Source organism: Bhargavaea cecembensis DSE10, from assembly GCF_000348905.1.
GTDB classification, from domain to species: domain Bacteria; phylum Bacillota; class Bacilli; order Bacillales_A; family Planococcaceae; genus Bhargavaea; species Bhargavaea cecembensis.
The window spans coordinates 1-114,806 of record NZ_AOFT01000010.1 but is presented as its reverse complement, the minus strand read 5'-3'; the positions used below and the strand labels follow the sequence as shown (position 1 = coordinate 114,806).

The 114,806-nt window shown below is 56.2% G+C and carries 121 protein-coding genes, 1 other RNA gene and 2 other annotated features (1 of these 124 running past the window's edge); of the genes, 15 read left to right on the top strand and 107 right to left on the bottom strand.

The annotated features are described in order from the left end of the window. Positions 1-502, bottom strand: the 5' end (the start) of a protein-coding gene (locus tag C772_RS10810; RefSeq protein ID WP_035002199.1) for a Na/Pi cotransporter family protein. 1,130 nt of this gene lie to the left of the window's left edge; 502 of the gene's 1,632 nt are visible here — the first part of the coding sequence; the start codon lies at positions 500-502; its stop codon lies off the left edge, out of view. A gap of 287 nt (positions 503-789) precedes the next feature. Between C772_RS10810 and C772_RS10805 the strand changes: the two genes are divergently transcribed. The 4 genes from C772_RS10805 to C772_RS10790 all read left to right on the top strand — a co-directional run bounded on the left by C772_RS10805 (position 790) and on the right by C772_RS10790 (position 3,415). Then, positions 790-1,248: a DUF1189 family protein gene (locus C772_RS10805; protein ID WP_008299946.1), complete on the top strand. Its 459-nt coding sequence runs from the start codon at positions 790-792 to the stop codon at positions 1,246-1,248. Positions 1,249-1,271: 23 nt separating this feature from the next. Further along, on the top strand, positions 1,272-1,604 hold the full coding sequence (locus C772_RS10800; RefSeq protein ID WP_008299945.1) for a hypothetical protein: 333 nt from the start codon (positions 1,272-1,274) through the stop codon (positions 1,602-1,604). Positions 1,605-1,709: 105 nt separating this feature from the next. Continuing rightward, the gene (gene ispG, locus C772_RS10795; protein WP_008299944.1) at positions 1,710-2,837 is read left to right on the top strand and encodes a flavodoxin-dependent (E)-4-hydroxy-3-methylbut-2-enyl-diphosphate synthase; all 1,128 of its coding nucleotides are present in this window, start codon (positions 1,710-1,712) and stop codon (positions 2,835-2,837) included. Continuing rightward, the gene (locus tag C772_RS10790; protein ID WP_008299943.1) at positions 2,834-3,415 is read left to right on the top strand and encodes a hypothetical protein; all 582 of its coding nucleotides are present in this window, start codon (positions 2,834-2,836) and stop codon (positions 3,413-3,415) included. The genes ispG and C772_RS10790 overlap by 4 nt, the downstream gene beginning before the upstream one ends. A 37-nt stretch (positions 3,416-3,452) precedes the next feature. On the opposite strand, the gene C772_RS10785 is transcribed toward C772_RS10790, so the two are convergent. From C772_RS10785 to C772_RS10775, 3 genes are read right to left on the bottom strand one after another with little or no spacing between them, the layout of a single operon-like run. Beyond that, positions 3,453-3,872, bottom strand: coding sequence for a Fur family transcriptional regulator (locus tag C772_RS10785; RefSeq protein ID WP_008299942.1), 420 nt, complete (start codon positions 3,870-3,872; stop codon positions 3,453-3,455). Next, on the bottom strand, positions 3,862-4,737 hold the full coding sequence (locus C772_RS10780) for a metal ABC transporter permease (protein WP_008299941.1): 876 nt from the start codon (positions 4,735-4,737) through the stop codon (positions 3,862-3,864). The genes C772_RS10785 and C772_RS10780 overlap by 11 nt, the downstream gene beginning before the upstream one ends. After that, on the bottom strand, positions 4,734-5,504 hold the full coding sequence (locus tag C772_RS10775; protein WP_008299940.1) for a metal ABC transporter ATP-binding protein: 771 nt from the start codon (positions 5,502-5,504) through the stop codon (positions 4,734-4,736). Before C772_RS10775 ends, C772_RS10780 begins: the two co-directional genes overlap by 4 nt. A 100-nt stretch (positions 5,505-5,604) precedes the next feature. Between C772_RS10775 and C772_RS10770 the strand changes: the two genes are divergently transcribed. Next, the gene (locus C772_RS10770) at positions 5,605-5,841 is read left to right on the top strand and encodes a hypothetical protein (RefSeq protein ID WP_008299939.1); all 237 of its coding nucleotides are present in this window, start codon (positions 5,605-5,607) and stop codon (positions 5,839-5,841) included. A 63-nt stretch (positions 5,842-5,904) separates the two neighbouring features. On the opposite strand, the gene C772_RS10765 is transcribed toward C772_RS10770, so the two are convergent. Next, complete coding sequence (locus C772_RS10765; RefSeq protein ID WP_008299938.1) at positions 5,905-6,792, bottom strand: deoxyribonuclease IV; 888 nt, start codon at positions 6,790-6,792, stop codon at positions 5,905-5,907. A 1-nt stretch (position 6,793) separates the two neighbouring features. Further along, positions 6,794-8,101 (bottom strand): DEAD/DEAH box helicase, encoded by a 1,308-nt coding sequence (locus tag C772_RS10760; RefSeq protein WP_008299937.1) that lies wholly within the window; start codon positions 8,099-8,101, stop codon positions 6,794-6,796. A gap of 65 nt (positions 8,102-8,166) precedes the next feature. On the opposite strand from C772_RS10760, the gene vrrA reads away from it, so the two are divergent. Continuing rightward, on the top strand, positions 8,167-8,769 hold the full coding sequence (vrrA, locus tag C772_RS16850; protein WP_081607167.1) for a VrrA/YqfQ family protein: 603 nt from the start codon (positions 8,167-8,169) through the stop codon (positions 8,767-8,769). Positions 8,770-8,831: 62 nt separating this feature from the next. Further along, positions 8,832-9,806, top strand: coding sequence for a 4-hydroxy-3-methylbut-2-enyl diphosphate reductase (locus C772_RS10750; protein WP_008299933.1), 975 nt, complete (start codon positions 8,832-8,834; stop codon positions 9,804-9,806). A gap of 48 nt (positions 9,807-9,854) precedes the next feature. Here C772_RS10750 and C772_RS10745 read toward each other — a convergent pair whose 3' ends face one another. From C772_RS10745 to C772_RS10710, 8 genes are all read right to left on the bottom strand, one after another. Next, the gene (locus C772_RS10745; protein ID WP_008299931.1) at positions 9,855-10,976 is read right to left on the bottom strand and encodes a Nif3-like dinuclear metal center hexameric protein; all 1,122 of its coding nucleotides are present in this window, start codon (positions 10,974-10,976) and stop codon (positions 9,855-9,857) included. Then, positions 10,951-11,670, bottom strand: a complete 720-nt coding sequence (locus C772_RS10740; RefSeq protein WP_008299930.1) for a tRNA (adenine(22)-N(1))-methyltransferase — start codon at positions 11,668-11,670, stop codon at positions 10,951-10,953. Before C772_RS10740 ends, C772_RS10745 begins: the two co-directional genes overlap by 26 nt. Before the next feature lie 93 nt (positions 11,671-11,763). Next, complete coding sequence (cccA, locus tag C772_RS10735; RefSeq protein ID WP_008299928.1) at positions 11,764-12,168, bottom strand: cytochrome c550; 405 nt, start codon at positions 12,166-12,168, stop codon at positions 11,764-11,766. 152 nt (positions 12,169-12,320) lie between these two features. Continuing rightward, positions 12,321-13,460, bottom strand: coding sequence for an acyl-CoA dehydrogenase family protein (locus C772_RS10730; protein ID WP_008299926.1), 1,140 nt, complete (start codon positions 13,458-13,460; stop codon positions 12,321-12,323). Positions 13,461-13,651: 191 nt separating this feature from the next. After that, complete coding sequence (rpoD, locus tag C772_RS10725) at positions 13,652-14,764, bottom strand: RNA polymerase sigma factor RpoD (RefSeq protein WP_008299924.1); 1,113 nt, start codon at positions 14,762-14,764, stop codon at positions 13,652-13,654. Positions 14,765-14,795: 31 nt separating this feature from the next. Continuing rightward, positions 14,796-16,616, bottom strand: a complete 1,821-nt coding sequence (dnaG, locus tag C772_RS10720; protein WP_008299923.1) for a DNA primase — start codon at positions 16,614-16,616, stop codon at positions 14,796-14,798. Between the two features lie 252 nt (positions 16,617-16,868). Next, positions 16,869-17,684 (bottom strand): pyruvate, water dikinase regulatory protein, encoded by an 816-nt coding sequence (locus tag C772_RS10715; RefSeq protein ID WP_008299922.1) that lies wholly within the window; start codon positions 17,682-17,684, stop codon positions 16,869-16,871. 10 nt (positions 17,685-17,694) lie between these two features. Then, a complete protein-coding gene (locus tag C772_RS10710; RefSeq protein WP_200858849.1) occupies positions 17,695-18,333 on the bottom strand; it encodes a helix-turn-helix transcriptional regulator in 639 nt (212 codons plus the stop codon). A 363-nt stretch (positions 18,334-18,696) separates the two neighbouring features. On the opposite strand from C772_RS10710, the gene C772_RS10705 reads away from it, so the two are divergent. Continuing rightward, on the top strand, positions 18,697-20,076 hold the full coding sequence (locus C772_RS10705; protein ID WP_008299920.1) for a glycine--tRNA ligase: 1,380 nt from the start codon (positions 18,697-18,699) through the stop codon (positions 20,074-20,076). 434 nt (positions 20,077-20,510) lie between these two features. Here the strand turns inward: C772_RS10705 and recO are convergent, their stop codons facing one another. From recO to gpr, 26 genes are all read right to left on the bottom strand, one after another. After that, complete coding sequence (gene recO, locus C772_RS10700; protein WP_008299919.1) at positions 20,511-21,305, bottom strand: DNA repair protein RecO; 795 nt, start codon at positions 21,303-21,305, stop codon at positions 20,511-20,513. A gap of 57 nt (positions 21,306-21,362) precedes the next feature. After that, positions 21,363-22,277 carry a GTPase Era gene (gene era, locus C772_RS10695; RefSeq protein WP_008299918.1) on the bottom strand — a complete coding sequence of 305 codons (915 nt, stop codon included), beginning with the start codon at positions 22,275-22,277 and terminating at the stop codon, positions 21,363-21,365. Beyond that, on the bottom strand, positions 22,267-22,671 hold the full coding sequence (locus C772_RS10690; protein ID WP_008299917.1) for a cytidine deaminase: 405 nt from the start codon (positions 22,669-22,671) through the stop codon (positions 22,267-22,269). The genes era and C772_RS10690 overlap by 11 nt, the downstream gene beginning before the upstream one ends. Before the next feature lie 13 nt (positions 22,672-22,684). Next, on the bottom strand, positions 22,685-23,050 hold the full coding sequence (locus C772_RS10685) for a diacylglycerol kinase family protein (RefSeq protein ID WP_035002132.1): 366 nt from the start codon (positions 23,048-23,050) through the stop codon (positions 22,685-22,687). After that, positions 23,037-23,525, bottom strand: a complete 489-nt coding sequence (gene ybeY / locus C772_RS10680) for an rRNA maturation RNase YbeY (RefSeq protein ID WP_008299913.1) — start codon at positions 23,523-23,525, stop codon at positions 23,037-23,039. Before ybeY ends, C772_RS10685 begins: the two co-directional genes overlap by 14 nt. An 18-nt stretch (positions 23,526-23,543) precedes the next feature. After that, positions 23,544-25,658: an HD family phosphohydrolase gene (locus C772_RS10675; RefSeq protein ID WP_008299912.1), complete on the bottom strand. Its 2,115-nt coding sequence runs from the start codon at positions 25,656-25,658 to the stop codon at positions 23,544-23,546. Between the two features lie 218 nt (positions 25,659-25,876). Beyond that, on the bottom strand, positions 25,877-26,839 hold the full coding sequence (locus C772_RS10670) for a PhoH family protein (protein WP_008299910.1): 963 nt from the start codon (positions 26,837-26,839) through the stop codon (positions 25,877-25,879). A 4-nt stretch (positions 26,840-26,843) separates the two neighbouring features. Beyond that, positions 26,844-27,968, bottom strand: a complete 1,125-nt coding sequence (locus C772_RS10665) for a sporulation protein YqfD (RefSeq protein WP_008299908.1) — start codon at positions 27,966-27,968, stop codon at positions 26,844-26,846. After that, positions 27,955-28,203 (bottom strand): hypothetical protein, encoded by a 249-nt coding sequence (locus C772_RS10660; RefSeq protein ID WP_008299906.1) that lies wholly within the window; start codon positions 28,201-28,203, stop codon positions 27,955-27,957. The genes C772_RS10665 and C772_RS10660 overlap by 14 nt, the downstream gene beginning before the upstream one ends. A 69-nt stretch (positions 28,204-28,272) precedes the next feature. Further along, positions 28,273-28,773: a hypothetical protein gene (locus tag C772_RS10655; protein ID WP_008299903.1), complete on the bottom strand. Its 501-nt coding sequence runs from the start codon at positions 28,771-28,773 to the stop codon at positions 28,273-28,275. Positions 28,774-28,803: 30 nt separating this feature from the next. Beyond that, on the bottom strand, positions 28,804-29,805 hold the full coding sequence (gene floA / locus C772_RS10650) for a flotillin-like protein FloA (protein WP_008299901.1): 1,002 nt from the start codon (positions 29,803-29,805) through the stop codon (positions 28,804-28,806). A gap of 11 nt (positions 29,806-29,816) precedes the next feature. After that, entirely contained in the window at positions 29,817-31,139 is a 1,323-nt protein-coding gene (locus tag C772_RS10645) for an NfeD family protein (protein ID WP_035002128.1), read from the bottom strand. 171 nt (positions 31,140-31,310) lie between these two features. After that, positions 31,311-31,484, bottom strand: coding sequence for a 30S ribosomal protein S21 (gene rpsU, locus C772_RS10640; RefSeq protein ID WP_008299898.1), 174 nt, complete (start codon positions 31,482-31,484; stop codon positions 31,311-31,313). 128 nt (positions 31,485-31,612) lie between these two features. Next, complete coding sequence (gene deoC, locus C772_RS10635; protein WP_008299897.1) at positions 31,613-32,284, bottom strand: deoxyribose-phosphate aldolase; 672 nt, start codon at positions 32,282-32,284, stop codon at positions 31,613-31,615. 112 nt (positions 32,285-32,396) lie between these two features. Further along, positions 32,397-33,740: a tRNA (N(6)-L-threonylcarbamoyladenosine(37)-C(2))-methylthiotransferase MtaB gene (gene mtaB / locus C772_RS10630; RefSeq protein WP_008299895.1), complete on the bottom strand. Its 1,344-nt coding sequence runs from the start codon at positions 33,738-33,740 to the stop codon at positions 32,397-32,399. Between the two features lie 5 nt (positions 33,741-33,745). Beyond that, entirely contained in the window at positions 33,746-34,495 is a 750-nt protein-coding gene (locus C772_RS10625) for a 16S rRNA (uracil(1498)-N(3))-methyltransferase (RefSeq protein ID WP_008299894.1), read from the bottom strand. Continuing rightward, a complete protein-coding gene (gene prmA / locus C772_RS10620) occupies positions 34,476-35,447 on the bottom strand; it encodes a 50S ribosomal protein L11 methyltransferase (RefSeq protein ID WP_008299892.1) in 972 nt (323 codons plus the stop codon). Before prmA ends, C772_RS10625 begins: the two co-directional genes overlap by 20 nt. A 15-nt stretch (positions 35,448-35,462) precedes the next feature. After that, positions 35,463-36,602: a molecular chaperone DnaJ gene (gene dnaJ / locus C772_RS10615; protein ID WP_008299891.1), complete on the bottom strand. Its 1,140-nt coding sequence runs from the start codon at positions 36,600-36,602 to the stop codon at positions 35,463-35,465. Positions 36,603-36,779: 177 nt separating this feature from the next. Then, the gene (gene dnaK, locus C772_RS10610) at positions 36,780-38,615 is read right to left on the bottom strand and encodes a molecular chaperone DnaK (protein ID WP_008299890.1); all 1,836 of its coding nucleotides are present in this window, start codon (positions 38,613-38,615) and stop codon (positions 36,780-36,782) included. A gap of 48 nt (positions 38,616-38,663) precedes the next feature. Continuing rightward, entirely contained in the window at positions 38,664-38,876 is a 213-nt protein-coding gene (gene grpE / locus C772_RS16930; RefSeq protein ID WP_008299889.1) for a nucleotide exchange factor GrpE, read from the bottom strand. Next, entirely contained in the window at positions 38,830-39,264 is a 435-nt protein-coding gene (grpE, locus tag C772_RS10605; protein WP_008299888.1) for a nucleotide exchange factor GrpE, read from the bottom strand. Before grpE (C772_RS10605) ends, grpE (C772_RS16930) begins: the two co-directional genes overlap by 47 nt. Before the next feature lie 129 nt (positions 39,265-39,393). Continuing rightward, positions 39,394-40,422: a heat-inducible transcriptional repressor HrcA gene (hrcA, locus tag C772_RS10600; RefSeq protein ID WP_008299887.1), complete on the bottom strand. Its 1,029-nt coding sequence runs from the start codon at positions 40,420-40,422 to the stop codon at positions 39,394-39,396. Between the two features lie 93 nt (positions 40,423-40,515). Next, positions 40,516-41,655 (bottom strand): radical SAM family heme chaperone HemW, encoded by a 1,140-nt coding sequence (gene hemW, locus C772_RS10595; protein WP_008299886.1) that lies wholly within the window; start codon positions 41,653-41,655, stop codon positions 40,516-40,518. Positions 41,656-41,708: 53 nt separating this feature from the next. After that, positions 41,709-43,538: a translation elongation factor 4 gene (gene lepA / locus C772_RS10590; protein WP_008299885.1), complete on the bottom strand. Its 1,830-nt coding sequence runs from the start codon at positions 43,536-43,538 to the stop codon at positions 41,709-41,711. A 98-nt stretch (positions 43,539-43,636) separates the two neighbouring features. Next, positions 43,637-44,455 carry a stage II sporulation protein P gene (gene spoIIP, locus C772_RS10585; RefSeq protein ID WP_008299884.1) on the bottom strand — a complete coding sequence of 273 codons (819 nt, stop codon included), beginning with the start codon at positions 44,453-44,455 and terminating at the stop codon, positions 43,637-43,639. A 22-nt stretch (positions 44,456-44,477) separates the two neighbouring features. After that, a complete protein-coding gene (gene gpr, locus C772_RS10580) occupies positions 44,478-45,533 on the bottom strand; it encodes a GPR endopeptidase (protein WP_008299883.1) in 1,056 nt (351 codons plus the stop codon). 162 nt (positions 45,534-45,695) lie between these two features. Between gpr and rpsT the strand changes: the two genes are divergently transcribed. Next, positions 45,696-45,947: a 30S ribosomal protein S20 gene (gene rpsT / locus C772_RS10575; protein ID WP_008299881.1), complete on the top strand. Its 252-nt coding sequence runs from the start codon at positions 45,696-45,698 to the stop codon at positions 45,945-45,947. Between the two features lie 213 nt (positions 45,948-46,160). On the opposite strand, the gene C772_RS10570 is transcribed toward rpsT, so the two are convergent. Together C772_RS10570 and holA are read right to left on the bottom strand one after the other, a co-directional pair. Then, positions 46,161-46,496 carry a hypothetical protein gene (locus C772_RS10570; protein WP_008299880.1) on the bottom strand — a complete coding sequence of 112 codons (336 nt, stop codon included), beginning with the start codon at positions 46,494-46,496 and terminating at the stop codon, positions 46,161-46,163. A gap of 265 nt (positions 46,497-46,761) precedes the next feature. Continuing rightward, positions 46,762-47,784, bottom strand: a complete 1,023-nt coding sequence (gene holA / locus C772_RS10565) for a DNA polymerase III subunit delta (protein WP_008299876.1) — start codon at positions 47,782-47,784, stop codon at positions 46,762-46,764. 174 nt (positions 47,785-47,958) lie between these two features. On the opposite strand from holA, the gene C772_RS16395 reads away from it, so the two are divergent. Beyond that, positions 47,959-48,093, top strand: a complete 135-nt coding sequence (locus C772_RS16395) for a YqzM family protein (RefSeq protein WP_008299875.1) — start codon at positions 47,959-47,961, stop codon at positions 48,091-48,093. A 39-nt stretch (positions 48,094-48,132) separates the two neighbouring features. Here the strand turns inward: C772_RS16395 and C772_RS10555 are convergent, their stop codons facing one another. The 11 genes from C772_RS10555 to C772_RS10505 all read right to left on the bottom strand — a co-directional run bounded on the left by C772_RS10555 (position 48,133) and on the right by C772_RS10505 (position 56,724). Continuing rightward, positions 48,133-50,397 carry a DNA internalization-related competence protein ComEC/Rec2 gene (locus C772_RS10555; protein WP_160162846.1) on the bottom strand — a complete coding sequence of 755 codons (2,265 nt, stop codon included), beginning with the start codon at positions 50,395-50,397 and terminating at the stop codon, positions 48,133-48,135. Positions 50,398-50,417: 20 nt separating this feature from the next. Then, positions 50,418-50,978, bottom strand: a complete 561-nt coding sequence (locus tag C772_RS10550) for a ComE operon protein 2 (protein WP_008299872.1) — start codon at positions 50,976-50,978, stop codon at positions 50,418-50,420. A 70-nt stretch (positions 50,979-51,048) separates the two neighbouring features. Beyond that, on the bottom strand, positions 51,049-51,669 hold the full coding sequence (locus C772_RS10545) for a helix-hairpin-helix domain-containing protein (protein ID WP_008299870.1): 621 nt from the start codon (positions 51,667-51,669) through the stop codon (positions 51,049-51,051). A 76-nt stretch (positions 51,670-51,745) separates the two neighbouring features. Continuing rightward, positions 51,746-52,489: a class I SAM-dependent DNA methyltransferase gene (locus tag C772_RS10540; RefSeq protein ID WP_008299868.1), complete on the bottom strand. Its 744-nt coding sequence runs from the start codon at positions 52,487-52,489 to the stop codon at positions 51,746-51,748. Beyond that, entirely contained in the window at positions 52,486-52,833 is a 348-nt protein-coding gene (gene rsfS, locus C772_RS10535; protein ID WP_008299867.1) for a ribosome silencing factor, read from the bottom strand. The genes C772_RS10540 and rsfS overlap by 4 nt, the downstream gene beginning before the upstream one ends. After that, entirely contained in the window at positions 52,830-53,408 is a 579-nt protein-coding gene (yqeK, locus tag C772_RS10530; RefSeq protein WP_008299865.1) for a bis(5'-nucleosyl)-tetraphosphatase (symmetrical) YqeK, read from the bottom strand. The genes rsfS and yqeK overlap by 4 nt, the downstream gene beginning before the upstream one ends. Then, the gene (locus C772_RS10525; protein ID WP_008299863.1) at positions 53,389-53,976 is read right to left on the bottom strand and encodes a nicotinate-nucleotide adenylyltransferase; all 588 of its coding nucleotides are present in this window, start codon (positions 53,974-53,976) and stop codon (positions 53,389-53,391) included. Before C772_RS10525 ends, yqeK begins: the two co-directional genes overlap by 20 nt. After that, positions 53,969-54,265, bottom strand: a complete 297-nt coding sequence (yhbY, locus tag C772_RS10520) for a ribosome assembly RNA-binding protein YhbY (RefSeq protein WP_008299861.1) — start codon at positions 54,263-54,265, stop codon at positions 53,969-53,971. The genes C772_RS10525 and yhbY overlap by 8 nt, the downstream gene beginning before the upstream one ends. Then, positions 54,259-55,092, bottom strand: a complete 834-nt coding sequence (gene aroE / locus C772_RS10515; RefSeq protein WP_008299859.1) for a shikimate dehydrogenase — start codon at positions 55,090-55,092, stop codon at positions 54,259-54,261. Before aroE ends, yhbY begins: the two co-directional genes overlap by 7 nt. A 13-nt stretch (positions 55,093-55,105) precedes the next feature. After that, complete coding sequence (yqeH, locus tag C772_RS10510) at positions 55,106-56,206, bottom strand: ribosome biogenesis GTPase YqeH (RefSeq protein ID WP_008299858.1); 1,101 nt, start codon at positions 56,204-56,206, stop codon at positions 55,106-55,108. Next, positions 56,203-56,724 carry a YqeG family HAD IIIA-type phosphatase gene (locus C772_RS10505; RefSeq protein WP_008299856.1) on the bottom strand — a complete coding sequence of 174 codons (522 nt, stop codon included), beginning with the start codon at positions 56,722-56,724 and terminating at the stop codon, positions 56,203-56,205. Before C772_RS10505 ends, yqeH begins: the two co-directional genes overlap by 4 nt. A 137-nt stretch (positions 56,725-56,861) precedes the next feature. On the opposite strand from C772_RS10505, the gene sigK reads away from it, so the two are divergent. Beyond that, positions 56,862-57,593 (top strand): RNA polymerase sporulation sigma factor SigK, encoded by a 732-nt coding sequence (sigK, locus tag C772_RS10500; RefSeq protein WP_008299855.1) that lies wholly within the window; start codon positions 56,862-56,864, stop codon positions 57,591-57,593. A 138-nt stretch (positions 57,594-57,731) separates the two neighbouring features. Here sigK and mtnN read toward each other — a convergent pair whose 3' ends face one another. The 15 genes from mtnN to cymR all read right to left on the bottom strand — a co-directional run bounded on the left by mtnN (position 57,732) and on the right by cymR (position 72,699). Next, a complete protein-coding gene (gene mtnN / locus C772_RS10495; protein WP_008299853.1) occupies positions 57,732-58,427 on the bottom strand; it encodes a 5'-methylthioadenosine/S-adenosylhomocysteine nucleosidase in 696 nt (231 codons plus the stop codon). 24 nt (positions 58,428-58,451) lie between these two features. Beyond that, positions 58,452-59,126, bottom strand: a complete 675-nt coding sequence (locus C772_RS10490) for a YrrS family protein (protein WP_008299851.1) — start codon at positions 59,124-59,126, stop codon at positions 58,452-58,454. A 297-nt stretch (positions 59,127-59,423) separates the two neighbouring features. Then, the gene (gene greA / locus C772_RS10485) at positions 59,424-59,894 is read right to left on the bottom strand and encodes a transcription elongation factor GreA (RefSeq protein ID WP_008299850.1); all 471 of its coding nucleotides are present in this window, start codon (positions 59,892-59,894) and stop codon (positions 59,424-59,426) included. Between the two features lie 108 nt (positions 59,895-60,002). Further along, on the bottom strand, positions 60,003-60,641 hold the full coding sequence (gene udk / locus C772_RS10480) for a uridine kinase (protein WP_008299848.1): 639 nt from the start codon (positions 60,639-60,641) through the stop codon (positions 60,003-60,005). Beyond that, positions 60,638-61,300 (bottom strand): O-methyltransferase, encoded by a 663-nt coding sequence (locus C772_RS10475; RefSeq protein ID WP_008299846.1) that lies wholly within the window; start codon positions 61,298-61,300, stop codon positions 60,638-60,640. Before C772_RS10475 ends, udk begins: the two co-directional genes overlap by 4 nt. An 88-nt stretch (positions 61,301-61,388) precedes the next feature. Next, complete coding sequence (gene mltG, locus C772_RS10470) at positions 61,389-62,516, bottom strand: endolytic transglycosylase MltG (protein WP_008299844.1); 1,128 nt, start codon at positions 62,514-62,516, stop codon at positions 61,389-61,391. Positions 62,517-62,717: 201 nt separating this feature from the next. After that, positions 62,718-63,017: a DUF1292 domain-containing protein gene (locus C772_RS10465; RefSeq protein WP_008299843.1), complete on the bottom strand. Its 300-nt coding sequence runs from the start codon at positions 63,015-63,017 to the stop codon at positions 62,718-62,720. A gap of 10 nt (positions 63,018-63,027) precedes the next feature. Beyond that, a complete protein-coding gene (gene ruvX / locus C772_RS10460) occupies positions 63,028-63,447 on the bottom strand; it encodes a Holliday junction resolvase RuvX (RefSeq protein WP_008299842.1) in 420 nt (139 codons plus the stop codon). Beyond that, positions 63,444-63,716 carry an IreB family regulatory phosphoprotein gene (locus tag C772_RS10455; RefSeq protein WP_035002120.1) on the bottom strand — a complete coding sequence of 91 codons (273 nt, stop codon included), beginning with the start codon at positions 63,714-63,716 and terminating at the stop codon, positions 63,444-63,446. Before C772_RS10455 ends, ruvX begins: the two co-directional genes overlap by 4 nt. A gap of 70 nt (positions 63,717-63,786) precedes the next feature. Continuing rightward, positions 63,787-66,420 (bottom strand): alanine--tRNA ligase, encoded by a 2,634-nt coding sequence (gene alaS / locus C772_RS10450; protein WP_008299840.1) that lies wholly within the window; start codon positions 66,418-66,420, stop codon positions 63,787-63,789. 298 nt (positions 66,421-66,718) lie between these two features. After that, positions 66,719-69,226: an SF1B family DNA helicase RecD2 gene (gene recD2, locus C772_RS10445; protein WP_008299839.1), complete on the bottom strand. Its 2,508-nt coding sequence runs from the start codon at positions 69,224-69,226 to the stop codon at positions 66,719-66,721. Between the two features lie 18 nt (positions 69,227-69,244). Next, positions 69,245-69,913: a tetratricopeptide repeat protein gene (locus C772_RS10440; protein ID WP_008299838.1), complete on the bottom strand. Its 669-nt coding sequence runs from the start codon at positions 69,911-69,913 to the stop codon at positions 69,245-69,247. Between the two features lie 12 nt (positions 69,914-69,925). After that, positions 69,926-71,041 (bottom strand): tRNA 2-thiouridine(34) synthase MnmA, encoded by a 1,116-nt coding sequence (gene mnmA, locus C772_RS10435; RefSeq protein WP_035002172.1) that lies wholly within the window; start codon positions 71,039-71,041, stop codon positions 69,926-69,928. A 20-nt stretch (positions 71,042-71,061) separates the two neighbouring features. Continuing rightward, positions 71,062-72,207 carry a cysteine desulfurase family protein gene (locus C772_RS10430; protein WP_008299836.1) on the bottom strand — a complete coding sequence of 382 codons (1,146 nt, stop codon included), beginning with the start codon at positions 72,205-72,207 and terminating at the stop codon, positions 71,062-71,064. A 72-nt stretch (positions 72,208-72,279) separates the two neighbouring features. Further along, entirely contained in the window at positions 72,280-72,699 is a 420-nt protein-coding gene (cymR, locus tag C772_RS10425; protein ID WP_008299834.1) for a cysteine metabolism transcriptional regulator CymR, read from the bottom strand. 124 nt (positions 72,700-72,823) lie between these two features. Between cymR and C772_RS10420 the strand changes: the two genes are divergently transcribed. Continuing rightward, positions 72,824-74,110 carry a replication-associated recombination protein A gene (locus C772_RS10420; RefSeq protein ID WP_035002171.1) on the top strand — a complete coding sequence of 429 codons (1,287 nt, stop codon included), beginning with the start codon at positions 72,824-72,826 and terminating at the stop codon, positions 74,108-74,110. 318 nt (positions 74,111-74,428) lie between these two features. Here the strand turns inward: C772_RS10420 and C772_RS10415 are convergent, their stop codons facing one another. The 4 genes from C772_RS10415 to hisS all read right to left on the bottom strand — a co-directional run bounded on the left by C772_RS10415 (position 74,429) and on the right by hisS (position 78,567). Further along, positions 74,429-75,193, bottom strand: coding sequence for a tRNA threonylcarbamoyladenosine dehydratase (locus tag C772_RS10415; RefSeq protein WP_008299831.1), 765 nt, complete (start codon positions 75,191-75,193; stop codon positions 74,429-74,431). A 71-nt stretch (positions 75,194-75,264) separates the two neighbouring features. Further along, positions 75,265-75,448, bottom strand: a non-coding RNA gene (ssrS, locus tag C772_RS16390) — 6S RNA. Between the two features lie 35 nt (positions 75,449-75,483). Further along, positions 75,484-77,277, bottom strand: coding sequence for an aspartate--tRNA ligase (gene aspS / locus C772_RS10410; RefSeq protein WP_008299830.1), 1,794 nt, complete (start codon positions 77,275-77,277; stop codon positions 75,484-75,486). Positions 77,278-77,298: 21 nt separating this feature from the next. Further along, positions 77,299-78,567: a histidine--tRNA ligase gene (hisS, locus tag C772_RS10405; RefSeq protein WP_008299829.1), complete on the bottom strand. Its 1,269-nt coding sequence runs from the start codon at positions 78,565-78,567 to the stop codon at positions 77,299-77,301. A gap of 54 nt (positions 78,568-78,621) precedes the next feature. After that, positions 78,622-78,863: a binding site (T-box leader), on the bottom strand. A 118-nt stretch (positions 78,864-78,981) separates the two neighbouring features. On the opposite strand from hisS, the gene C772_RS10400 reads away from it, so the two are divergent. Continuing rightward, complete coding sequence (locus tag C772_RS10400; protein ID WP_008299828.1) at positions 78,982-80,538, top strand: N-acetylmuramoyl-L-alanine amidase; 1,557 nt, start codon at positions 78,982-78,984, stop codon at positions 80,536-80,538. 501 nt (positions 80,539-81,039) lie between these two features. On the opposite strand, the gene dtd is transcribed toward C772_RS10400, so the two are convergent. The 7 genes from dtd to C772_RS10365 all read right to left on the bottom strand — a co-directional run bounded on the left by dtd (position 81,040) and on the right by C772_RS10365 (position 89,976). Further along, positions 81,040-81,483 carry a D-aminoacyl-tRNA deacylase gene (gene dtd, locus C772_RS10395; protein WP_008299827.1) on the bottom strand — a complete coding sequence of 148 codons (444 nt, stop codon included), beginning with the start codon at positions 81,481-81,483 and terminating at the stop codon, positions 81,040-81,042. A gap of 18 nt (positions 81,484-81,501) precedes the next feature. Next, positions 81,502-83,697 (bottom strand): RelA/SpoT family protein, encoded by a 2,196-nt coding sequence (locus tag C772_RS10390; protein WP_008299826.1) that lies wholly within the window; start codon positions 83,695-83,697, stop codon positions 81,502-81,504. Positions 83,698-83,815: 118 nt separating this feature from the next. Continuing rightward, complete coding sequence (locus C772_RS10385) at positions 83,816-84,334, bottom strand: adenine phosphoribosyltransferase (protein WP_008299825.1); 519 nt, start codon at positions 84,332-84,334, stop codon at positions 83,816-83,818. Then, the gene (gene recJ / locus C772_RS10380; RefSeq protein WP_008299824.1) at positions 84,325-86,673 is read right to left on the bottom strand and encodes a single-stranded-DNA-specific exonuclease RecJ; all 2,349 of its coding nucleotides are present in this window, start codon (positions 86,671-86,673) and stop codon (positions 84,325-84,327) included. Before recJ ends, C772_RS10385 begins: the two co-directional genes overlap by 10 nt. Positions 86,674-86,799: 126 nt before the next feature. After that, on the bottom strand, positions 86,800-87,162 hold the full coding sequence (locus C772_RS10375; RefSeq protein WP_008299823.1) for a LapA family protein: 363 nt from the start codon (positions 87,160-87,162) through the stop codon (positions 86,800-86,802). A gap of 76 nt (positions 87,163-87,238) precedes the next feature. Next, complete coding sequence (gene secDF / locus C772_RS10370; protein WP_008299822.1) at positions 87,239-89,506, bottom strand: protein translocase subunit SecDF; 2,268 nt, start codon at positions 89,504-89,506, stop codon at positions 87,239-87,241. Positions 89,507-89,622: 116 nt separating this feature from the next. Beyond that, positions 89,623-89,976: a post-transcriptional regulator gene (locus C772_RS10365; protein ID WP_008299821.1), complete on the bottom strand. Its 354-nt coding sequence runs from the start codon at positions 89,974-89,976 to the stop codon at positions 89,623-89,625. A gap of 94 nt (positions 89,977-90,070) precedes the next feature. Here C772_RS10365 and C772_RS10360 point away from each other — a divergent pair, with 94 nt between their 5' ends. After that, a complete protein-coding gene (locus C772_RS10360) occupies positions 90,071-91,582 on the top strand; it encodes a putative polysaccharide biosynthesis protein (protein ID WP_008299819.1) in 1,512 nt (503 codons plus the stop codon). 3 nt (positions 91,583-91,585) lie between these two features. Here the strand turns inward: C772_RS10360 and C772_RS10355 are convergent, their stop codons facing one another. The 8 genes from C772_RS10355 to C772_RS16745 form a co-directional block, all read right to left on the bottom strand. Continuing rightward, complete coding sequence (locus C772_RS10355) at positions 91,586-92,227, bottom strand: DUF421 domain-containing protein (protein ID WP_008299817.1); 642 nt, start codon at positions 92,225-92,227, stop codon at positions 91,586-91,588. Between the two features lie 127 nt (positions 92,228-92,354). Further along, positions 92,355-92,615, bottom strand: coding sequence for a preprotein translocase subunit YajC (gene yajC / locus C772_RS10350; protein WP_008299815.1), 261 nt, complete (start codon positions 92,613-92,615; stop codon positions 92,355-92,357). 39 nt (positions 92,616-92,654) lie between these two features. After that, on the bottom strand, positions 92,655-93,797 hold the full coding sequence (tgt, locus tag C772_RS10345; RefSeq protein WP_008299813.1) for a tRNA guanosine(34) transglycosylase Tgt: 1,143 nt from the start codon (positions 93,795-93,797) through the stop codon (positions 92,655-92,657). Continuing rightward, on the bottom strand, positions 93,794-94,846 hold the full coding sequence (queA, locus tag C772_RS10340) for a tRNA preQ1(34) S-adenosylmethionine ribosyltransferase-isomerase QueA (protein ID WP_035002117.1): 1,053 nt from the start codon (positions 94,844-94,846) through the stop codon (positions 93,794-93,796). The genes tgt and queA overlap by 4 nt, the downstream gene beginning before the upstream one ends. Beyond that, the gene (ruvB, locus tag C772_RS10335; protein ID WP_008299810.1) at positions 94,846-95,862 is read right to left on the bottom strand and encodes a Holliday junction branch migration DNA helicase RuvB; all 1,017 of its coding nucleotides are present in this window, start codon (positions 95,860-95,862) and stop codon (positions 94,846-94,848) included. The genes queA and ruvB overlap by 1 nt, the downstream gene beginning before the upstream one ends. Before the next feature lie 44 nt (positions 95,863-95,906). Further along, positions 95,907-96,512 (bottom strand): Holliday junction branch migration protein RuvA, encoded by a 606-nt coding sequence (gene ruvA / locus C772_RS10330; RefSeq protein WP_008299809.1) that lies wholly within the window; start codon positions 96,510-96,512, stop codon positions 95,907-95,909. A gap of 192 nt (positions 96,513-96,704) precedes the next feature. Next, on the bottom strand, positions 96,705-97,577 hold the full coding sequence (locus C772_RS10325) for an aminoglycoside phosphotransferase family protein (protein WP_008299808.1): 873 nt from the start codon (positions 97,575-97,577) through the stop codon (positions 96,705-96,707). 6 nt (positions 97,578-97,583) lie between these two features. Then, positions 97,584-98,750: a LysM peptidoglycan-binding domain-containing protein gene (locus tag C772_RS16745; protein WP_008299807.1), complete on the bottom strand. Its 1,167-nt coding sequence runs from the start codon at positions 98,748-98,750 to the stop codon at positions 97,584-97,586. Positions 98,751-98,889: 139 nt separating this feature from the next. On the opposite strand from C772_RS16745, the gene C772_RS10315 reads away from it, so the two are divergent. Beyond that, positions 98,890-99,429, top strand: coding sequence for a transcription repressor NadR (locus C772_RS10315; RefSeq protein ID WP_008299806.1), 540 nt, complete (start codon positions 98,890-98,892; stop codon positions 99,427-99,429). A gap of 239 nt (positions 99,430-99,668) precedes the next feature. Here the strand turns inward: C772_RS10315 and pheA are convergent, their stop codons facing one another. The 20 genes from pheA to C772_RS10210 form a co-directional block, all read right to left on the bottom strand. After that, positions 99,669-100,553 (bottom strand): prephenate dehydratase, encoded by an 885-nt coding sequence (pheA, locus tag C772_RS10310; protein WP_008299805.1) that lies wholly within the window; start codon positions 100,551-100,553, stop codon positions 99,669-99,671. A gap of 15 nt (positions 100,554-100,568) precedes the next feature. After that, positions 100,569-101,024: an ACT domain-containing protein gene (locus tag C772_RS10305; RefSeq protein WP_008299804.1), complete on the bottom strand. Its 456-nt coding sequence runs from the start codon at positions 101,022-101,024 to the stop codon at positions 100,569-100,571. Positions 101,025-101,086: 62 nt separating this feature from the next. After that, on the bottom strand, positions 101,087-102,379 hold the full coding sequence (gene obgE, locus C772_RS10300) for a GTPase ObgE (RefSeq protein ID WP_008299803.1): 1,293 nt from the start codon (positions 102,377-102,379) through the stop codon (positions 101,087-101,089). Further along, the gene (locus C772_RS16150; RefSeq protein ID WP_008299802.1) at positions 102,379-102,912 is read right to left on the bottom strand and encodes a Spo0B domain-containing protein; all 534 of its coding nucleotides are present in this window, start codon (positions 102,910-102,912) and stop codon (positions 102,379-102,381) included. The genes obgE and C772_RS16150 overlap by 1 nt, the downstream gene beginning before the upstream one ends. Positions 102,913-103,081: 169 nt before the next feature. Continuing rightward, positions 103,082-103,366 carry a 50S ribosomal protein L27 gene (gene rpmA / locus C772_RS10290; RefSeq protein WP_008299801.1) on the bottom strand — a complete coding sequence of 95 codons (285 nt, stop codon included), beginning with the start codon at positions 103,364-103,366 and terminating at the stop codon, positions 103,082-103,084. 12 nt (positions 103,367-103,378) lie between these two features. Further along, on the bottom strand, positions 103,379-103,702 hold the full coding sequence (locus tag C772_RS10285; RefSeq protein WP_035002115.1) for a ribosomal-processing cysteine protease Prp: 324 nt from the start codon (positions 103,700-103,702) through the stop codon (positions 103,379-103,381). A gap of 3 nt (positions 103,703-103,705) precedes the next feature. Beyond that, positions 103,706-104,014: a 50S ribosomal protein L21 gene (rplU, locus tag C772_RS10280; RefSeq protein WP_008299799.1), complete on the bottom strand. Its 309-nt coding sequence runs from the start codon at positions 104,012-104,014 to the stop codon at positions 103,706-103,708. Between the two features lie 12 nt (positions 104,015-104,026). After that, positions 104,027-104,099, bottom strand: a sequence feature (ribosomal protein L21 leader region). A 31-nt stretch (positions 104,100-104,130) separates the two neighbouring features. Further along, on the bottom strand, positions 104,131-104,754 hold the full coding sequence (locus tag C772_RS10275; protein WP_008299798.1) for a site-2 protease family protein: 624 nt from the start codon (positions 104,752-104,754) through the stop codon (positions 104,131-104,133). 19 nt (positions 104,755-104,773) lie between these two features. After that, on the bottom strand, positions 104,774-105,334 hold the full coding sequence (locus C772_RS10270; RefSeq protein ID WP_035002114.1) for a peptidoglycan DD-metalloendopeptidase family protein: 561 nt from the start codon (positions 105,332-105,334) through the stop codon (positions 104,774-104,776). A gap of 389 nt (positions 105,335-105,723) precedes the next feature. Beyond that, positions 105,724-106,716, bottom strand: coding sequence for a nuclease-related domain-containing protein (locus C772_RS10265; RefSeq protein WP_008299795.1), 993 nt, complete (start codon positions 106,714-106,716; stop codon positions 105,724-105,726). Between the two features lie 111 nt (positions 106,717-106,827). After that, on the bottom strand, positions 106,828-107,628 hold the full coding sequence (minD, locus tag C772_RS10260) for a septum site-determining protein MinD (RefSeq protein ID WP_008299793.1): 801 nt from the start codon (positions 107,626-107,628) through the stop codon (positions 106,828-106,830). Between the two features lies 1 nt (position 107,629). Continuing rightward, positions 107,630-108,301: a septum site-determining protein MinC gene (gene minC / locus C772_RS10255; protein WP_152419762.1), complete on the bottom strand. Its 672-nt coding sequence runs from the start codon at positions 108,299-108,301 to the stop codon at positions 107,630-107,632. Positions 108,302-108,328: 27 nt separating this feature from the next. After that, entirely contained in the window at positions 108,329-108,853 is a 525-nt protein-coding gene (mreD, locus tag C772_RS10250) for a rod shape-determining protein MreD (protein WP_008299788.1), read from the bottom strand. Beyond that, the gene (mreC, locus tag C772_RS10245; RefSeq protein WP_008299787.1) at positions 108,850-109,767 is read right to left on the bottom strand and encodes a rod shape-determining protein MreC; all 918 of its coding nucleotides are present in this window, start codon (positions 109,765-109,767) and stop codon (positions 108,850-108,852) included. Before mreC ends, mreD begins: the two co-directional genes overlap by 4 nt. A gap of 18 nt (positions 109,768-109,785) precedes the next feature. Beyond that, positions 109,786-110,802 carry a rod shape-determining protein gene (locus C772_RS10240; RefSeq protein WP_008299785.1) on the bottom strand — a complete coding sequence of 339 codons (1,017 nt, stop codon included), beginning with the start codon at positions 110,800-110,802 and terminating at the stop codon, positions 109,786-109,788. A 311-nt stretch (positions 110,803-111,113) separates the two neighbouring features. Continuing rightward, positions 111,114-111,809, bottom strand: coding sequence for a RadC family protein (gene radC / locus C772_RS10230; protein WP_008299781.1), 696 nt, complete (start codon positions 111,807-111,809; stop codon positions 111,114-111,116). Beyond that, positions 111,806-112,411: a Maf family protein gene (locus C772_RS10225; protein ID WP_008299779.1), complete on the bottom strand. Its 606-nt coding sequence runs from the start codon at positions 112,409-112,411 to the stop codon at positions 111,806-111,808. Before C772_RS10225 ends, radC begins: the two co-directional genes overlap by 4 nt. A gap of 93 nt (positions 112,412-112,504) precedes the next feature. Continuing rightward, a complete protein-coding gene (locus tag C772_RS10220) occupies positions 112,505-113,164 on the bottom strand; it encodes a hypothetical protein (protein ID WP_008299777.1) in 660 nt (219 codons plus the stop codon). Between the two features lie 87 nt (positions 113,165-113,251). Beyond that, positions 113,252-114,007: a prepilin peptidase gene (locus tag C772_RS10215; protein ID WP_008299775.1), complete on the bottom strand. Its 756-nt coding sequence runs from the start codon at positions 114,005-114,007 to the stop codon at positions 113,252-113,254. A 2-nt stretch (positions 114,008-114,009) separates the two neighbouring features. Continuing rightward, positions 114,010-114,687: a type II secretion system protein GspM gene (locus tag C772_RS10210; RefSeq protein ID WP_008299773.1), complete on the bottom strand. Its 678-nt coding sequence runs from the start codon at positions 114,685-114,687 to the stop codon at positions 114,010-114,012. Positions 114,688-114,806 lie beyond the last annotated feature (119 nt).

Here is a 114,806-nt window from a genome sequence, read left to right as displayed (position 1 = left end):
GGTCGATAAATGCCGGTAGCTCACGAAGCGGCTTCATGCCGCCGCTCATAAGTTCAAGGCCGAGGAAAAGGCCGCCGAAGCCGAATACGACTTCCCCGAGGTTCTTGATCTTGTCCTTTTTAAAGAAGAACAGCAGGAATGCGCCCAGGCCCATGATTGGAAGTGCATAGGCCCCGACATCAATCCCTATAATGAAGGCCGTGACAGTAGTCCCGATATTGGCTCCCATGATGACGCCGATTGCCTGGCGCAGTTTCATGAAGCCCGCACTGACGAGTCCGACAACGATGACTGTTGTACCGGAGCTGGACTGGATCAGGACCGTAACGACAATCCCGACGAGAACGCCCATGAACGGGTTGGTGGTGAACCGGTCCAGGATGTCCCTTAGCCGGTCACCCGCCGCTTTCTGGAGGGCATTCCCCATAAAGTTGATGGCAAACAGGAAAATCCCCAATCCGCCGATAAACTGGAATATCATTTCTGTCCAGTTGATTTCCACGAGTTCATTCAACCCCATTCGACAAAAATTGATGCCTGTCCATTATGTGGAGTCGACCCGCTGATTGTAAAGAGGTGCTTAAAAGAATTTACAATACGTTAACAATCGGGGAACTCCTGCGTCATAGAACTGTCGTTTTCTTCCCTCAGAAGTACCCTAATGCATGATAAACTAAACAGGTTAGGGAGGCGATCGATCTGAATCTGAAGTTCCGGCAACTCTTCCTTTCGGCTTTTCATGAGCCAAAGAAACTGGCCGCCTACAGGCTGCTGCCTTTCGGCAAGGTCGTGAAGTACATCTTCGTCTTCGTGTTTCTCACGGCCGTCCTGTCGTTCATCAATTTCTCGTTATCTTCCCGGGATATCCTGGCGGAGACAGAAATTCCGGCAGAAGATCTGAAGGGCATCGGGCCTCTCCTGTATCCGGCTGCCTTTGTTCTGCAATTTCTGATTTCCACTTTTTATTTCTACATTAAGGCGAGCATCGCGGCGCTGGCGGGCATGGCCATCATCAAGATTCGGGGACGGCGCGGCGAGTACCGGCATCTCTGGCGGACATCGGCCGTCGCCCTTACCGTGCCGACGCTGCTGCTGCTGGCCGATGACCTTTTTGGCGGCAACATTCCGTTCGCAACAGCCCTGTCCTGGGCCGCGGCATTCGTTTATATCTGGCTGGCAGCCGGCTATTATCCCAAAAACGCACCGATTAAGAGACCTGGAGCGCATAAACCCCCGGCCCGTTCATAGAATGTGGAAAAGGGGGTTTTCCCATGCGGATTTTCCTTGCCGCCATCGTGATCCTGATCATCTCCTATTTCATCAGAACCGATCTGCAGGAAGGGACGATTCCGAAAGCCGCCTTCTATTCGGAAGAAACCGGCAGCGGCTGCACGGAAACTGCAGAACCTGATGTGATCCCCGTGACTGTCGTCGAAGGCGATACAGTCCGTTCATTATTTGCGCTTTATCCGGATAGCATGGACCTTCTCACCCGACTGAGTGAATTTTATAAACTGAATCCCCACCTGAAAAACCAGCAGCCGGCTGCAGGCGAGACGGTCTTTTTGCCCTTGTCGCCCGCCGCCGGAAATTCATGCGGCTGATCCCGCAAATCCCGTCCGTTTGCATCCGGATTACTTGTCTAAGCCGGTATGCATTGATAGAATAATCCAAGTGAAGGCACCGGCCTGAAAAGGAGAGAATAAACCATGGGTGAAATTACACACCGTTCAAAGACCCGTCCGGTCCGAGTCGGAAATCTGACGATCGGCGGCAGCAATGAACTCTTCATACAGAGTATGACCACGACAAAGACGCATGATGTGGAGGCGACTGTCGCCCAGATCAAGAAACTGACGGAAGCGGGCTGCCAGGTTGTCCGTGTGGCATGTCCTGACGAGCGGGCAGCTTACGCCATCGGGGAAATCAAAAAGCAGATCGACATCCCGCTTGTTGTCGACATCCATTTCGACTACCGTCTTGCGCTGATCGCCATCGAACAGGGAGCGGACAAAATCCGCATTAACCCCGGCAACATCGGCAAGCGCGAGCGTGTCGAGGAAGTCGTCAAAGCTGCGAAGGAGAAAAGCATCCCGATCCGTATCGGCGTCAACGCCGGTTCACTCGAGCGCCACATCCTTCAGAAGTACGGCTACCCGACAGCAGAAGGAATGGTTGAAAGTGCCCTGCACCACATCAAGATCCTGGAGGACCTCGACTTCCATGACATCATCGTGTCACTGAAGGCATCGGATGTTCAGCTGGCTATTGAAGCCTACCGCAAAGCCTCCGAAGCGTTCGACTATCCGCTCCATCTCGGCATCACCGAGTCCGGCACGCAATTTGCCGGCTCGATCAAGAGCGCTGCCGGTCTCGGCACCCTGCTCAGCATGGGCATCGGGAACACGCTCCGTGTCTCTCTCAGCGCGGATCCTGTCGAAGAAATCAAGGTGGCGCGTGAACTGCTGAAGGTCTTCGGACTTTCATCCAACGCCGCGACACTCATTTCCTGCCCGACTTGCGGCCGCATTGAAATCGACCTGATCTCAATCGCGAACGAAGTTGAAGAATACATTTCCCACATCAAGGCGCCGATCAAGGTTGCCGTTCTCGGCTGCGCGGTCAACGGACCGGGTGAGGCCCGCGAGGCGGACATCGGCATCGCCGGAGCGCGCGGCGAGGGGCTCCTCTTCATGAAAGGTGAAACCGTCCGGAAGGTGCCGGAGGAAACGATGGTCGACGAACTCAAGAAAGAAATCGACAAACTGGCCGAAGAATACTTCGAGAACAAGCGCCGCGAAGAAGAACTGGCGCTCCAGGGAGAAAGCGCAGAGTGACACCGCTCCGCCTCGGGATCGACATTGACGGAACGGTGACCAGTCCTGCTTCCCTCCTGCCGCACATCAACAGGCGGTTCGGCAGCGAGTTCAAGCTGGACGACATCACCGACTATAGCCTGACCGCTTCGTTCCCGATGCTGGATCCGAACGAGTTCGCCGCCTGGTTCAAGGAAGCGGAACCGGAAATCTACCGGACCTCCCCTGCCCATGACTATGCCAAGGAGATTCTCAACAAATGGAATCGCCTGCACGAGCTTTACTATATTTCGGCCCGCGGCCTTGAGGTCAGGGATGTCACATTCAGCTGGTTCAAGGAGCATGGCATTCCCTACCGCCATATCGAACTGACCGGAAGCCACCGGAAAATCGAAGCGGCCAAAAAGCATGAGATCGAAATCTTTTTTGAAGACAAGCATGACAATGCCGTCGATATCCATGAAGAAGTCGGCATTCCCGTTTTGCTGTTCGATGCCCCGTACAACCGCCTCCCTGCACCGCCCGGAGTCGTCCGGGTACGGGACTGGCGTGAGGCCGACAACTGGATCCGGAAAGAATTCGGGACAGAAAAAGCGTGAGGATTTCTCATCCTCACGCTTTTTTCATTTTAAGGAATCAGCCTGCCGTTCGGCAGTCCGGACACTGGCCGTAGACTTCGAATTTGTGGTCATCAATGACAAATGACGGAAGCGCCCGTGACACCTGCTCCATCGGACAGACATCCAGCTCCTCGGTTCTCCCGCATTCCATGCAGATAAAATGATGGTGATGTCCATGCCGGTCACAGTGCATGCGGAATTTCCGTTCCCCGCCCAGTTCGGTTTCTTCGAGAATCTTCATTTCCGAAAAAGACGACAGATTGCGGTAGACCGTATCCTGGCTCATTTTCGGATGTTCATCGGCCAATGCCTTCCTGACATCGCCGGCAGACAGATACCGGTCCTCCCTTTCAAGGAGCCTGAGGATCGCCTCTCTGCTCGGCGTCCGCTTGAACCCTTCGGACTTCAGCCTTTCCATCGCAATATCAAAGTTCACCGGTTCCCACCTCCCCGTTCCGTGCTGCACTCCGGGCCGCGACGGCCTTCTTGCCTGCAAGCACCAGCAGCAGAATCAAAATTGAGATCACGACAATGGTACCGCCGGGAGCAAGATTCATGTAAAAGGCGGCGACCAGTCCCCCGAGCACCGAAAGTTCACCGAAGATGGCGGCATACAGCATGGCCTGGCGGAAGCCTTTGGCAATCTGCATCGCGGCCGCAACCGGGATCGTCATCAGGGAAGAAACGAGCAGGATGCCGACAATTCTCATGGAACCTGCCACTACAAGCGCCGTCACGATCATGAACCAAATGTTCAGCGCCCTTGATGAAATGCCCTGCGCCCTGGAATATTCGGGATCGAAAGACATCGAGAAAAGTTCCTTGTAAGTCAGCACGATAAACAGGATCGTAATCACCGCAACCGCCATGATCGTGTACAGATCCTCCCGGCCCACAGCAGAAACCGACCCGAACAGATAACCGACCAGGTCGGTGCTGAACCCCTGTGCCAGGGAGATGAAAATGGCGCCGAGTGCGATACCGCCCGACATGATGATCGGGATGGCCAGTTCCTCATAGCTTTTATACAATTCCCTCAGCCGGTCGATCAGAAGCGATCCGGCAACGGAGGAGCCGATTCCGAGATAAAGCGGATTCAGCGCGGCAAGCGCGGTGACATTCTGGCTCAGGAAAAGGCTGCCCGCAATTCCGGCAAGCGCGACATGGCTCAAAGCATCCGCAATCAGCGCCAGCCTTCTCACCACGATGAACAGGCCCAGAGCCGGTGCGATGAGACCGATGATCAGGCCGGAGGCAAAGGCGTTCTGAAGAAATTCATAATCGAATATGGCAGAAATCATGCGTCCGCCGCCTGACTGCCGTGATGGACACGCCTGACTGCATGCCCGTACCATTCGCTCCGGATCCTGCTTTCCTGCCGGCTGTATTCTTCATGCGGGCCGTGGAAGTGGATCGACCGGTTCACGCAGGCGACATGCGTCACCAGTTCCGATACCGTGTCCACATCGTGCGTGACCAGTACAATGGCAATCCCCTTTTCACGGTTCAGGCGGCCCAGCATATTATAAAACGACTGCATGTGCTTTCGGTCAATGCCTACGGTCGGCTCGTCCAGAACAAGCAGTTCCGGGTTGCTGATGAGCGCCCGGGCGATGAACACCCGCTGCTGCTGTCCCCCCGACAGGTCGCCGATGCTGCGGTCCGCAAACTCTTCCATCCCGACCGCAGCGAGCGCATTGTCCACTTTTTCGTCCGCATCTGCCGGATAGCGCCTGAACAGACCGGTCTTCTTGACCAGTCCGCTGCGGACAACTTCCCTGACCGTTGCGGGGAATGCGCGATTAAATGCGTTGGATTTCTGCGATACGTATCCGATCTTTTCTTTTTCCCGGAAATCAGATGCATCGCGGCCGAATAGGCGGATCTGCCCCGACAGCGGCTTGATCAGGCCTAGGATGAGTTTGATCAGGGTCGATTTTCCCGACCCGTTCGGCCCGATGACCGCCCAGAATTCTCCTTTTTCCACGGTGAGGAAAATATGTTCAAGTGCGGCCGTGTCCCCGTACCGGTATGACACGTCCTCGAGCTCTATCAATGGTTCTGTCATGTTGCCGTCCTCTTTTCCAATTCGGAATGACTACGATTTACTCAATGAAGTATAGTACAGTTCGCCCGCATTGTAAATGATTTGAGAATGGAGGCCCAGGATGAATCTGAATGGGATGATCACGGATCTGAAAAGGATGTCCGACCGGGAGCTCAGGGAACTTGCCGCCCAGTATGGGGTTGAGCTGTCTTCGGAGGAGGTCCGGAAACTGCGTCCGCTGCTCGACGAAGTATCCTTTTCCTTTCTCTGGACCGGTGTGCCGGATTCATTTATCCGCAAGGTGGAAGCCATCATCGGGACTGAACGGACCCGGCGGATCATGGAACAGTACCTCTGAAACCGAAAAGCAAAAAACAGGCTGCCGTCACGTCCATATGGACGTTCGGGCAGCCTGATTTTTTTAGACCATGAGTGATTCAATCGGTTCGCGGCTGAACGACTGTTCACGCAGCATCGCGATTTCGTCCTTGTAAGGGGCCTTCCGGCTGGCCTTGTCCGGCCCGACCCATGGGGTTTCAAGGATTTTCGGCAGTTCGCCGAATTCCGGTAGATGGACGATCCTGGCCAAAGCTTCAAATCCGATATGGCCGAAACCGATATTCTCGTGCCGGTCCTTCCTGGCACCGCGTTCATTTTTGCTGTCATTGACGTGGATCACCGAAATCCGGTCAAGGCCGATGACCTTGTCGAACTCTGTCAGCACCTCATCGAGATTACCGACGATGTCATATCCCGAATCATGGACGTGGCAGGTGTCGAAGCAGACTGTCAGACGGTCGTTCCGTTCCACGCCGTCGATGATCCTGGCAAGTTCGTCAAATGAGCAGCCGCATTCGGACCCCTTGCCCGCCATTGTTTCCAGTGCAATTCTGACCGGAGCTTCCACCTGGAGGACCTCATTCAGCCCCTCGATAATTTTCGCAATGCCCTTGTCCGTTCCCTCGCCGACATGGGCACCGGGATGCAGGACAATCTGGTCGGCACCGATTGCCGCCGTCCGTTCAATCTCGCTTTGCAGGAAGTTCACGCCGAGTTCGAACGTTTCAGGTTTGACCGTATTCCCGATATTGATGATATACGGGGCGTGGACAACAATGTCCGAGAGCCCGTTTTCCTCCATATGAAGGCGTCCGGCCGCGATATTCAGCTCTTCAACCGGCTTGCGCCTTGTGTTCTGGGGAGCCCCTGTATAGATCATAAACGTCGATGCGCCATATGAAGCGGCTTCCTCACTGGCTCCCAGCAGCATCTTTTTGCCGCTCATGGATACATGCGAACCGATCAGCATGTTACTTTCTCCTTCCCTGCCGCAACTCCTTGCGCTTTTCCTTGCGCCGGATGTCGGCCACTTGCTTTTCTATCTTTTTCTTATAGCCCGGCTTGACCTTTGTCGGCTTGCGGACCTGGCGGCGGATTTTTTCATCCAGCTCCCGGTCGGTCTTTTGCCGGTTGGAGCGCGAATGCCGCTCTTTCAGATCAGACCATTCGCCATTTTTCACATCACGGTGGATAAACGGCACACCCATTTTTTCGATCCTCACGAGCGCATCTTCATCAGACGGCTCATAGAGCGTGATGACGGTTCCCTGCAGGCCCGCCCTTGCCGTCCGTCCGGAACGGTGAACAAAGAATTCAAGGTCCTCGGGGAGGTTGTAGTTGATGACATGGCTGACACCCGGGATATCGATTCCGCGGGAAGCCAGATCGGTCGCGACGATGTATTCGAATTCCAGGTCGCGGACCCGGTTCATCATCTTCCGCCGCTCACGGGGTGTCAGATCGCCGTGTATGCGGCCAGTCTTGATACCGTTCGAGGACAGGAATTCTCCAACTTCTTCCGCTTCTTTGCGCGTGTTCGTAAAAATAATCGCCAGGTAGGGGTTCAGCCCTGACATGACATGAAGCAATTTCTTTTTCCGGTCCATACTTCTTACCGGGACAAGTGGAAATTCGATTCCTTCAGCAACCGGACGGCGCTCTCCGATCCGGATATGCTCAGGCGATTCCATATACTTGTTCAGGAATGGCTTGAGCTTCTCTGGAATGGTCGCGGAGAACACATACATCTCGAGGTCCTTCGGCATTCGGGAGGCCACCTGGTCAATGTCCTCGATGTAACCCATATCAAATGCAAGGTCGGCTTCATCAATGACGAGGATCTTCGCCGTATGGGCCAGGAGCGCATCCTCCTGGACGAGGTCGCGCAGCCTTCCCGGTGTTCCCACCGCGATATGCGGCTGGGTTTTCAGCTTATCAATGGAGCGCTGCTTGTCCGTGCCGCCAATGAAAAGCCCCGAGCGGATGGCCGTCCCTTCGGTCAGTTTCTGCAGTTCCGAATGGATCTGCTCGGCCAGTTCCCTTGTCGGAGCGGCGATGACAGCCTGCACCGCATCAGCAGCCTGATTGGTACGTTCTATGATCGGGATCAGGAAGCTGTGCGTCTTCCCCGTCCCGGTATGGGCCTGCCCGATGGCGCTTTTTCCGGCCAGCATCAGCGGGATGACGGCTTCCTGCACGGGGGTCGGCGCTTCAAACCCGATCCTGCGGATGGCATCCTGCAGAAAAGGCTGAAGTTTCATTTCTGTGAATTTCGGCATACATTTTCCTCCTCAACTGTCCTTCATTTTAACACAGGCGGCCCGGATTCTCCCGTATCTTGCGGATGCGGCACGATTCAAGGGAATCGGTGGCAATGCGGGAGACGCTGCATATGATTAAGGGAGAGCGTATTTTAAAGAAAGGAGTCCGCCGGATGCGATATCAGTCATTTTACCCGTTTTCAGGCGGAGGAAGCGCCCCGCGGATGCCGTTCGGCCCGCCTCCCCAGAGGGGCATGTTCAATGGGCCTCCTGCCGGCTTCGGAAGAAATCCCGGCTTTGGTCCGGGCGGGTTCGGCAGAAGAGGGTTCGGAGCAGGCGGAGCCCCCGGTGGACCCGGCGGTTCCTTCGGAATGCCGGGATCTGCCGGAGGACAGGGACAGGGAATGTCACGGCTTGAGAATTATATGAGGACGGCCGATAAGTTCTTATCCACCGCCCAGCAACTGTCTCCGCTCATCAATCAGCTTAGCCCGATGATGCAGAACATCCCGGCACTGCTGCAGATCTATCGCGGCTTCTCCGGAACCTCATCGGCAGGCGGCGGGAACGGGACAGCGGCAAATTCGTCCCAGACCCGTTCCGGAGCCACTGAACCGCGTTCCGAAGCCTCCGGTCCCCGTCCTGACGGCAACTCGGTGCCCCGTATTTTCCAGCCGCCTTTTTGAATCTTTGAATCCGCGGCCATGCTCCGCTATAATAGGGGCAGTGACCTGAAGGAGTGAAATCCATGAATGTAATCAAGATTTCCCCGAGGGGCTACTGCTATGGAGTCGTGGACGCGATGGTCATCGCCCAGAACGCCGCCATGGACAAGTCGCTCCCGAGGCCGATCTATATATTGGGAATGATCGTCCATAACAAGCATGTGACCGATGCTTTCGAACAGGACGGCATCATCACGCTTGACGGGCCGAACCGCAAGGAGATCCTTGAAAAGGTCGAAAGCGGCACGGTCATCTTCACCGCCCACGGCGTCTCGCCCGAAGTCCGTGAGATTGCCCGCCGCAAAGGCCTCGTCGCCATCGACGCGACATGCCCGGATGTGACGACCACCCATGATCTGATCGAAGAAAAGACCGCAGAAGGCTATGACATCATCTACATCGGCAAGAAAGGCCATCCGGAGCCGGAGGGTGCCATCGGTGTCGCACCGGACAAGGTGCACCTGATCCAGACAATGGCGGAGGCCGACGCCCTGGAGATCAGTGCAGAGAAGCTTCTGGTCACCAACCAGACCACGATGAGCCAGTGGGACGTGGCTGATATCATGAAACGCCTGCAAGAACGTTTTCCTCAACTGGAAGTACACCGTGAGATCTGCATGGCGACCCAGGTACGCCAGGAAGCTGTTGCCGAGCAGGCCGGTGATGCCGATCTGCTGATCGTCGTCGGTGACCCGATGAGCAACAACTCCAACCGCCTTACCCAAGTCTCAATCGAAATCGCCGGAACCCCGTCCTACCGGGTCGAGGATGTTTCCGGCATCGACCTGGCCTGGCTGGAAGGCGTGGAAACGGTCGCCGTTACGGCGGGCGCATCAACGCCGACACCGATCGTTAAGGAAGTCATTAACTTCTTCGATCAGTACGACCCGAACGACCCTTCCACACATGACACCACTTCCAAGGTGAAACTGGAGAAAATCCTTCCGCGCATCAAGAACCCGAAACCGGTCAAGCGGATCAATCCTTATCCGGTCTGACGGAATTTCAAAACGGGACTGTCCATAATGGGCAGTCCCGTTTTCCTATTACATAAACCGGAATGGTTCGGTGATGATCGCTGATTCGATGAATTCGCAGCGGATGCCGGTTTCATTGGCATCCTGTTCAAGGCGCTCCCTGACACCGCCGACCATGATCCGTTCGATGTGATGGCCGGGATCGACAATGGATAGCCCGAGGTTGGCGGCATCCTGCGCGGTATGGAAGTCGATGTCTCCCGTCACGAGCGCATCCGCCTTTTTCCCGATTGCGGCACCGACATATTTGGCGCCGGAGCCCCCGAGCACTGCCACGGTCCGGACTTCCTCGTTTCCTCCATCTACGACACGCAGTGCAGGAACCCCAAGACGATCTTTGACATGCCCGGCGAATGTTTCCAGGGGCATCGGTTCCGGCAGGACGCCGACGCGGCCGATCCCATATTCCTCAAGTCTCTGGTCAAGCACAAAAAAGTCATAGGCCGGCTCTTCATACGGGTGGGCTTCGATCATGGCCTGCTCGACTCGGTCACGGATCGAGCCCGTCAGCACCACTTCGATTTTCGTCTCCCGGACCGCCTCAGCCTTGCCGACGCTGCCGATGTACGGGTCGGCTCCCCCAGCAGGGGTAAAGCGCCCCGTCCCTTCCAGTTCGTAGCTGCAGTGTGTATAATCCCCGATTGCGCCGGCGCCTGCATCGCCAAGCGCCTTGCGGACTTTTTCCACACTGTCATGGGGCGTGAAGACAGCCAGCTTGAACAGCGGCTCCCTGTAGGTTTCTTCCATGATCGTAATTCCGGAGAGGCCGAGCTTTTGGGCAAGCATATCATTCACGCCGCCCGGTGCCACATCCAGGTTTGTATGGGCGACGAATACGGAAATGTTGTGCCGGATGCACAGTTCCACAATTCTGCCGTGCGGCGTATCGGTCCGCACCGACTTCAGCGGACGGAACAGCGGCGGGTGATGGGCGATGATCAGCCCAGCGCCGGCTTCGGCCGCTTCCCGGACCACCTCTTCTGTCACGTCAAGAGTGACGAGGACTTTGCCGGCAGGCGCATCCGGTCTTCCGATCTGCAGCCCGACCGGATCCCAGTCGTAGGCGAATTTTTTCGGGGCCCAATTTTCCATTAGGCGGATGATGTCATTGACCGTGGTTTTCTTCTCCATTACCGAGCACCTCCAAGATTTGATCAAGTGAGCGCTTTAGTTCGGCTTCTTTGGTGTCACGCTCAGCAGAAGGGGATGCTTCCTGCATCCTGTCCAAGATCTTCCGGACCGAAGCGGCTTCCCGCTCCCACTTTTTCCTGAATGCGGGCGGCTGTCTTTCGGACAGGAACGGCCCGAACCTCAACTGCATGTCATCATAGACGGCAGTACCCCGTTCAAGCACGAGCACTTCATAGATTTTCCCGTCTTCCTCGAGGATGTCCTCGTCTGTGAGGCACCAACCGTTGGCCATCGCCCATGAGCGGATGGCCCCCGCATGGATGTTCGGCTGAAGAACCAGACGGCGGACTCCTGACAGTCGCGGTTTTCCATTTTCGAGAATTGAGGCGATCAGCGGACCTCCCATCCCTGCAATGGAAACCGTGTCAACCCCGTCCTCTTCAAGGATGGCCTCGAGGCCGTCCGCAAGGCGGGCTTCCACCTTTCCTTGCAGGCCGGTCTCCCGTATTGTCGCCTCGGCTGATTCATACGGCCCCTTGGCCACTTCACCGGCAATTCCCCTGCGGATCCGGCCTCTGAGTGCAAGGTGGGCCGGGAGGTATGCATGGTCGCTCCCGATGTCCGCCAGGACGGCATCCTCCCCGATATGCGAAGCGACTGCCTGGAGCCGCCCGGAAAGCTTGTTCACATTCATCTTCCGCACCTCCTTCTGCAATTGTAAACAACAATCCGTAAAATGTTAAAACCCTTATCCGGATTCCGGATAAGGGTTTCTAGAGCAAGTTCATTATTGAAGCGAAAGCACCCATTCAGCCATCGCATCGAGGTTCTCGTCCGGGACGAGACCGCCAGGCATTGCGCCTTTACCGTTCTTCAGAACGTCTTTGACTTCGTCTGCGCTCGAATCAAGGCCTACCAGGCTTGGTCCGACAGAGCCTTCATAGTTCTGTCCGTGGCAGGAAACACATTTTCCTTGTGCAAGTGCTTCTGGATCAAAGTCACCGGAAGAAGCTTCGTCTCCGCCTTCACCACCGGCCTCACCAGTAGTGGTATCGCCGCCGCTATCCTCGGATTGCTCCTGGTCAGCTGCGATTTCTTCCTGGTTATCCAGTCCATAAAGAGACATGAAGAAAATAAGGCCGATCCCGAGGGCCATGATCAGGATATAAGGTACGACAGGATTTCTGTTCATCGACTAAAACCCCCTTTTCCGTGAGATAGCTGTACAGTTATATACAGTGAACAATACATATTGTACTGCATTCCCACGAAAACTGAAAGCATTAGCCGGGAAGTTTTGCGACTTTGTGACAAATTCGGCAAAAGTCCGTTCGGCTTCCGGAGTTACACGCCAATCTGGCGGGCGATGACCATATGCTGGACCTCGGATGTCCCCTCGCCGATCTCCAGCAGTTTCGCGTCGCGCATATAGCGCTCCACTTCATATTCTTTCATGTACCCGTATCCTCCATGCAGCTGGATGGCCTCATCCGCCACTTCCATGGCGATTTCGGATGCGTAGAGCTTGCACATCGCAGCTTCCTTGGAAAACGGACGGCCCTGATCTTTCAGCCAGGCTGCTTTATGGACCATGGTTCTTGCCAGTTCGATCTTGAGCGCCATGTCTGCCAGCTTGAACTGGTTGACCTGAAAATCTGCAATGGCCCGGCCGAACTGCTTGCGTTCCTTGGCATATTGGAGCGAGCGGTCAAATGCAGCCTGCGCGATTCCGACTGCCATCGCCCCGATCCCGATCCGTCCGCCGTCAAGCGTCACCAGGAACTGGCGGAATCCGTTGCCCCGCTTGCCGAGCAGATTCTCCTGAGGCACCCGGACATTTTCAAGGACCAGTTCCGTCGTATTGGACGCGTTCAGTCCCATTTTCTCATAGTTGTCGATCACCTTGAATCCATCCGCATCCGTCGGAACGATGATGGCGGAAATCTCCTTTTTGCCGTCTTCCATGCCGGTGATGGCAGTAAGCGCCAGGTGTTTGGCATGGCTGGCATTGGTGATGAACACTTTGCTGCCATTGATGACGAAGTCGTCCCCCTCCGGCTTCGCCGTCGTCTGCGTGCCCCCTGCATCGGAACCGGCGTTCGGCTCCGTCAGCCCGAATGCCCCCAGTGATTCACCCGTACAGATCGGCACCAGATACCTTTGCTTTTGCTCCTCCGTCCCGAAAAGGTTCAGAGGCGCTCCCCCAAGCGAAATGTGGGCCGAGTAGGTGATCCCCGTAGAAGCGCACGCCCGGCTCAGCTCTTCCGTCACAATGGCGAAGCTGACCGTATCGGCACCTGCCCCACCGTATTTTTCGTCGAACGGAAGGCCCATCATTCCCATTTCTCCGAGCTGGCGGAAGATTTCCTTCGGGAATTCCTTTGTCCTGTCGCGCTCAATCGCCCCCGGAGCCACGACCTCGTCGGCAAATTCCCTGATCGTCTTCCGGATCATCTGCTGCTCATCAGTCAGGTCAAAGTTCATCTTGCATCCCCCTTTGTGAATACGCTTTCAAAGATAGTATAACTGAACGAGCGCTCGCTTAACAACCATGTGTGCAAATAATGGAACACCATTGCCGGAATGGCCCTTTTTCACCATCAGCAGCTTTTTGCTGTTCCGGGTTCCCAAAACAAAAAAACCGCGGTTTCGGAAGAAACCGCGGAAACTTATTCTTATTCAAGAAAATCCTTGAGCCGCTTCGACCGGGACGGGTGGCGCAGCTTGCGGAGTGCCTTTGCCTCGATCTGGCGGATCCGTTCGCGGGTGACGCCGAACACCTTTCCGACTTCTTCAAGGGTCCTGGTCCTTCCGTCATCGAGTCCGAAACGGAGACGGAGCACATTCTCCTCCCGGTCGGTCAGTGTATCCAGAACATCCTCAAGCTGCTCTTTAAGCAGTTCGTAGGCAGCATGGTCAGAAGGTGACTGAGCCTCGGAGTCCTCGATGAAATCCCCAAGATGGGAGTCATCCTCTTCCCCGATCGGCGTCTCCAGAGAAACCGGCTCCTGCGCGATTTTCAGGATTTCCCGCACCTTTTCCGCAGGAAGATCCATTTCCTCGCCGATCTCTTCCGGTGTCGGTTCGCGTCCGAGATCCTGCAGAAGCTGGCGCTGGACACGGATCAGCTTGTTGATCGTCTCGACCATGTGGACAGGGATACGGATGGTCCTGGCCTGGTCGGCGATTGCCCGTGTGATGGCCTGGCGGATCCACCACGTTGCATACGTACTGAACTTGAAGCCTTTGCGGTAATCGAACTTCTCGACCGCTTTGATCAGGCCCATGTTCCCTTCCTGAATGAGGTCAAGGAAAAGCATGCCCCGCCCTACATAACGCTTGGCGATTGAAACGACAAGTCGAAGGTTGGCCTCCGCGAGACGTTTTTTCGCTTCCTCATCCCCATCCTCGATACGTTTGGCAAGTGCGATTTCCTCTTCCGCGGAAAGGAGGTCGACACGGCCGATCTCTTTCAGATACATTCTGACAGGGTCGTTGATTTTAACACCGGGCGGCACGCTCAGGTCGTTGAGGTCAAACTCCTCTTCCTCACCTTCTTCGCCTTTCGGCCCCTTTCCTTTGCGCTCGATCTCAACTCCCTGCTCCTCGAGCTGGTCAAGGAATTCTTCGAAATGATCCGGCTCCATATCAAAAGCGGATAATTTTTCCGTTACGTAGTCAAATGACAACTCGCCGGCCTTTTTGCCCTGCTCCAGCAGTTGCGTCTTCACTTCCTCAATTGTCATTTCGTGTTCATGCTCATTAGACTGCCCTGAAAGGTCTGCCATTTTACTCCTCCTCCTGCAAAAGCCGGCACACTCAGATTGCCGACAAGGACTTTCTCAATGCGATGATTTCCCTGGATAGTTCAAGGGCGCGGCTCAGATTGCTCATCTTTTCCGCTTCCTTAGATTGCTGCAGCTTTTCGCTGATTTCCATTTCGATCCTATATTTCCTGATATGGCGCATGCTGTCCCGGATCTCTTCCTCGGCGTATTCGCCGGAAAGCTCGTTCATCGCTGTTTCCATGACGATTTTCCTCAGTTCCGGATCGTCTAGCGTTTCACAGAAGCGATGTACATCCGGTTCGCCATATTCCTCATAAAATCCTGCAAGTCTGACGAAAATCGCCGTATATTCATCATGGAAGAACGGGCTGCCTTCACCCGAGTCCCTGAACCGCGCAAACAGTGCACCGTCACGGAGCATATGGGATAAAATGATCCGCTCCGCTCTTGCCACCGGGGTCTTCCGGGTCTTTCCGCGGGGAACTGCCGGTTCGGCAGGCCGGCTTTCCGGCGGCGGTGCCTGTCTTTCTTTCCGGGTATGGCGGGCTTCCGACTTCCTGAACTGCGCAGTAAGCGCCTCAACAGAGACGCCCGTCTCCTCCGCCAGCTGCTTCAGGTACAGGTCGCGCTCGACAGGAGTCGTCTTTCCGGCCAGTTCCTCCAGAACTTCGTGGATATACTGTAGGAGGTCATTTTCATTCTTCAGGTTCTTATCGCGCTTGGCATACATCATCGAGAATGACAAAAGTGTATGCGGCTGGCCGATTATGTTTTCCCTGAATGCCTTTCCCCCATACTTTTTAAGGTAATCGTCCGGATCCAGGCCTTCGGGCACGATGGCCACCTTGGCGTCCAGGCGGTTCGAGGGGAACATCCGGCTGAACCTCCTGGCCGCCTCCCATCCCGCATTGTCGCCATCCGTACAGATGATGACCTCATTTGTCACGCGACCCAACATCGAAAGATGCTTGTCCGACATCGCCGTGCCCATGAGGGCGACACCGGCTTGTACGCCCTCCGAATCCGCAGAAATGACATCCATGAATCCTTCAAACAATATTACATTACCCGATTTACGGGCCGCGAGACGTGCATTGTGGTAATTATAGAGAATTTCGCTCTTGTTGAAGATCGGTGACTCGGGGCTGTTCAGGTACTTTGGTTCGTCCCCGGTCTTTTTGATGACCCGGCCGGAGAATCCTACCGTTTTCCCGTTCATATCATGGAGAGGAAACATGACCCGGTTCCTGAACCGGTCAAACACGCCATTACCGTTTTCGGGGATGATCGCCAATCCGGCTTCCGCAATTTCCTCATCACTGAAGCCTTTGCGCCTCAACAGGGTGACAAGCGATTCCCGGCTGCCCAACGACCAGCCGATGCCGAACTTGTCGATGGTCTCCTTTGTGAAGCCGCGTCCATAAAGATATTCGAGCGCTTCCTCCCCTTCCACTGTGTTCAGGAGCAGGTGACGATAGAATTCTTCCGCGTACCGGTGGGCATCCAGGAGCCTCCTGTGGCCGGAGGGCAGCTGCCGCCCGCCGCCGGACGCCTCACCGGTCTCAACCTCGATCCCTGACCGTGCACCAAGTTTGGCCACCGCTTCCACAAACGAAAGGTTTTCGACGTCCATGACGAATGTGATCGCATTCCCGCCTGCACCGCATCCGAAACAGTGGAACATCTGCTTGTCTTCGGATACCGAGAAGGATGGAGAGTTCTCATCGTGAAACGGGCATAGCCCGAACCAGTTCCTCCCCCTTTTCGTCAGCTGGACATATTCACCGACCAGCCCGACAATATCCGTCTGGGAGCGGATGGCCTCGATCTTCTCTTCCGGAATCCGCTTCATCCTTCACACCACACTTTCGGCCGTACTCTCGAATTCGAGATTCACGGAAAGAATCCTTCATTCTTCGACAAAAAAGTGCGCAGGAGGGAAGAAAACTGCCCACTACGCGCATTTTATTCACAATATCCAATTATAATACGCCTTACGGTGGATTTCCACCATAAGAGAAGATTTTTTGAACTTCCCGCTCTACTTTCTTCGGGACCGGCTGCAAAAAAAAGAACCGGCCTTCCGAAGAGGCGGTTCTGCCGTTCATCGTTCGCGTTTCTGTTTGATATTCAGGATGATATTCGCGGTTTCTTCCACTGCCCGGTCGGTTACATCGATGACCCTGCAGCCGATCCTGTCCGCCACCGAGTAGAAATGATCAATCTCGGCCCTGATTCTCTCGATTTTCGCATAATTTGCGTCATCTTTCAAACCGAGCGCCTTCAGCCGTTCTTTTCGGATCGAGTTCAGTTTTTCCGGTGAGATCACGAGTCCGAAACATTTGTCCGGATCAATCTTGAAAAGCTCTTCAGGCGGTTCCACTTCCGGAACAAGCGGAACGTTTGCGACCTTATAGCGCTTATGTGCCAGGTACTGGGACAGCGGAGTCTTCGACGTCCTCGACACGCCGATCAGGACAATGTCCGCAAGCAGGAGACCCCGCGGATCCCTGCCGTCATCATACTTGACCGCAAACTCGATCGCTTCAATTTTCTGGAAATAGTCTTCATCCAGCATGCGGACACGCCCGGGCTCTTCCGAAGAGCGTTCGTTGAGCGTGCTGCCGATCACATCGATGATCGGTCCGAGGAGATCGATCGAAGGGATATTCCGCCGCTCGCACTCCAGCCTGATGTATGTCCTCATCTCTTCCTTAACCAGCGTATAGAGGATGATGGCATGCTGTTCGGCAGCGATTTCCGTGATTTCTTGAAGCTGGTCTGTGGATTCCACATGCGGGATCCGCTTGACCGCGGTCGATTCAAAATCTTTTCGGAATTGGCTGATGGCCGCCTTCGCCACCAGATCTCCGGTCTCGCCGATTGAGTCGGACACGATATACATTTTTAGTTGATTCATAGGGCACCTCTCACAAATCGTGATTTTCAGCCAGCGACAGGAATGCCGAGGTGATATTTGTCTTGGTGATACGGCCGATGACAGAAAGTCCCTCTTCCGTTTCTTCGACGACCGGGAGCGCATCAATCTGCCGCTCGATCAGCACCTTCGCCACATGGACAAGGGCCTCGTTTTTCCGGCAATAAGCGATGTTCGGCATCCTCGTCATGATCATATGCACGGGAATCTTTTCCAGGTCGGTTCCGCCTATGGCTGTCCGCAGCAAATCTTTCCTGGAAAGGATCCCGGTCAGCTTGGACTGGTCATCCACGACAATCAGCGTACCGACGTCTTCAAGGAACATCTGGGTGATCGCATCGTAGACGGAAAGCGATTCCTGGACAACAACCGGAATCGACTGGAAATCCCGAACCTTCATGTTCATCATGTTCTCTGTCAGATGCTGATCCTTTTTCTTGCCCGAATAAAAGTAGCCCACGCGCGGGCGGGCGTCCAGAAAGCCTGCCATCGTCAGGATGGCGAGGTCGGGCCGGATCGTGGCGCGGGTCAGGCTGAGCCGTTCCGCGATCTGTTCGCCAGTGATCGGCCCGTCTGCCTTCACGATCTCCAGGATCTCATCCTGACGCTTATTGAGTTCCATACGACTCACATCCTGTACTTGATGGGTAATAGCCTAGTTCATTATATCCGAATCTGCATCCGATTGCGAAACGATTCATCCCATGCTACAATGTTGTCAAAGTTCATACGGCGATGAAGGGATAATCAAGTAATATCCAGCAAAAGCGAGCAGGGACGGTGAAAGCCTGCACGGATATGAAGCGGCACCCCCGAGCCGATCTCTCTGAAAGAGGGCCGGTTTCCGGCCAATCGGGGTGGAACCGCGGGTCATCAGGCACCCGTCCCCGGACGTAATGTCCGGGGACGGGTGCTTTTTCAATGGAGTGCCGCTGAACCCGGCCCGGCACCGACCCAGACATCGCCTGTATGAAAATACGAGGAGGAAACAGACATGACTTCAATGGAAACGATCGTCAATCTGGCCAAGCACCGGGGATTTGTCTTCCCGGGTTCCGACATCTATGGCGGCCTTGCCAACACATGGGATTACGGCCCGCTCGGAGTGGAGCTGAAAAACAACATCAAGAAGGCCTGGTGGAAGAAATTCGTGCAGGAGTCCCCGTACAATGTGGGCCTTGATGCCGCCATCCTCATGAACCCGAAGGTCTGGCAGGCATCGGGCCATGTCGGCAACTTCAATGACCCGATGATCGACTGCAAAAGCTGTAAAGCCCGCCACCGCGCGGATAAGCTGATTGAAAACAAACTCGAGGCCGAAGGAAATGAAATGGTCGTCGACGGCCTGCCGTTCGAGAAAATGCAGGAGCTCATCAAGGAGCATAACATCACCTGCCCGGACTGCGGCGCTCAGGACTTCACGGAGATCCGCCAGTTCAACCTGATGTTCAAGACTTCCCAGGGAGTGACAGACTCTTCCTCGAACGACATCTACCTGCGCCCGGAGACGGCACAGGGCATCTTCGTCAACTTCAAAAATGTCCAGCGGTCCATGCGCAAAAAACTGCCTTTCGGGATCGCCCAGGTCGGCAAGAGCTTCCGGAACGAAATCACACCGGGCAACTTCACTTTCCGGACACGTGAGTTCGAGCAGATGGAACTGGAATTCTTCTGCAAGCCGGGCGACGATCTCGAGTGGTACGCATACTGGCGCGACTTCTGCAAAAACTGGCTTGACCAGTTGAACATGACGGATGAAAACGTCCGCCTGCGCGAACATGAAAAAGAAGAGCTTTCCCACTACTCAAACGCGACGGTCGACATCGAATACAAATTCCCGTTCGGCTGGGGCGAACTTTGGGGCATCGCAGACCGGACCGACTTTGACCTGAAGCGACACATGGAGCATTCAGGCGAAGACTTTACCATGACGGATGCGGAAACAGGAGAAAAGTACGTACCATACTGCATCGAGCCTTCCCTCGGCGCAGACCGTGTAACGCTCGCTTTCCTCTGTGATGCCTATGAAGAAGAGAAAATCGGCGAAGATGACCAGCGCACGGTCCTCCGCTTCCACCCCGCGCTTGCGCCATTCAAGGCAGCGGTCCTTCCGCTTTCCAAGAAGCTTTCGGATGAGGCCCAGGATGTATGGGCGGAGCTGCGCAAATCATTCCCGGTGGATTATGATGAATCCCAATCGATCGGGAAACGCTACCGCCGCCAGGATGAGATCGGTACACCGTTCTGCATCACCTACGACTTTGATTCCAAGGAAGACGGACAGGTGACTGTCCGCGACCGCGACACGATGGAACAGGTCCGCATGCCGGTCAGCGAAGTCCGCGCATTTATCGAACAGCGTCTTGAATTCTGATGTCCATATCATATGAAAAAGGCAGTCCGCATCCTGCGGGCTGCCTTTGCCTGTAGACAAAGTGAGTGGATCACTCCTTTGTCTGCAGTTTTTTCTATTCCTGAAACTCCTAAGGAAATGCGTAGCATTTTCGAGGAGTCTCGGGCCCTCCGCTACAATCCGCATGAAACATTTAAAAGAACGAATGTATCCGATATTGAATGGGACTAGCTGTCATAGTACTACATGATAAAGAGGGTAAGTCGGAAAGACGCTCTCCGTTTAAGCCCAACGATGTTCGATGTGATTCATCGGAGACGGTTGCGATTGGCGCAATGACTGGGTAACCACTCGTGCTCCCGAGGTACCCATTCATCTCCCTTCACTAATCCAAAAATTGGTTTATCCTGTCTGCATCATGCGTGGTGGACTAAATGATTTCCCGGGAAAGAACGTCATTCCGAATCATCAGAGTCAGCTTCCGCCGGTCGCTCTTCCCTGCCAAATGACGGCATGCGTTCGAGCTGATCGAGGAAGGAGGCGGATTTCAGGCGGAGGCCCACCTGTTCATCATAAATGGTCCTGACGATCTTCCTCATAAATTTCTTGGTGGCGGGTTTGAGTGTCAGCTTGCCGACCTGCTCGATCGGAACCGTATAAAACGTCCGGATCAGGCGGAGATGCGAAGGCGACAGCCGGATCAGGTAGGGGTCGACATGGAAGCAGCGGTGGCAGAGGAAACCAACCTCCTGGAAGGAGAACGCGAACTCCCCTTCTGTCGCGCCGCAGCTTGCACACTGATGCAAGACAGGGTGGATCCCGGCTACGGGGAGCATTTTCCATTCCACAAACAGGGTGATCGCCTCAGGGTCGTACTCCTCATCAATGGCATGGAACGCCTGTCTGAGGAGTTCAAACTGGGCAGGAGACGGCTGATTGTCTTCGATCAGACGGTCCATCAGTTCCGCGATATAACTCGCATAGGCGGTGGCCGTGATGTCCTGGTGCAGATGGCGCATCTGGTTCAGCGTATCCCCCGACTGCAGGGTTCCCATGCCCCTACCCCTGTAGATCATGAAGATGCCGTGTGTGAATGGCTGGGTCACCGCGGCCAGACGGCTTGCCGGCTTTTTTGCCCCACGCGCCATTGCGGTCACCTTGCCGGCTTCCCTGGTCAGGAGCGTCACCACTTTATTTGTTTCCCCGTATGGGCCGGTGCGAAGGACGATCCCTTCCCATTTGTTCAGCATCGTCTTCCCTCCTTCTCCGGATGTGAAGAAAAGCGCGGGCACCCGGCCCGCGCCCCATCAGTATTCATCTTCCCGGAAACCATACTCCCTAAGCTGGTTGGCCCGGTTCCGCCAATCCTTCTGGACCTTTACCCACAGCTCCAGATACACTTTGCTGCCGAGCAGCATCTCAATGTCCTGGCGGGCACGGGTGCCGACTTCCTTGAGGAGCGCCCCGCGCTTGCCGATGACAATCCCTTTCTGGGAGTCCCGCTCGACAATGATCGTCGCGCTGACATCGACGGTTTCCTGCCCTTCCCGCTTGGCAATCCGTTCGATGACGACGGCGACCGAATGCGGGATTTCCTCACGCGTGAGATGAAGGACTTTTTCCCGGATCAGTTCAGAAATGATGAACCGCTCCGGATGGTCCGTTACCTGGTCGGCCGGATAGTACTGCGGTCCTTCCGGCAGATAATCCTTGATTACGCCCATCAGCCGGTCCACATTATTCCCTTGGAGGGCCGAGATCGGTACGATTTCGGCAAAGTCCATTTTGTTTCTGTACGATTCGATGACGCCGATGAGTTCGTCGGGATGGATCAGGTCGATCTTGTTCAGCACAAGTACGATGGGTGTTCCGCTGTCGCCGAGCATCTCCATGATGAATTCATCGCCCTTGCCGAGTGATTCATCGGCATTTGCCATGAAGAGCACCAGATCCACTTCCTTGAGCGTGTTTTTGGCCACCTTCATCATGAAGTCCCCCAGCTTATGCTTCGGCTTGTGGATGCCCGGCGTATCGATGAAAATCATCTGGCTTTCATCCGTTGTGACAACGCCCTGGACCTTGTTCCGCGTGGTCTGGGGTTTGTCGCTCATGATCGCGATTTTCTGCCCGACCACCCGGTTGAGGAAAGTCGATTTGCCGACATTCGGGCGTCCGATGATCGATATGAACCCTGACTTGAAGCCTTCACGGTTATTCAGCATGTTCCATGTCCTCCGCTTTGAAAGCCCCCGGCAAAAGTCCGCTGACGGTCGTCTTCAGGACGTCCCCCTTCAGGTTTGTCAGATACACGGGCATATCCCCGTCGCAGAATTCCGCCATGACCTGCCTGCAGGCCCCGCATGGAGAAACAGGACCCGGCGTATCCGCGACTACCGCAAGCGCCTTGAAGTCGCGTTTTCCTTCCGAGATGGCTTTGAAGAATGCCGTCCGCTCCGCACAATTGGTCATGCTGTAGCCGGAGTTCTCAATATTGCATCCGCCAAAGACTTCACCCTCTTTGGTCAGAAGTGCTGCACCCACCTGGAATTTCGAGTAAGGCACGTACGCGAGTTCGCGGGCCGTTTTTGCCCGCTCCATCAGTTGTTGTTTATCCATAGATTAACCACCTTCAAAATAAGAGATTCAGCCATTTGGGAATAAAGATCATGAATCCGATCACTGCGCTTGCAACTGCAAAGACGAGGACCGCGCCTGCGGCTGCGTCCTTCGCCTGTCCGGCAAGCGGATGATGCTCGGGGGATACGAGATCCACGACCCGTTCAATGGCTGTGTTGATCAGCTCAAGGGCGAACATTCCCCCGGACAGCAGGATGACGATCATCCATTCTGACGGGGACAGGCCGGTGACCCATCCCGCGGCGGCCGCGATTACGGCGGCAATGACGTGGAACCTGAAATTCTGCTCTGTGCGGAATCCGTGTGCAATTCCCCGCCATGCAAACCGGAACGAACAAAATAGCTTACGGATGTCCATCCGTGTCACGCCCGAGACCGAACGTCTCCAGAATTTCATCCTGGCGGCCGAACATCCTGCGTTCGTCCTCTTCGTTCATGTGATCATAGCCGAGAAGATGGAGAAATCCATGAAGTGCAAGGAAGCCGATTTCCCGTTCACGGCTGTGCCCATATTCCCCGGCCTGCCTGTCCGCCGTTTCCGTTGAGATGAGGATGTCCCCGAGCAGCCGGGGCATGCCTTCAGGACTGCTGACCCGGATTTCACCTTCGACCGTTTCTTCAAGTGCAAACGAGATAACATCGGTCGCCCGGTCTTTGTCCCGGTAATCCCGGTTGATCGTCCTGATGGATTCGTCGTCCATAAATGTAACGGATACTTCCGCCTCGCCGACCTTCTCCATATTTGCGGCATGTTCCAGCAGCCTCATGACCAGCTGCTGATCCTTTTCCCCAACTGTACCGGTTTCATCCATCATATCAATCGTCAGTGTCATATTAAGTCCTCCAGTCGGTCATTTCGGATATTCGATCCGGTTATGGAACACTCCGTTGAGTGTCGTACAGATCACTTCCCCCACAATATTCAGTTCCCTGAAACTGAGGTCGCATTCCGAAAATTGGCCGTCATTCATTTTGTCTCTGATGATGGAACGGACCAGCTGTTCGATTTTCTCGGGTGTCGGTTCTTTCATCGAGCGCACGGCCGCCTCACAGCTGTCTGCAATTGAAATGACCGCGATCTCCTTTGTCTGCGGCTTTGGACCGGGATACCGGTATGCTTCCTCGTCCACATTCTCCCCCGCCTCCCTCGCTTTCACCAGGAAGTATTTGAGCAGGGTCGTGCCGTGATGCTGCCGGGCGATATCCACAAGCTCCTTCGGCATGCCGTGCTTTTCCAGGATTTCCGCGCCATCCGCGGAATGGGCGATGATGATGTCACGGCTTTTCTCCGGAGGCAGCGAATCATGCGGGTTCGTGCCGGCCATCTGGTTTTCGATGAAAAATGCCGGGCGCCGTGTTTTCCCGATATCATGATAATAGCTTCCGACCCGGGCCAGGAGCCCATTTGCACCGATCGCCTCGCATGCCGCATCGGACAGGTTGGCGACCATGACACTGTGGTGGTATGTACCGGGGGTTTCTGTCAAAATCCTCTTCAGGAGAGGATGGTTCGGATTGGACAGTTCCACAAGCTTCAGGTCCGACAGGATACCGAACACGGTTTCAAAAAACGGCATCAGGCCGATGGTGAGCGCACCGGACAACAGACCCGAACCGAGCGCGGCCATCATGAAGAGCAGCCACTCCTGCAATCCGAAGTGTGATTGGGTCATAAGGAGATAAAACGTAATGAAAAGCGCATTGACCACTGATACGCCAAAGCTTGCCGTCAGGATCGACGACCTCCGCCCGTCACCCTGTATCAGGTAATGCCCGGCAAATCCGCCGAACAGGATATACAGCACAATCTCCATATTGGCGACCGGGGAATACCCTTCCTGAAGGAGAAGGCCGCCCGTTGCCGCGGTCAGGATCGTCAGGAGGATCGCCATCCTCCCGTCCGTCAGAAGCCGGAGAAGAAACGGCACAAGCGCTGTTGGATAGACATAGGCAAGCGCCATATTAAAGTCGATTTCCGTCGCGGCAAGCAGCTTCATCGCAACGATGGTCAGGAAATAGACAACCAGCGTGATGGACAACCATTTCTTCTTCACATACCCGGGATGCTCCAGCTGTCTGAAATGCCGGTAGATGAACCAGAAAATCAACAGCGTAAAAAGACCGAGCGCCAATACCGGCCGGAGTGATGCACTTTCGTTCAGCAGTCCGGCGAGCTCCAGCTGGCGGTGCACTTCCCTGTCAATGATCTGTCCTTCCTGGACGATGACCTGTCCCTGCAAAATACGGGTCGGTTCCACCTCGGCTTTGGCCTGCTCGATCCTTGCCTCGGTCTGCTGCTCGTCCACTTTTTCATTCACGATGATGCTGGAGCGCCCGATTTCCACCGCTGCCGGCATGAGCCCCGGCGGGACGGCGGACGTACGGATCCGGTCTTCCGATTCGTTTCTTGCATCCGCAAGGGCCGTGTCCCGGACCGGCTTCTCCATCACTTCGGATACAATTGAACTGACGGTGTCGCGGGCTTTTTCAAGCTCTGCATTGCCGGCACGCACAAGCATTCCGAGAAGGTCGTCCGACAGGCGGAATCCGCCTCCCGAATCCTCAAGATCCTCCAGTTTTTTCCGGAGATCCGATATCTGCCTGGCAGTGTCCGGAGGTTCTTCCTGGTCATCCTTGGCGGTTTCCGCTTTGGCATCCAGGGCATAGTCGAAAACGGAACGCACAACGGCTGCACTGTTTTGCGCAGCCTCCTCGTCAAAGTCGTAGACCGGGGTGACTTCGGACGCTGCGCGCTGCCGTTCCTGTTCAGTCTTGACCGGATCTTCCACCGTTTTGGTCGCCCGGATGGTTTCGTTGGCGAGGTGGAACATCCGGATATCATAGGTCTCGTCCTTTACGCTTCCGAGCATGAGGCCAAAGGCCAGGAGGGCGGAAAGCCCGAGAATGACGATGGAGAAAACGGAAAATGAAACCCTTTCAACAAGCGATTGCAACCCCTTGAACATAACAGTTCCCCCTAGCGGCGGGCAAAAACGTAATTTGCGTCGGTATCATGCAGTTTCGCGTGAGTGAACGTCCGCAGTTCATAGATTCGCGAACCCACTTATGAATTTGCGACCGCAGCATTTTTCCCCTTCCATATCTGCCGGCCTCAGCCCCGAAGACGACAAAACCGGCCGGACTCCAGCTGAGGCAGGAGTACTCGGCCGGTGAACCGTTTCGGTCACTCCCGGTGACTGCTTGCTTCGTATGCTTCGATGATCCGCGCGACGAGCGGGTGGCGGACAACATCCGCCTGCTCGAAGTGCAGGAAGCGGATTCCCTGTACCTCTTTCAGGATTCGCTGGGCGACGATCAGACCGGATTCCGTCCCGCGCGGCAGGTCGATCTGGGTCTGGTCACCCGTAATCACCATCTTTGAACCGAAGCCGAGCCGGGTCATGAACATCTTCATCTGAGCCTTTGTCGTGTTCTGCGCCTCGTCGAGGATGACAAATGCATCATCCAAAGTCCGTCCGCGCATATAGGCGAGCGGCGCAATTTCAATGGTTCCCCGTTCAATCAGCCGTTCTGTCTGTTCCGGCCCAAGCACATCGTGAAGGGAATCGTACAGCGGCCTCAGATAAGGATCGACCTTTTCTTTCAGGTCACCTGGCAGAAAGCCGAGGTTCTCCCCTGCTTCCACGGCCGGGCGCGTCAGGATGATGCGCTTGACCTGTCCATTTTTCAATGCCTGTACGGCCATTACGACGGCGAGATAGGTTTTCCCGGTGCCGGCCGGGCCGATCCCGAAGACCATGTCCTCTGCACGGATGGCATGAACATATTCGCGCTGACCGATTGTCTTGGCACGGATGGCCTTGCCTTTTGAATTTCTGGCGATCTCTTCATCGTATAGTTCTGCAAAGTATTCGATTGTCCCGTTCTTGGCCATCTCAAGGGCTGTGGACACGTCCCGGAGGTTGATGTTGATGCCCTTCCTTATGACGCGCAGCAGCTGGCTGAGGAGCTCCTGTGCGGTTCCGCGCGGTTCCTCCTCACCCTGGATCACGATGACGCCGCCCCTGGTGAGCACACGCACCCCGAGTTCTTCCTCGATCAGCTTCATGTTCTGGTCGGAGATGCCGAGCAGCATCACCGCTTCATTTGGATCTTCCACATGCAGTTGTACCGTGTTTTCTTCCAATCGATCAATCTCCTTGGGAAATATGTTTTCTTACGGCAATATTTTCATTTATGAGAAATAATACGGTCCCCTTTACTTTATCATTATCATAATGCACTCGCAAAACTTTTTCATCCTTTACAGTCGCGTCGGGATCCAGTGTGCCCAGCAGCTTTTCCTTCAAGACAGACAGGATGATTCGCTCCCCGTTTTCCTCCGTGATCTTCACTTCCCTTGCCGCACCATCACGGCTTTCTGACAAGGTCAGGAAAGAATCGAGGAAAGAGGGCAGCGGAACTTCACGCCAGGCGTTCCGGTCAGCGGCATCATTGCCGACCGAAAGCCGGTAAGCCCGTTCCCCCGGTGCCGAATACCGGATGGATGCCGGCATCTCGAACCGTGTTTCAACGTAATAGTCTCCGTAAACCTTTCCTTCCGCGCCGGTCACATGGCTGTCTTCCCGCTGCGTGACAATTCCGGAGGCGATGATGTCCCCTTTCTCCACAGTCGTATTCGGAAGGACGTTCCGGACACCGCTTGACAGCTCAAAGCGGGTAATGACCGCCCGCTTTGATGCCGCAAGATGGGCCGGGGGCAGCTTTTTGCCCGCATCTTCACCAGTCTCCGGAGCTTCGATCGGATGGACGGTCAGGCGGCCGCCGTCGCGGCTCACGCGGACCCAGCTAAGTCCCGGATCGGCGACCATCAGGTCATTCCGGATCTCGGATTCGTCCGGAACAGATCCGATCGGGATAAATGGCCGGATGCCGTTTTTTTCGAGATAGGCACTGATCCGCTCCTGCCGCTCAGGCTTTCCGCCTTCCACTCCGACCGACCAGATCAGCCCGGAGCAGGCCAGGGGCACGAACAGGAAAAGCAGGACGGCGATCACACGGAATGGGGACAGGTCCAGGATCACCCCGTCCCTTCCTGCCTGCAGCCCGAGTCTTACCCGGTATTTCCGTCTCAGCTTCCGGAGGGCGGGCATGTCCTTCCGCATCACGGAAAACCGGAGGCGTTCCCCGTCACGGCTTGCCTCCCTCAGGCGGATTCCGGAAGCGGCACAGGCCGACAGAAAAGCATCGGCTCCGCTTCCCGTCACCGTAAGCCAGACGGTTTCCCGTCCCCGCAGCCGCTTAGCCGTCCGCATGGTCCCTCGTACGGATCAGCGTGAACCGGTCCAGCCGGTCAAATGTGATCAGCGCCGCCTCGTCGCCGATCTCCTCCACCTTCACCGCTTCTCCTTCGAGTGTCATCGCATATGGCGCAAGGCGGAGACTGACCGCACGCTCGCCGATCTTCCCGATGGTGAATTTTCCGTTGAGCCGCAGCGTCTGATGGTCCTCGATTTCGAGAAAAGGGACCATCCTGAAAAATCTGCGCATACAAAAACCCCCCTTGGCCTTCAGTTTATGACAGGCTGAGGGGGGTCATTCACGCCGGCTATTGCCGGTTTATCTTCTTTTTGCTTTTGGCGGGCCGAGAATCTCCGCAAACACGATCGCACGTGCAAGTTCTTCTTCGGACCCGGGGAATAATGATTCCGGTTCTGCCGGCCCCTGTTCACGGGGAGCCGGGGCCTTTGCGCTCATACGCTCACGAATGCGCTCCGGCCGCTCGGACCGCTTGGCGGCGGAAGCCGATTCACCGGCGGTACCGGTTATAGCCTCCGCATCACGGCCTGTTCTGCGAACGGGCTCCGGCCGCTCGGGCCTAGGTTCCGCAGACCGGGGATCCGTCCTGAATTCCTTGGCTTCTTTCTGGATCTCTTTCTGCAGATCCTCATACAGCTGCTTTGTCAGGTCCTTCAGGTTTCCTGCCTGGGCAGCGGGCCGCTTGGGAGCTTCCGGACGGGGGGCCTGATTCGGCTTTTGCGCCGGCGGCTTTTGGTTTTCCTTTCCCTTGAACAGGGTGCCGATGATCAGTGAGATGATCAGCAGGATGATCGGTTCCATCAGCTCATCCCCTTTCCGTTACACCGCGGATCATTTCTGGCCGTCAGTTCGCTTGTCCTGTTCCTTGCCCATTTTGCCGAGGGTTTCACGCATGGAAGTGTCTGCCTGGATGTTCTTGTAGTTCACGTAATCCATGATGCCGATATTTCCGGAACGCAGCGCTTCTGCCATGGCAAGCGGAACTTCCGCCTCCGCCTCGACAACCTTGGCGCGCATTTCTCCGACTTTCGCGCGCATTTCCTGCTCGCTGGCGACGGCCATTGCGCGTCGCTCTTCGGCTTTTGCCTGCGCAATGTTCTTGTCGGCTTCTGCCTGCTCAGTCTGGAGCTCGGCACCGATGTTCTTGCCGATGTCCACATCCGCAATATCGATCGACAGAATTTCAAATGCCGTGCCGGCATCCAGTCCTTTTGAGAGGACTGTCTGGGAAATCATATCCGGATTTTCAAGAACGACGGTGTGGTGCTTGGAGGAACCGATGGTCGAAACGATCCCTTCGCCGACACGGGCAACGATCGTCTCTTCGCCGGCACCCCCGACGAGCCGGTCAATGTTGGCCCGGACCGTAATGCGGGATTTTGCCTTGACTTCGATTCCGTTCATCGCCACACCGGCAATAAACGGCGTTTCGATGACTTTCGGGTTGACGGACATGCTGACGGCCTCGAGCACGTCACGGCCTGCGAGGTCGATCGCTGCCGCACGTTCGAAAGTCAAAGGAATATTCGCGCGATGAGCGGCGATAAGGGCATTGACGACACGGTCCACGTTACCGCCGGCGAGATAATGGCTCTCCAGCTGGTTGATGCCCACTTCAAGCCCGGCCTTATGGGCCTTGATGAGCGGGTTGACGATCCGGCTCGGAATTACCCGGCGCAGACGCATCCCGATCAGTGTGAAGATGCTGACTTTCACGCCGGCTGCGAGTGCGGAAATCCACAGCGTGACCGGCACAAATGTAAAGAAGACGGACAGGGCGACGATCACCAGAAAAGCGACGATGATCAGCCCGATTGTTCCCAATCCAAGCATTCTGTTTCCTCCTATTCGTCGGAGGCTTCCCGGACAACAATCCTGGAGCCTTCCACTTTCGTAATCTTAACTTGCTGGTCTTTCCCGATGAATCTGCCTTCTGAGACGACATCGAGGAATTCCCCGTCAATTTCTGCCGTACCGGAAGGCCGGAGCGCTGTCACAGTCCGGGCTTTCCGGCCGATCAGTTCAAGCCGGTTGGCGTTTGACACATAGCCGCTCTCGGTGTCGGTGGCGTCTCTCAGGACGATGCGGTTAAGCAGATGGAGCCGTTTTCCAAAGAATTTCATCATGATCACCATTCCCAATATCGTGATGACCAGCGCCGTGATGACGGAAATGGCCATCCAGGCCGGGTCAGCCCCCGCCATGATGATGCCCGCGACCATCGCCACACCGCCGAGGATGCCAAGGATGCCTCCCGGTACGAACAGCTCGGCAATCAGCAGCCCGATGCCGGCCAGGAACAGCAGCAGCGATTCATAACCGGCAAGTCCCGCGACAAGATGTCCGTAGAAGAACAGGAGCAATGCCCCGACGCCCATCGATCCCGGGATGCCGAATCCTGGCGAATACAGTTCGACGACAAGCCCGAGCCCTGCAATCGACAGAAGAATCGGCACGACGACCGGGTTCGTGATGAATCGTGCCAGTTTTTCGCTGAACGTTTCATTCATCTTGACGACTTCGGCACCTTCAAGCCCAACGGTCGACAGAAGTTCATCCAGTGATGACACGGTTCCCTCGCTATATCCGACTTCCAGTGCCTCATCAGCGGAAAGCGTCAGGAGTTTTCCTTCCCCGGCGCGGTACTCAGGTAAATCGATTGAAGCATCTGCCATCGCCAGGGCATATTTCGGATCCCGGTCCTGGTCAGACGATTCGGCAGCCGCCTTCATCGACGCAAGCCACGCGCTGTTGGCTTTGTCTCCGGCAGCGTTTCCGGACTGGTCGATCACCTGCGCCGCGCCGATCCGTCCGTTCGGATGCATATAGATCTCGTCAGCATGCAGCGCCAGGAATGCGCCCGCAGACAGGGCATCGCGGTTGATAAACGCAATCGTGCGGAGCTTCGTTTCATCCATCAGCTTGGCGATCCGGCCAGCGGCATCCACGAACCCTCCCGGTGTATTGATCTCCAGGACGATCGTTTCGGCGCCGGCCTTTTCGGCTTCTTTAAATGAGCGGTCCAGGAACTCGTACAGTCCCCGTTCGACTTCATTTTCCAATGGCACGTGGTAAACTTTGCCGCTATCCGCCCCGGCATGTGGAATCGCCATGAGGAACAGGGCGGCAAACAGAAGGAGGCCGCGGATCAAGCGGATTCCTTTCAAGTCTTCACCCCCATTCGTCTCTCCGTCCATTATAGGTGATTCTACGGATGAACGAAGCAAAAAGTTTCATGAAAATGAAATAAACCGGAAAATCCCAAGGGACTTTCCGGTTTTGCATACATTATCTGATTCTGGCCATTCCTGTTATGGAGGCAGGGATGGTGAGGGGGATCAGTATTTGCGCTTGCGGGCTGCTTCGGACTTTTTCTTCCGCTTAATGCTCGGCTTCTCATAGTACTCGCGTTTGCGGGCCTCTTGGATCGTGCCCGATTTGGAAACACCACGTTTGAAGCGGCGAAGAGCATCTTCAAGCGATTCGTTTTTACGAACGACAGTTTTTGTCATGTCTTTTCCCCTCCCTCCGTACGCACTTCCATACATGAAAACACGTCATGTACTCAGAAATTATAGCTTATATACTGGCGCCGGTCAATATATATCTTTTATTTTGGGATGCATCTTTTCCAGAGAGCTCAGTAATCTTCGGACGAAGTGAGCCCCTGCATGATCTTGACGCCGGAGCTGGCGCCGATCCTTGTGGCGCCGGCCTCTGCCATTGCCTGCAGATCTTCCAGGCTGCGAACGCCCCCGGAAGCCTTTACGCCCATCTCATCACCGACTGTCAGGCGCATCAGCGCGACATCTTCGACCGTCGCACCCCCCGTTGAGAATCCGGTCGACGTCTTAACGAAGTCTGCCCCGGCCTGCTTGGACAGGCGGCAGGCGATGATTTTCTCATCATTGGTGAGTAGGCAGGTCTCGATGATCACTTTGACGATAGCCTTTCCGGCGGCCGCTTCCACGACTGCGCGGATGTCCGCTTCGACGGTTTCTTCATCGCCGCTTTTCAGTGCGCCGATGTTGATCACCATATCGATTTCCTGGGCGCCTTTTTCAATGGCATCCTTTGTTTCGAAAGCCTTTGTCTCTTTTGTGCCGGCACCAAGCGGGAATCCGATGACCGTGCAGACTTTCACATCAGAGCCCGACAGCTCGGATGCTGCCGTCTCCACCCAGTAAGGATTTACGCACACCGAAGCGAACTGGTACTCTCTCGCCTCGCTGCAAAGCTTTACGATCTGTTCTTTCGTCACTTCCGGCTTCAGAAGCGTATGGTCAATCATTGATGCGACATTGATGCTCATGGCAGATCCTCCTAAAATGACCCGTGGGGTCTATTGACTGATTTCTCCGAGACCTTTCCGCTCCGACATAATACGCCCGGAAGCCGGGAATCCGGCTCCGGGCGATGCCTGCTCAGGCGACAGGTTCCGGATTGTCCTCGATCACGCGGACAAAGGCACCTTCGTTGTAAGGATAGCCGGCCTTTGTGATCTTGACACGGACTATTTTGCCGACCATCGATTCGTCGGCAGGAATGACGACTTTCATGTAGTTGTCGGTATAGCCCTCGTAGAGGCCGCTTTCCGGATCCTCCTTAAAGCGCTCTTCGGGGATCATCTCAAGCACCTGGCCCTCGTAGGCAGAGGCGTATTCCTTCGCCAGCTGTTTGTTCAGTTCAAGGAGGCGGTGAACGCGTTCGTTCTTCACTTCTTCATCGATCTGGTTATCCATCCGGGCAGCCGGCGTACCAATCCGCATCGAATATGGGAAAACGTGAAGCTCTGCAAAACGGTGGTCACGGATGAATGTGAATGTCTCCATGAACTCTTCCTCCGTTTCGCCCGGGAATCCGACGATGACGTCAGAGGTCAGGGCAAAGTCCGGGAGCGCTTCGCGAAGCCGCTCCAGACGATCCGCGAAGAAGGCCATCGTATACTTCCTGCGCATCCGCTTCAGCACGGTATCAGAACCCGACTGGATCGGAATATGAAGATGGCGGACGACGATATTGGATTCCTTAAGGACGCCGATCACCTCATCGGTCAGCTGGCTTGCTTCGATCGAGGAAATCCGCAGGCGCTTGAGCCCGGGGACCTTCGCCTCGATGTCACGGAGAAGCTGTGCCAGGTTGTAGTCCTTCAGATCCTCCCCGTATCCGCCTGTGTGGATGCCGGTCAGCACGATCTCCTTGTAGCCTGCCTCCACAAGCTGCTGCGCCTGGTGGATAACTTCTTCCGGGTCGCGGGAACGCATCAGCCCGCGTGCCCAAGGAATGATGCAGAATGTGCAGAAGTTGTTGCATCCTTCCTGGATTTTCAGCGACGCCCGTGTCCTGTCGGTGAATGACGGAACATCCAATTCCTCATAGACACGGTTCTTCATGATGTTTCCGACCGCATTGATCGGCTGGCGTTCCTGCCTGTATTGTTCGATGTAGCCGAGCAGCTTTGTGCGGTCCTGGGTGCCGACGACGATGTCGACGCCCGGAATCTCCATGATCTCGGCCGAAGATGTCTGGGCATAGCAGCCCGTGACGCATACGACGGCATCCGGGTTCGTCCGGATGGCACGCCGGATCACCTGCCGGCTTTTTTTGTCACTTGTATTCGTGACGGTGCATGTATTCACGACGTAGACATCCGCACGGCCCTCAAATTCCGCCCTTTCGTAGCCGGCGTCCTTGAAAAGCTGCCAGATGGCTTCCGTCTCATAATGGTTCACTTTGCAGCCCAATGTGTGGAAGGCAACTGTCGACATGGGGCTCACCTCTTTCCTTCTATTTCGCTTGAAATGGCGGACAGCGCATAAAGCGGTGCCGTTTCTGCCCTGAGGATGCGCGGCCCGAGCGCAATGGGCCTGAAGCCCGCTTCCCGGAACCGATCCGCTTCCGCGCGGCTGATGCCGCCTTCGGGTCCGAAGACGGCCAGTACCTTCTGACCATGATACACGTTTTCAAGCAGGGCGGCAATCGAGTCCCCGCTCCGGTCCTTGGCGGCTTCCTCATCGGCGATGAGAAGCAGGTCGAATGATTCGGCAAGCCGGATCAGCCCATCAAGTCCGGTCACATCCGAGATTTCGGGAATGACGCTCCGGTGTGACTGCTCTGCCGCTTCTTTCGCGATTTTCCTGAGCCGGTCGATCTTTTTGCCGCTTTTTTTGCTGTCCCATTTCACGATGGAGCGCTCTGCCCCGAAAGGCACCAGCCCGGCCATTCCCAGCTCGGTCCCCTTCTGGACGATCAGGTCCAGTTTGTCACCCTTGGGAAGGCCTGCGGCGACCGTCACATGTACCGGCATCTCATTTGATGGGAGTGCTTCCCCGCTCCTGCGGATTGCCACCTCGCCGTCAGAGAGTGAAATGATTTCAGACTCGAAAGCTTCACCGCCGGATACCGCAATCAGCCTCCCGCCTTCGGCCATCCGCATCACTTTCGTGATATGCCGTGCATCATCTCCGGAAATCACTGCCCCGCCGCCGGTGCCGAACGGGGTGTCAAGAAAGTATCTCTGCATCCGTTCCACCCGCTTCCGGTTTTCGCGCGATGATGGCGGTCCAGTCTTCCATGACCATCACTTCCTCGATGCTGAAGCCGGAAGCTGCAAGCGCATCTTTTACTTCATCCTTTTTCTGGGCGATGATGCCGGATGTAATGAATAGCCCTCCCGGCTTCAGGGTCCGGTAAGCATCATCCGTGAATGTGACGATCACTTCCGCCAGGATATTGGCGACTGCGATATCCGGCCGGCCATCATAGGCATCCAGAAGATTTCCGTGACGGACGTCGATCTGTCCGGCGAGGCCGTTAAGCTCCGCGTTCTGGCGGGCGGACTCTACGGCGACCTCGTCAAGGTCTAGTGCCGTGATCCGGCCTGCACCAAGCAGTGCGGCACCAATGGACAGGACGCCGGAGCCTGTGCCGATATCGACCACTTCGTCACCTTCACAGACCGTCTTTTCCAGTGCCTGAAGGCACATGACCGTCGTCGGGTGTGTGCCCGTGCCGAATGCCATGCCCGGGTCCAGCTCGATGATCAGTTCATCCGTGCTGAGCCGCTCATAGTCTTCCCAAGTCGGCACAATCGTGAACCGCTTTGAAATCTTGACAGGATGATAATAGTCCTTCCAGGCGGTCGACCAGTCCTCCTCGTCCACTTCCGATTGAGTGACAGAGTTCGGGCCGATATCAAGACCGTAGGAGACCAGATTGGATATTTCGTTTTTCAGTTCGTTCACCGTCTCGGGCAGGAAGCTGTTCACCGGCAGGTAGGCCTTGACGATGGCCCCCTCGGCCGGATAATCCGCCCTGTCCAGTTCGTAGAGCTCGCCGAACCGGGTATCATGCTCGAGATCCGGTTCCCTGGAGTCTTCGATCACGACGCCGCTCGCTCCCGCTTCATAAAGGAGGTTCGAAACGGCTTCGACCGCCTCTGTGGAAGTGTGTACCGAGATTTCCGCCCATTTCATGTAGAATCAGCCCTTTCAGTCGCCCTTGAATGTACGCTTCAGACGATCAAACAGCGAACTTTGGTATTCGTCCGGAACATCTCCGCTGACAGCGGCAAAGTCCCGCATCAGCTGCTTCTGCTTTTCGGTCATCTTCGTCGGGGTGACGAGCCTGATGATGACGTGCTGGTCGCCCGTGCCATATCCGTGGACGTTCGGAACCCCTTTGCCCTTCAGGCGGAACGTCGTGCCTGTCTGGGTTCCCGCCGGAATCTTCAGCTTGACCTTGCCGTGAACGGTCGGGACCTCGACTTCGTCCCCGAGGGCTGCCTGAGCAAAGTTGACGCGAAGCTCCAGAAGGATGTCGTCCCCTTCACGGACAAAGCGCTCATGCGGCCGTACACGGAATTCCACGTACAGATCACCGGCAGGTCCGCCGTTAACGCCGGGTTCCCCCTGGCCCGCAACGCGGAGCTGCTGTCCGTCCTCGACGCCTGCAGGGATGGTGATCTTGATCCGTTTGCGTTTGGTGACGCGTCCCGCACCATGGCATTCGGTACACTTTTCCGGGATGATCTTGCCGGTGCCCTGGCAGGTCTGGCAAGGCCTGCGGTTGACCATCTGGCCGAACGGTGTCGTCTGCGTCACGCTGACCTGGCCGGAGCCGCCGCACTCAGAGCAGGTGCTGACACTCGTGCCCGGCTTTGCGCCGTCGCCGCCGCAAGTGTCACAGTTTTCTTCCTTGTTGACATCGATCTCCGTCTCTTTGCCGAAAACGGCATCCATAAAGTCGATCGTCATCGTATAGGAGAGGTCCGCACCCTGCCGGGGAGCGTTCGGATCGCGGCGCCTGCCGCCGCCTCCAAAGAAGGTGTTCAGAATATCGTCAAAGTCGAATCCCGCGGCGCCGCCGCCGAATCCTCCCCCGCCAAATCCTCCGCCGCCGAATCCGCCTGCAGCATCCGCATGGCCGAACTGGTCATAGCGGGCCCGCTTGCTGTCGTCGCTCAAGACTTCATAGGCTTCGGCGATTTCCTTGAATTTCTCATCAGACCCTTCTTCCTTGTTCAGGTCCGGGTGATATTTCTTGGACAGTGTCCTGTAAGCTTTCTTGATTTCATCTTTACTTGCAGATTTCGTGACTCCAAGCACTTCATAGTAATCACGCTTGCTCATTCTCTCACTCCTGACTCGCTTGCATGAGAATCATTGTACCATGCGGAAAATGGTCTTTCAAAAACGTTACGGGAGCTGCAGTGTGCATCCTCCGGACCCATCCGTATCCGGCCTCCCGGTTTTGGACAGTAGAAAAGCCAAAGCCGAAATACCGACTTTGGCTTTTCCGAGGGCGGATTATTTATTGTTCTTGTCATCGTCGACTTCTTCGAAGTCTGCGTCGACGACGCCGTCATCGGAAGATCCGCCGTCTTGCTGCGCCTGCTGGGCCTGGGCCTGCTGGGCGGCCTGTTCATACATTTTCACCGACATCTGCTGGACAATCTCCATAAGCTTGTCTTTCTTCGTGCGGATGTCTTCGATGTCGTCTTTTTCAAGAGCGGCTTTCAGCTCATCCTTCGCTTCTTCAGCCTGTTTCTTTTCCTCTTCGGAAACATTGTCCCCGAGATCGGAAATCGTCTTTTCAGTCATGAAGACCGCCTGGTCCGCCTCGTTGCGGAGTTCGGCTTCTTCCTGGCGCTTCTTGTCGGCCTCGGCGTTCGCTTCCGCTTCCTTGATCATGCGTTCGATCTCTTCATCGGACAGCGAGCTGTCGGACTGGATGGTGATCCGCTGTTCCTTGTTTGTGCCGAGATCCTTCGCCTTGACGTTGACGATCCCGTTTTTGTCGATATCGAATGTGACTTCAATCTGAGGAATGCCGCGTGGTGCAGGCGGAATATCCGTCAGCTGGAAGCGGCCGAGCGTTTTGTTGTCGGCTGCCATCGGGCGCTCGCCCTGAAGCACATGGATGTCAACTGCCGGCTGGTTGTCGGCCGCAGTCGAGAAGACCTGAGATTTGGAAGTCGGGATGGTCGTGTTGCGGTCGATCAGCTTGGTCATGACGCCGCCCATTGTCTCGATGCCGAGGGAAAGCGGGGTGACGTCGAGAAGAACGACATCCTGTACGTCGCCCGAAAGGACGCCGCCCTGGACCGCCGCGCCCATCGCAACGACTTCGTCCGGGTTGACACCGCGGTGCGGTTCTTTGCCGGTCGCTTTCTTGATCGCTTCCTGTACGGCCGGAATCCGTGTGGAACCGCCGACGAGGATGACCTGGTCGAGTTCATCCGGGGAAAGTCCCGCATCTTTCAGGGCCTGGCGGGTCGGAACCATTGTGCGCTCAACGAGGTGAGCTGTCAGCTCGTCGAATTTCGCGCGGGAAAGCGTCGTCTCAAGGTGCATCGGGCCAGCTTCACCGGCCGTGATGAACGGCAGCGAGATCTGTGCGGAAGTTACGCCCGAAAGGTCTTTTTTCGCCTTTTCTGCCGCATCCTTCAGGCGCTGCATCGCCATTTTGTCCTTGGACAGGTCGATTCCGTTTTCCTTCCTGAACTCTTCCACGAGCCAGTCAATGATCGCCTGGTCAAAATCGTCGCCGCCAAGCTGGTTGTCGCCGGCAGTCGCGCGTACTTCGAACACGCCGTCCCCGAGTTCGAGGATCGAGACGTCGAATGTACCGCCGCCGAGGTCATAGACAAGGATGGTCTGTTCGCTTTCCGTCTTGTCCAGTCCGTAAGCGAGCGCGGCTGCCGTCGGCTCGTTGATGATCCGTTCAACTTCGAGGCCGGCGATGCGGCCGGCGTCTTTTGTCGCCTGGCGTGCGGCGTCATTAAAGTAAGCCGGTACCGTGATCACTGCTTTGCTGACTTTTTCCCCGAGATAATCTTCCGCATACCCTTTCAGGTACTGGAGAATCATTGCCGAAACTTCCTGCGGAGAATAGTCGCGGTCTTCAGCGGACACTTTTTCGTTTGTGCCCATCAGGCGCTTGACCGACATGATTGTATTCGGATTGGTGATCGACTGGCGTTTCGCCACTTCACCGACCTGGCGTTCGCCGTTCTTGAACGATACGACGGAAGGGGTTGTCCGGTTGCCTTCCGGATTCGGAACGACTTTCGGCTCGCCGCCTTCCAGTACCGCTACTACAGAGTTGGTGGTTCCAAGGTCGATCCCGATGATTTTGCTCATTTCCATTCCTCCTAAAATCAATGCATCCTGAAGCATCATGCAAATTGTTTATTCGTTTACTTTTACCATTGAAGGACGCAGAATCCGATCCTTCAGCATATACCCTTTCTGGAGTTCCTCCAAAACGGTATTGGACGGCTTGGAGCCGTCCTGGCCCTGCATGACGGCGTGGTGGAAGTTCGGATCGAACTCCTTGCCCTCCGCCTCGATTTCTTCAAGCCCTTCCTTTTCCATCGCGGAACAGAACGACTTGTAAATCATCTCCATGCCTTTTTTTGAGCGCAAGCGCATCTTCGGACTTTACTTCCGCGTCAAATGCGCGCCCAAAGTTGTCCAGCACCGGAAGCAGCTCGACCATGAGCCGCTGCGAGCGGTACTTTTCGGAAGCTTGCATTTCAGCGGCAGACCGGCGCTTGAAGTTCTCGAAATCGGAGAGCAGGCGCAGATACTTGTCTTCTTTCCGGTCCAGCTCCTCTTCAAGTTCGGCGATGCGGGCATCTCGGGAATCCGCCGCAGCTTCCGCGTTTTCCTGCGCTTCCGGTGTTTCTGCAGAAGCGGAAGTGCTTGCTTCTCCGGCCAGGTTATCTCCTTCGACCGCAGCCGTCTTGACGGCCTCTTCATTCAACTCTTTGTTTTCATCGTTGGACAAAAAACTCTCCTCCAAACTCTCGTACTAACGTTGTCATTCTGGATGTGTCATCTTTGATTTGTTCAATGTAGATGTTGTCGACATTGAGATGCTATAGAAAAAACACAAAGATGATGAATCGGGATGGCCTCACTTCAGATGCCGGCCCAATTCACGGGAAAGGCCGCGGCTCATGTAGTCGAGCACGGATACGACGCGCGCATAGTCCATCCTTGTCGGACCGACAATGGCGATCGCGCCCTTTCTTCCCTCTCCCGCTGTATAAGAAGCAGTGATGACACTGCAATCTTCCATGGCCAAATGGCCGTTCTCAGAGCCGATGCGGATATGGATCCCGTCGGCGCCAAGATCGAACAGCAGCGCGGCAAGCGGTTCGTCTTCCATATAATGCATGACCTGGCGCGCTTTTTCAGGGTCATTGAACTCCGGCTGTGTCAGCATGTTCATGCGGCCGCCAAAGAACAGGCGCTCTTCCTCATTTGTCGTGCTGAGCGACTCGCGGAACGATCTGAACAGATCCCCGTAGCGCCCGACATGCCGGCGGAAAATTCCGGAGATCTCAGTCTGCATCCGCCGGTCGATGTCATGAAGCGGCACACCGACCAGATGCTCATTGAGGATGTTCACCATCCGTTCGATGTCGGACGGATGGATATCCTCCGGAATATGGAAGTTCCGGTGTTCGACGTGGCCGCCATCAGTGACGATGATCGCGACCGCATAATCGTCGGACAGCGGAATGATCTGGAACCGCTTCACCTTATGCTGGCCGACATCCGGTCCCAGCAGGATCGATGTGTAGCTGGTCAGCTCGGAGAGAATATCGGCCGTCTTGCGGATAATCAGTTCCGTCTCCAGCAGCCGGTCGTCGAAGATGGAGCGGATCCGCTCCAGGTCATTTCCTTCAAGGCTCCTGGTCCTCAGCAGATGGTCCACGTAAAAGCGGTAGCCCTTTTCGGAGGGCACCCTTCCCGAGGACGTATGCGTCTTCTCGAGAAGGCCCAGCTCCTCAAGGTCCGCCATGTCATTCCGGATGGTCGCGGCACTGAACGGCACCGTTTCAAGTTTGGATAATTGGCGCGATCCGACAGGCTGGGCCGACCGGATGAACCCGTCGACGATCGCTTGCAGTATGTGCAATTGACGCTCTGTCAGCATGATCATCACCTCTGTTAGCACTCCGTTATATTGAGTGCTAATTCCTATACCCAATTTATCAAAAGCTATTCCGTCCGTCAATCAAACTGTGCGTTATCCGAGGAACTCCTGGAATACTTCATTGCCCAGGAAAATGCCCTTCCGGGTGAGGCGGACCGATTCTCCATCCGAAGTGAGCAGCTCCTGGCCGGCCAGCTCGCGGATCTGCGGGCCGTATACATCGTCCAGTTCCTTGCCGAACCGCTCCCTGAATTTGTCGAAGCGGACACCTTCAGTCATGCGCAGCCCGAGGAACATCTCTTCTTCCATCTCTTCACTTGCAGTCACCCGGTGCTCCTCGAAAACCGGCCGGCGGCCTTCCCCGACCGCATTCATGTATTTTTTCAGCGGTCCATGATTGGAGTAGCGGATTCCGCCCGCATACCCATGTGCCCCTGCTCCGGCACCCGCATAGGAACGGTTTTGCCAGTAAAGCTTGTTGTGGACCGATTCATGGCCGACTTTGGCAAAGTTGCTGATTTCATACTGCTGCAGGCCCGACTGTGCCATCCGTTCCATCAGGCGTTCGAACATGGCCGCTTCCAAGTCTTCGCCCGGCAGCGGGAGCATATTTTTGTTCATCAGGTTATAAAAGATCGTCTTGGGTTCGACGATGAGTGAATAAGCAGAGTAATGCGGGAGGCACAGTGAAAGGGCGCGGTCAAGCGTATCTTCCCATTGGTTCATCGTCTGTTCGGGCAGGCCGTACATCAGATCGAGACTGATATTTTCAAAACCGGTTTCACGCGCCTGCCGGACGACGCGTTCCGCGTCATTCGGGCTGTGGGTTCGGCCCAGCCGCTCAAGGAGGCCGGCGTCAAATGACTGGACACCGATGCTGAGCCGCCGGACTCCGTTTTCCCACAGAATGGCCAGCTTGTCCGGCGTGAGTTCATCAGGGTTGGCCTCTGTGGAGAATTCAATGAGGCGATCCATGGGCACGGCGCTGCGGATATGGCCAAACAGCTTTTCCAGCTGCCGGTCTTCCAGCGCAGTCGGGGTCCCGCCGCCGATGAAGATGGTCAGCGGCCCGCCATGATCGAACAGTCCTTCCCCGCGCATCATCATTAGTTCTTTGCCAAGGCAGTCGATGTATTCATCAACAGGCTGGTTTTTGAAGAACACTTTATTGAAATCACAGTAAAAGCAGATCTGGTGGCAGAAAGGAATGTGGATATAAAGACCGTCTGTCATGCTGTTTCCTTCTTTCATGCGAAAAAAGGAGGCGGCCGCCTCCTTTTCCGGTGTTAGGATTTGTCCTCGTCCATGCTGAGGACGGCCATGAAGGCTTCCTGCGGCACTTCGACTGACCCGACCTGCTTCATCCGCTTTTTCCCGGCTTTCTGCTTCTCCAGAAGCTTCCGTTTCCGGGAGATGTCTCCGCCGTAACATTTGGCGAGGACGTTCTTGCCCATGGACTTGATGGTCGAACGGGCCACGATCTTGTTTCCGATGGCCGCCTGCACAGGCACCTCGAACTGCTGCCTCGGGATAAGCTCTTTCAGTTTTTCAACAATCGCCTTGCCCCGCTCATAGGCAAAGTCGCGGTGGACGATAAAGCTGAGCGCATCCACTTTCTCGGCGTTCAGGAGAATGTCCATCTTCACGAGCTTGCTCGTACGGTAGCCGATCAGCTCATAGTCGAACGAAGCATACCCTTTTGTATGGGATTTCAGCTGGTCAAAGAAGTCATAGACGATTTCGGAAAGCGGAATCTCATAGATGATGTTGACCCGTGTGGAGTCGAGATAATCCATCGTGATAAAATGGCCGCGCTTCCGCTGGCAAAGCTCCATGACTGCCCCTACATAATCGTTCGGCACCATGATGGAAGCTTTGACGTACGGCTCCTGGACCTCCTCGATTTTCTGGGGATCCGGCATGAGTGACGGGTTGTCCACCTTCAGGACTGATTCGTCGGTCATGATCACATCATAGATGACGCTCGGCGCTGTCGTAATCAGGTCGATGTTGAATTCCCGTTCGATCCGCTCCTGGATAATCTCCATGTGAAGCAGTCCGAGGAATCCGCAGCGGAAGCCGAAGCCAAGCGCCTGGGACGTTTCCGCCTCGTAGGTCAGGGCGGAATCATTCAGCTCCAGCTTTTCCAGCGCCTCACGCAGGTCGTTGTACTTGGCCGTATCGATCGGGTACAGTCCGCAGAATACCATCGGATTCAGCTTCCGGTAACCCGGGAGGGGTTCATCTGCCGGATTGGCGGCGAGTGTGATGGTATCCCCCACGCGGGTGTCCCCCACATTCTTGATCGCCGCAGTCAGATAGCCGACATCACCGACAGTCAGTTCGTCGCGTTTGGTGGCTTTTGGCGTGAAGACCCCTGCCTCCACGACTTCGAATTCCTTTCCGGTCGCCATCATTCGGATCTTGTCCCCGGGCTTTACTGTTCCCTCGACAATCCGGATGTAGGCGACAACGCCCCGGTACTGATCATAAAGAGAGTCGAAAATAAGTGCCTTCAGCGGTGCGTCCGGGTCTCCGGTCGGGGCCGGCACTTTTTCCACCACTTGTTCAATGATCTCTTCGATGCCGATGCCCGCTTTGGCGGAAGCATGGACCGCTTCGGAAGCATCAAGGCCGATCACATCTTCAATTTCCTGCTTGACCCGATCGGGATCCGCAGCCGGAAGGTCGATCTTGTTGATGACCGGAAGGATCTCCAGGTCGTTGTCGAGTGCCAGGTATACGTTCGCCAGCGTCTGGGCCTCGATTCCCTGTGCCGCATCGACCACGAGGATGGCGCCCTCGCATGCAGCCAGGCTCCGGGATACTTCGTAGGTGAAGTCGACGTGCCCGGGTGTATCGATGAGGTGAAGAATATATTCCTCACCGTTTTTCGCCTTGTAATTCAGCTGGATAGCATTCAGTTTGATAGTAATGCCCCGCTCACGCTCCAGGTCCATCGAGTCGAGGAGCTGGTCTTTCATCTCCCGTGAGGTCAGGGTTTCGGTTTTTTCCAATATCCGGTCGGCCAACGTGGATTTCCCGTGATCAATATGGGCGATGATCGAGAAATTCCGGATGTGGTCCCGACGTGCAAGTCGTTCTTCGCGATTCATGTTGTCCACTCCTCTGTAAACTAGTTTGAATTATAACAGTGGACAAAACATGATTCAATCGGGGCCATACGGGAAAGCCATTGTTTTTTGCCGTTGCCTCATCTTCCGGCAAGCACCTCGGCCGAAGCTTTTGCGACAATCGCCGCGGTCCGGTTAAGCTCTTCCTCCGTGTTTTCCGTACCGCCCATCTCGATCAGCAGTACGTTCGGGCCAAGATCCTGGTTATAGATGCCGTCCACGCCATGGCCGCTTTTCCTGAAGATCCCCTTGGAAATGCCGGGTACCAGTTCGTTCATCTTCCCTGAGATTTCCTCTGCCAGCTGCCGGTTTGCCTCATGACCGCGGTGATCTTCACCAATGACAAAATACACTTTGGCATACGGCCCGTCCGCATGGTCCAGCGTGGTCTTGTTCCTGCCGAGGGAATCCCTGTGGACATCGAGAACAAGGTCGTATGCACCCGCCTGAATCTGCTTCTGCACTTGGGGACGGATCGCCTTGTACGCCCGGCTGTGCGGCACGCCATTCCGGCTCATCTGGCCCGCGTTATCATAGTCCAGAACATCCAGCGAGATGCCGTTCATGCCGAAGTGGGAACTGAATGCCTCACCGAGATTCATGATATTCTCCTCGCTGTGCGAGACGGCGGTCTTCCCTTCCTTTGCGCGAAGAATCGGCGCAAATGCCTCATGGGAATGGGTGAAGTACATGAGTGCCCGTCCGGCCGCACCCGGTTCCGCTTGCTTCGCGTCCTCTTCCACCTCAAAATCGAACAGATTGGCGGCATAGACGAGCCTGCCCGATTCGGGAGCAGCTTCCCGGACATCCGGATGCAGGCCGGGGATCTTGACCGTGATGAACGGCATGAGGAACAGGAATAGGATCAGCCATGTATAGAACTGCCACTTTTTCTTCATCAAAAGAATCCCCCCTCCCGCACTATATGGCGGGAGCAGGGGATTCAGAACCGGGTGTTGCGGGCGACAGCCATTTCACCACACCCGCCGATACAAGGGTTGCGTATTGCAGGATCCACGTATCCGTCTCCTTCGGCGTAACGAACATGCTTTGTTCGTCCGACGAAAGCACTTCCTCGAACAATTGCTGCTTGTCTTCCTTCGACCACTGGGACCATTCACCGAAAATCGGCTTCAGCACCTTTTTGTCGGTTTCTTTTGTTTTGTCATGAAGCCATGGCGTGACGGCAAGCGCCGAGGAAGGAGAATTTTTTTCTTCGATCTTCGCTGCGATGTAGTTGAACACCGATTCAATGGCATCGGACACCATGACCGGCCCGTCCACGACCGTCGGGACCCCGATTGCGGTCACGGGTATTCCGAGCACTTCCTTTGAGATCTCTTTGCGTTCGTTGCCGACACCGGATCCGGGGTGGATGCCGGTGTCCGTCAGCTGGATGGTCCGGCACAGCCGGGTGCTGTCCCTGGCCGCCAGCGCATCAATGACGATGATCAGGTCCGGACTGATTTTCGTTGCCAGTGCATTCACAAAATCACTGGTCTCGAATCCTGTCTGGCCGGTCACACCCGCCGCGTAGGCGATCAGGCCCGGATCCTCCGAATAAAATGCCGGAACGGCCTCCTGCAGACGGTCGATGGCATACGGGCCTACGGCGTCCGGCGTAACGGACCGGTTGCCAAGCCCGACGACAAGCACTTTCGGATTTTCCGGCAGCCCGAGCGGGGCGTGCATCTCGCGCAGCTTGTCAGCCAGGAGCTGTTCCATTTCCACGAAGCCTTCCGAATCATCGGCTGTCAGGCCCGGTGCGGTAAGAGTGATGTAGGTCCCGGATTTCCTGCCGATCTTCTCGGCGCCTTTATCATCCACACGGATTTCCGTGACGATAAACCGCCCTTTCCGCTTTTCGCGGAAGTCGATGCCGCTGGATTCTTTCAGTTTTTCCTTGTCCTTTTCGGTTCGGTGCCTGACCATTTCTTCCGTTTCGTCAAGCAGGTCCGTTCTGCCGAATTGCAACATATCGCTCACCTCCAAATCAGTATGCCCGGGTGTCAAGGGAATATTCTTTGCGTTTCATGATTGCAATCAACCTTCAGTTTTGGTAGAATGTTGTCTGTTGCATAAAGGCAGGCCCGGCAAGCGGGCCGCTTCATGATCCGACCTTGAATGGAGGTGAATCCATTGGCAAACAGCAAACAAGCGATTAAACGAATCCGCCAGAACGAAGCTGTCAGCGCTCAAAACACAACGCAGAAATCTGCAATGCGTACAGCGATGAAAAAAGCGGAAGCGGCGATTGCCAACAACGACGACAACGCACAAGAGCTTCTGAAAGATGCGATCCAAAAACTCGACAAAGCGGCAAACAAAGGGCTGATCCACAAGAACACCGTAGCCCGCCAAAAATCCCGCCTTACGAAAAAAGCCCAGTAATGATTACTCGGCTTATCGACCGTCCTGATCCGGCCTGCCGGATTCCGGGCGGTTTTTTATGTGCAAACATATGATGCCTCACTAAATTCTTTTTTATGAGAGCTTTGGTTCACTTCTTATTAATGTAGAGAAAACTCCCCGAAAATAGACGCATCTTCGGGGAGAATGGGGCTTGGTTATTTTACTGTCTCTGTTCTTACCCGAATCAATAAATCACAGAACCCGGGAAAATGGCAATTGCATCTTTTCTGCAGATGTCAGGTAGCGCCAGTAGACGACTTTTTCAGTATCATCCATGCAGATGGCGATGGTGGAATGGATGAACTTTCTCGAAAAGATGTTCCAAAATCCGACCGGCCGGTACTCCCAGCGGTCCAGCTCTTCTTCCCATTTCTCATAGTGGTACACCGGCAGCATGCCCGCCACACGTTTTTTCAGCCCGATTTTCCTTTTGCGGTTAATCAGAATGGCCGCTGTTTCGGAACCTACCTTAATGACTGCACATTTGTATTCTTTGCTGAGCAAGCCGTGGATTTGATCATCCATCATTTCAATCACCTCATGGGATTTTTCGGTGAAGCCTGGGCAGTGGCTGGGGCAATAATAGAACTTTAAACAATAGGCTCAGAGTGCGGCAGACCATAATTCACCCGTACTATACCCCGATTCTCTCAGGGGTGCAACCCTTTAGAAATAATCTTTTTATTGGGAGTTGGGGTACTTCCGGAATCCCATGCAAAAGCCGCATTTCCTATGGAACCAAGTACAAAAAAAGACTGCAGAACCGGGCCTTTGGGCACGGTCTGCAGTCTGTTCATTTTCTTCCGCCCACCTTTTGCATCAGCACCAGTTCGAGGACCCTTTCTCTGTTTCCTGATACTGTTTTGAGCCGGAGATCGGCGTCTGCGAGTCTGGATAGGGTTCCGAGCAGGCGCGCGTCGTCCGCGAGTTTCCGGTTCTCCAGAATCAGTTTGACCCGGTACGGGTGCACCTTGAGCTGCTTCGCAATCTGGTGCTGCTGGTACCCCTTCTTCTTGAGGGCATTCACCTGGATCATGAGCCGCACCTGGTTGGCAAGAAGTGCGTTCAGGCGGATCGGCTCCTCTTTGTTCTGCAGAAGATCCCTGTAGATGGTCAGTGCCTTGCCGGAGTCTCCCTGCATATAGGCATCCAGAAGCTTGAATGCATCGTCTTCAGGTGTTTTGGCCACGAGCAGGCTGACGTCGCCGTCACCGATGCCCTTCTCCTCTCCGGCATAGAGCGACAGCTTTTCCAGCTCCGACCGGAGGCGGACCAGATCCTCTCCGGCCGTTTCGATCAGCAAACGGACGGCGCTGTCCGAGATGCTGTTTCCCAATCGGGCCGCCTCCTGTTTGACCCATGTTTCGACATCATGGGTTTTGAGCGGTTCCGCTTCCAGGCAGACCGCATGTTTGCGGAATGCCTTGACCACCTTTTTCCGGGCATCCAGTTTTTCATACGGGGCGAGAAACAGGACGACCGCACTTTCCGGCGGGTGGGCAAGCCAGTCCATCAGTCTGTCCAGGTCATGTTCCACTTTTTCCTTCCCTTTGTCGGCTGCTTTCAGGAATGACGCGTTTCTTGCGATGATCAGTTTCCGGTCACAGAAGAAAGGGAACGTGTCCGCTTCCTCGATCACCGCTTCAACCGGAGTTTCATCCAGATCGAATGTCGTAAGTTCCGACGTTGCGGCATCAGGCATGGCATCCTTCAGCCGTTTCTCGGTTTCATCAAAAAAATACATCTCCGGGCCGCTGATCAGGTAGACCGGGGCAACTTCCCCTTTGGCCATGTTTCTCCAACTATCCGTAAACATCGTGAACACTCCGTTTCGCTTGAGCCTGTTTTTCTATTATACATGAAGCCGGTCCTCTCCATAGTTTGTGAAAGTTTCATGAACCTCTGGTGAACCGGCCGGGATTGCCTTGTACGTTATAGCTTTTTTCTACATCATCCCTTATAATATGGGGGAACCATAGGAGGGGTAGCAATGAACGAATTCGAACAGAACCCGCAGACGAAGCGCAACGATGTCATCGACTCGGGCGTGGGCTTCATCGTATCCTTTGTATTCTTTTCGCTGATCTTCGTCATTGCGACAGTTATTGAACTCGTTGCAGGCTGATCAGGGCGGAGGCTTCCGGCAAACCGGAGCCTCCGTTTTTTATTTCCCTTCAGTTTGGCGGTGCACGACCGACATGCCCTTTCCGGACCGGAAAGAAAAAGTCATCGTCCCGTAATCCGCAGTGGAAACAGCCGGAAGCCCTGCCTCCCTGAAACGCTCCGTGACTTCGGGATGCGGATGGCCGTATCGGTTTTCCCTGCCGGCAGAAAAGATCGTAACCGATGGTCTGGCGGCCCCGATAAACGGCGCACCGCTGGATGTCCGGCTGCCATGATGGCCTGCCTTGAGGATGGTCACCGGGAAGAAGTCCGCATAATTAACGATCACCTGGTTTTCCCCTTCTTCCTCCAGGTCCCCGGTGAACAGCACCCGAAAGTCATCATGTTCCATATGCAGAACCAGAGAGTCATTGTTGCCCCGGTATTCCCCCTCCACTGGGCTGAGGTAGCGGAAAAACGTCCTCCCTTCCGTCCAGCCGTTTCCCGCAATCATCTCCCTGACCGGAATGCCTCTGTCCCCCGCTATCCCGATCACTTCCGCATACCCTCCCTCACCATAAGTGCCGGGTCCGATATGGATCTCGCCTGCACGGATCTCCCCCAATACTTCGTCTGCCGCTTCCGCATGGTCCGCGTCCGGGTGCGACAGGACCAGTTTGTCCACCCTGGTGATTCCCCGGCCCTTCAAATAAGGGACGACCACCCGCTCCCCGACACCTCCCTTCTCCTGCCGCTCCTCCCCATCAAAAAGAAGCCTTCCGCCGGTATCGATGAGGATGACACTGCGCCGGTATGGGAGTTCCACCAATGCAGAGTCACCCTGGCCAACATCGATGAACGTGACATGAATTGACGGATCGGCATATGGAACGGCATGTACGAGACAGCAGGCCGTAAGCAGAACGGCTGCCCCCGCCCCATTTCTGCGTTTTTCCAGAAGCCAAAAGAAGATGAAAACCGCGGCGATCAGCAATAGAAGCGACGGGAGTTCCGGCCTTCCCGGCGTCCAGACACTCAGCGGAATTTTTGCACACAGCAGGATGAATCCTGCCAGGACTTCGCGGAACGGGACATATAGGGCAAACAGCAGGCCAGCCGCTTGGGGAAGGATAAAAGTCAGCAAAAGCAAGATCAGGTTGGCAGGAAGGATGATGGCAGAAAAAAGAGGGACAAACAGCAGATTGGCGGCAAAAGAAGAAATGGATGTCTCGAAGAAATGATAGAGGAGCACCGGGGTGACCGCAACCTGGCAGATGACTGTGACCAGCCATGTCTGGTGAAGGGCGCCGCGTGCCGATGAAAGGATGACGGAAGAATGGATCAGCGCAAACGCTGCAAGGTAGCTCATCTGGAAGCCGGGTTTGGAGACGGCGTGGGGGTCGACGAGCAAAAATACAATCATGCCTGCGGAAAGGAGAAAATCCAGCCTTGGTTTTCCGGACTTGGATTCAGGAACGAGAAGCATCAGCGAGATGAGGACAGCCCGCCATACGGGGGGCGCCCCGCCGGCCAGCATCGCATAAACGGGAAGGAACATCGTCAGTCCGGTCCTGACAATATGGGTCCTGAAACCGAGCCTCATCAGGCCCTCCCTGAGCAGATAAACCAGAATTCCGACATGAAGTCCGGAAATCGCAAACAGATGCGTGATGCCAAGCCTTCTGTAGGCCCGTTCATCATGCGGTTCCGTGGCTGACCGCTCCCCGATGATAAGCGCTTCCGCTTCGGCAGAGACCGGTTCGGGAAAGTGAGTCCGGATGTGGCTGCCCAGGGCCGCCCTCCATCTTCTGAGTGCAGCGGACATTCCGGGAGCCGCACCGGCAGGCTCGGCTTCCTGCAGTTCCAGGATCCCTGCTGCCCCTTCGGAACGGAGCCACGCCGCCATGTCAAAGGCGTATGGATGGGCTGCCGGATCAGGTTCTTCCTTCTTTGCCCGGACGAGATAACGATGTCCGGCAATGCCCTCACGGAAAAACCGGTCCCGTTCTGTTTCGGAGCGGAACCGGTAATTGACATACCATTTGTTGCCATTGGAATCTTCTGCGAATCCTCTCAACAGTCCGCCTGATTCCGATACTTTATCCGTCCAGACAATCTCTTCCGGTACGGACGTATATTGATCCTGCTTTTCACCGGAGCTGAACCAGGCAAATGACGCCGCAGCGATTCCCATGAATGCCAGCCAGACGGCCGGAGATTCCCTTTTCACGGCTGCAGCCGCGGCGGATGGGAGCAGCAGTGCCATAAACAGCAATGACACCGTGCTGGCGGCCGCCGCTGCCAGGACCGGCAAAGCCAGATACATCATCGGATTTTCAATCAGCCTCAGCCGAATAGTTCCTTCACCTTCCTGCCGTATGCCTCAAGCTCTTCCTCAGGTGCGCCGGCTTCTTTCAGCCTGCCCAGAAGTTCCTCGTAGAGCCCGATTTTCTCCTGTGAGAGAAAATCGACTTCGCGCTCCTCAAACGGAACTTTAAGCACCCGTACGCCGGCCTGCTGGAGAAGCTGCTGGGCATACTCATTATTCTTATAATCCTCCGCGTAGACCAGCTTGGAAATCCCGGCCTGGATGATCGCTTTCGTGCACTGCAGACACGGGAAATGGGTGACGTAAATTTCGGCACCCGCAACCGGTGCACCGTATTTTGCGCACTGAAGAAGTGCGTTCATCTCTGCGTGGATCGTCCTGACACAATGGCCGTCGACGACATAGCACCCTTTATCGATGCAATGGTCGCCTCCCGATATCGATCCGTTGTAGCCACCGGCGACAATCCGGTTGTCACGGACGATCGTCGCACCGACCGACAGTCTCGTGCATGTGCTCCGGAGTGCCAGCAAATGGCTCTGCGCCATGAAAAATTGATCCCAACTAATCCGCTCCATGAAGTCCGCCTCCTGTAACATTACAAAACTCTTATCTTCAGTGTATCGGTGTGCGGGCCGGTATTCAATGTCATTTTGCGGTGATCAGCTCCTCGAGGGCGGCAAATGTCTTTTCCCCGATTCCGCTGACGTCCATAAGACCTGCCGGATCGGAAAAAGGGCCATGCTCGGTCCGGTGGGCGATGATCGCTTCGGCCTTCGCGGGACCGATCCCCGGCAGGGTCATGAGCTCCCCGGCCTCCGCAGTATTAAGATTCACCTTTCCGTCGTCCGCCCCATACACGGGAGGAGGAGCGGCTGCGCCGGTTTCTTCAGCACCTTCCGGCATGAGGAACGGCACATAAATGACCATCTCGTCCCGCAGCCGCTCCGCATGGTTGATCGCATCCGGCACTGCATCCGGAAGAAAACCGCCCGCCCTGGCGACAGCGTCGATGACCCGGTCCCCGTCCTCCGCCTTGTAGACACCCGGCTTTTCGACCGCCCCCTTCACATCAACAAAAATGACCGTTGCGGACGGATCCGCACGGTCATCGGCACTGATCGGGTCCAACCCGTCAGAAGCTGGTATGAATGATTCCGCAGGCACGCCCGCGGTATGGCTTTTCGTATACAGGATAAACGTCAAAATCAGGACGGAAGCCGCGATCGGGGGGATCAGCTTCCTCCAGTTCATCTTCAGCCATTCCAAGAAAAGGTTCCCTCCCGGGGATGGCGGTTCATGGAGTCTCCTTCACTATACCCGAAGTGTGACGATTTGAAAAGCTTCACCTTACGGCATGGAAAAAGATGCGTTCGCTGTTTTCCGCAGGAGCGTCTCCCGTCCAGTCAGCGGTGACCGAACGGACAGCAAAGCCCGCCTCTTCAAGAAGGCGGATATACGTATCCGGCGTGAAAGTCCGCTGCAGATGAAACTCCTCCTGACGCACATAAAGCCCGTCCGGCCGCCGGATGAAAAAGCTGATTTCCGACTCTACGGAAAGCGGCTCCTCACCGGGATACGTATGCCAGATATACGAAACCCCGTCCAGGTCCGCGGTAAACGGCCCATCCAGGAACAGTTCGGTCATCTTATAGGGGGAATGGACATCAAACAGCAGGCGGCCTCCCGGGTTCAGCGCGCTGTAAACTTGCTTGAACACGGCGGCCACTTCCTCAACTTCCGTTACATAGTTCAGCGAGTCGATGGCGATCACCGCCAGATCATAGCCGGAGTGCCCTTCCATCTCCTGCATCGCCTGTTCAAAAAACATTCCCTCAAGACCCGCTTCATTGAAGCGCTCCCTTGCGACCGAAAGCATATCACCGGACAGGTCAATCCCCGTCACGCGGTAACCGTCACGGGCAAAACGTTCTGTCAGCACCCCCGTGCCGCATCCGACATCCAGCAGCTTCTGATTCTCCGGGGGCCCGGCAATTTCCCGGACCCATTCCGCATAGCGGCCATAGGGAATGTCTTCCATGAGCAGATCATAGACCGCGGCGAATGCGCGGTAGGATTCTCCGTTCATTGACCTTCCATTTCCAGTTCCGGCGCATCTCCCCACAGGCGCTCGAGATTATAATAAGCCCGCTCATCTTTGTGGAAAACATGGGCGACCACGTCGCCGAGGTCGACCAGGATCCAGCGCGCGGAGTCGAATCCCTCGAGCCGCTTTACGTCAAAGCCGGCTTCTTCGGCCTTGTCCTTGATCTCGCGTGCGATCGACTGTACCTGCCGGTCGGAATTTCCGTGGCAGATCAGGAAATAATCAGCGAGAAGAGAAACTCCCTGCATATTCAGGACGACCATATCGGCCGCCTTTTTATCATCTGCGGCATTGTATACCGTTTCAAGCAATGTCTGGTTTGTCATCGGTTCATTGCACCCTTTCCTTGCGAGAGACTGTCATTGTAGCACCGGAGTGTGTCCGGGTGGATGGCGGCGCGGACGGAGGCCAGGTACTGGAGGCTGTGTGCGCTGCACGCAATAAGCGCATCTTCAAGCGAGCGCTCCGCCTCCTCCCTCAGCTGATCCGCCCCGGGAAAATTCCTGCCCGGCTCAATCATGTCTGCTATAAAAATGATTTTTTCAAGGCGGGACATGCCGGCGCGTCCCGTTGTGTGGAACCGGACGGCAGCCAAAATATCGGCATCGCGGATCCCGAACTCATCACGGGCGATCACAGCCCCCGCCGGGCCATGCCACAGCTCATGATGAAATCCGAGTACGGCGACAGGATCGCCTTCAGACTCCACGATCCGCTTCAGGTCCTCTTTCGGCATGGCCTTAGCCAAATCATGAAGGAGCGCGGCAGTCTCCGCTTTTTCTTTGTCTTCCCCGAAACGGTCCGCGAGAATCATCGCCGTTTCCGCAACCCGCAGGACATGCTGGTAACGGCCGGATGGAAGACGCCTTTCCGCCTCGATTTTAAGGCGTTCGGGTTCCATACAATCCCTCCTCGCGGATAAAGCGGATCACCGGGTCCGGAATCAGATACTTGACCGAACGCCCCGCTCCGAGTTTGTCCCTCAGGATGGTCGAGGACAGATCAATCTGCGGGATGCCGACCATTCTGACCGGGTACCGGCCGGATGCGCTGCTGCCCGGACGGGGTACACCGATGAACTGCACTTTATCCATGAGCGAATCGATGTCATACCACGTATGCAGATGTTCGATGCTGTCGCCGCCGATGATGAACGAAAAATCCGATTTGGGTTCCCGTTCACGGAGCAGGTCCAGCGTCCGGGAGGTGTAGGAAACCCCTCCCGACTCCACCTCGATGGGCTCAACCGTGAAATCAGGGTTGCCGCGGATCGCAAGCTTTGTCATCTCAAGCCGCTGCCAAGGTTCTGCATCGCCTTCCTTTGCCTTGTGCGGAGGGATGGCGTTCGGCATAAAGCGGATTTCATCAAGGCCGGCAGCGTCACGGACGCCTTCGGCGATCATGAGATGGCCGACATGGGGCGGATTGAACGTCCCTCCCAGGATTCCGACCTTCTTCCGCTCACTCACCCGGAAGCACGAGACGCTTATTGTCCCTCGACTCCCGGTAAAGCACGATCGTCTTGCCGATCACCTGCACGAGCTCGGCCCGGGTCCTTTCGGAAAGCATCTGTGCGACTTCCTCTTTTTCCTCCGGCGCATTCTGAAGAATGGCCACCTTGATCAGTTCGCGCTTTTCCAGTGCTTCGGAAATACCGCTGATCAGTTCATCGTTAACACCTTGTTTTCCAACCTGGAAGACGGGCTGCAGATGGTGCGCCTCGCTTCTCAGGAACCGTTTCTGTTTTCCGGTCAGCATGTTGATTCCTCCATTTCCGCTATCAGCCGTTGTCTTGTTCCAAGCGTGTCCGGCATCAGGCCTGTCCATTCATTGAAGGCAAGTGCGCCCTGCCAGATGAACATGCCCAGGCCGTCCACGATTTCATTTCCGTTTTTCATCGCAGCTTTCAGGAAATCCGTATGAAGGGGGCTGTAGACAATATCCGCCACAACCGCTCCGGGATCCAGGTTGCCGATGGAGATCGGCAGGCCGCCGGTCGCGGTCGACATGCCGACCGGCGTCGTCTGGATAAGGGTTCCGAATTCGCCAAGCCTCTCTGCCGCTTCGTCCAGGCTGAGTGCTTCTCCGCCGATCCGGCTGCAGAGTGCCTCTGCCTTTTCCACGGTCCGGTTGCATACCGCAATCTTTCCGTATCCTGCCTGTTTCATGGCAAGCGCGATTCCGTTTGCCGCACCGCCGGCCCCGATAATCAGGACAGGTTCATCCCTGCGAGATTGCCGGATGCGCTCCTCAAGCGACCGGACAAACCCCGGACCATCCGTGTTCATGCCGAGCAGGCGGCCATCAGGCAGGACCTTGACCGTGTTCACCGCCTGCATTTCCGCTGCAAGCGGATCCACTTCGTCCAGATAAGGAATGATGGCCTGCTTATGGGGCACCGTCACATTCCAACCCGAAGCACCCAGACGGCGAAGTGAGGCGACGGCATCCCCCACCGTTCCCGCCGGCACATGTACCGGGATATAGGAGGCATCGATGCCGCTTTCCCCGAACCACGCCTCATGCATGGCCGGTGATTTTGAATGGGAAACCGGATCACCGATGACCGCATACCATTTTTTCATTTTGTTTTCCCCCTCAGATCAGGGAAGGCCGGAGCATGACCGCTACCCCTTCAGGCGCGTGGACTGCAATCACTTTCCCCGCCTGCTGGACCGTGATCCAGCCGAGTCCCGAGATGACGATGTCCGTTCTCTCTTCCCTGATCGAAAATTCATGGCGCACCAGCTCCGGAAATGCCTCCGCATCCGCCGCAGGAGGCGTAAGAAGCTCGCCTTTCTGCCGGGCATACAGGTCATCCGCCTTTTCCAGCTTCGTCCGGTGGATGTCGAGCGCATTGGAGACATGGACGGTGAACGCCGTACGCCCGCCCTTCAGATAGTCGAACCGCGCCAGCCCTCCGAGGAACAGCGTCTGCTCCTCATTCAGCTGGAACACCTTCGGCTTGATCTCTTTTTTCGGTGTGATCACCTTCAGGTCTTTTGCATCCAGCAGATGCGCCATCTGATGATGATTGATGATTCCTGGCGTGTCATACATAGACTTCCCGTCATCAAGCGGGATATCAATCATATCCAGCGTGGTCCCCGGGAAGTGGGACGTCGTGATGACATCATCGCCTCCCGCGACCTGCTTGATGATCCGGTTGATGAATGTGGATTTCCCGACATTCGTACAGCCGACCACATAGACATCCCTGCCCGACCGTAGCTCCTCGATGCGGCGGATCGCGCTGTCGATGCCGGTTCCCTTGTCGGCGCTCACAAGCAGGATATCCTCGGGCTGCAGGCCGAGCTTCCTGGATTCGGCCGTCATCCAATGGATGAGTTTGTTTTCCTTCACCGATTTCGGCAGAAGGTCGGCTTTGTTGCCGACGAGAAGCACCGGATTGGAGCCGGCGAACCGGTGCATCCCGGGGATCCAGCTTCCGTTAAAGTCGAAGATGTCGACGATGTAGACGACAAGCGCGTCTTTGGAGCCGATCGTATTCAGGATCTTCAGGAAATCGTCGTCCGTCAGAGGGACCGGCTCGAGTTCATTGTAGTTCCTGAGCCGGAAACAGCGCCTGCAGAGCGGCATCTCCTTTTCAAGAGTCGCGGCCGGGGCATACCCCGGCGCTTTTTCGTCCTCAGTCTGCAGGACCGCCCCGCAGCCGATACAGGTTTTTTCTTCGGTCACTTGATCTCCTCCCAATCGATGAGCCCCCGTCGTTTCAGCTTCTGCATGATCATCCGCTCGACCTTCCGGTTGAACCGGGTGGCCAGTCCGTCCGAGCTGGCGACCGGAACGACGAGTACAGTGTGCAGCCCGCTCCGGTTCCCGCCAAAAATATCCGTCAGCAGCTGGTCGCCGATCACGACTACCTGTTCTTTTGGTATACCCATCTGGCGGACCGCCTGGCGGAACGCTTTGCCCATCGGCTTACGCGCCCGGTGGATAAACGGAATGCCGAGCGGGTCGGCGAACGCCTTGACCCGTTCCTCGTTATTGTTCGACACGATCGTCACATGGATGCCCGCCTCGCGCATATCCTTCATCCAATCGATGATTTCCTCCGTCGCATCGGGCCTGTCCCATTCGACAAGCGTGTTGTCCAGGTCGGTGATAACACCGCGGATTCCGTTTTTTTTCAGTTGTTCCGGAGTCACCCGGAAAACGTTCTTTACATATTCATTCGGCAAAAAAAGACGATACACCCGATTCACTCCATTGACTCTGAATTCTTTCCCGATTATACCACAGCGCTGCACCGTCCCACATCCCGGGACCGGTCATTCTCATGATTCCTCACATTGTGACATATGGTGGCAGAAACAACATTGGAGGTGTTGGCGTGAGCGGGATCTTCACTGCACTGCTTCAGCTGTGGGCGGACATCCCCGCGCTGGTCGGCTACCTGAAGGGCCAGGCGTTCCAGAAGCCGATGAATGCGGAGGAAGAAGCCGATTGCCTGAGGCGGGTGGCTGAGGGCGATGAAAGTGCGAAGGATGAGCTGATCGAGCGCAATATGCGCCTTGTCGCCCATATCGTGAAAAAGTTCCACCCACGGCACGAGCAGCTGGACGACTACATCTCGATCGGCACGATCGGCCTGATGAAGGCGGTCGGAAGCTTTACCCCGGATAAGAAAACCAAGTTCTCCACGTTTGCCGCACGGTGCATCGAGAACGAGATCCTTATGCATCTCCGCGCTCAGAAAAAAGTCCAGAAGGATGTGTCCCTCTATGAGCCGATCGGCATCGACAAGGACGGATACTCCCTTCAGATCACCGATGTCCTGAAAGTCGACGAATCAACGGCCGATGACCGGCTGGAGCGGAAGGAACGCTTCGACCGGCTGTACCGTCACCTGACCAAGCTCGATGAGCGCGAGCTGGAAATCATCCAGAGACGCTACGGCCTGCTGGACGATAATCCGATGACCCAGAAAGAGATCGCCGCGCAGCTGAACATCTCCCGCAGCTACGTCTCAAGGATCGAGAAGCGGGCACTCGTCAAGCTTTATCAGCAGTTCAAGCACGAAAAAAGCCCCTCCCCCGCCGAGCGCGGGGGAAGGGCCGACTAAATCACTTTTCGGAACCGAGCTGGTACATCATGACGCCAGCAAGGATACCGGTCACAATCAAAGAACCTGCCATCAGATAAAGCACATTGTTCACTCCCTGTCCAAGTGGTGATTCACTTATCCGATTATATCATGCGATCACTGAAGTTTCGAGACCGCCCGCATGACCGCTTCCGCCGAATGTTTCGCCGCCTTCGGCAAAAACTCGTCAAATGACATGGCCGACTCCTTGCCTGCAATGTCCGAGAGCGCCCGGATGACCACAAACGGCACGCCGAACTGGTGGCACACCTGTGCGACGGCAGCCGCTTCCATTTCGGATGCAAGCGCATCCGGGAACCATTCACGCACCCGTGCAACACGGTCCGCATCGGACATAAAGGAATCCCCGGTGACGATCAGCCCTTCCGCAGAAGCATGCTCACCGATGTCTTCCACAGCCTTGCGTGCAGCTTCAATGAGTTTGCCGTCCGCCCTGAAGGCAGGCGGAAGCTGCGGTACCTGGCCGTGCTCGTAGCCGAAGGCCGTCACATCCACATCATGGTGCCTGACTTCCGATGAAATGACGACCGTGCCGATTTCATGGTCGCTGTTGAAACCGCCGGCAGAACCGGTATTGATCACGGCGTCAGGTTTGAACCGGTCAAGCAATACAGCCGCGGACATGGCGGCGTTGACTTTTCCGATCCCGCTTTTTAGCAGGACGACATCTGCGCCATTCAGTTTTCCGGTGGTGTACTCGCTGTTTCCGGCAATCGTCGTCTCTTTTTCTTCGATCCGGCTGCGCAGAAGCTCGACTTCTTCTTCCATCGCACCGATAATGGCTATTCTCATACCAGAATCCTCCGTTCGTTCCGGTCAATAGGCCCCTTCAAGCGTGTTCAGCTTGTCGAGCCGTACCGGCATCCAGCCTTCACCGTCCACCCATTCCAGGTGGACATTATATTTTTCGCTTTTATCTCCGGTCGATACGGTCCCGATGGATTTCTGTGGGCCGCCGCCGTTTTTCAAATACCATACGATCATGTCGCTTTCAGGGATTCCCGTGGCATACGACATGGCCCGGACCTTTTCCTGCCAGTCGATATGGCCTTTCTCGTAGACCGATACATGGTCGCCCGACTGTTCGGTGCCGATCGGTTTCCAGGAAGTGTCGACGATCGTCTCTTCGACGATGCCCTCGTCCGACGGTGTCCGGATCACTTTGCCCGGCTGATCGGATTCCTGGGCTTCTTCCCCGCCACTTTCAGAGCCGGCAGCCTCTTCTTCGGAGGCTTTTTCCCGGTCGCCGGACTGTTCGGTATCTTCCCCGCCGTCACCGGCCGCTGCGTTACCGCCATCCGGACCGCTGCCGCCTTCCGTCTGTTCCGTCCCTGCTTCACGCCCGCTGTCGGCGGCCTGGTCGTCTCCGCCGGTGAAGATGCCTACTGCGGTGACAATGATCAGGACGAAGACGACGCCAATCAGGATATTCAGGATCCGGTTTGACTTCTGGCGATTTCGCGCCACTCTGGAAAAATTCTGTTCTTCCATGCCATCTCCTCCCCCGGTTACTCTATCATAAACGATTATCGCTAATTTGACGAAATGATTACCGGATTGTTTCAGTTTCATGAAGAGAAATTGATCGTTGACAGTAAATGGTCATTCTCGCGGATGTTAAGCAGAACGCCCCGAAAGTTAATCACCGCAGCCGGCTTCTCACTGTGAAGAAATAAAAAAAGCTGATCTCCGCGGAAGGTCCCCCGTCTTACCGCGGTTTTCGGGACCTTCTGCTTGATCAGCTGTTTTCATGTATTCCCCCTCTAAAAGGCAGGAAGATGGAAGGGATCAGCTGATGGACACGATTTCGACGTCCATTTCGCCGCCCGGCGTCATGATCTTGACGCGGTCGCCGACAGTGCGGCCGAGGAGGCCCTTGGCGATCGGCGAGTCGTTAGAGATGCGGCCTTCGAACGGATCCGCTTCTGCGGAACCGACGATGGTGTAGGTTTCCTCATCGCCGTCCATTTCCCTGAATGTCACGGTCTTGCCGAGCTGCACGCGGTCGTCATCACCGTTGTCTTCGATGATTTCGGCATTGCGGATCATCGATTCGAGCGTGGAGATGCGGCCTTCGATGAACGCCTGGTCTTCTTTGGCCGAATCATATTCGGAGTTCTCGGAGAGGTCGCCGAAACTGCGTGCAACTTTGATGCGTTCGACGACTTCTTTTCGTTTAACCGTTTTCAGATAGTCAAGTTCTTCGATCAGCTTCTCTTTTCCCGCCTGGGTCATCGGAAATTTTTTCTCTGTGGACATAAACAATCTCTCCTTCGCGTCTTTCCTTCATAAAAAGAATACTATGCCGCCCCGTGGCCGGGAATGCGACATAGCGGAAATGTGATGGTTTTAACTGACAAGAGTATATTACAGATTTTGTGGAGATTCAAGAATTGTTTTTATTTTCGTCACCATCAGGTCGATTGCGACTTTGTTTTCCCCGCCTTCGGGGATGATCAGGTCCGCATAACGTTTTGTCGGTTCGATGAACTGATTGTGCATTGGCCGGACGACCGACAGGTATTGGCCGATCACCGAACTGATCGAACGGCCGCGCTCTTCGATGTCACGCTGGATGCGCCTGATGATGCGGAGGTCCGCGTCCGTATCGACAAAGAGCTTGATATCCATCAGTTCACGGAGCCTGGCATCGTCAAGCACGAGGATTCCTTCGATGATGATGACGTCCTTCGGCTCGATCTCCACAGTTTTGTCAGAGCGCGTATGAAGCGCATAATCGTACACCGGCCGGTTGACCGGACGCCCTTCGAGCAGTTCCTTGATGTGCTCGATGAGGAGTTCCGTGTCAAATGCGAGCGGGTGGTCATAATTCGTCTTCAGCCGTTCTTCAAATGCCAGGTCGGACTGGTCTTTATAATAGTAATCATGCTCGATCACGACGACGGAATGTTCCTTCACGACGTCGTAGATCGAACGGGTGACGCTCGTCTTGCCGGACCCTGAGCCGCCGGCGATTCCGATGATGAGCGGCCGTTTCTTTGTCATAACGCTGCACCTTCTTCGGTTGATTCTTTTTTCGTACTGATCATCAGGCCGTCGCCCACCGGCAAAAGAGCCGAATCATAGCCGGGATGCGCCATGAGCCATTCTGTGAATTCCCTCAGCTTGCGGATCATTGTCCGGTTTTTCCTGGGAATGTCCTCCGGGTCTTCGGCGGACAGGCCGTGCATGAACATATTGTCACAATAAATTACGCCGCGGCCGGACAGCAGCGGCTCATAAATGTCGAAAAACCTTCTGTACTGGCCTTTTGCGGCATCGATGAACAGGGCATCGAAAGGCCCTTCGGGAAGCTTTTCAAGCTCCAGCGCATCACCGCGGACAAGCCGGATCCGCCCTTCCGCTTCCGACCGCCCGATATTTTCTTCGGCCTTTTCCTGCATGGCCGGTTCGCGCTCGATCGTCACCACTTCGGTGCCGGGAAGTGCCTCCGCCATCCGGATCGCCGAGTACCCGATGGCCGTTCCGATTTCAAGGATCCTTCCGGGACGCTGCACACGGAGGATCTGGAGCAGCGCCTCCATCCCCTCCAGCTGCATGATCGGCACCCTGTGGTCGCGGGCGTATTGTTCCATCGCCATGATCCGTTCCGGACGGGGCGGGATCAGCCCTTCCGAATACCGGCTATATTCATGTTCCATCATTTACACCTGCTTATCCAAAAAAATACCCGTTCATCATAGCATTATTCACATGAAAAGAGAAGGAAAGCGGAAGCTCTCCTTCTCCGGGTCATTCCCCGCTCTTCAGATACTTGTCCCTGTTCTGAAGATGTTCTTCATACGTTTTTGCGAAATGGTTGATGCCGGACGGATCCGCCAGGAAATAGAGATAATCGGTTTCGGACGGGTTCAGTGCAGCATCAATGGATGAACTGCCCGCATTCGAAATCGGCCCTGGAGGAAGCCCCTGGTTCTGGTAGGTGTTGTAGGCATCATCGATCTCCAGATCGCTGTACATCGTCCGTTCCAGATGCTTCCCGTGAGCGTAGGCGACCGTCGGGTCCGTCTGGAGCGGCATGCCTTCCGCAAGGCGGTTTTCAAAGACGCTCGCGATGGACTTGCGGTCTTCCGGTGTGCGGGCCTCTTTTTCCACGAGCGATGCCATTGTCAGGACCTGGTGGATGGTCCGCTCCTCTTCGGCAATCGCGTCACGGTAAGGGGTGATGTTCTCATCCGTCGCTCCGATCATCTGTTCGACAAGCGTTTCCAGTGTCGGATGTTCTTCAAACACCGGGTAGGTTGCCGGGAACAGATAGCCTTCCAGCGGGAACTTGATCTGTTCGTTCAGGATTTCCTCGGTGAGAAGATTCGGGAACTTCGAAATCAGCTCATTGATATAGGCTTCATCCGTGACAAGCTCCATGAATTCATCGGCGGTGAATTCCGTGTTTTTCTCGATCACTTCTGAAATCTGGGCAAGATTCAGACCTTCCGGGATGGTGTACTGGAATACCGGTTCCCTGTAGACCTTTCCTGTCTTCAGGCTTTCCAGCAGCTCATCCGGCGTCATCGCCTGGCTCATTTCATAGGTGCCGGCCTGGAAGTCGCTTTCGTTGTTGAATTTGGCGTAATACTTGAAGATCCGGTCATCTTTGATGACACCTGCCTCCTCGAGCTTCATCGCGATCGTGTCCAGGTTGGAGCCGATCGGAATCTCAACCGTGATGGTGTCCTCGGCATCCGGATCAACCGGTTTTAGCCCTCCCGTCACATAGGAATAGAGGATGGCGCCTCCGATAAGCATGAGGAGCAGCGCGGCGAGGAAGACGATCAGGACGATTCGCCGGACCGTCTTCACTTCCTTCTTTTTTTCATTCATGCGTTCAAGCATGACCTGTTTTTTGGATCGGTCACTCATAAACCGTGTTCCCCCTCTGTATTTCGAGGCTATTATACATGAAACGACAGCAACAGGAAAGGCGTTGCGGACGTGACGCTTTATCCGGGCGGTTGACCCGGAAGAAGCCATGCAAAAAAGCTCCCCGTTTCCGCACCGCACGGAATGTGCGGCGGTTCGGGGAGCTGTCCGGCGAGCATGCGCCGGAGGAATGCAAATCTCTTATTCTTCTTCGTCGTCCTCTTCGTCTTCCGCGAGGAACGTGTTGAGCATTTCTTCGATCATGTCCCACTCTTCGTCGGTCTCGATCGGCTTCAGTTCTCCCTGTTCGCCCTCTTCTCCCGGGGTGAAGGAAGAAGCCATGATCTCGATTTCCTCGTTTTCATCTTCTTCCGCCCCTACCGGGTAGTACAGGACGTACGATTTGTTGAACTGCTCCGCCTCAAATGTGAACAGCACCTCGCAAAGCTGCTCGTTGCCTTCTTCGTCCACAACCGTGATGTGCGCATCTCCGTGTTCCAATTAAATCACCTCATCCGTTTTTTCTGTCCAGCCAGCCCTGCAGAATCATGACGGCGGCCATCTTGTCGATGACGCTTTTGCGTTTTTTCCGGCTGACATCAGCGCTGATGAGCATCTTTTCTGCCGCCATCGTCGTCAGGCGCTCGTCATAGAGTTCCACAGGAAGGGAAAATTCATCCCTCAGCAGGTCCGCAAACCGCTCGGATGCTTCCGCGCGCGGCCCCACTGTGTTGTTCATATTCTTTGGGTACCCGACAACGAATGAAGTTACACCATACTCCGCGACCAGCTCGCGGATCCGGCCGATGCCGAACTCCCCGGCCTCTTCGTCGATCTTGATCGTCTCGACGCCCTGGGCCGTCCAGCCGAGTCCGTCACTCACGGCGACACCGACTGTCTTGGTGCCGACGTCAAATCCCATCGCCCTCATGAACGGTCTCCGTCATGTCCGGCAATGTAGAATTTCACAAGTTCCTCGATGATCTCATCCCGCTCAAGTTTCCGGATCATGTTTCTTGCGTCGGCATGCCGCGGGATGTATGCCGGATCTCCCGATAGGAGGTAGCCGACAATCTGGTTGATGGGGCTGTATCCCTTTTCTTTCAGCGCGGTATGGACCTTAAGCAGAACCGTCCGCACCTCATCTTCCATCGGCTCTTCCGGAAAGTTGAACTTCATCGTCTTGTCGAATGAATCCATGGTCAGCACCCCGCTTTCCCTTGGGACGCTTTGGAACCTCGCATCCCATTATAAACGTACAGATCCGCGTTTAAACGGATTTGACTAAATCATACACGGATTGGAGCGCATCATCAAGTTTGGACGGGTCTTTGCCGCCGGCCATCGCCATATCCGGACGGCCGCCCCCCTTGCCTCCGCAGATTTCCGCAACATGGCGGACGATGTTCCCCGCGTGGTATTCCTTGCCGGCGATATTCTTGGTCACGCCGGCAGCAAGCGTCACTTTGCCATCGCCGGCGGAACCGAGCACGATGACACCGCTGTCCAGCTTCTGCTTGAGCTCATCCATCATCGTACGGAGCTGGTTGCCGTCGGCGCCTTCCACACGGGCTGCAACAACCGATACGCCGCCGATTTCACGGGCGGATTCCAAAATTGCTCCAAGCTGTCCCTGCGCTTTTTGTGCGGAAAGCGACTCAAGCTCGCGTTTGAGCTCTTTCTGTTCCGCCTGCAGGGCCGAGAGCTTTTTGAGGAGGTCCTTCGGATTGGCCTTGAGCATCGAAGCTGCCTCTTCCAGGATTTCTTCCTCCTCCTTCATGTAGAGGAAGGCCTCCTTGCCTGTCAGCGCCTCGATCCGCCTTGTGCCGGCTCCGATGCCGCCTTCGGATACAATCTTGAAGAGGCCGATCTCCGACGTGTCACGGACATGGCAGCCGCCGCACAGCTCAAGCGAGTATTCGCCGATCGAAACGACTCGCACGACATCGCCGTACTTTTCACCGAACAGCGCCATGGCCCCCATCTTCTTCGCTTCATCAATCTGATGATAGGCGGTTCCGACACCGATTCCGTCCCAGATGCGTTCGTTGACGATCCGCTCGACCTTGGCGGTCTCCTCCTCCGTCATGGCACCGAAATGGCTGAAGTCGAACCGGAGGCGGTCAGGGCCGACATAGGAGCCCGCCTGGTTGACATGTCCTCCGAGGACGTCTTTCAGCGCCTGATGCAGCAGGTGTGTCGCCGTATGGTTTTTCACGATCAGGCGCCGCTGAGCTGCATCAACTTCCGCTTTCAGCGTATCCCCTTTTGTCATGGTGCCGGCCTCCACTTTTACCGAGTGGAGGTTTTGTCCGTTCGGCGCCTTGCGGACGTCCTGTACGGAAGCACGGAAAGCATCGCCTGTCATCGATCCCTTATCCGCGATCTGGCCGCCGCTTTCTGCATAGAACGGGGTGCGGTCAAGGATGACCTGCACTTCCTCGCCCTCTTCCGCGGACTCCACAAGCTCTCCGCTTCTGACGATCGCGATGATCTTCGCGCCGGAAACGAGGTGGTCATAGCCGATGAATTCACTTTCCTCATGGAAGCCGCCGAGCGCGCCGGACTGGACTTGCATCGAGCCGACGTCCTGCCGCGCGGCACGCGCGCGCTCCCTCTGGGCTTCCATCTCGCGGCGGAAGCCTTCCTCATCGATTGTGAGACCCTGTTCTTCCGCATATTCGGCAGTGAGTTCTTCCGGGAAGCCGAATGTGTCATAGAGCCTGAACGCATCCTCACCCGAAATGACGCTGCCTCCTTCCTCTTTTACCCGGCCGATGATGCCGGACAGGATGGACAGACCTTCATTCAGCGTTTCGTGGAACCTGTCTTCCTCATTCTTGATGACCCGCTGGATGAATTCGGCTTTTTCGGTGACTTCCGGGTAATAGCTTTCCATGATGCTGCCGACGACCGGCACGAGACGGTACATGAACGGCTTGTCGATGCCGAGCTGTTTGGCGTACCTGACTGCGCGGCGGAGCAGACGGCGGAGCACATAGCCCCGGCCCTCGTTTGACGGGAAGGCCCCGTCGCCGACCGCAAATGCCACGGTGCGGGTATGGTCAGCGATCACCTTGAACGCAGTGTCCTTTTCCGCTTCCTTGCCGTAGGATGCACCCGAAATCTCTTCGATTTCCCTGATGATCGGAATAAACAGATCGGTATCGAAGTTCGTCGGAACATCCTGGACGACGGAAGCGATCCGCTCCAGACCCATGCCGGTATCGATGTTCTTGTTCGGCAGCGGGGTATAGGTGTGGTCCGGATTGTGGTTGAACTGCGAGAAGACGAGGTTCCAGATTTCCAGATAGCGCTCGTTTTCACCGCCCGGGTAAAGCTCAGGGTCGGAGAAATCGTCTCCGTAGGATGGTCCGCGGTCATAGAAAATCTCTGAGTTCGGACCCGAAGGGCCTTCCCCGATATCCCAGTAGTTCCCTTCGAGGCGGATGATGCGTTCTTCGGGAACGCCGACTTCATCCCGCCAGATCAGAAGCGCTTCCTCATCTTCCGGGTGGACGGTCACCGACAGTTTTTCTGGATCGAACCCGATCCAGTCCGGATGGGTCAGGAACTCCCATGCCCAGTGGATGGATTCACGCTTAAAGTAATCACCGATCGAAAAGTTGCCGAGCATCTCGAAGAACGTATGGTGCCGTGCTGTTTTCCCGACGTTCTCGATATCGTTTGTCCGGATCGCTTTCTGGGCGTTCACGATGCGCGGATTCTCCGGCACCACGCGACCGTCAAAGTATTTCTTGAGTGTTGCAACGCCGCTGTTGATCCAGAGCAGGGACGCGTCATCGACCGGAACGAGCGAGGCGCTCGGCTCGACAGAGTGGCCCTTTTCCTCGAAAAACTTCAGATACATGTCTCTCAGTTCTGCGGATGTAAATGAATTCAAGCTGTTTCTCCTCCTTGTTGGTCGGCGGTACAATAAAAAAATCCTCCATCCCCTATGCAAAGGGACGAAGGATCTGTTCGCGGTACCACCCTGATTACAGCAGCATCCGCCACTGTCTCTCAACTGCCTTAACGCGGCGGACGGCAGGGATGAGCTGCACTCTGGAGTAGCTTTCCGCATCCTTGCCTGCGGAATCCCTTTCAGTCGGGGGGATCCTTCCTGTACCGGCGCAGTGCGTACTTTCTCCGTCATCGAATTGTCTTATATCCCGCATTATAGTGAAAGGGGGCTGATCTTGTCAACGCCCATCCATAAAGTCATACGGCGTTACCCCGTCCATGCCGACCATCGGGTCGATGGCATGGTGGTTGGACAGGCTGAGGGATGGCGGAGCGGAGGGCTCTGCAGAAGGTGGCCGCTCCGGCTCCAAATTGCTGTCATCGTCAGGGGCTTCTGATGCGGTGCCGGTTTCATCATCCGCTACGGTGCCGTCCGGTTTCTTCTCCGCCGGATGTACTGCCATTTCGGCGGAAGGCGCTTCACCGCCCGTCACACGCTCCATGAGCGTCGTCCTCCTGTTAAGGTCGTCGCCCCGGGCGATGCCTTCCCTGAACACATCCGGCTCGCCGATCAGGATCAAAAAGTTTTTCGCGCGAGTCAGTCCGGTGTACAGAAGGTTTCTGCGCAGCATCCGGCGGTATGTGCGGACGACCGGCATAATGACCGTCCCGAACTCACTGCCCTGCGATTTGTGGATCGAGATGCAGTAGGCCAGCGTCAGCTGGCTGAGATCTTTCCGTTCATAGGTCACTTCAAGGCCGTCAAACGAGACGACGATCATTTCCTTCTTGTCGACGGTCTCGTTCGGCTTCATGATCGCAACCACTTCGCCGATGTCACCATTGAACACATTGCTTTCCGGCTGATTGACGAGCTGGAGCACTTTGTCGCCGATCCTGTAGGTGATGTCGCCGAACACGGTTTCCTTCCGGCCTTCCTTAGCGGGATTGACGATCTCCTGGATCAGCTTGTTGAGGTTATCGATGCCGGCAGGTCCCTTGTACATCGGAGCCAGCACCTGGACGTCATGGATCGACTGTCCTTTCGAGATGGCACTTTTCAGGACTTTCTCGACCGCTTCAGGAATCTGCGGCGTGCCGGCCTTGATAAAGGACCGGTCGGATGTCTTTTTGCCGAGATCATCGGTGACCTGGCCTTTCTTCACCCTGTGGGCGAGCTCGATGATCGACGAACCGCTGCTCTGGCGGTAGATATCCGTGAGCTCGACCGCGGGCACCTGTTTTGAGGCAAGCAGGTCCTTCAGCACCTGGCCGGGCCCGACGGGAGGAAGCTGGTCCTGGTCACCGACGAAAATAACCTGGGCTCCGTCCGGAATCGCCTTCATCAGCTGATGCGCAAGCCAGGTGTCGACCATCGACACTTCATCAATGATGAAGAGCCTTCCGTCCAGCTCCCGCTCCGTTTCCTCTTCCCGCTCCATTCCCGTAAAGCCGAGAAGCCGGTGGATCGTCATCGCCGGCAGTTCGGTCGACTCGCTCATCCGCTTGGCCGCGCGTCCGGTCGGTGCGGCGAGCACGATCGGGAACGCTTCTTCCTTTTTCACATAATCCTTCGGATCGAGCGACAGCCCGTGGAGTTCGGCGTACAGTTCGACAAGCCCCCGGATGACGGTCGTCTTTCCCGTCCCCGGCCCCCCCGTCAGGATCATGAACGACGAATGGAGTGCAAGCTCGATCGCTTCCACCTGGGTTTTGGCATACGTGACCCCGAGGCGCTCCTCGATTCCCCCGAGCGCCTTCCGGATTTCCGACTGGGGAAACGCATCCTTGTGCGACACGTCCTCAAGCAGCGACACCACCTTCGAGGCGATGCCGATCTCGGAAAAGTAAAGAGACGGCAGATAGCAGCGTTTCTGTTCGACGACGATCTTGCTTTCCTCACCCAGCTCGATGATCGCCTGGGTGATCGCTTCGAAACTGATCTTGTGGGGCTGGCTCGCTTCAAGCATCCGCTTGGCTTCCGGCAGGAGCGCTTCCGCTTCCATGAATACATGGCCTTCCGAAAGTGCCGCCATGTTCAGGAGATGAAGCACTGCCGCTTTCACACGGTCCTTGTGGTCACCTGTTATGCCGAGCCGGGCACCGAGCTCATCCGCACGCTGAAAGCCGACTCCCTCGATTTCCCCGATCAGACGGTACGGATTCGTCTGCAGCACACTGACGGTCTCCTCACGGTAAGTCTGGTAGATTCGCATCGCCAGCTGCGGGCCGAATCCCCATTCATTCAGCGCAATCATGATCCGTTCCAGGCCCATGTTCTCCTGCAGGACGGACACAATCGTCTCTTTTCGCTCATCCGACAGCCTCGGCACCCTGTCAAGGGCGGACGGATCGTTCAGGATCAGGCTGATTGTATCTTTTCCAAGCTCCCGGACAATTGACTGGGCGGTTTTTTGTCCGATTCCCGGAAACAGGTCGGAAGACAGATAATGGACCAGTCCCGTCTCGGTGTCGGGCAGGTCTTTCGTGAACACGGATGCCTTGAACTGGGTCCCGTATTTCGGGTGCTCCACGAGGCTTCCCCGGAACTTATATGTATCCTCCCCTTCAAGGGGAGGGAAATAGCCTGCCACGACAATCTCCTTGCCGTCATAGCCGGAGTCGGTCGCCGTGACTTTAACGCGGAGAATCGAAAAGAGGTTCTGCGGATTATGGAAGACCGTCGCTACCGGCCGGCCGGTTAGATATTGTTCGTCTTCTTTAAATAGGTCCATCTGCCCGGCCATCCCGCTTCCTCCTTTTCCTTACTCTTCCGACTGGCTGATCATGTTATAGACCTCACGGGCCTGGATATGGTCCGGGCTGATCGTGAAGGCCTTCTCGAGATGGCTGAGCGCATGCCCGCGCTGCTGCGTGGAGACCGCGTACAGCACACCAAGATTGTAATGGGCGTCCGCATTGTCCGGGTCGTGTTCCGTGACAAACATGAGCTCCTCCATCGCCTCGCCGAACATTTCCATCGACGCGAGGAGAATGCCGTAGGACAGCCGGATCTGGAGATCATCCGGAGCCAGTTCCCTCGCGCGCTGCATATACGGCAGCGCCAGCTTCAGCTTGCCGGTTCGCTCGAGCGACTTTGCAAGCATGTAAGGGGCATCCGCACCTTCGATGCCGCCGCGGATCGCCTTTTCGTAAAGTTTCGCCGCTTCCTCATATCGCTCAAGATTATAGTAGAGGCCGGCAAGCCCGTAGACCGCCGTCATGGAACTGGGGTCAAGGGCCAGCGCCTTCTGGAAGAATTTCTCCGCTTTCAGTACTTCTTCCTCCCGTCCGATCGATGCGAGCAGGTTCCCGAAATTGATATAGCCGATCGGATCGTCCGGATTGGCATCGATCGCTTCCGTGAATGCTTTTACGGCCTCTTCATAGTCTTCATTGCGGATCGCTTTGATCCCTTCGGTATTATGATCCATTTCCATCACTCCTCAGCCGACATAATCAAGCCGGCTGCCGTTTTTGAACACTTCGTCGATTGTTCCTCCGCCAAGGCATACGTCACCGTCGTAGAACACGACCGCCTGGCCGGGCGTGATTGCCCGGACCGGCTCATCGAATGTCACCGTCGCTGTTCCGTCGCCGTGCAGCTTCACTTCGACGCCTGTGTCCGGCTGCCGGTAGCGGAATTTCGCCGTGCATCGGAAGGTTTCCGGCTTCGGCACATCAGATGTGAAACCGATCTGGACCGCCTTCAGGCTGTCGGAGTAAAGCGCGTCATTGTGGAAGTTCTGGCCGACAAGCAGCACATTGCGTTTCAGGTCTTTTCCGATGACGAACCAAGGATCGCCCGCTCCGCCGATGCCGAGGCCGTGGCGCTGTCCGATCGTATAGTACATGAGCCCGTCGTGAGTGCCCATGCGCTTGCCGTCCATCGTCTCCATCGCGCCCGGCTGGGCAGGCAGGTAGCCGGACAGGAATTCCTTGAAATTCCGTTCGCCGATAAAGCAGATGCCGGTCGAATCTTTTTTCGTTGCCGTCGCAAGTCCCGCCTCCAGGGCGATCTTCCGGACCTCGGACTTTTCAAGATGGCCGAGCGGGAACATGACCTTCGACAGCTGGTCCTGGGACAGCTGGTTGAGGAAGTAGGTCTGGTCCTTGTTATCGTCGACGCCGCGGAGCATGACGGATTCGTCTTCACCGTGCTCCACTCGTGCATAGTGCCCGGTCGCCAGGTAATCGGCACCAAGGCTCATCGCATGGTCCAGGAATGCCCGGAACTTGATTTCTTTGTTGCACATGACGTCGGGATTCGGCGTGCGCCCTGCCTTATATTCATCAAGGAAGTACGTGAATACTTTGTCCCAATATTGCTTTTCGAAGTTGACCGCGTAATACGGGATGCCGATCTGGTTGGCGACACGGATGACATCCTCGTAGTCCTCCGTCGCCGTGCAGACGCCGTTTTCATCGGTGTCATCCCAGTTTTTCATGAAGATGCCGATGACGTCGTAGCCCTGCTCTTTCAGGAGCAGCGCGGTCACAGAGGAATCGACGCCGCCTGACATTCCGACGACGACGCGTGTATCTTCGGGTTTTTTATGGATTGCCATATTTGTTCACCTTTCTATTGTCCTGCGAGTCTCCGGACCACGGCTGCCGTCTTTTCCGCGGCAGTCCGGATGTCTTCTTCCGATAGTCCGTATCCGAAGCTGAAGCGGACGGAATTGCGCAGCTCTTCCGCCCCGTCTCCATACATTGCAACGAGCACATGTGACGGATCGATCGACCCCGCCGTGCAGGCGGAGCCGCTCGATACATGAATGCCAGCCAGATCCAGGTTCACGAGCAGCGATTCAATATCCGTTCCCGGGAAGCTGAGGTTCAGGATATGCGGAAGCGTTTCTGCCCCTCCGGCATTTACACGATGGGCGATGCCGGACTCCTCAAGAGCACCGGTCATGATGTGCTTGAATGCCCCATGCCGTTCCCGGCGTTCCGGGAGCGTCTCATGGGCGATTTCCGCCGCCTTTGCAAATGCCGCGATGCCCGGCACGTTTTCCGTACCGGCACGGCGTTTCCGTTCCTGTTCCCCGCCGGAAGTCGGCGGTATGAGCTTCGTGCCGTTTTTCTGGTAAAGGAAACCGATCCCCTTCGGCCCGTTGATTTTATGCGCAGATGCACTGAGCAGGTCCACTCCGAGTTCCCCGACATCGATCGGAATCTCTCCGAATGCCTGGACGGCATCGGTGTGGAAGGCGGCCCGGTGCTCTTTCAGGATTTCTCCGATTTCGCCGATCGGCTGAATTGTGCCGACTTCATTGTTTGCCGCCATGATCGTCACAAGGATCGTATCGTCACGGAGGGCATTCCTGACATCCTCAGGAGACACACGGCCTTCCTGATCGACCGGCAGCCAGGTTACCTCATAACCACGCTTTTCAAGACGTTTGCACGCGTTGAGTACCGCATGATGCTCGATTTCCGTCGTGATGATATGCCGCCCTTCATCCGATCTTGCTTCGGCGGTGCCGAAAATGGCGAAGTTGTCGCTTTCCGTGCCGCCGCCCGTGAAGATGATCTCTTCCGGACGGGCACCGATCCGGCCGGCAATGGTTGCCCGGCTGTCGTCAAGCAGCTTCCTCGCGGCTCGTCCCGTGCCATGGATGCTCGAAGCATTTCCGTATGTGCTTGTGAGAAGTTCCGCGTATATCCGCGCCACTTCGGGATGGACCGGGGTCGTGGCCGCATGGTCCAGATAGATTCCGTTCATCTTCAAAACCCTTTCCCAGCAGCGCCGCCGGCTTATCGGTCTTTTTCCGCGCCGGCGGCTGACGTCAGGCCATTAAATATAGAACATGTAGCCTTCGTCTTCGCTGTCAGATTTCATATTGATCAGGTCTTCGATCGTGACAGTGTCCAGCACGTCCTTCACCGCGTCGCGGATGCGTCCCCACAGCTGGCGCTGGGGCTGTGGTTCATCTTCGATTCCCTCGACCGGCTGGATCGGCCCTTCCAGGACACGGATCACATCGCCTGCCGAGATCTGGTGCGGCGGCTTGGCCAATTTATATCCGCCGTGCGCGCCCCGTACACTTTTGACAAGCCCCGAGTTGCGGAGCGGCGGTACAAGCTGTTCGAGATATGCCTCGGACAGGTTATTGATTTCTGCGATTTTCCGGAGCGGAACAGGCCCGCTCCCGTATTGCCGGCCGAGCTCGATCATGATTGCCAGCCCGTAACGGCCTCTGGTCGATATTTTCATCGGTACACCTCTACCCTGCGGATTTCTATCCGCCATTATAGCACAACAATTCCCGGCCCCGCGCATGAAGAGTCCCGGGAGGACATGTATAATGGAAGGATGGATGACTGAAAGGGCTGATTTCATGCAGAACGAACCGCTCGCCTACCGGATGAGGCCAAGAAATATAGATGAGATTGCCGGCCAGAAGCACATCATCGGTGAGGGGACCGCACTGTACCGGATGATCAAAAACGGGCATGTGCCGTCCATGCTTCTGTACGGCCGTCCCGGTGTCGGCAAGACATCGCTCGCGCATGCGATAGCGGGCACAAGCGGCCTGCCGTTCATCGCGCTGAACGCCACAGTGTCCGGCAAAAAAGATGTGGAGCGGGTCGTCGACGAAGCCCGTGTCACCGGCAAGGTGATCCTCTTCCTGGATGAGATCCACCGATTCAACAAGCTCCAGCAGGACGCCCTTCTCCCCCATGTGGAGAACGGATCAATCGTGCTGATCGGTGCCACGACCGAAAATCCGTTCCATGACGTGAATCCAGCAATCCGATCGAGGTGCGGAGAAATCCTCCAGCTGAAGGGTCTGGAAGCCGGGGACATCGATGAACTGATCCGGAGGGCGCTCTCGGACGAAGACCGTGGACTCGGACGGATGGCTATCCAAATAACCGATGAACAGATCAGCCGTCTTGCGGAAGGCGCGGGCGGCGATGCCCGGAAGGCCCTGACGCTTCTTGAGTCGGCCGTGCTGGCATCCGACGAGGAAGACGGCACGACGACCGTGGAAGATGCGGTGATCAAGAGCCTGATCGGGCGCTCCGGCGTGTTCGGGGACAAGAACGGCTCCCACTTCTATAATCTCCTGTCCGCCCTCCAAAAATCCGTGCGCGGAAGTGATGCGGATGCCGCCGTCTTCTACCTGGCGCATCTCTTGGAGTCGGGTGACCTGACGGCCGTTTGCCGGCGGCTCCTCGTCATGGCCTATGAAGATATCGGCCTTGCCAATCCGGATGTCGGCGCACATGTGCTGGCCGCGACACAGTCGGCGGAACGGCTCGGCATGCCGGAGGCACGGATTCCGCTCAGCGTGGCGGTCATCGAGATGTGCCTCTCCGAAAAATCCAACTCAGCGTACCGCGCATTTGACGCAGCGGCAGCCCTGATCCATGCCGGAGACACCGGGGACATCCCCCAGCATCTCAAAGATGCCCACTACGCCGGTGCCGCAGCTCTCGGCCATACCGGATACAAGTACCCCCACGACACCCCGCTCGGAGAGTTCGGCGGCTGGACCAGCCAGCAATACCTTCCCGACAAGGTGGCTGATGAACGGTTCTATGAACCCGTCATCGCCGGCAAGGAGAAAAAGATGGCCGGCATCTATAAAAAGCTGAAGCAGTTTATGAAAAAACCATGAAGAAGCCGTCCGCCCGGGACGGCTTCTTTTGATTGGGGGCAGACGGAGTCGGCATCGCCGTTCCTTGTTTCAACTTCGGGCTCCATACTGCAACTTTTCATTCCTTATTTCAACTTTGCAATCCTTATTTCAACTTGCGACTCCTTATTTCAAATTCCCAGTCCATATTTCAACTTGCCCTGCCTTATTTCAACTTCACAGTCCATGCTGCAACTCCGGACTTCATGTTTCAACTTCCCAATCCGGTTAACATAAAATTATCTGACTCCTCAAGGGAGACAGAGAAAAAATCCGCTCCCCATGGGGAACGGATTTTATTTATTCGCCTTTTACGCGCTTGATCCCGATGTCTTTCACGATGTCATTCAGCACCCAGGAAGCGCAGAACAATCCGGCGGTCGACGGGACGAATGCGTTTGATGCAGGAGGCATTTTGGCCTTGCGGATCTTTGCATCCGGCTTCCCCACCACTTCGTTTACTTCTTCCTTGGAGATGATCGGACTTTCATCGGAGAATACGACCGGGACGCCTTTCCGGATGCCGTCCTTGCGGAGCGTCGTCCGGATCACTTTGGCGAGAGGGTCGGTGTGGGTTTTCGAGATGTCCGTGATCTTCAGCCGAGTCGGGTCGGTTTTGCGGGCGACCCCCATGCAGGAGATGACTTTCACGCCGCGCTTCACGCACTCTTTGATCAGATGGATCTTGTAGGCGATCGTGTCGGATGCATCGATCACGTAGTCCGGGTTCAGATCGAACAGCTGGTCCGCGGTTTCTTCCGTGTAGAACATATTGAGTGTGATCACTTCGCAGTCGGGATTGATGTCCGCAATCCGCTCTTTCATGATATCGGCTTTTTTCTTCCCGATCGTCGACAAGTAAGCGACAAGCTGGCGGTTGACATTCGTGATGTCGACTTCGTCCTTGTCGATCAGAATGATCCGGCCGATTCCTGTCCGGGCGCAGGCTTCCGCCGCGAATGAGCCGACCCCGCCGACGCCAAGCACCGCGACGGTTGTCTGCCGGTATCGGTCAAGCCCCTCTTTTCCTATGGAAAGTTCATTTCTGGAAAACTGGTGAAGCATGGGGGTTCCTTCCTTTCACAATCGAAAATAAAAGCCTCCCGCTCAGGCGGGAGGCGGTCAGTCAGAATGGGACAGATCCCGATCGTGCCGTCTTTGGGTAATCGTTTTGAACCCGCACCAGGCAGGTGGGTGTCCTCACCGGCACGTTTGACTTCCCCGCTAGAGGGCATGCCAGCAATGCCGGTATTCGGACTCCCTTACGATTTGAATGTTCGGTCAAAACTGATAGACAAATAACGAACACATCAGGATCTGTATTGGAATTATAGTAACATATCCGAATCTTGGAATCAATGCTGAACGTTTGTGGCTTCCGCCTTATTTTCCTTCCGGAGCTTTATACCCAGTTCCTGTAGTTGCGCGTCGGATACGCCGGACGGCGCTTCCACCATGAGGTCGCTCGCGCTTGCCGTTTTCGGGAATGCGATGACGTCGCGCAGGCTGGTTGCGCCCGAAAGGAGCATGGCGAGACGGTCGAGCCCGAAGGCGATCCCGCCGTGCGGAGGCGTGCCGTAGTCGAAGGCATCGAGCAGGAATCCGAATTGGGCCTTTGCTTCTTCCTCGGAGAATCCGAGCGCCTTGAACATTTTTTCCTGGATATCGCGCTCATAGATCCGGAGAGAACCTCCGCCAAGTTCAAAGCCGTTCAATACCATGTCATAGGCCATCGCCCGGACTTTCTGCGGATCCGTGCCGAGCTTTTCGATGTCTTCGCGGACCGGCATCGTGAACGGGTGGTGTGCGGCATAGTAGCGGCCATCTTCTTCGTCGTATTCGAACAGCGGCCAGTCGGTCACCCACAAAAAGGCATAGCGGGACTCGTCGATCAGTCCGCGGTCCTTGCCGAGCTTGAGGCGGAGTGCACCGAGAGCGTCTGCAACGACCTGCTTTTTGTCGGCGACGAAGAGCAAGAGGTCTCCGGCTTCCGCTTCCAGTGCGGACTTCAGCTGTTCCGCCGCGTCGCCTTCAAAGAATTTGGAGATCGGGCCCTTCAGGCCGTCCTCCTCGACCTTCATCCAGGCCAGACCCTTGGCACCGTACCGGCCCGCAAACTCACCGAGCGCGTCGATGTCCTTTCGGGAATAATCGCCCGCGGCGCCCTTGACGTTGATCGCCTTGACCTGACCTCCGGAGGAAACCGCTCCTGCGAACACCTTGAACGCGGAGTCTGCGACCACTTCTGAGACATCCTGCAGTTCTAGTCCGAACCGGACATCCGGCTTGTCGGAACCGTACCGGGCCATCGCTTCGTCATAGGTCATGCGCTGGAACGGCGCAGACACTTTCACGCCCTTGACGTCCTTCATGACTTTTTGGATCAGCGCTTCGTTCAGGCCGATGACGTCTTCCATCTCGACAAAGCTCATCTCCATGTCGATCTGGGTGAATTCCGGCTGACGGTCCGCCCGAAGGTCCTCGTCACGGAAGCATCGGACAATCTGGTAATACTTGTCGAAACCGGATACCATGAGCAGCTGCTTGAAAAGCTGCGGAGACTGCGGAAGCGCATAGAATTCCCCGTCATGCACACGGCTCGGAACAAGGTAGTCCCGGGCGCCTTCCGGAGTCGACTTTGTCAGGTACGGTGTCTCGACTTCCATGAAGCCGTTGTCGTCCAGGAAGTTCCGAACCGTCTTCATGATGTCCGAGCGCATCTTGAACGTCCGGTACATTTCCGGCCGGCGCAGGTCAAGATAGCGGTATTTAAGGCGGATTTCCTCACCCACGTTGTTTGCATCTTCAATGACGAACGGCGGGTTCTTCGCTTCGTTGATGATATCGATCTCTTCCGCCTGCACCTCGATCTTGCCGGTTTTGAGATTCGGGTTCACCTGATTTTCCTGGCGCCCGATCACCGTACCCCGTACCTCGATGACGAATTCGTTTCGCAGGCGGTCGCCCGTCTGCATGGCCTCTCCGGAAAAGTCCGGGTTGAATACGACCTGGACAATCCCCGTGCGGTCACGCAAGTCCACGAAAATCAGGCCGCCAAGGTCACGGCGCCGCTGCACCCATCCTTTCAGAACGACTTTCTGTCCGACCTGTGCCTCGGTGACTTCACCGCAATAGTTGGTTCTCTTCATATCTGCTCTTCCTTCCTCCACTCAAGATCTGCTTTTCAGGGTTTCCGCCAGACGGGTGAATTCCACCGTCTCCTGTGTGCCTTCCGCCATATTCTTGACGCCGGCAGCTCCGTTTTTCAGCTCATCTTCGCCGATCACGATGACATATCCGGCTTTCTGGCGGTCTGCCGCTTTCATCTGGGCCTTCATCTTCCTGTTCATGTAATCCATGTCGGCCGCTATGCCTTCCCGGCGCAGGTTCCCGAGAATCTTGACCGCTTCTTTCCGCGACTCTTCATCCAGAGCGACGATAAATGCGTCCAGGCGGCTTTCGGTCTCCGTCATCTTGCCTTCCGCCTCCAGCGCCATGAGGAAACGCTCGATGCTCATGGCAAATCCGATGCCCGGCGCTTCCGGGCCGCCGATTTCCTCGGAGAGCCCGTTATAGCGCCCGCCTCCGCAAAGCGTCGTAATGGCTCCGAATCCGTCCGAAGTGCTCATGATCTCGAAGGCAGTGTGATTGTAGTAGTCCAGCCCCCTGACGAGATTCGGATCCACCACATACTCGATTCCGAGTGCGTCAAGTGCCGTTTTCACTTCTTCAAAATAGGCTTCGGACTCCCCGTTCAGGTAGTCGGTGAGCGCCGGGGCGGTTTTCATCAGCGGGTGATCCCGGTCCACTTTGCAGTCCAGGATCCGGAGCGGATTTTTCTCGAGCCGGTTCCGGCAATCACTGCAGAACTCGCCGATCGACGGTTCAAAATGACGGATCAGCGCTTCCCGGTGTGCGTTCCGGCTTTCCATGTCGCCGAGCGAGTTGATCACAAGACGCAGATCCTTGAGTCCCGCACGCTGATACACATCCATCGCAAGGGAGATGACTTCCGCATCGATTGCGGGAGAGTCGCTTCCGATCGCCTCCACTCCGAACTGCACGAACTGCCGGTAGCGGCCTGCCTGCTGGCGCTCATAGCGGAACATCGGCCCCATGTAATAAAGTTTCACCGGCTGGTCCGGAGATCCGAACAGCTTGTTTTCGACAAATGCCCGGACGACCGGCGCGGTGCCTTCCGGACGGAGGGTCAGGGAACGCCCGCCCCGGTCTTCAAATGTGTACATTTCCTTCTGGACGATATCCGTCGTGTCCCCGACACTTCTTGTGAACAGTTCCGTCTGCTCGAAAACCGGTGTCCGGATTTCTTCATACCGGTAAAGCCGGCAAGTTTCCCGGATCAGCGACTCGACCGCCTGCCAGCTCCCCGTTTCTGCGGGAAGCAGATCCTTGGTTCCTCTAGGCACTTTGAACATCATTGATTTCCCATCCTTCCCAGGAATGAAAAAAGAGCCCCCGTCCCCTGCATCTCTGCAAGGGACGAAGGCTCCATTTAGCCACCGCGGTTCCACCCTGATTGGCGCAGCACGGCTGCACCCACTCGGTCCGGGTAACGGCCGGTTCCGTCTTCTCCTACGCGGGGATGTCTCCCTTTTCGAAGAAAAGCCTCACGGATGTTGTTCACTGCCCGTGTCCTGCAGGTGGGATTTCAGCCCGGGTCCCACCCTCTCTTTTCAGGACAATGGGCCGCTACTTTTCCGGTCAGTGGCGTCCATTCCAGTATCAATTAACCATTATGTTAATGACTAAAGAATCAACTGTCAACCGTTATCGAAAAAGGTATAGAATTCTCGGGCTCTTCACCGTAAACTTATCCTTAAGGAGGGGGATGCATGAGGAACAAACGAAAAATCGGATTATCCATCCTGCTGATCTTCGGGCTGCTGCTCGGCTTCCAGGGGACACCCGGCACTGCCACGGCAGCGGGCACTGTAACCGTCGACACCGATTCCATCAATGTGCGTTCGGGCCCGGGACTCACCCATGGCGTGACCGGTTCACTGAAGCGGGGCGACACGGTCAAGGTGCTCGGGTCTGAAGGTGATTGGCTGTATGTGGATGCAGGCTCATCCACAGGATATATCGCCGCCTACCTCACCAAGTCGTCAGCGGCTCCGGCATCCGGAGCGGACACCGTCATCTCACAGGTGGACAGGCTGAACGTACGCGCAGAGCCGACTACGTCTTCCGCAGTTCTTCTGAAGATGAACCGCGGCGACCAGGCCACTTCCCACGGTTCATCCGGCGGATGGACGGAAGTAACCGTGAACGGAACGCGGGGCTGGGTTTCCAGCGAATACATAACCGCCTCCTCGGCTAATTCCGAGACCAAAAAGGCGAAAACAGCAAACGAAACGTTCACCGTCTCCGTCTCCGCCCTGAATGTCAGGGAAAATCCGGACCTGAACGCCGGCAAAGTCACCGTGGTCCGGCAGGGTGAAACCTATCCGATCAGTGAAACCAAGGGCAACTGGGTCAAGCTTGCCATTGACGGCAAGGAAGGCTGGGTGTATTCATTCCATGGCACGCGATCGTCCGGCGGTGCTGTAGCCGGCACTTCTGCAGGAGAATCCGGATCGGACTCCAAAAGCCAATCCGCAACCGTCACGATTCTTTATGACGGAACGAACCTCCGGAGCAGCGCCTCCACTTCCTCCCGTGTGGTGGACCGGGTGGAAGCAGGACAAGCTTTCAGCGGTGTCCTGGAAAATGACTGGTACCGCATTTCACTCAATGACGGCACGGAAGCCTATGTGGCGAGCTGGGTCGTCTCGGTCGGCGGGGAGGCGGCAGAACAGCAGAAAGACAAAAAGAAAAAAGCCGGCCGCAAGGCGGGAACGCTGAACGGGCTGACCCTGGTGATCGACCCGGGTCACGGGGGCTATGACGGCGGGACAACCGGTTTGAGGGGGACGGATGAGAAAGACCTCACCCTCCCCACTGCGGAACTTCTCGCGTCCAAGCTGAGAGCCGCCGGCGCTGAAGTGATCCTGACCCGCGAGACCGATGAATACGTGGGCTTGAGAAAGCGGGTTTCGGTAAGCAACCAGGCGGGAGCCGATGCGTTCATCAGCCTCCATTACGATGCCACGACCGACCACTCGGTCCGAGGATTCACCACCTATTACCAGAAGTCGATTGAAGAGTCTCTCGCAGAGTATATTAATCAATCCCTCGGTAAATCAGTAAGCCTGAAGGACCGCGGAGTCCAGAAAGGCAACTATCTTGTGCTCCGCGAAAACCGGCAGCCGTCCATCCTTATAGAACTCGGCTTCCTCAGCAACCTGTCCGAAGAACGCCGGGTGAAAAACCCGGAATACCGGGAACAAGCCACCGATGGCATCTATAAAGGGATTATTAAATACTTTGATTCCCAGTTAGAAAAATAACAGGCTGAACCGATTCTGGTTGTCACCAAACTGCAGACAATGGAGCACATCGCTCAATTGTCTGCGTTTTTTTCATTTCCGGAAAATCCTCCGGATTTCCGCTGCGGGCCCTTCGCTTTCCGCGGGCCGGCGCCGAGCCCCGCGACTGCGTCTTGCTTGCCTGCTGCCCAACGCTTCGCTTGTGGGCGCAGACGCCAGTCTTCGTACTGGCTTATGTCCGGCTTTTCCCGCAGGAGTCTCGGGCCCTCCGCTTCAATCCGTAATAGGGCTTATTGGGGCGAACGGTACCTGGTGCTAGGGGCATGACTTGGAGTAACAGGGCTCTCACTTGGAGCTAGGCGGGCCCACTTGGAGTATCGAGTGTCTATCTAGTGATTCAATGAGAGCATGGTTGTAAATTGTTCATACGCTTCTCCACAAAAATAACAGATCGGACCCAGAAAGATTACTTCTGGGTCCGATTGTTAAGTTTAAGCAGTGCTCATTCGGATTCTACGTTTATCATTTCTTCGACTCAACAATGACCGTAACCGGTCCGTCGTTGACTAGGCTGACGTCCATCATGGCGCCGAATACGCCGGTTTCCACTTGGAGTCCGAGGTTCCGGAGCTCCTCGTTAAACTGCTTGTATATCGGCTCGGCCTGTTCGGGCCTTGCCGCTTCCGAGAAGCCGGGACGGCGGCCCTTTGCCGTGTCCGCATACAAGGTGAATTGGGACACCGAAAGCACGGAGCCGCCGGCTTCCAGGATCGACAGGTTCATCTTTCCATCCCCGTCTTCAAACAGGCGCAGGTTCGCGACCTTGTTCGCCACATACCGGACATCATCTTCCGTGTCGGTATGGGTGATGCCGACGAGGAGCACATAGCCGCTGTCAATGGCGCCGGTCACTTCCCCGTCGACGGTCACGGAGGCCTTCCCGCTCCGCTGGATGACCACTTTCATTCCAAACTCCCCCTTAGCTCAGTTCGTGACCCGCTGGACATAATAGATATCGCGGATCTGCTTGATGCGCTCAACGATCCGGTGGAGGTGGGTGATGTTCGTGATCAGGAGCGTCATGTTGATGGTCGCAATCTTGTTTTTGTCACTTTTCGCGCTGACGGCCGTGATCACCGTCTTCAGGTCGTTGACGATGTACATCACTTCATTCAGAAGACCGGGCCGGTCGAATCCGGATACTTCAATGTCCACCTGGTATTCCTTCGTCTTCCCTGCCGGACTGTTTGCCCATTCCACGTCGATCAGCCGGCTTTCCGTATCTTCCGGCAATACATTCGGGCAATCTTCCCTGTGCACGGATACGCCGCGGCCCTTTGTGATGTAGCCGACGATCTCATCACCCGGCACCGGGCTGCAGCAGCGGGACAGACGGATCAGCAGGTTGTCGATGCCCGGGACGATGACTCCCGATTCCGTCTCTTTTTTCGGAGCCGGGGCAGCCATTTCCTTGGTGATCTTCTCCAGCTGCAGCTCGGCTTCTTTCTCTTTTCGGAGCTTGTCCGTCAGCCGGTTGACCACCTGCTGGACGGTGATGCCGTTGAATCCGACCGCGGCATGCATGTCCTCTTCATTTGCGAAGTTGAACTTGTCGCACACCCGCTTGATGTTTTCCTCTGTGAGGACCTCTTTTTTCGGGAGCCCCCGCTCTTTGAGTTCCTGTTCGATCATCTCGCGGCCCTTTATGATGTTTTCATCACGCAGCTGCTTTTTGAAAAACTGCTTGATCTTGTTTTTGGCCTGGGAGGTATTGGCGATCTTGAGCCAGTCGCGGCTCGGGCCGAACGACTGCTTGGACGTCAGGATTTCCACGATGTCTCCCGTTGCGAGCTCGGTGTCGAGCGGGACAATCTTGCCGTTGACCTTGGCGCCGATCATCTTGTTGCCGACTTCCGAGTGGACCCGGTAGGCAAAGTCGATCGGGACCGAACCCGACCGGAGCTCCAGCACGTCGCCGTTCGGCGTGAAGACATAGACCATGTCGGAGAACAGGTCGTACTTCAACGATTCCATGAACTCTTCCGCATTTGAGGATTCGTTCTGGAAGTCGAGAATTTCGCGGAACCAGGTCAGCTTGGAATCGAGGCTGTCCTGCTTTTCCTGTAGGTTTTTGCCTTCCTTATACGCCCAGTGTGCCGCGACCCCGTACTCGGCGATGCGGTGCATCTCGTCCGTACGGATCTGTACTTCGAGCGGCTCGCCGTGGGGTCCGACTACCGTCGTATGGATCGACTGGTACAGGTTCTGCTTCGGCATGGCGATGTAGTCCTTGAACCGTCCCGGCATCGGCTTCCAGAGCGTATGGATGATTCCGAGGACGGCATAGCAGTCCTTGATGCTCGAGACCTGGACGCGGATGGCGAGCAGGTCATAGATCTCATTGAACTGCTTGTTCTGCATGACCATCTTGCGGTAGATGCTGTAGATATGCTTCGGTCTTCCGGAAAGTTCGGTTTTGATGTTTACCTGTTCCAGTTCGTCGCGGATCTGATCCATGACCTTCCGGAGGTAATTTTCCCTCTCCGTCCGCTTCCGTTTCATCAGGTTGACGATGCGGTAATACTGCTGAGGGTTCAGGTAACGCAGTGCCGTGTCTTCCAGTTCCCACTTGATTGTCGAAATTCCGAGCCGGTGTGCGAGCGGAGCGAAGATTTCGAGCGTCTCCGCCGATACCCGGCGCTGCTTTTCGGGGCTCGTGTACTTGAGTGTACGCATATTGTGAAGGCGGTCCGCCAGCTTGATGAGGATGACCCGTATGTCCTGTGCCATCGCGAGGAACATCTTTCGGTGGTTTTCCGCCTGCTTTTCTTCTTTCGACTTGTACTTCAGCTTATCCAGTTTGGTGACGCCGTCAACCAGCCTGGCCACTTCCTCCCCGAACCGGGAGACCAGCGCTTCCCTCGTGACTCCGGTGTCCTCGACAACATCATGCAGGAAGCCTGCCGCCACCGTCTCCGGATCCATCTGGAGTTCGGCAAGGATGCCCGCGACCTGCACGGGATGTGTGATATACGGTTCGCCCGAGCTCCGGGTCTGCCCCTCATGTGCCTGTTCAGCCACCTCATAGGCATCCTTTACGAATTGGACGTGTTCCTCATTCATATAGGAGGAGACGGATGCGAAAACATCTTCCACCGTCATCACCGTATTTTTCGCCATTCCGTCCACCGCCTTTCAATTGCTTTTCTGATATAAAGTAAAACTATTTTATCAAAAAAGCGCGTTTTTGCAAAAACGCGCCCTCGAATCAGACCCCCGGCTTCCGCCGGGGGCCGAATCAGTCTTCGTATTTCATCAGTGCATGGACATCGTAGCCTTTGAGGCGTTCACGGCCGTCCAGGTAGGAAAGTTCGATGAGGAATGCGCAGCCTGCCACTTCTCCGCCGAGTTCTTCGACAAGTTTGACTGTCGCCTCGACTGTTCCGCCGGTTGCCAGAAGGTCATCGACGATCAGCACTTTCTGTCCCTGCTTAATCGCATCGCGGTGGATGGTCAGGACATCCTTGCCGTACTCCAGGCCGTATTCGACCCTGATCGTTTCACGAGGAAGCTTGCCTTCCTTCCGTACCGGCGCGAAGCCGATGTTGAGTGCATAGGCGACCGGGCATCCGATGATGAACCCGCGTGCTTCCGGGCCGACAATGATCTCGGCGCCGACTTTCTTCGCGTACTCGACGATCTGGTCGGTCGCGTATTTATAGACAGGACCATTGTCCATGATTGTCGTAATATCCTTGAAGCTGATGCCTTCCTTCGGATAGTTCTCGACAATCGTCACGTATTGCTTTAAATCCATAGTTGCTGCTCCTCCCGGGCGGTTTCCGGTGCATCCAGGATGCTGCCGATGACCCGCCGTAATTCCTGATAGGGCGAATAAAGTAAAGTCTGCTCGATATTGATTCGCCGCTCCAGTCCCGAATAGGTTTCGGATTCGGACAGGTCCCGCTTCGGCGGGCTGCCTACGACTGCGGCGAGTCCATTCTCCATTGTAACAAAACCGAGCTCAAAAAACACCTTTGTCATAAAAATAACCGTATCCCGGCTCCAGCCTTTATGTTTGGCAAGACGTTCCCCTTCGCGCATAACGTGGAAGCTTCCCTTTTGCTTAAGGAACGTATAGTACCAGCCGAACTGCTTCCGGTCGGGAATTCCCATGAAATAGCGGGACTCGGGCACATGGAAGTGCGCATAGATCCGGGAAGGCCCGCAGGAACTGAGAAGCCCCTCAAGTTCCTCCAGCGAATCGGGCAGATCGAGCAGGACAAGTGTCTGTGAACGCACGGGATCCAGCTCCGCCGGCTGAACAATTTCCTTCCCGGTGTCTGCCCGGAATTTACGGACGCTTTCCTTTTTGAAGGCAACAAATACCGCTTCTTGAGGAATGGAAGGAAGCCACCTGGAAAGCATGCGTTCCCCCCGCACATCAAACAGCTGCCAGCCGTCCGATTTCAGGTCTGTCAGCATCAGCTGCGGCTTTTTCCGGCCGTTCCACTCATTGATCTGCAAGTCTCCCGCGAGGCTCACCCGGGCATCCGGTGTCAGCTCGTCCTCCAGATGGCCGAGCCCGAATCCGACGACATCGAGTGTGTTGGCGCCGTCCGATACGGCTAGCTTCAAATGGTTTTTCATCGACCCGATTTTTCGGCTCGACTCCACACTCAGATTCGGCAGGCAGTAGACCGGTTTTGCAAAGCCGACACCGTACGGTCCAAGTTCCGCAAGGGATTCGATCGATTCTATATCGACTTCCTCCAGTGTCAGCTGCACATCGACATCCAGTGTCGGGATCAGGTCCTCTTCCGTCAGCACTTCCTCACCCTGAGTGATGAGGTTTTCCCTAAGCTGCGTGACATGTTCGATCGGCAGTGTCAGCCCGGCCGCCATCGGGTGGCCGCCGAAATGAGGGACAAGATCCGCATTTTTCTTGAGCTCACGGTACATGTGGAAGCCCTCGATGCTCCTGGCGGATCCTTTCGCAATCCCCTTTTCCGGGTCGAGCGCAAGGACGATCGACGGACGGTAATACTTTTCGGTAATCCTCGAAGCGACGATTCCGACGACTCCGGGATTCCATCCTTCACCCGCGACCGTCAGCACATGAGGAACCGCATCGCCATATGTATCCTCGATCTGCGCGATCGCTTCATCGGCGATGGAAGCAACCATCTTCTGCCTTTCCTTGTTCCGGTCATTCAGCTGAGACGCAAGCATGGATGCTTCAGCCGCATCCTCCGTCAGGAACATGCGGACGGCCGGCTCCGCATCGCCCAGACGGCCAAGTGCATTGATCCTCGGGCCGAATGCGAAACCGATCGTTTCTTCATTGATTTCCTGCTGGCGCACATCCGACACGCTGCTCAGCGCCCGTATGGCCGGATTGGCTGTGTGCCTCAGTTTCTCGATGCCCATTTTGACGATGAGCCGGTTTTCGTCATGCAGCGGGACAAGGTCGGCAACCGTACCGATTGCACCGAAAATCAGCGAGTCCGCCGGAAAGTCGCCGGTCAGCGCATGCGCGACTTTAAGGGCAACCCCGACTCCTGCCAGTTCCCCGAACGGGTAGTTCCCTTCCGGATGGCGCGGATGGATGATGGCATCCGCCTCCGGCAGGACCTCACCCGGCTCGTGGTGATCCGTGATGATCACATCCATGCCCATCTCTTTGGCGGCAGCCACCTGTGCATTGCCCGAGATGCCGTTGTCGACCGTCACGATCAGCGAAGCACCGCGCTCGTAGACCTCACGGAACAGGTCCGTATTCGGGCCATACCCGTGTTTGAACCGGTTCGGGATGACATAGAAGGCATCCGCGCCAAGCGAAAGCAGTGCCTTCATGAGGACGGTCGTGCTCGTGACGCCGTCTGCATCGTAGTCCCCATAGACGGCGATGCGCCGTCCTGTGCGGATATGCTTTTGGATCAGGTCGACCGCTTTGTCCATGTCTTTCATGAGAAACGGATCATGCCAGCTTTCCGTGCCGATCCGGATGAAGGCGGACGCTTCCTCCGGGTCCGTGAATCCCCGCGACGCCAGGACCTTCGCCGCGATCGGCGAAAGCCCGAGGGCCTGGCGGAGCTTTTCCGCCGCCCCCGCATTGCTGTCCTGCGTCCGCCAGCGCTTCATCGATTCTATCATTCCATCACTTCCTTGGGGTCTATTATACATGAGATCGGGTGATCCGTTCTATCGGTGCAAATTGATGGAAGTGAAAGAATCGTTACGGAATTGCCCAAAAAAACCTCCCGGCATGTTGTCGGGAGGTTAGCGGCCAGTGCCGCCAAGGTTATTGTCACGCGGTTCTGCGTCCGGCTCCGGGGCAAATGCCGAAGCGGCATGCTGAAGGGTCGCAATTTCGTTTTGCTGGTCCGCAATCATGATTTCCTTCTCGTTGACTTCCCGCTCCAGCCGCTTGATCTTCCGCTTCTGCATGAAGGTGCGGAACATCGACACCAAACCGCTCACGGCAGCCCCGAGCAATGCAGAACCCAGTATGACGAGGATAAGCGGCCACTCCGCCGTTCCGAACACATAGTTCACCGGTACCGGATCCACATTGACGATTGCAAACCAGGCAACGATGATGGCAAGAATGAGTCCCAAAAGCAATGTCCACTGGAATTTCATTTGAGGTCCTCCTTTCCATACAAAAAAGACAGGGCATACAGATGTATACCCTGTCCATTTAGGAGCGGAAACCTGATCAGACGACCGGTTCGTCGGAGCCCCAGTTCTTTTCTTTTTTCTGGACGTCGAGCGTCCCTTTCTTTTTGATCTCCCTCTTCTTCAGCTGCAGCCACAGCTGGGCGGCGATGAAGATCGACGAGTAGGTACCCGCGATCAGGCCGAACAGGAGGGCAAGCGAGAAGTTCCGGATCGATTCGGAACCGATGAAGATCAGTGCCAGAACGACCAGGATCACCGTCAGGACGGTATTGAGCGACCGGCTAAGGGTCTGTCGGAGCGACTTGTTGACGACATTGGCCAAGTCCTGCTCCGTCTCGATCTTCTTCATCTTGTGCAGGTTCTCGCGGATCCGGTCGAATGTGACGATCGTATCGTTGATCGAGTAACCGACAATGGTCAGGACGGCTGCGATGAAGGTGATGTCGACTTCCAGCCTCAGCAGACTGAAGAGTGCCACCATGAAGAACGCATCGTGCAGGAGCGATACGATGGACGCCACACCCATGCGCCACTCAAATCTGAAGGCAACATAAATGATAATCCCCAGCATGGCGATGGCCAGCGCTTTGACCGCATTTTCCGCCAGTTCTTGCCCGACAGTCGGAGAAACGGTGCTGACATTCGGTTCGTGGCCATAAAGCTCACCGAGGTCCGTTTTCAGCTGGTTGATCTCTCCCTGACTCAAGTCTTCCTTATAACGGAAAACGGCAATTTCCTTGTTTTCACCCGAGATCAGGATGTCTTCGGTCGGATGGCCAACCTCTTCGAGGGACGCGGCCACTTCTTCTTGAGTAAGCGGTTCATTGGACAGCACTTCCACGCGTGTACCGCTCGAGAAGTCAATGCCGAGGTTCAGCTTGAAAATCCCAAGGACGATGGCACCTGCTACGAGGAAGATGATTGAAGCCGTAAAGAACTTTTTCCGGTTCCCCGCAAAATCAAAGCGGTCAAATCGAGTGGTAAGGTCGAGGACATCCAGCTCTTCCTCTTTCGTATGGATATACTTTCTCGAAAGGCCGAACGCGCCGGGCTTACCATCAAGCATGTTGCTGTGGACAAGCAGCCCGAGCAGCAGGCGCGATCCCCAGACAGCAGTGATGAAGCTGAGCAGGATCGACAGGATGAGCATCGTCGCGAACCCTTTGACAGAGCTTGTCCCGAAGACGAACAGGACGCCTGCCGCGATCAGCGTGGTGATGTTCGCATCAAGAATCGCCGTGAAGGACGATTTGGCCCCCGCCTTGAACGCTTCCTTAACCGTACCGCCGATCCGCAGTTCCTCACGGATCCGCTCGTAGGTCAGGATGTTGGCATCGACCGCCATCCCGACACCCAGCACGATCGCCGCGATACCCGGAAGCGTCAGCACGCCGTTCAGGAGGTTAAAGACAAGGATTAGCAGATAAACGTAGACAGACAGCGTGATGACGGCAACGAAGCCTGCCACACGGTAGTAGACGAGCATGAAGAGAAGGACGAGGGCGATACCGATCGCCGCAGCGATGACCGTCTCCTCGAGCGCCTGCTCACCAAACTGGGCGCCGACCGACGTCGAGTAGATCTCTTCCAGATTGACCGGAAGCGCACCGGCATTCAGGATACCGGCAAGGTGCTTCGTTTCATCAACCGTGAATGAACCTGAAATTTCGACGTCTGAAGAAAGAATCGGACTGGAGACGTTCGGTGCGGAGATGAACTTCGGCTCCGGCTTCGTCACTTCCTCCGCGAAGCTGTCCACGCCCTCTTCAAAGTCGAGCCAGATGACCAGCTGGTTGTTCGGCGCCATCGAGGCGATTTCGGAAGTGACCTCACCGAATTTTTCCGCGCTCTTCAGCTGGAGCGTGACGATCGGCTGCCCCTGGTCGTTGAACGTCGACTGGGCGCCGCCTTCGACCAGGTCATCCCCGTCAAGCATGAGACGGTCACTTGTGTCGCGGAATGTCAGATTGGCCTGTGTCGACAATAGTTCACGGGCCGATTCCTGGTCCTCAATACCCGCAAGCTGCACCCGGATCCGGTTACCGGACTCGATCTGGATGCTCGGCTCACTTACGCCAAGCACGTCGATCCGGTCGGTCAGTGCCCTTGCGGTGTCGGCCACAACTTCTTCTGTAATCTTCTGGCCTTCACGGAGCGGTTCCACCTGGTAGAGCACTTCGAACCCGCCCTGAAGATCCAGGCCGAGGTTGACATCCTGGGCGATCTGCTTGCCCGTTCCCGCAATTGTCGTGGCAAACAGTACCAGGAGCAATAGAAAAGCGACTATGCGCCCTCGAGTTTTCATGTTTGTTCCCCCTATTCAATTCGCAGCAAAAGACAGTGTCCTTCAACTGCCGGACACCTATTTATAGACGCACAAAAAAAGCAACAGTTCCATTATGGAACACGTTGCCTGCCGTGTCAATTCGGCCTTTGGGCTGTTTGCGGGTCCCCATTTCTCCCTTTCGGAGCAAGAAGCTCACGGAATTCTTCTTCGTCCAGCCCTCCAAAACCGCTGTTTCCTGCCGCTTTCTTAAACCCTTCCACCTGGGTGTGGGTCATGTACCTGGAAGGCGAGATGGACAGAATGTCACCCACGGCCTCGTGGACCGGAATCGCCCGGATTTCTTTTTTGCGCCATAGTTTACCGAGGCAATACGTCCACAAATCTTCTTCCGTGACAGAACCATAGCCGTAAAAACTGAATTCATCCGCTTTGTTCGAAAGCGCCGGCCGGACCCGGTCGAAGAGGTCACCGAAATTATCGTGCGCCATGTTGTCACATCCTCTCCGTGAGTCGTACGGGCCCTCGCTCCCGCATACGGATATTGTATAAGATTTCGGCCACCAAGAGAAGGAAGTGTTCAATGTGTCGACATTTTTCCGGGGCACCATCATCCTGATGGGCGCGGTCTTCCTGTCCAAGTTTTTCGGCTTCATCTACCGGATGCAGTTTATGCGGGTTGCGGGGGAAGAAGCGGTCGGCACTTACATGACCGCCTATCCGGCGTTCATCTTTTTCCTTGCCCTGATCCAGCTGGGCCTGCCGATCGGTGTGGCCAAGGTTGTCGCAGAATTGCATGCGAAGGGAGAACGGAACGGACTCCAGCAGGTGATGCGTACCTCTGCTATCCTGTCTGTCGCCGCTTCAATCGTCCTCCTCCCGCTGTTCATCCTCGGCATCCCTTATTTGTCCGGGACGCTTCTCGGCAACCCGGAAACGTCGGTTGTGCTGTACATCTCATTGGCCGCGCTGCCGATCGCGACCGCTTCCGGTCTGATCCGAGGGTATTTCCAGGGAATTGCACGGATTGAGGAAACCGCCTGGTCGCAGATTCTCGAGCAGACAGTGCGGATCGCCCTCATCAGCTTCCTTCTTCCGATGTTCGCTGACCCGTCCCGTCCGGCGATGACGGCCGGTTACGCAATGGCCATCACCGGAGCTGCCGAGATCGCGACCCTTCTGTACCTGTACATCAAGTACCGTCAGGTCAAGCGCGGCAAATCCGAAAAGCCGAAGGGGCTGTACCCTCTCCGGCCGATCCTGTCCGTGTCTCTTCCGTCTTCCGGAAGCCGCCTGTTCGGCTCGTTTACCTGGTTCCTGGAGCCGATCGTCTTTATCCGCGCGCTGGGCATGGCCGGGATCGGGGTGACGGCTGCCACCTCGCTGTACGGCGTCATCTCGGGTGTCCTCATCCCGCTGCTTTTGTTCCCGGCCTTTATCTCGCATGCTTTGTCCGTCGTCCTTGTGCCTGCTGTGTCGAGCGCGGCAGCCCTGAACGATATCCGGCTTCTGCGCGAACGGATCCATCTGTCACTTCGGATTTCCGCGATCACGGGAAGCGTCGCCGCCGCCGTGTTCTTTCTTCACGGAGAGGAAATGGCGGTTAAGCTGTTCCATATTTCTGACGGCGGCGCTTATATGCTGATGCTTGCTCCAATTTTCTTCTTCTATTATATACAGGGTCCGCTTCACTCCATCCTGCAGGCCATGCAGGAGGCAAAAGCCGCCATGATGAACTCCGTGTATGGCGGAATCGGAAAACTCCTCGTGATGTTCGTGCTGGCCTCACAGCCGGGCCTCCAGGAAGCCGGAGCCGTCATGGCCATCGGTTTCGGCGTGCTGGTCACGTCGTTCCTCCATATCGCGACACTCCGCAAAAAGCGGGAGGCCTCCACCGGTTTCACGATGTTCATCATCCCGTACCTGTCCTTTATCCTGACCGTCGTCGCAAGGCCGCTCCTGATCGAGGAAGTGCCGTTCGGCATGCTTGGCGACATCGTCGTCACGTCCGTCTTCCTTCTCGTACTCCTCGTCCTGTTCCGGTATTTCCGGCTGTCCGACCTGCGGACGGTCCGCAAGCTTGCCAAACGGTTCTGACGGCTAGCCCGTCCTGCCCTTTTCCTGGATGTGGAGTCCGTCCTTATCAAGCGTGCAGAAAAAGATCTGTTCCGGCCCGCTGTATCCCGCATCCTTCAGTTCATTCATCAGCCATTCGAGGTCCTTGCCGATCAGCGGAAGATGTTCCCTCTGGATCACCCCGTCAGAAATCAGCGGGAGGATCGGCTTGTCACTGTTTTTTTCAAATACCGCCAGATTGCCGCTCGGCTCAAGGAAGGCATACGCGACATTCCGTACGGAAGCCACCTGCTGCTCCCGGAGCTGCTGGAGCAGGTCATCGATGTTGTAGCGCTGCTGTCTCATATTCTGTTCTTCGATCACGCCGTTCCGGATGATGACCGACGGATCGCCCTCGACGACATCCCGGAACTTTTTGCTTTTGAGGGAAATGTAGGACGCCGAAATCTGGATGAGCAGGAGCACCAGGATCGGCATGATCGCCATCAGCAATGAACTGTCCGGATCATCAAGCGCAAAGGCGGCCACTTCCGCCATCAGCACGGAAATGACAAGGTCGACTACGCTCAGTTCCCCCAGTTCCCGCTTTCCCATGAGCCGCAGCACGATGATGATGAGCACATACAGGAAAACCGTCCGCCATACCACTGCCAGCAAATCTTCCATGATGCACCTCTTTTCCCGCTCAGTATGGGGAATCGCGGCGGGAATCAAACCTTTGCTTTCTTTATGCAGACACAAAAACCGCAGGCACGGCGGAATATTCCGCTGTGCCTGCGGTTGTTTAAACGGATCAGTTGTCGAGCACACGGCCGATTGCCGCACGTTCAAACTGGAGACGGGTTCCGTCGGTGCATTTCACAAAAACGGTCGCGTCATCCACTGCATCGATCGTGCCGTGGAGGCCTCCGATCGTGACGACTTTGTCGCCGCGCTGAAGTTCATTCTGCATTTGCTGTGTTGCTTTCTGCCGCTTCTGTGCCGGGCGGATCAGGAAGAACCACATCACGGCGAACATCAGGATCAGCGGCGCCAGGGCTACTAATGTTTCCATTTATTTTCCCCCTTTCTGTATGGTACAAGTATACAAGCTTCAGAAGTTTTTTGCATTGGGTTTGTTGTATCCATACTGTTCAAAGAACTCTTCACGGAAATCACCGAGGCGGTCTTCGCGGATCGCCTGCCGGACCTGCTCCATGAGATTCATGAGGAAGTACAGATTGTGGTAGCTCGTCAGCCGGATGCCGAACGACTCTTCCGCCTTGATCAAGTGGCGGATGTAGGCGCGGCTGTAGTTCCGGCATACATGGCAGTCGCAATTTTCGTCCAGCGGCCTGAAATCGCGCGCAAACTTCGCGTTCTTGACAACAAGGCGGCCTTCGCTCGTCATGAGTGTCCCGTTGCGGGCGATCCGCGTCGGCAGCACACAGTCGAACATGTCGATGCCGCGGATCGATCCGTCGATCAGCGCATCCGGAGACCCGACGCCCATCAGATAGCGCGGCTTTTCTTCAGGCAGGAGCGGCGTCGTGAAATCGAGCACGCGGTTCATGACATCCTTCGGCTCGCCGACGGAAAGGCCTCCGACCGCATAGCCCGGGAAGTCGAGCGAGGTGAGGTCCTGAACGCTCTGTCGCCGGAGGTCTTCGAACTCGCCGCCCTGGACAATGCCGAACAGCCCCTGGTCTTCGGGACGCGCGTGCGCCTCGAGGCACCGCTCCGCCCAGCGGGATGTCCGCTCGACACTCGCCTTCATGTATTCATGGGAGGCGGGATACGGCGGGCACTCGTCAAACGCCATCATGATGTCCGAGCCGAGCGCATTCTGGATTTCCATCGCTTTTTCGGGACTCAGGAACAGCTTGCTGCCGTCGAGGTGATGGCGGAAATGGACGCCCTCCTCTTCGATCTTGCGCATATCACTGAGTGAAAACACCTGGAACCCGCCGGAGTCGGTCAGGATGGCCCGGTCCCAGTTCATGAACTTGTGGAGGCCGCCTGCCTCTCTGATGATGTCATGGCCCGGCCGGAGCCACAGATGGTACGTGTTGCTGAGGATAATGCCCGCCTTCATCTCCTTGAGCTCTTCCGGGGACATCGTCTTGACGGTCGCCTGCGTGCCGACCGGCATGAATGCCGGTGTCTCGAACGAACCGTGCGGCGTATGCACGATGCCGAGCCGCGCGCCCGTCTGCTTGTCTTTTTTGATCAGTTCATAGGTGATCGCTGGAGTCATTTGCTTCTCCCTTTCTTTGGAGGCTTCAGGAACATCGCGTCACCGAAGCTGAAGAACCGGTAACGCCCGTCCACCGCATGCCTGTATGCGTTCAGGATGATTTCACGGGACGAGAAGGCGGACACGAGCATGATCAGGGTCGATTTCGGCAGGTGAAAGTTGGTGATGAGCCCGTCGATCGCCTTGTATTCATAGCCCGGGAAGATGAAAATCGAAGTCCATCCTCCGGCGGCGACTACCTCGCCGCCATGTTCGGAGGCGATTGTCTCGAGCGTCCTGGTCGATGTCGTACCGACCGCGATCACACGGCCGCCTGCTTCCTTCGTCTTCCGGATCGTTGCGGCAGCTTCTTCGGAAACACTGTAGTACTCCGAATGCATCTCGTGGTTTTCGATCGTGTCGACGCTCACCGGCCGGAACGTGCCGAGCCCGACGTGGAGCGTGATGAAGACGATCTCGACTCCTTTTTCCCGGATCTCGGCCAGCAGTTCCTCCGTAAAGTGGAGTCCTGCCGTCGGTGCCGCTGCCGAGCCGCGTTCTTTTGCAAAAACGGTCTGGTAGCGGTCCCGGTCATCCAGTTTTTCATGGATATATGGAGGAAGCGGCATTTCACCCAGCCTGTCGAGCACTTCATAGAAGATGCCCTCATAGCTGAACTTGAATGTCCGTCCGCCATGGTCTCCGACACCGGTGCATTCCGCTTTGAGCAGCCCGTCACCGAATGTGACGACCGTGCCCGGCTTCACGCGTTTTGCCGGTTTGACGAGCGTCTCCCACTCGTCTCCGCCCTTGTCTGTCAGGAGCAGGACTTCAATTGTGGCCCCCGTCTCTTCCTTCGTGCCCAAAAGACGTGCGGGCAGAACCTTTGTATCGTTGAGGACGAGGCAGTCGCCCGGTTCAAAATACCCGAGGATATCGGAGAACTTGCGGTCCTCAAGTCCGCCTGTTTCGCGGTCCACGACGAGCAGCCGGGATGCTGTCCGTTCTTTTAGCGGAGTTTGCGCGATCAGATCCTCCGGCAGATGAAAATCAAAATCTTCTACATTCATCATTCGTTCCTTCTTCCGTCATCCGGCATGTCCATGCCGAAATGTTCATAGGCGCGCGGCGTGGCCACACGACCGCGTGGTGTGCGCTGCAGGAATCCGATCTGCAGCAGGTAAGGTTCATAAACATCTTCGATTGTGGCCGATTCTTCGCCGATGCTCGCGGCGATCGTATCGAGGCCGACAGGGCCCCCGCGGAACCGCTCGATCATGGAGAGGAGCAGTTTATGGTCGATGCTGTCCAGGCCGTGAGAATCGACCTGGAGCAGTTCCAGGGCTTCCTGGGCGGTCGGGAGCGTGATCTGCCCGTTGCCGCGCACTTGGGCAAAATCCCTTACGCGCCGGAGCAGGCGGTTGGCGATCCGCGGTGTGCCGCGGGAACGCATCGCCATCTCCTCCGCCGCTTCGCGTGTGATCGGGGCGCCGAAAATGTCCGCGCTCCGTACGACAATTTCGGCCAGCGCTGCCCGGTCGTAGTAGTCGAGACGGAGCGGCACGCCGAAACGGTCCCGGAGCGGTGCCGACAGGGAGCCGGCCCTGGTGGTGGCGCCGATCAGCGTGAACGGCGGCAGATCAAAGCGGATCGACCTTGCCTCCGGCCCCTTGCCGACGACGATATCGAGGCAGAAATCCTCCATCGCCGGATAAAGCACTTCCTCGACCGCCCGGCTCAGCCGGTGGATTTCGTCGATGAACAGCACGTCCCCCGGCTCAAGCGAGCTGACGATGGCTGCGAGGTCCCCGGGCCGCTCGATTGCAGGCCCGCTTGTCGTCCGGAAATTGACACCCATCTCGTTTGCGATCACCGAGGCGAGTGTGGTCTTGCCGAGGCCCGGCGGCCCGTACAGAAGCACATGGTCCAGGCTTTCCTCCCGCTGCTTGGCCGCCTCGATAAAAATGCCGAGGTTGTGCTTGACCCGATCCTGGCCAATATACTGGCCGAGACGCTGCGGCCTGAGCGATTGCTCAAATCCGTTGTCAAATGATGTGGCTTCGCCGGAAATCACCCGTTCTTCCATCAGTCCCCCTCCTTCCCTTCAGGTTGTGCAAACCGGTTCACCCGTTAACCCTGCTTCAGCAGAAGCGCAAGCGCCCGCTTCATATAAGCTTCCGTATTTTCCAATGACTCTTTCTCGAGCTTCGGCCGGATTTTGCCGAGCTCCCGCTCCGAGTAGCCGAGTGCGGTAAGTGCGAGCATCGCTTCCTCGAGGTCATGATTCGAATCCAGTGCCGGTTCCGGATCGGCTTCGGTCATGAAGACGACTTCATCGGTCACGCCGTCCAGCTTCCCTTTCAGATCCAGGATAATCTGCCGGGCGGTCTTTTTGCCGACACCGGGGAATTTGACGAGGAACTTCTCATCTTCCGCCTCGATGGCGGCAACGACCTGGGCGGTCATTCCGCCGGCAAGGATCGCCAGTGCACCTTTCGGGCCGATGCCGGAGACGGTGATCAGCTTCCTGAACAGTTCCCGCTGCTCTGGAGCCTGGAAACCGATCAGCTGCATCACGTCTTCCCTGACATGGAGATGCGTGAAGACCTGCTTTTCCTCGTCCGCATGGAAGGCATACGGATTGGGCGTGATCACCTGATAACCGATGCCGCCCTGCTCAACCGTGATATACTCGGGCGTCACCCTGGTGATGCGCCCTTTTATGTAATCGTACAAGCCGTGTTCCCCCTCTGTCACAATGAGTAGATTATAGCATACATGTTCGCATCCCCGCATCAGCCGGGGTATGGGAGGGATGCTTTCAGAAGTGTTATTGTTTACATAATAAATATATCGGTCATTGGTTGCCTCACGAAATAGAAAATGCCGCGGACCTCTTCTCAATAAGAGACCCGCGGCGATGCACGATTAATTGTTCACCCGCTTAGACACCTGATAACAAAGCGGAATCCAGGCGGACAGGGCTTTGTCCGTGAAACGGTCCAGCTTCGCTTTCATCTGCCTCTGTTTGTCTTCATCGAGGGTCAGCAAGTACAGCCATTCCCTCAGAAGTTCATTCGGATAAAGCAGCAGGTTGAAAGAAGACGCAGAAAGCAGGCCGAGTTCCGGCTGCTCGCCGCACAGGTAATCCAGGTCAAAGTCGACATGCGAGAGGACGCGGTGGATCCAGAGCGCTGTCTCCGTGCCGGACGGACCGGTGCAGGCCAGGTCGAAATCGATCATCACGTACTTGCCGTCCGGGCCTTTCAGGAAGTTGTGATGGACGACATCCCCATGAAGAAGTGTGCAGTCCTCTTCCGGATCATACGTTTTCCGGATGGCACTCAGCGCTTCCTCGGCGTGATAGACGATCGCGTCATAGTGCTTGCTTCCGACCAGCGGCACCAGATTCTTTTTCTGATTGCGGAACTTCGAAAGCCGGTCTTCCCATTTGGCGATCAGCGGATACCGGTAAAGCACCCCGGTGCCTTCCCAGTTCACCTGATCGGATGTTGCATGGAGCATGCGGAGCACGGAGAGCGTCCGATCCCTCCCCGCCCTGCTTGAATAGTCGGCAGGCCTTGCGCGGTCCAGCCAGGGCTGGATGACCGCCCGCTCATCCGCCGAACCGATGATCGGCAGGACATGCGGGAACCCGATATTCTCAAGTTCATCATGGATCCGCCTCACCTTGCGCGCCTGCTGGGCGGAATCATATTTCTTCAGCGAATACCGTTTGCCGCCGACGTCCCATTTCCAGACGTTCTGCTTGATCTGTCGGATGTTGCCCCCGGCAGCCATGGGTGATCAGTAGCCGCCGTGCCCGTACGGTGAACCGCATACGTGGCAGCAGTGTCCGTGGTGGTGGCCATGGCCCGGATAAGGCTGGAAGGACGGCTGCGGCCAATAAGGCCATGCGGCGGCCTGGACGGCATACGGCACAGTTGGCCCGTCACCGCATCCGCATCCTCCGGGAGACTCAGCCGGGTACATGTGCATCGGTGCCTGTGGCACGTGGAGGTCATCGGTCATCGGGGATTCGTGTTCGTGCCGGTCGCCCATGTACACATCGAGCGAGGACGAATAAGAACTGGATTCGCCCATTTTCCAGCCATGATCCGGAGATTCATGCTCTGCCGGCATGGCGTATTCCGGCATTCCCTCCGCAACAGGCAGTGTGTAACCCGGTGCAGACGGCATCTGCGGCATCGCCGGATACGGCTGTGCCTGAGGGTAGGATTCCATCGGCATCTGAGGATACGGTTGCATCGGCATCTGAGGATATGGCTGCATCATTTGCGGATGATGATGGGTCGGCATATGGCCATGACCGCACATCGGGCAGCACATATCAAATACCGGCATGTAACAGAATGGCATCGGCATCATCATTGGCATGGCCGCTTCCTTCTCGGGTGGGCAAGGCTCCTGCATCGGCGGCATATCCATTTCCGGCAGGACCGGAGGAGGGCCCATCGGCGACTCTTCTTGCATCGGCGGTGGCGGTGGAGGCGGTGGCGGGGCCATCGGCGATTCTTCGATTGGCATCAGCGGTGGCGGTGTCGGCATTGGCGGCGGTGTTGGCGCCGGTTTCGGTTTTGGAGCCGGTTTCGGCGCGGGCTTTGGTGCCGGTTTTGGAGCCGGCTTTGGAGGCGCAGGCTTCGGTGCCGGTCTAGGCGGCGCCGGCTTTTCCATCGGAGGCGGCGGTGGCGGGGCCGGTGACAGTTCCGGCGATTCCATTTCCTGCTTTTCCCTCACCGGTTTTTTCGGGCGACCATCCTTGTACGGATGTTCAGCCGGCGGCTGGCCCTTGCCTTTCTTTGCATGATCCGGCAGGAAGATCTTCATCCCCGGCACGATATAGTCCGGATTAGCCAGATGGGCATTGAGCCGTTTTACTTCTTCAAAAGGAACCCCGTACTGCCTGGAGATTTTCCAGAGGGTATCCCCTTTCTGCACAATGTGCACGTGCATTGCTTCTCCCCCTTCCATCGGTATAGCGTATGAACCCGCACTGGGCGATGACACTGAAACTTTGACAGACTCCGAGGACGTCTTCACAATAAGCTATGAGAAAACGAACAGCAGATATGACGGGAAGGAGTCGAAGCCCATGGAAAAGTTGAAGGGGGACGAGCGGAGGAAACTGATTCTCAGGAAACTGAAAAACAGCGAACGCTCGATCAAAGGGGCGGAGCTTGCAGAAATATGCGGAGTGAGCCGCCAGGTCATCGTCGGGGATATCACCCTTCTGAAGGCGCATGGCGAGTCCATCATGGCGACCAGTTCGGGGTATGTCCACCTCGGAAGCGAGACGCCGGAGCGGCAAGGCGTACTGTCGAGAAAAATCGCCTGCACACATACGCCGGACCAGACGGAAAAAGAGCTGAACCTGATTGTCGATGCAGGCGCCTCTGTGCGCGATGTCACCGTCGAACATCCGGTGTACGGAGAACTGAACGCGGCCATCATGGTCAACAACCGGCATGACGTGGGACAGTTCCTCGCCCGGGTGCACGAAACCGGATCGCCCTTCCTGCTGGAGATCACCGGCGGGCCCCACCTCCACACCATCACCGCGGACAGCGAAGAAATCCTCGACCGCGCGGAGCAGGCACTGAGGGAGCATGGGTTTTTGACGGATGAGGCGTAAAGGTATTTTATGATTTCCGGAGTATGCGGCGGATTTTCGTACTATGGAGAGCAGTTTCGCAGTTAATCATTCGATTTCGTAATTGGATTGCGACCCGGAGTATCCGGACGGATTTCGTACTACGGTCATCATTTTCGTACTTATTTTTGCAATTTCGTACGATGGATCGCGTTTCCGGAGTATCCGTTTGAATTACGTACGATAGCCCGCTATTCACAACAAAAAAACCGGCATCGCGCTTAATTTTCGCGCGGTGCCGGTTTTATCTCATAGGTTCTGTAGGTGCCGAGCGGCTTGACGACACAGCCGAGTGCAGCGAGTTCTTCCATGGCGCCCTTCATCATCGGATGTTCTTTTCCTGCGTCCACATCGACGATGAAGAAGTAGTCGCCGAGACCCGTTTTCATCGGGCGGGATTCGATCTTGGTCAGGTTCAGCCGTCTCCAGGCGAAGACCGACAGGATCTGGTGCAGCGCACCGGAGCGGTTATCCTTCGGCAAATTGATCATGAGGGTCGACTTGACCTTTTCCCCGCATCCGGGTTTGCCGATCTCTCCCTCCCGCTTAGACAGTACGACGAACCGTGTCCGGTTAAAGTGGAAGTCATTGATGCTGTCCTGCACGATTTTCAGGCCGTACTTTTCTGCGGCGAACCGGTTTCCGATTGCTGCAATGCGCAGCTCAGGGTGATCGGCCGCGTATTTGGCGGCACCCGATGTCGATGTCGCCTGGATCAGCGGCACGCCCCGGAACCGGTAATGCAGGAATTTGTGGCACTGGGCCAGCGCCTGCGGATGCGAGTGGATCGACTCCACTTCTTCCCACCTGTCCGCCTGTACCGGATTCACCATGAGATGCTGATCGATCGGCTGCAGGATTTCAGCTGTGATATAAAGCTCCACTTCATGATACAGGTAATCGACCGTCAGGGAGACGGCGCCTTCCAATGCATTTTCAATCGGCACGACCGCATAATCTGCACGGTCTTCCGATACGGCTTCAATCGCTTCCGGAATGGTCGTATAGGGCATGAGCCAGTCCCCATGGAACAGGCCGTCTGCCGCCAGATGGGTGAACGACGCCTCCGGTCCGAGATAAGCCACCCGTGTCACTGTTTCTTCCAAAACCTTTTCTCCCCCTTAATACGCGCCCGAACTGACGACATCCGCCGATTCGATGAACGGCAGCCGCTTGAGCGTCTGCAGGAACGTGTTCAGTTCCATCGTCATCGCGGTCACATCCAGTGACAGAGTCACATTGGCGCGGCCCTGGATCGGGATGGTCTGGTGAATCGTCAGCACATTGCACTGCGCCTCCGCAACGGTCCGCAGCAGTTCCGCCAGCGCCCCTTCCCTGTCCTCCAGCTGCAGGAAGATCGTCAGGATCCGCTCCTGGACAACCGAATGGAAAGGGAACACCGTGTCGCGGTATTTATAGAACGCACTTCGCGAAAGGCCGACCCGCTTTACCGCATCCCAGATGGTCGACTCCTCGCCGTTCTGCAGGAGGCGCTTCGCTTCGAGCGTTTTCTGCATCGATTCCGTCAGGACGTCTTCCCTGACGAGGTAATAATTTTCATCCGAAACGTCTTTCATTGTTTCAGCCCTCTTTTCTCTGCCTGCCGTTCGCGCCGGCAGGCCCCCTTACCGGGCAGGTCTCAATCCACGAATTCGAATTCGTAGTCCATGATGCGGACCGTATCTCCGTTCTCGACGCCGCGCTCGCGCAGTGCATCGTCGATGCCCATGCCGCGGAGCTGGCGGCCGAACCTGCGGACCGACTCCTCGTGCGAGAAGTTGGTCATCTTGAACAGGCGCTCGATCGCAGGACCGCCGACCGTAAACGCACCGTCGTCGTCCCGGCCAATGATAAATTCATCTTTTTTCTCCGCTTCAAACTTATACAGGACGTGGCGCGATTCTTCCACTTCCTCAGGGTCATAAAGCGGGAACTCCGGCGTTTCTTCGAGAAGGTCCGCAACGGCATACAGCAGATCCGACAGCCCCTGGCGGGTGATGGCGGAAATCGGGTACACCTTCACTTCGGACGGGATCTGTTCCTTGAATTCCGCAAGGTTCATTTCCGCCTCGGGCATGTCCATCTTGTTGGCCACGACGATCTGCGGACGCTCCGTGAGGCGGAGGTTGTACTGCTCCAATTCCTCATTGATCGTCACGTAATCCTCGTACGGGTCGCGTCCTTCCATGCCGGACATGTCGATGACGTGCACGATGACGCGCGTCCGCTCGATGTGGCGAAGGAACTGATGGCCGAGCCCGACACCCTGGTGGGCCCCTTCGATCAGGCCGGGCAGGTCTGCCATGACGAAACTGCGCCCGTCACCGGCGTCCACGACACCAAGGTTCGGAACGATCGTCGTGAAATGATAATCGCCGATTTTTGGCTTGGCGGCCGACACGACGGACAGCAGGGTCGACTTTCCGACACTCGGGAAGCCGACGAGGCCGACATCCGCCAGCACCTTCAGTTCGAGGACGACTTCCAGCTCATAGCCCGGCTCGCCCTTTTCTGAAATTTCCGGAGCCGGATTGGCAGGCGTTGCAAAGCGGATGTTGCCCCGCCCGCCGCGGCCGCCTTTTGCGATGACCGCGCGCTGGCCGTGCTCGGTCAGATCCGCGATGATCGCGCCCGATTCCGCATCCGTCACCGTCGTGCCCGGCGGCACCTTGACGACCATGTCTTTTGCGTTTTTGCCGTGCATGCTCTTGCTCATCCCGTGCTCACCGCGCGGGGCCTTGAAATGCCTCTGATAGCGGAAATCCATCAGCGTGCGCAGGCCTTCGTCCACCTCAAAGATGACATCGGCCCCCTTGCCGCCGTCGCCGCCCGCGGGTCCGCCCATCGGTTCGTATTTTTCCCGGCGGAACGCGACCATTCCATTACCGCCGTCCCCGCCTTTTACATAGATCTTTACGTGATCGACAAACATCACCGATCCACCTTCCTTCCAGCTACTGTCATCATCAGTTGTCCATCTTCCTCGGAATGATGGAACGTAAACCGTGCATCGGGTGACGCTTCCGCCAGGCCTTCCTGCAGTTGGTGAGGGCCTGTCAGAGTGAATGTGGCCGACCATGCCCCGGATTCTGTCTTTACCCGGATCTGTGCACCGTACTCCGCATACGGGCTCAATCCGTCCTGAAGCACCGAGAACAGCTCTTCGAGAAAAGCCTCTGCCTCCGCATCAGCTTCCCTGTCACCCGGGCCGTCCGTTGCCACATCCAGCGACACCTCGTATTCCGGGAAGCGCCAGCCGAACGTGAGGAGCCATACTGCCAGGCCCGGCATGTCCATTGCACCCAATGCAGATTCGTGCCGTGCCTTTTCGACGGCATCATCAATCGCTTGCCGGACACCGTCCTCCTTGCCGAGATCCAGCATCATCCGGATCAGATGGAGGGTGTTCATATGATCATGCCTCGAGTATTTCAGCAATTCCTGTGCCGACAGCCGTTCTTCCATCGCGGTCACTTCCCGTCTTCCAAAAGTTCGTGTTCATCCCGTACGTACAGTATACCACTACAGGACAGGCGTGTTTCAATGCAGGTGTCTAAAAATCAACGGTCTTTTTCCGGCAATAAAAAAGCGGGCCGCATGAGAATCATGCAGCCCGCCGTCATCCATCTGTTGCTTATTGAGCAGCCGGATAGACGCTAACTTTTTTCTTGTCGCGGCCGAAACGCTCGAAGCGTACGACACCGTCAACCTTTGCGAACAGCGTATCATCGCCGCCGCGGCCAACGTTTTCACCAGGGTGGATTTTCGTCCCGCGCTGACGGTACAGAATGGAACCGCCGCTTACGAATTGGCCATCCGCGCGCTTCGCACCAAGGCGTTTCGCTTCGGAGTCACGGCCGTTCTTCGTGGAACCTACCCCTTTCTTCGACGCGAAGAATTGGAGATCCAAACGTAGCATGTAGTCCACCTCCTATCGGTTAGTAGTCACTTTAATATGTTCACCATAGTCCCGCTCAATGGTCTGCAATGAAACGATCATGGACTTCAGGATCAGCTGGACGGATTCATCTTCGGGATCCGGCACCCGGACGGACAGATAGCCGCCGTCGTCACCAAGCTCCACTTCCGGCTCCGTTTCCGTCAGTGCAAACACTGAGTTGACGGCGCCGAACGACACGGCCGAGGCCGCGGCGCAGACCAAATCCTTCCCGTGTTCCGCGAAGTCCGCATGGCCGGTCATCTCAAATGAGGTGATGCGGCCATTTGATGTTTCATCCACAATTACCCGGATCACGGCTTACAGGTTGATGCCGTCGATGACGACTTTCGTGTAAGGCTGACGGTGACCCTGCTTCTTGCGGTAGTTTTTACGGCGCTTGTATTTGAAGACAACGATTTTCTTGCCGCGGCCGTGCTTGGCGATTTTACCTGTAACGGTTGCGCCTTCCACGAATGGAGCGCCGACTTTCACGTCGTCGCCGCCGACGAACAATACTTTATCGAATGTGATCGTCTCATCGACGTCACCTGCGAGCTTTTCGATGTAGATCTCCTGGCCCGCTTCAACTTTAACTTGCTTGCCGCCTGTTTCAATGATTGCGTACATGCTTGCACCTCCTCTTAGACTAAGACTCGCCCTCCAAGGTGACCAAATGGTGCTTAAGACCTTGTCGGCGCGGTTGTAGTAGCACGGGTGCGCTACAAACCAACATGAAAATACTATCACAGACCGGACTTCCGGTCAACTGCCGGCCTTGGGAAACTTCCGGAATAGACCCGTTCCAGCACACGCTCATATTTTCGGTACCGCCAGTGAAGGACATTCTGGACCAGCAGGAACAGGGCAAGGAACAGATAGGGCGCCGACTGCGGCAGATAAAGGATGAAAAAGACGGCTGCGGCAGCCGACACGGAAATAGAGATTATGATGAGCGCAATTTTCTGCTCCGGAAAGAAAACAAGCGCCGCCCGCCCGCCGTCCAGCGGCAAAAACGGCAGCAGATTCAGGCCAAGCAGGGCAAGCTGTGTCGAGATGAGCAGCTCCCGCCCGGGCATATGAATGAATAACGAAAAGGCCAGCAATAGGGCGGTCGCCGCAGGTCCGCCCGCGACGATCAGGAGCCTGTCCGCTTTCGGCAAACGGGAAAAACGGGGAATTACGATTTCCCCGCCGTATGGCATGATGACGCATTGCCTCACGGGAGCGCCCGTCCATTTCGCGGCCAGCAGATGGCCGGCCTCGTGGAACAGCAGCGAACCGAGGACGATCGCATAGAACGAGACATTCCCGCTCGCAATGATCGCAAGCAGGAACGGGATCATGACCGGATGCATCCGGTACTTCATTTGCAGAGGACTCCGGTTGTCATTCCCCCGTCCCCCTCAGCGACGCCAGCCAGTTTTTCACGCCTTCCGCATCCATCGCATCACCGTCGCGCTGCACGCCAAGGAACATCGCCCCGGTCTCCAGCTCCGCGATCGCCTCACCCGCGCCGACCGTCGTATACGGCAGCGTCAGGAACTTTCCGATAAACCCGTATGTCACGGTATCCCCGTCATCATACTGGACGGTCACCGTCTTCCCCGTCTGGCGCGTATGCCCGGTGTAGATGACCAGCCCGTCCCCCTTCGCCGTCACCGGAATGGTCGCATCATACGACAGCACCACCCCTTCACGGAACGGCTGGAGCGTGGAAAACTCCGCCATCGCCGGCGTCGTCCCGTCCGCAATCACCGGAACCGCCGTCTCCGGACGTCCCTGGTCCACGAACGACATCACCCATTTCTTCAGCACCGTCAGTTCCTCACCCGACCGCACCAGATGCGTGATCTGCGTCTTCATCACCTGATGCTCCTCCAGCTTCGCCACCCCGAACAGCACGATGGTCACAAGCAGCGCCGCCACCCACTTCTCCCTCCACCTCATCAGCACCACACCCCTGCGAAATGTTTTCTCTATCATATGTAGGAGGGAGCGGGGTGATGATAAATTGTTGAGAGATTTGGAGAGTGGCGTTGAGTCGGGAGTATAGGGCATGGGGCGGGCCTTACTCCAAATCAGGGGCTGTTGCTCCAAATGAGTCGGCCTTACTCCAAATCGGGGGCTGTTACTCCAAACGGGCGAGCCTTACTCCAAATCGGGGGCTGTTACTCCAAACGGGCGAGTCTTACTCCAAATCGGGGGCTGTTACTCCAAACGGGCGAGTCTTGCTCCAAATAAGGGGTTGTTATTCCAAATGGGTTGGCCTTACTCCAAATGGGAGGCCGTTACTTCAAATCAGGCACCGTATACTCCAAATGGGCCGGCCTGAGCTTCTACTTTCTTTCATACATCAAATGATTAATGAATTTTTCCAGATAAATGTTCTCTTTACGGATTGTCCACTTTCTATTTCGTTTTTTATTTGCGGTATATTGGCAACATGAAGTCAATAGTCTGATTGCGCTTTGAATATTGGCTAAGCCCAAAAACCGCTGGGCTTCATTGCTGGTAATTTGATCACCGCAGAGGGTTCGATATTCCTGTAACGTAGCAAGATGTGCATCCGTCGAATCAGCATTGCAACTCTTGCAGTTCCACTTTCCATGCCCCCGCTCCATTCCAACCTTATAGCATCCCGGACATCTCACACCTGTCATTAAATCAGTATCTGTAATATTATACCATCTTAGGTACTGATCCTGCTTTTCCCGCGATAGAAGTTTAAGCGTATCGCCTACGTATTGCAGGTCCGATCTTCTTAAAAACGCCCGATTCTCCTGTTCCAATTTCTCAACGTGTCCCGGCAGTCTGTCGACCGGGAAGATGGGTCTGCTGACGGGGCTCTGGACGACCAGACCGTTATAGCTTGCGAGTACGATGGCGCCATGTACCCGGACCGGTAATTCAATTGAGGCGAGGAAGCGTTCCGTTGCCGCAACCGACCGGTTCAGCTGGTCTTCGGGGTTCCGCATGCCTTCCCGCATACCGTTTTTCATCCTGTAAAACTGTCCGTTAGCGTCGTCGAAGTAGAGTTCCCCGGTCATGTTCTTGACTTCCAGCACCAATACAAATGCGGGATGGAGCACGAGTGTATCCACTTGGACAAAGCGGCCACCTGCCGGCACCATCACATCCTTCAGCACCACAGGCTTTTCCTTCATCCTCGCCTCTTCCAGATAAAAGTCCGCTTTTTTCTCCCCGGCATAGCCGGCGAGCCGCATCTCCAGGTCGCCTCGGATCCGCTCATTTGACGGATGCCCGGTAGATATCCTCGATTCCAGCACCGCCAGTGCGGCCAGTCGCTCCGGCACACTTCTTTTCCCCATCGCCCATCCTCCTTTCCATAATAAAAACCCCCATCCGCACGCCTGAAGAGGCATGTGATGGGGGTCACATTGTCGAACTTCCTTATTTTATCCCGATTTCCCGGGAAACGATTATTTCGTGAAAAGGGATTTCAGCTTACCGAAGAAGCCCTTTTTCTGCTCGTCCATGGACATGAGCGGCACCGATTCGCCGAGGATCCGGCGGGCGATGTTGCGGTATCCGGTTGCGGCTCGGTTGGCCGGGTTGAGGACGACCGGTTCGCCTTTATTGGATGAAGAAATGACGTTTTCGTCATCCATGACGATGCCGAGGAGATCGATCGACAGGTGGGTGGTGATCTCGTTGACGTCTAGCGCCTCGCCGGAGTCCATGAGATGGCGCTTGATCCGGTTGATGATGAGCTTTGGCGGCTCGATGCCTTCTTCCTGCTCAAGAAGGCCGATGATCCGGTCAGCGTCGCGGACAGCGGAAATTTCCGGTGTCGTGACGACGATGGCGCGGTCTGCACCGGCAACGGCGTTCTGATAGCCCTGCTCGATGCCGGCCGGGCAGTCAATCAGAATGTAATCATATTCCCGTTTCAGCTCGGTGACGAGTTCCTTCATCTGCTCCGGCGAAACAGCCAGCTTGTCCGCTGTCTGTGCCGCCGGAAGAAGGAACAGCCGGTCTTCAAAGCGCTTGTCCTTCACGAGCGCCTGGTTGACACGGCAGCGTCCTTCCACCACATCGACGAGGTCGTAGATGATCCGGTTCTCAAGGCCGAGTACGACGTCCAGGTTCCGGAGGCCGATGTCCGTGTCAATCAGGCAGACTTTCTTGCCTTGAAGGGCCAATGCAGTTCCCAGGTTGGCGGTCGTCGTCGTCTTGCCGACGCCCCCCTTCCCTGATGTCACAACGATGGCTTCTCCCACATTAGCTTCCTCCCTTGAATGTAGATAGGTTCGGCCTCAGGATGCGGAGCTCCTGAAGTCGGTCGATGGCGATGAAGCCATTCCGGTGGATATAGGCACATTCCATTTCCGGGCGTTCGGACAGAACCGTCAGTTCGTCCGTCATCGTCTCCACTTTATCGGCGATCATCAGATGGGTCGCTTCCAGCCAGGAAGCGGCGATGACCGAGTCCCGATTGCCCCCGGCTCCGGCATGGGCGATGCCCTTCAGCCGGCCGAGGACGAAAATATTCCCGTTCGCGATGGCCTTCCCGTTCGGGTTCACGTCACCGATGATGACGAGGTCGCCGTCCGCCTTCACGACCTGCCCGGAGCGAACAATCCCGACATAAGTCTCGGACTGGTTCTCCTTGATCAGGCGGTTGCACTCCTCCACACGGATGACGTCACTCTGCACTTTCGTTACTCGGAGATGGGGAGATTTCTGGACACAGTTGATGAGCTCCTTTACCTGCTCATCGGTACAGTACCGGTTGCCGAGGTGGAGCTGGATCTCCGTCGTCCCCTCGAGCGCCTCATCCCGGACTTTCTGCTCCAGTTCCGACATCAGTTCGGAATAGGCGCATTGGTCGTCAAGGCGCAACACGAGGCCCGACTTCGTTCCTTTGATCATGACAAGCTGTTTTCTAGTCACTTGCGTCACCCCAATTCTCCTCCATGCTTACAACATTCCTTCCCTCTTCTGGATGCTCCGCCGGTTGGCAAGCGATTTGAACACCCAGCCCAACAGGACGAGGAACACCGAGTTGGCGATCATCGTCGGCAAGAGTCGGGTCGGGACGAACTCGCCGAATGGCATCCCGATAAATCCGATCAGTGTGAAGAATCCGTACAGCGCCGTCTCAAGCACCGCGACGAGAAGCAGCGTGATGAGCGTGACGACGATAATATGTTTGTGGATATGCTTCACGGCCCAGATGGCCAGCAGGCAGACGGCCGGGTACAGGAAGGCGTATAGACCAATAATATCAATGTGAAATAAATCGTACAAGAGTCCGAAAATGATCGCGTACACGAGGGCACGCTGCCGGCTGTAGTAGACTCCGACAAAGATCAGGAACATGATCAAAAATCGGGGGATGAGAAAGCGGAGCTCCCCGCCGATCTCAATCGGCGAAAACAGACCGAACACCGGCTCCACATAGAATAAAACGACGGCGACGAGCGGAATGAGGAGCCGGATCATGAGCCGTCCCCGTCTTTCCCGTCTTCCGCCGTTTTATCCATTGCCTCTCCCGTGTTGCCGGCATCCGAGCCGTCAACCGCCGTCGATGTCCGCTTGGCGACGATCACATGTTCCAGCATCGCGAAGTCGGCAGCCGGCTTGATGTGCGCCTGCTTGGTCAGCCCGAAGTCATCCGTCGTCACCTCGGTGATCTCCCCGATCAGGAGCCCTTTCGGGAAGATTCCGCCGAGACCGGATGAAATGACCTTCTGGCCTTCCTTGATCTCGAACGCGGAATCGATCCGCTTGAGGATCAGTTCACGCCGCTCGGTGTCGTACCCTTCGATGAGGCCGAACGCTTCCGTCTCGCCCGTGACTAGCGCGGACACCCGATAATCCGGGTCCTGTGTCGCAAGCAGCTGGACGGTTGACGTGAACGGCGTCGTCAGTACGACTTTCCCGATCAGCCCGTCGGCGGTCATGACCGCCATGTTCTTTTGGATGCCGTGGGTTTCACCCCGGTCGATGACAACCTTTTCTTCCCACTGGTCGGGGTTTCTTGCCAGGACCGAAGCGTGGATCGGCTCATAATCCCGCAGGTCATCCTCTTTGCCGACAATGTCCTTCAGACGCTGGTTCTCATTCCGGACATCGCTGAGCTCTGCCTGGACGGCTGCGTATTCGACGAGCCTCGCGCGCAGGCGCTGGTTCTCCTCATAGGTGTTCAGGAGTGAATCCACATCGTCGATCAGGTCCGTTATGTAGTGCGCCGGCTTCGAGAACAGTTGCTGTCCGAAGCCGACGACATCTTTTACGATCTGTTCGGGCAAGTTCGCCTGATCGCGGTCCCTGAGCGAGAAGAAGATCAGGGCGACCAGCACGATGACACCGACGAGGAGGAGGATCAGCCGTTTGTTCGAGAAAAACTGCGGCATGCTGCCTTCACTCCCGTATTATCTGGCTTGCTGTTTCTTGATGACATCGAAGTTGTCGAGCGCCTTGCCGGTGCCGATCGCCACACAGTCGAGTGGATCTTCCGCGATGGATACAGGCATGTTCGTCTCTTCGGCAATCACCTTGTCCAAGTTGGCGAGAAGCGCACCGCCGCCCGTGAGCACGATGCCGCGCTCCATGACGTCCGCGGACAGCTCAGGCGGTGTATGCTCGAGGGTCTTTTTCACGCCGTCGATGATCGACGTGATGGATTCCTTGAGTGCTTCCGCGATTTCTTCGGAAGAGATTTCGATCGTCTTCGGCAGGCCTGTCAGCAGGTCGCGTCCGCGGATCTCCATCTTTTCCGGATTCTCGGTGACTTTGGCGGAGCCGATCTCGATCTTGATCTGCTCGGCAGTGCGGTCACCGATTGTCAGGTTGTACGTTTTGCGGATGTACGAGATGATCGCCTGGTCCATGGCGTCGCCGCCGACTCGGATGGATTCGCTCGTCACGATGCCTCCGAGCGAGATAACGGCCACTTCCGTCGTCCCGCCACCAATATCGACGACCATGCTTCCGGTTGGTTCCCATACCGGGAGGTTCGCGCCGATTGCAGCCGCAAACGGCTCTTCGATGGTGAAGGCGTCTTTTGCGCCGGCCTGGCGGGAAGCGTCGATGACGGCGCGCTGTTCGACCGATGTGATGCCGTATGGCACGCAGATCATGACGTTCGGCTTTTTCCATGTGCCGCCTGATGCTTTCTGTGCTTCGCGCAGGTAATACTGGATCATGGCCGTCGTTGTGTCGAAGTCCGCGATGACGCCGTCTTTCATCGGACGCGTCGCGATGATCGAGCCCGGTGTCCGGCCGATCATGTTTTTTGCATCATTCCCGACTGCGACAATCTCCCCGGTCTTGACGTTCTTCGCGACGACGGACGGTTCGCGGAGAACAATTCCCTTGCCCTTGATGAAAACCAATGTATTTGCTGTGCCGAGGTCAATCCCGACATCTTTTGATCCGAGTCCAAACACGCTATTAATCTCCCTTTCTGCGCGGCCGTTAGTGTTGCCGGTTTGAAATCATACACATCATTATAACGGATTCCGCGAGAAAGTGACAATCTTATATGAAGCTATAACGTGTAATAGATTAAAGTAAGTATTTTCTTGCTTTGATCCGATAGTGAACGGGTTGATTTCGCTGCAGGCCCTCGCTAACCGCGGGCCGCCGCCGAGCCCCGCGACTGCGTCTTGCGGGTCTCGCCTGTCCGGCTTTTCCCGCAGGTGTCTCGGGCCTTCCGCTTCAATCAACCAAAATAGAGTTACATTCGCTTCTCCCTTCTTCAAATAAAGTCCCCTTCTTTAAGACTTAGGAATTTGTGGTCGCCGATGATGATGTGGTCGAGGAGGTCGATGCCGACGATTTTGCCGGCTTCGGCGAGGCGTTTGGTGACTTCGATGTCTTCCGGGCTTGGGGCCGGGTTGCCGCTCGGGTGGTTGTGGGCACAGATGATGGAGGCCGCGGATCGCTTGACCGCTTCCCGGAACACTTCCCTCGGGTGGACGATCGAGGAGTTCAGGCTTCCTATAAAGATGGTCCGGCTGTGGAGTACTTCGTTTTTCACGTTCAGGAAAAGAACGACGAAGTGTTCCTGGTTCAGGTTGGACATGTCCGGCATGAGATAGGCGGCAGCATCTTCCGGGGAGCGGATGACGTAGCGCTCCGTCGACTGCTTGCGGGTGAGGCGCTTGCCGAGCTCGACGGCGGCAAGCAGCTGCACCGCCTTCGCCTCGCCGATCCCTTTCACCGATGTCATCTCTTCAAGTGTCGCGTGCTGCATGTCCTGGATCCGGTCGAAAAAGGCCAGCACCCGGTTGGACAGCTGCAGGACCGATTCCGATCTCGTCCCGGTGCGCAGAAGGATGGCAATCAGCTCCTGGTTGGACAGGCTTTCGGCGCCCTGGTGGATAAGCCGCTCCCTCGGCCGGTCGGCGATGTGAAGCTCGCTGATCTTCGGCACATACAGGTCCGTCGTCAAGGCTCGTCCCCCTCTCCACCGGCGATCACGCCCATCTCCTCCAGCACTTCGAACACGTCCGCGACGGGTAGCCCGACGACCGCTTGGTAGTCTCCCCTGATCTCCTTCACGAACAGCGCGCCCCCGGACTGGATGCCGTACGCACCGGCCTTGTCCATCGGGTCGCCGGAATCGACATAACGGTCAATCACCCATCCCGGAACATCCCTGAACTCGACTTCCGTCGTGACCGAGAACATGCGGTCCTGATCTCCGTCCGTCACACACACACCTGTCGAGACGGAATGGACCGAGCCGCAGAGCGATTCCAGAAACGCCTTTGCCTCCTCCTTGTCGGACGGCTTTCCGTATACCCGTCCATCCTGATGCACGACCGTATCCGAACCGATTACAACAGATCCCGGTTCACCTTCCGCTACATCCCTTGCCTTCAGCCTGGCGAGCCGTTCCGCATAGTCTTCCGGGTTTTCCCCCTCCCGGATCGGCGGCTCTTCCACCTGCGGCTTCCGGACGATGAACGGGATGCCCGCCACCCCCATCAGCTCGCTTCTCCTCGGCGATCCCGATGCGAGGATCACCTGACGGTTCGTCTTGAATTCCATGTGCCATTCCCCCTAAACGGTTTGTTTTCATCATAGCCGAGCGGGGGGAATTAGAGAAATCTGCACTTTTTAATTTTGAGCACGGAAAACGGCTTAAAATTCGATTTTGAGGCACTCGGCGGCCTCGGAATAATGGCTGACCAGATGGAGTCTCATGATGGCCGGATCTTCCGTAATCCCTTGCACGGCGCCGACATTCTTTTTCCAGCCTTCCGGTAGCGTATCGTCTTTTGTCTTGTCGTCAAATTTGAAATTTGCCGCTTCCTGGGCCGCCAATAAAACCGGCAGTTTCCCGCTTGTTTCCGCCGGGCACGCCGCTGCATCAATCGTGAACGGCTTGACGAACGTGTCCTTTACGACCGATGCCCTTGCCTCGGAGTCGGTCAGGTGGATCGCCGACCAGAGATAGAACTTGTCCGCCACCCGGACAATCGCTGCCTTGTCGAGCTGCGCCTGCGCCGAGAGGAACCCGGTCGCGGCATCGTAGCTTGAGAACATGCCGTGTTGGATGGCGAAGAACATCGACTTCCTGTTGCCCGTCGCCTCTTCGCCTTCCCCTTTTTTCGCTTCTTCCTTGGCCGGTTCCGCATCCGCAGGCACCGTTTCCCCGGACTCCGGCTCTTCGGCACCCGACTTCTCGTCATCCGACATGACGATGAACCCGAACAGCAGCACGCCGCCGATCCCCATGAGGAAGCCGTGCATCATGGCCATCGCGATCGCCCCGCGCGAATACTTTTTCCGTAACCGCATGACACCACCCCTTTTAAAAGGAACGATACCAGCCGGACGATAAAAAAGGACAAGACGGCTGTCGTCTTGTCCAAAAAATATATCGGGTCAAACAAACAGGTTCAGATACCAGCCGACAATCTCATTGCCGTACAGGTAGGCGACCGTCGCGCCGAAGGCGATCGAAGGACCGAACGGGACCGGCGTGCGCCTGCCCTTGCGCTGGCGCTTCAGGATCATAAAACCGGCGACCGCTCCCACCAGGGCGGCGATGAACAGTGACAGAAATGAATCCGTCAGCCCCAGCACAAGGCCGATCACGACATACAGCTTGATGTCGCCGCCGCCCATGCCGCCCTTCGATACGATGGCGATAAAGAGAAGTATGGCGGGGAGAACCAGTGCCGCAGCCGGGCCGTCCCACCACGGATCCGTCGGCAGGGCGATCCGGAGCAACAGAATCGGAACGCCGAGCGCAAGGAGAATCTTGTCGGGGATGAGCATATAGGCGATATCCGAGACGGTGATGATGACGAGAAGCGACAGGAACAGCAGCGCAACAAGCAGCTCGCCGGTAAAACCGAACCGGAGATACGCGAGTGCGAAGGCAATCCCGGTCAGCAGTTCCATGACAGGATAGACCCAATGGATCTTCGAGCCGCAGCGGCGGCATTTGCCTTTCAGGAATAGAAATGAGAAAAACGGCACAAGGTCGGCCGCCGTCAGCCGCCGCCCGCAGTTCGGGCAACGGGACGGCGGCCGGACGATCGACTGTTTTTCCGGGACCCTGAGGCCGACCACATTATAGAACGACCCGAACACGAGGCCGTATATGAAAAACATCAGCGCCCAAAGCCAGTCCACAGTCAGTCCTCCTGTTCCGTTTCATCGTCAAACGGGAATGGATCATCTTTCAGCGAAGGCGGCGGAGCCGGAGCGGTCGGCGTCTCACCTTCAAGCGTCGTCAGATCAGGCCGGTAAAACGAGGAAAACGTGATCTCCATCGCAATCGGCTCATCTTCCTGTGCCTCCTCGGTCCGCTCCGACGGGCCGGTGAACGTGACCGAATTGGTGACCGTGATCCGCTCGAGCCGCTCGACTTCCTCGATGAACGTGAGGATGCCGTCATAGTCCGGCGAAAGGATCTGCACTGTCGTCAGCAGTTCACTGACGCTCTCGACACCTTCCGGCGGGTTCTCGATGACCATCTCGCCCGTCGAGAACGCGACGTTCTGGATTTCCGTGCCTGACACGACTTCCGCCTTTCCGACCTGCAGGAGGACAACTTCCTCTGCAGGGTTCACCGGCACACGGCGCTGGAGCGGCAGGGTGCTGGCCGGCTCGCTTTCCGTTTCGCCCGCTGCCTGCTGCTGGAGTGAGGACAGTACCTGTCGCTCGGTCTGCAGCGTCTGCTGTGCCTGGAGCCGGGTTTCCCTCGCCGGCTGAAACAGCATGAAGTACGAGTACAGAAGGAGCGCTATCAGGAACAGTACCGAGAGGACGACCAGGATCGTCTCTTTCCGGTTCATGTTGAAACGGTTCACTGTCCGCCGCCCCCTTCCGTCTGGTCTCCGCCGGAAGCCGGTGTGTCACCGTTTGGGGTGCTTCCGGAATCCGTGGTGCCGTCCTGACCTTCGGCAGCAGGATCGGTTTCCGTTCCTGT

Coding starts and splice junctions, on each gene's coding strand:
- ybeY (WP_008299913.1), bottom strand. CDS start 23,525: ATGACACTGACGATTGATATGATGGATGAAACCGGTACAGTTGGGGAA.
- C772_RS10430 (WP_008299836.1), bottom strand. CDS start 72,207: ATGAACGGAATCTATCTGGACCATGCGGCCACGACCCCGGTCCATCCC.
- C772_RS10420 (WP_035002171.1), top strand. CDS start 72,824: ATGCAGAACGAACCGCTCGCCTACCGGATGAGGCCAAGAAATATAGAT.
- C772_RS10690 (WP_008299917.1), bottom strand. CDS start 22,671: ATGGATAAACAACAACTGATGGAGCGGGCAAAAACGGCCCGCGAACTC.
- floA (WP_008299901.1), bottom strand. CDS start 29,805: ATGCTTGGATTGGGAACAATCGGGCTGATCATCGTCGCTTTTCTGGTG.
- hemW (WP_008299886.1), bottom strand. CDS start 41,655: ATGACAGACGGTCTTTATATCCACATTCCTTTCTGCCACCAGATCTGC.
- C772_RS10655 (WP_008299903.1), bottom strand. CDS start 28,773: ATGGAACCGATCATCCTGCTGATCATCTCACTGATCATCGGCACCCTG.
- grpE (WP_008299889.1), bottom strand. CDS start 38,876: ATGATTTACAAGTCGTTCTGTTCCGCGATGGAAAAGGAAGGGCTTGAA.
- C772_RS10265 (WP_008299795.1), bottom strand. CDS start 106,716: ATGGGGAAAAGAAGTGTGCCGGAGCGACTGGCCGCACTGGCGGTGCTG.
- C772_RS10365 (WP_008299821.1), bottom strand. CDS start 89,976: ATGGCGCACGATAATTTCGGTGACCTCTTCGACCGGGTCCGGCCGGCG.
- C772_RS10475 (WP_008299846.1), bottom strand. CDS start 61,300: ATGATGGAACATGAATATAGCCGGTATTCGGAAGGGCTGATCCCGCCC.
- rpoD (WP_008299924.1), bottom strand. CDS start 14,764: ATGGCAGACCTTTCAGGGCAGTCTAATGAGCATGAACACGAAATGACA.
- C772_RS10540 (WP_008299868.1), bottom strand. CDS start 52,489: ATGAACGGAGAATCCTACCGCGCATTCGCCGCGGTCTATGATCTGCTC.
- C772_RS10660 (WP_008299906.1), bottom strand. CDS start 28,203: ATGCGCAGATTTTTCAGGATGGTCCCTTTTCTCGAAATCGAGGACCAT.
- C772_RS10375 (WP_008299823.1), bottom strand. CDS start 87,162: ATGAAATTCCAGTGGACATTGCTTTTGGGACTCATTCTTGCCATCATC.
- C772_RS10550 (WP_008299872.1), bottom strand. CDS start 50,978: ATGGAGCGGATTAGTTGGGATCAATTTTTCATGGCGCAGAGCCATTTG.
- holA (WP_008299876.1), bottom strand. CDS start 47,784: ATGTTTACGGATAGTTGGAGAAACATGGCCAAAGGGGAAGTTGCCCCG.
- dnaK (WP_008299890.1), bottom strand. CDS start 38,615: ATGAGCAAAATCATCGGGATCGACCTTGGAACCACCAACTCTGTAGTA.
- C772_RS16395 (WP_008299875.1), top strand. CDS start 47,959: ATGAACGAATTCGAACAGAACCCGCAGACGAAGCGCAACGATGTCATC.
- C772_RS10455 (WP_035002120.1), bottom strand. CDS start 63,716: ATGGATTCATTCGACAAGACGATGAAGTTCAACTTTCCGGAAGAGCCG.
- rplU (WP_008299799.1), bottom strand. CDS start 104,014: ATGTACGCAATCATTGAAACAGGCGGCAAGCAAGTTAAAGTTGAAGCG.
- dtd (WP_008299827.1), bottom strand. CDS start 81,483: ATGAAAGTGGTCATCCAGCGGAGCGGGAAGGCCTCCGTGACCGTCGAC.
- udk (WP_008299848.1), bottom strand. CDS start 60,641: ATGACAAAGAAACGGCCGCTCATCATCGGAATCGCCGGCGGCTCAGGG.
- cymR (WP_008299834.1), bottom strand. CDS start 72,699: ATGAAAATATCGACCAGAGGCCGTTACGGGCTGGCAATCATGATCGAG.
- rpmA (WP_008299801.1), bottom strand. CDS start 103,366: ATGCTACGTTTGGATCTCCAATTCTTCGCGTCGAAGAAAGGGGTAGGT.
- aspS (WP_008299830.1), bottom strand. CDS start 77,277: ATGAAGAGAACCAACTATTGCGGTGAAGTCACCGAGGCACAGGTCGGA.
- vrrA (WP_081607167.1), top strand. CDS start 8,167: ATGCGGCACGATTCAAGGGAATCGGTGGCAATGCGGGAGACGCTGCAT.
- C772_RS10760 (WP_008299937.1), bottom strand. CDS start 8,101: ATGCCGAAATTCACAGAAATGAAACTTCAGCCTTTTCTGCAGGATGCC.
- C772_RS10625 (WP_008299894.1), bottom strand. CDS start 34,495: ATGCAGAGATACTTTCTTGACACCCCGTTCGGCACCGGCGGCGGGGCA.
- rpsU (WP_008299898.1), bottom strand. CDS start 31,484: ATGACAAAAACTGTCGTTCGTAAAAACGAATCGCTTGAAGATGCTCTT.
- ruvB (WP_008299810.1), bottom strand. CDS start 95,862: ATGGAAGAACGGGTGATTTCCGGCGAAGCCACATCATTTGACAACGGA.
- C772_RS16745 (WP_008299807.1), bottom strand. CDS start 98,750: ATGCACGTGCACATTGTGCAGAAAGGGGATACCCTCTGGAAAATCTCC.
- C772_RS10750 (WP_008299933.1), top strand. CDS start 8,832: ATGAATGTAATCAAGATTTCCCCGAGGGGCTACTGCTATGGAGTCGTG.
- yajC (WP_008299815.1), bottom strand. CDS start 92,615: ATGGAAACATTAGTAGCCCTGGCGCCGCTGATCCTGATGTTCGCCGTG.
- prmA (WP_008299892.1), bottom strand. CDS start 35,447: ATGAAATGGGCGGAAATCTCGGTACACACTTCCACAGAGGCGGTCGAA.
- C772_RS10315 (WP_008299806.1), top strand. CDS start 98,890: ATGGAAAAGTTGAAGGGGGACGAGCGGAGGAAACTGATTCTCAGGAAA.
- C772_RS10740 (WP_008299930.1), bottom strand. CDS start 11,670: ATGAATGTGAACAAGCTTTCCGGGCGGCTCCAGGCAGTCGCTTCGCAT.
- C772_RS10415 (WP_008299831.1), bottom strand. CDS start 75,193: ATGCTTCACCAGTTTTCCAGAAATGAACTTTCCATAGGAAAAGAGGGG.
- C772_RS10270 (WP_035002114.1), bottom strand. CDS start 105,334: ATGAGGTGGAGGGAGAAGTGGGTGGCGGCGCTGCTTGTGACCATCGTG.
- C772_RS16150 (WP_008299802.1), bottom strand. CDS start 102,912: ATGGAAGAACGGCTGTCGGCACAGGAATTGCTGAAATACTCGAGGCAT.
- C772_RS10675 (WP_008299912.1), bottom strand. CDS start 25,658: ATGTTCAAGGGGTTGCAATCGCTTGTTGAAAGGGTTTCATTTTCCGTT.
- queA (WP_035002117.1), bottom strand. CDS start 94,846: ATGAATGTAGAAGATTTTGATTTTCATCTGCCGGAGGATCTGATCGCG.
- C772_RS10745 (WP_008299931.1), bottom strand. CDS start 10,976: ATGGAGAAGAAAACCACGGTCAATGACATCATCCGCCTAATGGAAAAT.
- C772_RS10220 (WP_008299777.1), bottom strand. CDS start 113,164: ATGCGGTTACGGAAAAAGTATTCGCGCGGGGCGATCGCGATGGCCATG.
- C772_RS10440 (WP_008299838.1), bottom strand. CDS start 69,913: ATGGATCATAATACCGAAGGGATCAAAGCGATCCGCAATGAAGACTAT.
- C772_RS10665 (WP_008299908.1), bottom strand. CDS start 27,968: ATGCGGACGGCTAAGCGGCTGCGGGGACGGGAAACCGTCTGGCTTACG.
- C772_RS10705 (WP_008299920.1), top strand. CDS start 18,697: ATGACTTCAATGGAAACGATCGTCAATCTGGCCAAGCACCGGGGATTT.
- C772_RS10355 (WP_008299817.1), bottom strand. CDS start 92,227: ATGGAAGATTTGCTGGCAGTGGTATGGCGGACGGTTTTCCTGTATGTG.
- mreD (WP_008299788.1), bottom strand. CDS start 108,853: ATGATCCGGCTCCTCATTCCGCTCGTCGCCGTCGTTTTATTCTATGTG.
- C772_RS10275 (WP_008299798.1), bottom strand. CDS start 104,754: ATGAAGTACCGGATGCATCCGGTCATGATCCCGTTCCTGCTTGCGATC.
- secDF (WP_008299822.1), bottom strand. CDS start 89,506: ATGAAAACTCGAGGGCGCATAGTCGCTTTTCTATTGCTCCTGGTACTG.
- C772_RS10400 (WP_008299828.1), top strand. CDS start 78,982: ATGAGGAACAAACGAAAAATCGGATTATCCATCCTGCTGATCTTCGGG.
- recO (WP_008299919.1), bottom strand. CDS start 21,305: ATGCTGAACAAATGGGAAGGGATCGTCCTTCGCACCGGCCCATACGGG.
- C772_RS10385 (WP_008299825.1), bottom strand. CDS start 84,334: ATGGATTTAAAGCAATACGTGACGATTGTCGAGAACTATCCGAAGGAA.
- rsfS (WP_008299867.1), bottom strand. CDS start 52,833: ATGACAAACCAGACATTGCTTGAAACGGTATACAATGCCGCAGATGAT.
- C772_RS10390 (WP_008299826.1), bottom strand. CDS start 83,697: ATGGCGAAAAATACGGTGATGACGGTGGAAGATGTTTTCGCATCCGTC.
- mtnN (WP_008299853.1), bottom strand. CDS start 58,427: ATGAGAATAGCCATTATCGGTGCGATGGAAGAAGAAGTCGAGCTTCTG.
- C772_RS10800 (WP_008299945.1), top strand. CDS start 1,272: ATGCGGATTTTCCTTGCCGCCATCGTGATCCTGATCATCTCCTATTTC.
- obgE (WP_008299803.1), bottom strand. CDS start 102,379: ATGTTTGTCGATCACGTAAAGATCTATGTAAAAGGCGGGGACGGCGGT.
- recJ (WP_008299824.1), bottom strand. CDS start 86,673: ATGATAGAATCGATGAAGCGCTGGCGGACGCAGGACAGCAATGCGGGG.
- C772_RS10570 (WP_008299880.1), bottom strand. CDS start 46,496: ATGATGGATGATCAAATCCACGGCTTGCTCAGCAAAGAATACAAATGT.
- C772_RS10730 (WP_008299926.1), bottom strand. CDS start 13,460: ATGAACTTTGACCTGACTGATGAGCAGCAGATGATCCGGAAGACGATC.
- hrcA (WP_008299887.1), bottom strand. CDS start 40,422: ATGCTGACAGAGCGTCAATTGCACATACTGCAAGCGATCGTCGACGGG.
- ruvX (WP_008299842.1), bottom strand. CDS start 63,447: ATGAGGGCGATGGGATTTGACGTCGGCACCAAGACAGTCGGTGTCGCC.
- spoIIP (WP_008299884.1), bottom strand. CDS start 44,455: ATGAAGAAAAAGTGGCAGTTCTATACATGGCTGATCCTATTCCTGTTC.
- yhbY (WP_008299861.1), bottom strand. CDS start 54,265: ATGCTGACCGGAAAACAGAAACGGTTCCTGAGAAGCGAGGCGCACCAT.
- C772_RS10765 (WP_008299938.1), bottom strand. CDS start 6,792: ATGCTGATCGGTTCGCATGTATCCATGAGCGGCAAAAAGATGCTGCTG.
- C772_RS10305 (WP_008299804.1), bottom strand. CDS start 101,024: ATGAAAGACGTTTCGGATGAAAATTATTACCTCGTCAGGGAAGACGTC.
- mtaB (WP_008299895.1), bottom strand. CDS start 33,740: ATGTCGACAGTTGCCTTCCACACATTGGGCTGCAAAGTGAACCATTAT.
- C772_RS10490 (WP_008299851.1), bottom strand. CDS start 59,126: ATGGAAGAACAGAATTTTTCCAGAGTGGCGCGAAATCGCCAGAAGTCA.
- C772_RS10715 (WP_008299922.1), bottom strand. CDS start 17,684: ATGAATCAACTAAAAATGTATATCGTGTCCGACTCAATCGGCGAGACC.
- tgt (WP_008299813.1), bottom strand. CDS start 93,797: ATGACTCCAGCGATCACCTATGAACTGATCAAAAAAGACAAGCAGACG.
- C772_RS10775 (WP_008299940.1), bottom strand. CDS start 5,504: ATGACAGAACCATTGATAGAGCTCGAGGACGTGTCATACCGGTACGGG.
- ispG (WP_008299944.1), top strand. CDS start 1,710: ATGGGTGAAATTACACACCGTTCAAAGACCCGTCCGGTCCGAGTCGGA.
- yqeK (WP_008299865.1), bottom strand. CDS start 53,408: ATGGAACCCGAACGCCTTAAAATCGAGGCGGAAAGGCGTCTTCCATCC.
- C772_RS10770 (WP_008299939.1), top strand. CDS start 5,605: ATGAATCTGAATGGGATGATCACGGATCTGAAAAGGATGTCCGACCGG.
- C772_RS10685 (WP_035002132.1), bottom strand. CDS start 23,050: ATGGACATCCGTAAGCTATTTTGTTCGTTCCGGTTTGCATGGCGGGGA.
- deoC (WP_008299897.1), bottom strand. CDS start 32,284: ATGAGCATCAATGTCGCATCAATGATTGACCATACGCTTCTGAAGCCG.
- era (WP_008299918.1), bottom strand. CDS start 22,277: ATGCTGAATAACCGTGAAGGCTTCAAGTCAGGGTTCATATCGATCATC.
- recD2 (WP_008299839.1), bottom strand. CDS start 69,226: ATGGCCGGGCAGATGGACCTATTTAAAGAAGACGAACAATATCTAACC.
- C772_RS10780 (WP_008299941.1), bottom strand. CDS start 4,737: ATGATTTCTGCCATATTCGATTATGAATTTCTTCAGAACGCCTTTGCC.
- C772_RS10225 (WP_008299779.1), bottom strand. CDS start 112,411: ATGGAATTCAAGACGAACCGTCAGGTGATCCTCGCATCGGGATCGCCG.
- C772_RS10325 (WP_008299808.1), bottom strand. CDS start 97,577: ATGGCTGCCGGGGGCAACATCCGACAGATCAAGCAGAACGTCTGGAAA.
- mreC (WP_008299787.1), bottom strand. CDS start 109,767: ATGCCGCAGTTTTTCTCGAACAAACGGCTGATCCTCCTCCTCGTCGGT.
- dnaG (WP_008299923.1), bottom strand. CDS start 16,616: ATGAAGCGGATTCCGGAAGAGAAGATCGAGGCCATCCGCTCCCAGACG.
- greA (WP_008299850.1), bottom strand. CDS start 59,894: ATGTCCACAGAGAAAAAATTTCCGATGACCCAGGCGGGAAAAGAGAAG.
- lepA (WP_008299885.1), bottom strand. CDS start 43,538: ATGAATCGCGAAGAACGACTTGCACGTCGGGACCACATCCGGAATTTC.
- gpr (WP_008299883.1), bottom strand. CDS start 45,533: ATGTTGCAATTCGGCAGAACGGACCTGCTTGACGAAACGGAAGAAATG.
- aroE (WP_008299859.1), bottom strand. CDS start 55,092: ATGAAAAAATGGTATGCGGTCATCGGTGATCCGGTTTCCCATTCAAAA.
- cccA (WP_008299928.1), bottom strand. CDS start 12,168: ATGAACAGAAATCCTGTCGTACCTTATATCCTGATCATGGCCCTCGGG.
- mltG (WP_008299844.1), bottom strand. CDS start 62,516: ATGAGTGACCGATCCAAAAAACAGGTCATGCTTGAACGCATGAATGAA.
- C772_RS10555 (WP_160162846.1), bottom strand. CDS start 50,397: ATGTATCTGGCTTTGCCGGTCCTGGCAGCGGCGGCCGCCAGCACGGTG.
- hisS (WP_008299829.1), bottom strand. CDS start 78,567: ATGATGTTCAAAGTGCCTAGAGGAACCAAGGATCTGCTTCCCGCAGAA.
- dnaJ (WP_008299891.1), bottom strand. CDS start 36,602: ATGAGCAAGCGTGATTACTATGAAGTGCTTGGAGTCACGAAATCTGCA.